We start from the raw sequence: 115,343 nt of genomic DNA, 5'->3' as shown, positions 1-115,343 counted from the left end.
AGAATTGGTTGCCATCTATTGGCAGCAGACAGACCCCACGGATGCGTTTGGTCAGTTTGCTGACCGTGGTGATTCCTATCGTCCAGTAATTTTTTACAATAGTGAAGAACAAAAAGCGATTGCGGAAAAATCAAAGGCGCAGTTGCAAGCTAGCGGCCGCTTTGACCTTCCGATCGTAACGAAGATCGAACCAGCAGAACCTTTTTATCCTGCAGAAGACTACCATCAAGATTTTTACAAGAAAAATGCAGCCCATTACAATGCTTATAGCGAAGGCTCCGGTCGAGCTGGCTTTATTCGCCAAAACTGGGCCTAACATTTTTGGAGCATGCCTCCCGATTCATCATTAACAGCCGATTTGCTCTCAAGGCAGATCGGCTGTTTTCTGTTTCTTTTGCCAAAAGGAAATTGACAGTCAGGGCATTTTCGCGATACACTGATTAGAAAATTCTGACGATTATAAAGGAGTGTTTGTTTGATGTTAGCCAATGAAGTCCGTCCAGGTCCTAATCGGTATATTACTGGCGATGGGGTCTTAGCTGATTTGCCAGAGTATTTAAGTGAGTTCCAAGAAGTTGCCGTGATCACTGGGGAGCAGTCATTCGATGTGTTTTCAGCCTATTACCCCCATTCATTTGACTACCCGATCTACCGCTACGATGGATCATCGAGTTTTGAAAATGCGCAAGCCTTAGCTGAAGCGATCCAGCAAGCGGATGCCGTAGTGGCAATCGGCGGCGGCAAAGTCGCTGATACAGCAAAAATCACCGCCCAAACCCTTGGCGCAGAATTGATCGTGATCCCTACATTGGTTTCTAACTGTGCACCCTTTACCCCGGTGATCGTCGCCTATTACCCCGATCATACGATTTGTAAAATCGACTATGCCAAAAAAGGTGCCTACATGACGATCGTCGACACCCGTTTTTTACTAGCCACACCCGTTGATTACTTTATCGCTGGGATCGCTGATACGTTAGCTAAATATTATGAAATGGAAGCCATCGTCCGCAACATGGCAGAAGACGACAAGACTGCCTTAGTACGGCTAGGTTTCCAAAGCGCTCTTTTGATCAAAAACTTGTTGATTGCCGATGCGATCCAAGCTGTCAAAGACCTAGAAGTCGGGCAGCTGACCCCCGCCTTTGCCCGCATCACCGATGCGATCATTGCTTTGGCAGGCGAGGTTGGTGGTTTTGCAGTCGAATTTGGCCGCACGTCTGGTGCGCATGCGCTGCATGACGGCTTGTCTTATTTGAGTGAGACCCATAGCGTCTTGCACGGCAACAAAGTCGCCTACTGCATTTGGGTCCAGCTTGCCTATACCAATGATTTTGATGTGATTGAAGAATTACGGCCATTTTACGAAGCTTTGCACTTGCCGATGAAGCTGAAGGATCTCCACGTGACACGCCTTGATCGGGATTACTTCGCCTCGGTTCTGACCTATGCTGTCAAAGAAGAAGAAACCTTTATTTTGATCGATCCTGCGATCACACCCGAAAAAGTCTATCAGGCGATTGAAGCGGTGGAGGCGCTGTAAACCGTACACATTGCTAAACAACTTTATATCAAAAAAACTGTTTCCCTAATACATTTCGGAAACAGTTTTTTTATTTGATCAAACAGACACGCAGTAGCGATCCTGGCTGCGCATATTCTTAGCGGTCGACAGCAACTGGCGCATTGCCCATCACTGCACGACTTCACCCAGCAACCCGTTTTCTAAGCAGTAATGATAAATGCCTTCCTCGGCTACGTGACCGATCAATTCATCGGCGATTGCTTTTAACTCATCCGAAGCATTGGCCATTGCGAGACCCCAGCCGACTGCCTCCAGCATCTCAATGTCATTGTTGCCATCGCCAAAGGCAATGGCTTCAGACTTATCCAAGCCATAGTAAGCCAGCATTTTGGCAATGCCGCTTCCTTTCCCACTGCTGGCTGGAATAATATCGACTGCGCGATCCCACCAGGCAGTGATTTTCGCCTCCGTGGTATTTGCCATCACTTTGGCGTAGTCTTCTTTCCCTGAGCCAAGCATCACTTGGAAAATGTCTTGCTGCTGGATCACCTCATCAAAATCTTTTGCCACGATCACTTCTTGGTGGGCAAAGGAAAAATACTCAACTAAATCAGCATCTTTGCCATTAGCAACCGTTCGATCCTTCGTTGCGATCGCTACTGGACGCTTGAGGGCCGTGGCATTTTCAATGATTTGCTGAACATCTTTTTTAGGAATGGGGTTTTGGTGGATCCCCTCGGCTTGATTAAAACAATACGATCCGTTAAAGGTCAAAAACGCATCGAAGGTCACGCCTTCAAATTGCGGCAACGCGATGGGACTTCTGCCAGTTGCAATGCACAACAGGATCCCTTGCTTCTTCAAGGCTTTTAATGTGGCTAACATTCTTTCAGAGATTTGCTTTTTGCTCATATCGATTAGTGTGCCATCAACATCGAAAAAAATAATTTTTACGTCTTTCATGATACTCCCCATTTCCGTCTCGATTTTCAAAAAATTTGATGCGCTTTTTTGTCCGCTTTCTCGCTATTGTTCCGTGCGAATCGTCGCTGCTATCTTTTACTTCTTTTATCTTCTCATAAATTGCCAGCGTTTTCTTCTGAAATCGTGAAATCCTTACTGATTTGCTTCGAGTTTTTAAGTTTCTTAAGCAATCAAGCTGCCGCAAGAACCACAGCCTGATCGTGTCCTCTAACCCAACGACACTTTCCAAAAGCTTTTCCTTGCACAATTTCTGCTGCTCATGAATTCTATCCTGCTTTCTTTCAAATCTACTTGGTTCTTTGGTATACTGGGGATAGTTTATTTAGTGAGGGGTTTTTTGTAATGAACTTTACCCGCTTTGCCCGCTTGACGCAGCGCAGGAGCAAGACGTTTATTTCCCAGAATGTGTCTTCAATCCAAGTGATTGTTTTTTATTATATCGTGATGACAGTGGTCTCTTTGGGCCTTTTTTCACTCCCCTTCTTTCGAGAACCCGGCTCTCATGTCGCGTTTATCGATCTGTTCTTTATGGCGGTCAGCACGGTCAGTGTCACTGGGCTGACTACTTTTCCGATCAATGATGTGTTTAACGACCACGGGGTCATCTTGTTGGAAGTCCTCTTTCAAGTCGGCGGTTTAGGGATCATGATGATCTCGACCTTTTTTGCGATCGTCTCACGGCGCAAAATCAGTTTAAAGCAGCGCCAGTTGATCATGACGGATATGAATCAGCCTAAGCTTAGCGGGATCGTTCGGATGATCCGAACGACGTTTACCATCATTTTAGTTTGTCAGTTGGTAGCAGGTACGATCTTCGCTGTTTATTTTCATCTTTACGGCTATTATGACAATTGGCGAGACGCGATCTTTTATGGGTTTTATCAAGCGATTTCTGCTGTGACCAACTCAGGGTTTGACGTGACGGGCAATTCCATCTTGCCGTTTTCCCATGATTATTTCTTCCTGACGTGTATCATGATTTTGATTTTTATCGGGGGGATCGGATTTCCAGTAATTATGGACTTTCGGGAATGGGTCCTTTTTAAAATGAAAAAACAACGCCGCCGCTTGCCGTTTCGCTTTTCTTTATTCACAAAAATTGCTGTTTTGGCTTTTGTGATCCTCTTTGTCGGCGGTACATTAGCGATCTTTTTCCTTGAGAAAGATTATTTGTTCAAAGATTACAGCTTTAGCGGTATGTGGATGAACAGCATGTTTTATTCCATGACAACGCGGAATGCTGGCCTACAGATCCATGACTTAGGCAACTTTCAAACCACGACGTTGATCGTTTTCTCCTTGCTGATGTTTATTGGTTGTAGTCCCAGCTCTGTTGGTGGCGGGATTCGGACGACGACCATTGCCATCATTGGGCTGTACCTCTATGCCTTCTTGAAAAGTGAGGACAATATCAATATCTTCGGTCGCCGGATCGATCAAGATGACGTCCGCAAATCAGTGGTAGTCTTCATGCTTTCGATGGGCATGTGCTTCTTTTGTGTCTTATTCTTGACCGCCATCGAGGATATCCCTTTGATCGCCATCATTGTTGAAGTTTCCTCGGCCTTTGGAACCACAGGGCTTTCTTTAGGAATCACGGGCGATTTATCAACCATCGGCAAACTCGTGATTGCTCTTTTGATGTTTATCGGCCGTGTCGGTATGCTGTACACCTTGATGTTATTCGTACCAAAAGAAACACGTGACTTAGGCTACGAGTACCCAACGGAAAAAATCATTATCGGTTAAAGCAACAGCAAACCTTCTGCCAGGTTTGCTGTTTTGCTTTTCAAGCCTTTGATCATCGCAAGTAAAAGAGCTATTTATCAGAATGGTCTTTGCAGAAATTTAAAGAATCGCAAAAGCAATTTAACCTTTTTCTTGGTATATGGTATGATAAATTGAATTTGCACAATGAAAGCATTCGCTCTAATGGAGGGTTACATTATGGGAATACGAAGTCATCTGGCTGTTTCAGTCGGTAAGACCTCTCAATGGGTATTAAAGAACTTTTTCAAAGGCGGCTCAAGCCTGCCTGGTAAATTAGCATTAAAAGTTGATCCACATATATTAGATCATTTGGCGAAAGATTACCAAGTCGTCGTGATCACAGGCACCAACGGCAAAACATTGACGACTGCCTTGACTGTCAATATTTTGCGCCAAGAATTTGATGAAGTATTGACGAACCCCACCGGCGCCAATATGGTCCAAGGAATCGTTTCAACCTTTCTATCGGCACGCCCTAAAAAAGGCAAAAAATTTGCGGTTTTAGAAATCGATGAAGCCAGTCTCAGCAAAGTAACGAAGTACATCAAACCGGAATTGTTCGTTTTCACCAATATTTTCCGCGATCAAATGGACCGTTATGGCGAGATCTATACGACCTATAAAATGATCGTTGAAGGTGCCGCAAACTCACCAGAAGCTACGATCCTCTGCAATGGGGATTCGCCACTGTTCAATTCGGTAGCAACTGTCAATCCGCGGAAATACTATGGATTTGATCATTTGCCAGATGAAGAGCAGATGGCCCATTACAATACGGATGGCGTGTTGTGTCCTGAGTGTCATCACATTTTACATTATAAAATGATCACCTATGCCAATCTTGGAAAATACTACTGCCCAAATTGCGGCTTCCATCGACCAGAATTGGATTATAAACTGACGGAAATGACCGCAATGGACAACACCTCTGCTGATTTTGTGATCGATGGCAATGACTATCGCATCGAAGTCGGCGGGATGTACAATGTCTACAATGCGCTGGCGGCAACTGCGGTTGCGGAATATTATGGCGTAGCACCTGCAAAAATCAAATCTGGTTTGGCCTATGACGAAAAAGTCTTTGGTCGCCAAGAAGTGATCCGCATCGGGGACAAAGAATGTACGTTAGTCTTAGTTAAAAACCCTGTTGGTTTGAACCAAGTCATCGATATGATCGGCCTGTCGCCCTATCCTTTCTCGCTAGTCAGCTTGTTGAATGCCAACTACGCAGATGGGATCGACGTCAGCTGGATTTGGGATGGCGACCATGAAGCGTTTGCCGATATGGGGATTCCTCAAGTGATCGCTGGTGGTGATCGTCACAAAGATATGGCGTTGCGGCTAAAAGTTGCGGGGATCCCTGAAGAAAAAATCATTGAAACCCCTGAACTTGATGACGTCATCAAGCAAATCTCAGACTTACCAACAGAAAAAGTCTATATTTTAGCGACTTACACTGCAGTCTTGCAGCTACGCAAAAAGCTTGCGGAAAAAGGCTATATCAAAGGAGGAATGAGTCGTGACTAAGTATCAACTGAATGTTGCCCACTTGTATGGAAATCTTTTGAATACTTATGGCGACAACGGCAATCTCTTGATGCTGCGCTACGTGGCCGAAAAACTAGGCGTGACCTTCAACGCAGAAGTCGTCAGCATTCACGAGCCCTTCGATCCTGAAAAATATGATCTCGTCTTCTTCGGTGGCGGGCAAGATTTTGAACAAGTGATCGTTTCACAAGATATCCAATCAAAAAAAGAAGCCCTGACCAGCTATATCGAAAATGATGGCGTCATGCTGGCGATCTGCGGCGGCTATCAATTACTGGGTCATTACTACATCGGTGCCAACGGCGAAAAAATCAATGGGATCGGTGCCTTGGATCATTACACCTTAAGCCAAGAAAACAACCGGTTCATCGGTGACATCGTGATCCACAATGAAGAATTCGATGAGACCTATTATGGCTTTGAAAACCATAATGGCCGTACTTTCTTAGGTAAAGGGGAAAAACCATTGGGGAAAGTCATCCAAGGACAAGGAAACAATGGCGAAGACCAAACGGAAGGCGTAGTTTACCGCAATGTGTTCGGCTCTTACTTCCACGGACCGCTCCTCGCAAGAAATGAGCATCTGGCAGAGCGCTTGATCCGCACCGCCCTTGCCAATCGTTATGGCAACGTCGAAATTTAAATACACGTACGTAGCAAACAAACCTGTTTTTCGCAGGTTTGTTTTTTTATGGGAAAATTCCCCGCAGTTGCAACTTCTTCTCTTTGTTTGCTTCTACGTTCCTATGCTTCCTCGCTTTATTGTAACCGCTATCTTTCTTTTCTATACTGAGGTTGTAGTAAAAATTGAAAGGAGATGTTAAGAAATTATGATGGAAAAAGTTCAGCGGTTTGGCGGTGCGATGTTTACCCCGGTCCTCTTGTTTTCATTTTCAGGGATCATGGTCGCGCTGTGTATTATCTTTAAAAATCCGATGCTTGTGGGGAGCATCGCCACTGAAGGCTCTACGTGGTACAACATTTGGACGATCATTGAAAACGGAGCGTGGACGGTCTTCAACCAAATGGAATTATTATTTGTCATTGGATTACCGATCGGTCTCGCAAAAAAAGCCAATGCGCGAGCGGCAATGGAAGCCTTTGTCGTCTATATTACTTGTAATTATTTTATTTCTGGCATGATCGAGTACTTCGGTAACTTCTTCGGTGTCAACTTTGCAGCTGATCCCGGCGGTGAGAGTGGCTTGAAAATGATCGCTGGCATCAAAACATTAGATACTGGTATTATCGGAGCAATTTTTATTTCGGCGATCGTCGTCTATCTTCACAACAAGTTTTTCGATACGAAGCTGCCTGATTTTCTCGGAATCTTCCAAGGCTCTTCCTTTGTCGTGTTCCTCGGTTTCTTTTTAATGCTGCCAGTTGCTTTCTTGATCGCATTGATTTGGCCGAAAGTCCAAGCTGGCATTGGGTCCATGCAAGGGTTTCTAGCAAGTGCTGGGGTCTTTGGGGTCTGGCTCTATACTTTCTTAGAGCGAATATTGATTCCCACAGGTCTCCATCATTTCGTGTATACCCCCTTTGTTTTTGGTCCCGCTGTCGTCGAAGAAGGAATCTCCAAATACTGGATGGCACATTTACAAGAATTTGCCCAATCCACCAGACCATTGAAAGAGCTTTTCCCTGAAGGGGGCTTTGCTTTACATGGCAATTCTAAGATCTTTGCTGCACCAGGGATCGCTGCTGCTTTTTATTTCACAGCCAAGCCTGAGAACAAAAAGAAGGTCTTAGCGATTTTGATCCCTGCCACTTTAACTGCCGTTTTAGCTGGTATCACTGAGCCATTGGAATTCACCTTCCTCTTTATCTCACCACCCCTCTTTGCGGTGCACGCTGTTTTAGCAGCGACCATGGCGGCAACGATGTTTGCCTTCGGGGTCGTTGGAGATATGGGGGGCGGCTTGATCGATCTGTTGGCGAAGGTCTGGATTCCGCTATTTCAAAATCATCGCAGTATGATCTTCACGCAGCTGGTGATCGGGTTAGCCTTTACTGCCCTTTATTTTCTTGTTTTCCGCTTCTTGATCCTCAAATTTAAGTTAGCCACACCAGGACGGGAAGAAAACAATAGCGAAATCAAACTATACACAAAAAAAGATTACAAAGAAAAACAAGCCAACACTGGAACGCCAGTGATTGCTGGTGCCAATCGCTACACCGAACAAGCCGCAGTCTACTTAGAAGGGTTTGGCGGTCGCGACAACATTGATAAAGTCACTAATTGTGCCACTCGCCTAAGAATCACCGTCAAAGATCAAGACCAAGTGCTGCCAGATGACATCTTTAAAGGCGCTGGTGCCCATGGTGTCGTTCGCAACGGCAACGCCTTCCAAGTGATCGTTGGCCTGGATGTGCCACAAGTGAGAGAACAATTCGAAAAATTATTAGCTGTATCAGACTAAGGAGGAAACAAAAATGAAAAAATTTTCAGTCGTGATCGCCGGAGGCGGCAGTACCTTTACCCCAGGAATCGTCTTGATGCTTTTGGAACACTTGGATCGTTTCCCGATTCGCCAAATCAAATTTTACGACAATTTGGAAGAACGACAAGAAAAAGTTGCACAAGCTTGTGAGATTTTATTGAAAGAACGTGCACCCGAAATCAGCTTTTTAGCAACCACTGATCCCGAAACCGCATTTCAGGATGTCGATTTTGTGATGGCGCATATCCGAGTTGGCTTGTATGCGATGCGCGAAAAGGATGAAAAAATCCCTTTGAAATATGGTGTGGTCGGCCAAGAAACTTGTGGTCCTGGCGGGATCGCTTATGGGATGCGTTCTATCGGCGGTGTATTGGAGTTAGTCGATTATATGGAAAAATATTCCCCTGATGCGTGGATGTTGAATTATTCCAATCCTGCAGCGATCGTCGCAGAAGCGACTCGTAAATTGCGCCCTGATGCCAAGATCATTAATATTTGTGATATGCCAGTGGGAATCGAAGAACGGATGGCGCAAGCGATCGGTTTAGCTTCTCGCAAAGAGTTGGTGGTTCGCTATTATGGCTTGAATCACTTTGGCTGGTGGACAGATATACGAGACAAAGCTGGCAATGATTTGCTGCCACAGATCCAGGCGCATGTGGCAAAATACGGCTATTCATTGCCAGAAGAAATCGAAGCGAGCCAACATGCTGATGCCAGCTGGATGCACACCTTTGCCAAAGCAAAAGAAGTATACGAAGTTGATCCATCCACTTTGCCAAATACCTACTTGAAGTATTACTTTTTCCCTCAAGATGAAGTGGCGCACACCAACCCATCTTTTACACGGGCAAATGAAGTCATGGCTGGCCGCGAAAAACACGTCTTTGGTGAATGCCAACGCATCGTAGAAAACCAGACAGCGACTGACACCACGCTTGAAGTGGATGAACACGCCAGCTACATCGTTGACCTTGCACGAGCGATTGCTTATAACACGCAAGAACGGATGCTGTTGATCGTGCCTAACGAAGGAGCGATCGTCAACTTTGATGAACAGGCAATGGTGGAAGTGCCTTGTATCGTCGGCAGTAACGGGGCAGAACCAATCACACAAGGCAAGATCCCTCGCTTCCAAAAAGGATTGATGGAACAACAAGTCGCCGTGGAAAAATTAGTCGTGGAAGCTTGGGCAGAGGGTTCTTACCAGAAATTATGGCAAGCACTGATTCTTTCAAAAGTGGTTCCAAATGCCCGTGTAGCCAAAGAATTACTCGATGAATTGATTGAAGCAAATCAAGCCTTTTGGCCAGAATTACACTAGCCAGCGTTCTTCGCCTCCCCTCCTGGCTTTTCAGCTATACTTAATCAATAAGGAGGGGTTTTTGTGAAATTACAGTATTTGATTCAACAGCACCAATCAGAGTTAAGTGAACTTGATCGTGGCATTCTAAACTACATTCTTTCCAACGGCGACACCGTTCTATCTATGGGGATCGTCGAGCTATCCGAGCAGGTTCACGTCTCCAAGTCTTCTATTTTACGGTTGACGAAAAAACTTGGTTTTTCTGGCTATTCCGAGTTCAAATATTTTCTACGGCATCAGCAAGAACAGGCAACAACGATTTCGCAACAAAAAACGATTTTTGAAAAGCAACAAGAGGATATTTTCGCCACCCTCAACTATGTAAAAACGGTAGACTTAGCTGCCCTCAACCGCTTGTTTGACCGCAGCAAAACCATCTACTGCTACCCAACTGGGTTTTCCCAAAAGAAAGCACTGGAGGAGTTTTCCAAAATGATGCTTTCTATGGAAAAACGAGTGATCGTATTGCCGAACAAAACGGAATTTGATATGGTCATGCCGATGATCACTGCCGAAGACTGTGTGATCATCGCCTCACTGAGCGGCGAAACAGAAAACGTCAAAGAGAATCTGACGACGTTTGCGATTCGTCAGATTCCCGTTTTGACATTGAGTGCGCCAGGAGATAATTATTTTGCTCGCCATTCAACGTTTCACCTGACCTATTATTGCGATTTTTTTCAAATCGGTCGCAAGAAAATCCCTAGCCAGTCTTTGATCGGACTAAGCTGCTTGATTGATTATTTGATCCGTTCCTACGGACTATTCACTTTACAGGAGGGCAACCATGACTAAACGAAAATGGGCGTTTCCATTGATTTTACTGAGTTATTGGCTTTTGATCGCCGGTGCTTACTATCTTTATCTTTCCTTGACTGCCTTCAACCATGGGATGACCTTTGCCCAGTACCTCAACTCGCAACCGTTAGCCGCTTTAGGGGTCTTGTTAAGTAGTCTCCTTTTGCTGCAAGGGGCTTGCCTGTACTTTATTCAACGGTTTTCCATGAGTAAAAAAGGCCTTTTGGGTCAGTATTTATTCCTGATCTTCTTCCAGCAGTTGCTGACAGCGAATGTAATCGGTGCAGGACTCGTCTTTTTTACAAGAAGAAGTCTTTCGAGTCAGGAGGAAAACGCAACTTGGGGCGAAAAGAGTTTTACCTACGGGGCATTAGCATTCATTCTTTTATTGAGTTTATTCTTTTTCCTCCTTGTTCGATCAGCGATTTAACTTCCCCAAAAAGAAAAGCAGTGCCGATTGGCACTGCTTTTTTGCTGTCGCTTCTGCTAGTTTGGATCTGTTTTTGAAGCAAAAACCACTTTGATTCCAAAGTGATCGCTGACGATCGGAGTACGCGTTCCGTCAAAAACGACTTCATATTCCGTTGCTTGCAAGTCTTTGGATGCAAAAACATAATCGATCCGCAATGCTTCTCGATTGTCTTGCCAACCATCAATGGCTTTAACGACAGAGGCTGCACCGATCGTTTCGGTAGCCGTTAAAAAGCTGTCTTGCAACTGTAAGGAGCTGTCAAGGACGAGTTGATGACCAGAGCTGGCCGCATCGTTGTTGAAATCTCCTAGGATCAATAAGGTATCTGCCCGTTCTGCTAAAAATGCTTCTGTCTGTTGCCACTCGTAGGCAAATTTACCGTCTTGCCACCAAGAAAAATGACAGCTAACGACTTGTACGATCTGTCCATCGGCTTCAGTCACGCCGCTCAGGTTTTTGCGTGTGGTATGATCCCAGACATCCGTGGCTTGTGAAGCAAGGTATTCTTTGGCAATGATGGGCTGTTTGGACAATAAGGCATTGCCTTCGTGGTAAATGTCATAGCCTACGTGACTGTAGGTCCATGACCAGTAGTAATCACAGTCTAACAGTTGCAGTTCTTCCACTAGGCGTAAAGCAAAATTGTCCTCCTTGATTTCCACCAGCGTATCTGTGGGGCAATATAGCCCATCAGGAACGATGGTTTGAGCAGCGATCGTTTGGTTGACTTCTTGCAAGGCGATGATGTCATAGTCGCCTGTTGCAATCTCTTGTGCGATCATCTTGCATTTTTCTAGCTGATTTTCTTCTAACCAGCTATGGGTGTTCAATGTTAATACCTTCATGAATAAGGCTCCTTCTCTCGGTTTGCTTGTACGATTCCTTTAAAAAATAAAAGAGAGCGGGTCAACAAAAGAGTCGACCCGCTTGTCATTTTATTATAGTTTTACGATTCCAACAACTGCGGCTGCTTGTTGCTTGCCGATTTGGGTCAATTCAAAGGAATCGATTTGATCGCTGTTGGTCAACACTACAACGATGGTGGTGTCTTTGCCAGCAGCACTTACTGCAGCGAGATCCATCTCCGCTAACTTGTCACCCACCGCCACTTGTTGTCCTTCAGTGACAGCTACCGTAAAGGGGGCACCGTTTAAGTCAACAGTATCTAAGCCCATGTGAACCAATATTTCGATGCCTTCATCAGAAAGCAAGCCAATCGCATGTTTCGTTGGGAAGATGTTGGTGACTTTCCCGCTGATTGGTGCGACAACTGTCGTCTGCTCTGGACGCACGCCATAACCGTCACCCATCATTTTTTCCGCAAATACTTGGTCTTTGACAGAGGTGATCGGCATCACTTCTCCAGTGGCAACGGCAGCTAGTTCAGCTGTCACGCCTTGGCTTTGGTGGGTAGTGGTTTCTACTGGTGCTTGACTAGCCGTCGGTTCGGGAATCGTGACACCAGAATCTAAGATATCTTGAATGTCTGATTTTAAGACATCTGCTTTCGGTCCATAAACTGCTTGCACACCGTTGTCTTTTACGATCAAGCCTAAAGCCCCTGCGGCTTTCCATGCTTTTTCATCGCCGACCGCTTCTCGATTTTTCACAGAGACCCGTAAACGGGTCATACATGCATCAACGTCGGCGATATTTTCACGTCCGCCTAATAAATGAATGATTTTCACGACTTGCGAATCTGGGTTCAAATTGCCATCCGCCGAAGCTGTTGCTGGCGCATCGCTGGCTCCTTCTGTTTCGTAGTTGCCGTTTCTACCTGGTGTTGCAAAGTTGAATTTTTTGATCAAGAAGTTGGCCAAGAAATACATCCCAACACCAAAGACGATGGTCACTAACACAAAGTTGATCAAATCTTGTCCTAAGCCGGCATTGATCGCCATTGGAGTACGGGTCAACAACTCGATATTCCCAAAAGAGTGGACCCGTAAGTTGACGATATCCGCCATCGCAAACGCAGCCCCTTGTACGACTGCATAAACGATGTAAAGCGGTACGGCAGCAAACATAAACATGAACTCCAACGGTTCCGTTACCCCTGTCAAGAAGACAGCGATAGCAGCTGATAAATACATAGAGGTATATTTGTGCCGTTTGTCCGCATCGACATTGCGATACATGGCATAAGACAAGCCCATCAAGATCCCAGATGAACCAATCATTTGTCCAACTTTAAAGCGGGCAGGAACAAAGTTTTCCAATAAAAATTGATATTGTGACGTATCGCCAGCATTGCGCATATTCACTAGATCTGTTGCCCAAGCAAGCCATAGTGGGTCTTGTCCAAAGACTTGGGTGCCGGCTTGTGCGCCAGAAAGAATCGTGTAAGTTCCACCTAATTCGGTGTAATTGATCGGGATCGTCAACATGTGATGCAGCCCGAATGGTAAGAGCAGCCGCTCCAAGGTTCCAAATAAGAACGGTGCTAAAACGGGCGCACTTTCTTGTGATTGTGCGATCCATAAACCGAAGTTGTTGATGCCTGCCTGAATGTAAGGCCAAACGATCGATAACACTAATGCGACGACTACTGAACGGGCGATCACTACGAAAGGTACGAAGCGTTTGCCGTTAAAGAAGGAAAGCGCATCCGGTAATTTGCGGAAATTATAGTATTTGTTGTAAGCTGTTGCTCCCACAAAACCAGCGATGATCCCAACAAAGACACCCATGTTCAAAGCAGGTGCTTCTAATACACTAGTAAAGAAGCCGTCGATCATGATCTTCGTCCCAAACAACGTATGGGTAAAGGCGCCTTCTTCGGTTAACATCGCGCTCGTCACGCCAAAGATCGAACCAGTGATCCGATTGATCAAAATAAAGGCGATCCCAGCAGCAAATGCCCCACCAGCTCGCTCTTTAGCCCAACTACCACCAATAGCTAATGCAAATAATAAATGCAGGTTACCAATAATTGCCCAACCAATGTTTTCAATGACGCCTCCTGTAGTGATCAAAAATGCCCAGTCGGCATTGATCATTGGGATCGTTTTCCCAATACTGATCATCAAACCAGCGGCTGGCATAACAGCGACAACCACCATTAGCGCTTTTCCGAATTTTTGCCAAAATTCGAAGCTCAATAATTTTTTCATCTTCCTTCTTCCTTCCCTGAATCGATTTACGCAATCGGTTTCTTAATGATTTCATTCTAACGGAGAAAAAAGATTTTGTAAACCCAGAAATATCAAAAGGGATTCTATTCGCTTTTCACCTTTATATAACTGAATCTCTCTTTCTCGATGTTTCCTAATAGGAAATTCTTTAAACGCAACAACTTTCACTTGACGATGCAATCGTTTGCGCTTATGATAGAGATATCAAAAAGATTCTGGAGGGACTTTCATGAAAAAAATCCAACGATTGTTCGAGATCGATCCATGGAAAATCGCGACATCTACCTTAGATAAAGAAAATCGTCGACTGCAAGAGTCGCTAACAAGCATCGGTAATGGCTACATGGGAATGCGCGGCAACTTCGAAGAACAATACAGCGGCGACCATCACTTAGGTACTTATATCGCAGGTGTCTGGTACCCAGACAAAACCCGTGTTGGCTGGTGGAAAAACGGCTATCCTGATTATTTTGGCAAAGTGATCAATGCGGTCAACTTTATTGCAATGGACCTATTTGTCAATGACCAATTAGTCGACTTAGCAAAAATCAGCCCAAGTGATTTCCGTTTAGAACTAGACATGGAAACCGGGATTTTACGCCGCAACTTTACTGTCACTTTGGCAGGTGCAACGGTTAAATTCTCTTTTGAACGCTTCTTGAGCATCGTAAAACGTGAACTTGCCCTCATTAAGATGGATGCTGAGATCATTGAAGGCGACGCTGAGATCAAAATCGTTTCTAAACTAGATAACAACGTCCATAACGAAGACAGCAACTACGACGAACGTTTCTGGGAAGAATTGGCTCATGGCCAAACCGAAACCTTCCATTACTTGACGACTCGGACCGTAGAAAATAATTTTGACATTGAACGCTTTACTGTCACTTCTGCTATGCGTCATAGCCAAACACCGATTGATTCCGTGAAAAGCGAACTTTGCGTCGCTGATACCTTTGCCTTTTCTGGGGCAGCCGGTGACACCTTCTCATTGATCAAAGAAGTCTTGATCGTTACGAGTCGTGATGTTCCCGCTCATGATCATCCAGCAAAAGTCACCGAATTAGGCACTTTATACAAAGCAGATTATGATGCGTTACGTGCAGAACAAGTCGCTGCTTGGAAAGCCCGCTGGGATTTAGCCGATGTGATCATTGAAGGCGATGCTGCGGCGCAACAAGGGATTCGTTTCAACCTGTTCCAATTGTTTTCAACCTATTATGGCGAAGACGAGCGCTTGAACATTGGACCGAAAGGCTTTACTGGTGAAAAATATGGCGGTGCGACTTACTGGGATACCGAAGCCTATGCAGTTCCATTGTATTTGGCATTAGCAAAACCAGAAGTGACCCGTAACTTGTTGAAATACCGTCACAACCAATTGCCGCAAGCCCATATCAATGCGCAAAAACAAGGCTTAGCAGGTGCCCTTTACCCAATGGTGACCTTCACTGGGATCGAATGCCACAATGAGTGGGAGATCACTTTCGAGGAAATCCACCGAAATGGTGCCATCGCTTATGCCATCTACAACTATACGAATTATACTGGCGATACAAGTTACCTGAAAAAAGAAGGATTAGAAGTGTTAAGCGCGATCTCACGTTTCTGGGCAGATCGTGTCCACTATTCAAAACGCCAGCAAAAATACATGATCCATGGCGTTACAGGACCAAACGAATACGAAAACAATATCAATAACAACTGGTACACCAATAAAATGGCTACTTGGGTCTTAGCTTATACCTTAGCCAGCTATGAAGCCTTCAAAGACGAAGCGACGGTCACGATCTCTGACGAAGAACAAGCCAAATGGCAAGACATCATCGACAATATGTACTTCCCAGAAGACCAAGATCTTGGTGTGTTCGTCCAGCATGATACCTTCTTAGACAAAGACTTGATGCCCGTTTCCGATCTTGATTCAAAACATTTGCCGTTAAACCAAAATTGGTCGTGGGATCATATCTTGCGCTCTTGCTTTATCAAGCAAGCCGATGTTTTGCAAGGTATCTACTTCTTCGGCGATCAATTCAGCAAAGAAGAAAAACAACGGAACTTTGATTTCTATGAGCCGATGACAGTGCATGAATCTTCCCTTTCTCCAAGTATCCATGCGATTTTGGCAGCGGAATTAGGCATGGAAGAAAAAGCGTTGGAAATGTATGAGCGGACTGCTCGTCTTGATTTGGACAATTACAACAATGATACCGATGATGGCTTGCACATCACTTCTATGACCGGCAGCTGGTTAGCGATCGTTCAAGGTTTTGCTCAAATGAAAACTGATCACGATCACTTAGGGTTTGCGCCATTCTTACCTAAAACGTGGAGCCGCTACGCCTTCCACATCAACTATCGTGGACGTCTGCTCTTTGTTTCCGTCAATGAGTCAACGGTGACTTTGAAGAAAATCAGCGGTGAGGCATTGCCAATCAAGTTGTATGGCAAAGACTATGTTTTAGAAGACGAAATCAGTACAGCGATCAACTAAACAAGCCTTCTGAAAGAAGAAATGTCTGCATTTCTTCTTTCTTTTGATTGGCTCTACCCTTGTGCCGACACTTTGTGATACTATAAGCTAAAAAAGGAGGGAAATCAGTGAGCATTACGGTCAAAGATGTCGCCAAAAAGGCTGGCGTCGCTACATCCACGGTTTCTCGTGTCGTAAACGATCATCCCAGCATTTCTGAAGATACCAAGAAGAAAGTGCGCAAAGTAATGGCAGAAATGGGCTATGTCCCCAATCTTGCGGCTCGAAATCTCGGCAAACAGATATCTAGTGCCATCGGCGTGATCTTGCCGCCCCTTGATTCGAAAGAACGACTAGGAAACCCCTTTTATTTAGAAACGATCGAGGCCATCAACGAAGAGGCCCGTCATCATCAAATGACAGTTGCCGTCGCCTCCGCCCGTGATTTTACTACGTTGCTAAAAAACGTGGAACGGATGCACCTGCAAAAACAAGTAGATGGCTTTATCTTGGTCTATTCCGATGAAAAAGACCCAATCATCGACTATCTGGTCGAAAAAGAAGTTCCTTTTACCTTGATTGGTCAACCATACAGCAATGAAGACAAAATCGTTTTTGTCGATAATGACAACCAGTTGTTAGGCAAGCAAGCAACCGAGCATCTGATCGCCCAAGGGCATACGAAGATATTATTTGCTACCAATACGACCCATGAAAACCTGTATTTCGAGCGTTTCTTCGGCTACCAAAAAGCCATGATGCTGGCAAATCTCCCCTTTTATCCAGCATTGACCTTTGAAAAAGCGGAAGATTACGTCACGTTCGAAGAGACGATCAAAGAATCCCAAGCAACGGCCATCGTCGTGATCGATGATCTGTTTGCTGTACGGATCATTCAATTAGCGACGATGTATGGCTACAAAGTCCCCGACGATTTATCCATCATCAGTTTCAACAATTCGATCTTTGCTACTTTGACCCATCCGTATTTGACTAGTATCGATATCAACGTGTTGTCCTTAGGAAAAATCGCTACCGAACGGCTGATGGCGCAATTGAATCATGAAGATTCAAACGGCGTACAGCTGGTTGTACCACATAAGCTGATCAAACGAGAAACGGTCTTAAACCGCAACCAGTTGAACTGATCCGCTGGGTCTTGTCCACTTCCCCTTACATGCAAAAGCACCCGCTGTCCCTAAGGATAGCGGGTGCTTTTCATATTTTTATTTATACTCTTTGCTTTCCAGGCGGAACAATGGACTCATTGGTGTATTTTCGTGAATGCGGAGAACGGCTTCCCCCATCAATTCGGCACAAGAAATGTAGTGCAGTTTTTCTGGATGGCGTTCTTCGCTGGTCCAGCAAGAATCGGTGACACAAATACTTTCAATCGCTGATTGATCCAAAATTTCTTTAGCAGGCGGTGAAAGCAAGGCGTGAGAGACACAAGCATACACTTCGCTGGCACCAGCTTCCTTCAACAAGTCTGCCGCTTTTGCCAATGTATGGCCGGTATTTAAAATGTCATCAACCAAAATACATTTTTTCCCAACGACATCACCAATCACATAGCCGCCATCGGCTTCATCTTGATCGACGATCGCGATCGCTGTATCTAAGTATTCTGCCAAACTACGGGTCCGTTGGACACCGCTGTTTTTTGGTGAAACCACGACATAGTCGTCACCCGTCATTTTTTGTTCGCGATAGTAATGGGCAAACAATGGGATCGTAAAGAGATTATCTACTGGGATGTCGAAAAATCCTTGAACTTGGACGGCATGCAAATCAAGCGTCAAGATTCGAGAAGCCCCTGCTTCCACCAGCATATTGGCAATCAATTTTGCAGTGATCGGCTCATGCGGATTGGCCGTTCGGTCTTGCCGTGCATATGCGTAATAAGGCAAAACGACATTGATGGTCTTCGCACTAGCCCGTTTCATGGCATCGATCATGATCAGCAGCTCTAAATAGTGATCATTGACGGGTTCATTCGTTGATTGAATGATATAAATATGGTCGCCCCGCACACTTTCTTCAATATTGATGGCAATCTCTCCATCACTAAACTGTGTCACTTTTGACTTCCCTAGTTCTGTACCGAAAACTTTCGCAATGTTTTCTGCTAATGGTAAATTTCCATTTAAACTAAAAATTTTCAACGAACTATCTTTATAACTTTCGCCCATGATTGCCTCCAATGAATGTGGTTGTTTTCTTCTATTCTAGCACAAAGTGACTGTTTTTTTAACCGTCTCGTTCAAGGAAGTGTGACGGTACCGTTTACCCAACTGGCGGGAATCACTTTTTTGTAGTTGCCCCAGTTGTCATGAACTTTAAAATAGCGTTCTCCGCTGGCGGTTTCAGCGTAGGCGTAAGCCACGACCCAATGATTGCCATACGTGCTGCCTAAAGGCTTCAAAATACCGATGATCACCGGTTTGCCTTCATCGATTCGTTTGCACGCTCGATGCCAGCCGCCAACAACAGTCGCACGTCCGCGGTAAGGCAATTGGAATTGATCGAAAAACCGAGTCAATCCATGACTGACTTGCCAAGCGATCGTCGGCAACCCATGAGGCTGAATCAGCACCCGCAGCATTTCCGTCACTACTGTCAGATCTCGCTGTTTTTTTCTACGAAACGCTTTCGGGATGATCGTTTCATCGATGTAATCTTGATAGTAGGCCAAAAAGACGGCTGCCGCATAGGTGCCGCATAAATACCCTGAAGGAGTGACCCACTGCTTATACGGACGAAACCGCTCTTCGGCGATCCCTTTCCACTCTACTTGTTCCATCTCGTTCACCTGCCTTTTTTCTTATTATACCTTAGATTCTCCTCCTACTTGGATCAAAACCCTTTTTCGTCTAGAAAACTTTTCTTTGCGTCCTTACAGATTTTGTTTCATAATAGTAGAAAGCGAGAGGAGCGAAAGACATGACAACCTTGTTAAAAGATGATTTTTATGACTATGTAAATGGCGAGTGGCTGGAGACCGCTGTTATTCCAGCTGATAAACCCGCTACGGGTGGATTCCAAGATCTCGTTGACGGAATCGATTCCTTAATGATCGCAGAATTTGAAAATATGGCACACGATCCCCATGCTACGCCAAAAGGCCGCATGAAGGATGCTGTGGCTTTTTACCGCTTAGCCAGCGATTTTGCCCAACGAGAGGCAGCTGGCGCTACTGAAGCAAATGCACTATTAGCAAAAATCGAAGCGTTGCGTTCTTATGAGGAATTGAATCAGCAACTGGCAAGTTTCGTTTTAGATGGCATTGCCTTGCCTTTCCAACTAGATGTCGATGCAGACATGAAAAATGCGCAAATGAATACTTTGTCTGTCTATCCGCCTGCTACTATTTTGCCGGATAAAACCTATTACACAGAAAATCCCCAAGCAAGCGAAATGCTGCAAGTCTACTTTGAGATGGCCGTCAACGTTTTAGTTGCTTATGGAAAAGACCAAGCAGAAGCGGAATCGTTGGTAGAGCAAGCGATCGCTTTTGATAAATTGATCGCCCCTCATGTGCGCAGTGCGGAAGAAAGTGCGGATTATAGCAAAAATTACAATCCTCGCTCCTTGGAAGAATTTGCAAAGCAAGCCAGCAAGATCGATTTTAGACAACTCTTGACAGCCCTTTTACCAGGTACACCAGAAGAGCTGATCGTAACGGAACCCGCTTACTTTGAAGCCTTTGACATTATTGTTTCTGATAGCCATTTTGAACTCTTGAAAGGCTGGATGATCGTCAACCAAAGCTTGCGCTATACTAGCTATCTGAGTGAAGAATTGCGTCAGTTAGGCGGAACCTACAGTCGCTACTTATCAGGGATCGATGAAGCGGCTCCCCAACAAAAAGCGGCTTATTACTTAACGATGGGTCATTTTAGTCAAGTGATCGGTGATTATTATGGACGCAAGTACTTTGGGGAAACGGCGAAAAAAGACGTCAAACACATGGTGGAAACAATGATTGCTGTCTACCAAGATCGTTTGCGCAACAACACGTGGTTAAGTGAAGAAACTCGCCAAAAAGCGATCATCAAATTGAATCGTTTAGGCATCCATGTCGGGTACCCTGATCAAGTTCCTGCCATTTATGACCAATTGCATACCGATGAAGAGAAAAGTCTGCTGGCAAATGCCCTGCATTTCAATCGTTTGTTCCGAGAAGATGCCTTCAAAAAATGGCAGCAGCCCGTGGATCGCGAGGAATGGGAAATGTCCGCCGCTACCGTGAATGCCTACTATCACCCATTTAAAAACGTGATCGTTTTCCCAGCGGCAATCTTACAAGCGCCCTTTTATAGTTTGGAGCAATCCACCAGCGCAAATTATGGGGGGATCGGCGCGGTCATTGCTCATGAGATCTCCCACGCCTTTGACAACAACGGGGCAAAATTTGATGAATATGGTAATTTAAACAATTGGTGGACAGAAGAAGATTTGGCCCACTTTGAACGCTTAGCTCAAGCGATGATCGACGAGTTTGATGGCCTGCCCTTTGCCGGCGGTACCGTAAATGGAACGTTGACTGTTTCTGAAAACATCGCCGATGCAGGCGGACTAAGCTGTGCGCTAGAAGCAGCGCAAAAAGAAAGCGATGTTTCTTTAGCAGACTTCTTCACCAATTGGGCAAAGATCTGGCGTACAAAAGCCAAAGAACAATACCAACAGCTCTTACTGTCGATCGATGTCCACGGACCAGCGAAACTACGTGCCAATATCCAAGTCCAAAATATCGATGAATTCTATACAACCTTTGATATCAAACCTGGTGACCCTATGTATCGTGCACCAGAAGATCGTGTGCAGATCTGGTAAACAATAGCGTAAGAAAAAGACAAACCATATCAAGCTAGGGTTTGTCTTTTTGCTATGGATTTTTTAGAAGTGATAGATGAACGAGACAACTAACGAAAGAACCCCCAGAAGAACACGAATGATACCTATGCCTACAAAAAAACAAACCAAGACATAGAACATCTTGCATTTTTTATCTTCGTAATAAAAGGCTTGATAATAGTTGAAAGCCAATACACACCGCAACAAAACATAGAACATCATAAAAAAATGAAGAAAGTAGAGTCGCTCCAAATGATACGCAATTTGCTCCAATGGTAATTTTCGAGAGATGCTCCTAGTCAAAGAATCAGCAGTGAAAATTAAGATTAAAAAACCAGGCAAGAAGAAAAAAAAGAATTCAATGCCGGCGATATGTTTTTTGTGTTTCGGAACCAATTTATGACAATTTGAACTGGAGGTTCTCTCAAAAGCTAGAAGAAGCACACAAAAGCTCACCGTCGATAAACCGACAGCAACGAATTCCGTTTTTCCATGAATTGTCAAAGGCCATATTGGGGAGCTATGATATTTTTCAAAAATCATTGCGGCACCCAGAATAACATAATCAATAAGGGAATAGATCTTCCCTTTTCGCTGATAACTATCAAGGGGTTGATATCTTTTTTTCAAAACATTAAAAACCTCCTCACAATTTAAATGAAGCAATCCAGTAACAAACTTATTCGATTGAAAGACAATCTTTTAATCACCTAAAGCTTGTCTTTTGCTAATGGATTTTTTAGAAGTGATAGATGAACGAGACAACTAACGAAAGAACCCCTAGAAGAACACGAGTGATAACTATGCCCACGAAAAAACAAAGCAAGACATAATACATCCTGCATTTTCTATCTTCATAATATAAGGCTTGATAATAATCGAATGCCAATACACACCGTAACAAAATATAGAACATCATAAAAAAATGAAGAAAGTAGAGCCGTTCCAGATGATAGGTGATTTTCTCTACCGGTATCGTTCGCGATAGTAAACCAATCAAGGGATCGGCAGTGAAAATCAAGATAAAAAAACCAACCAAGAAGAAGAAAACGTGCTCAATTCCAGCGATATGCTTTTTGTATTCAGGAACAAGCTCATGACGGTTTAAACTTGAAGTTGTATTCCAGGCTAGCAAAAGTATCATTGCGGTTACAGCTGTCAACCCAATTGCGCGAATATCTGAATTTCCAAGAGTTCTTATAGGTCTAATCGATAATCTACGAGGCCAAATTTGGGAGCTATGATATGCTTCAAGTAATATTGCAGTCCCCATAATTGTATGATCAATGATGGAATAGATTTTTCCTTTTCGCTGATCACTATCAAGGGGTTGATATCTTTTTTTCAACACATTAAAAACCTCCTCACAATTTAAATAAAGCAATCCTGTAACAAACTTATTCGATTGAAAGACAATCTTTTAATCAGCTGAGTCTTGTCTTTTGCTAATGGATTCTTTTAGAAGGGGTGAATAAATGAGACAAATTAAGTAAGAGCTGCACGAAGAATACGAATGACACCTACGCCCACGAAAAAACAAAGCAAGACATAATACATCCTGCATTTTTTATCTTCATAATAAAAGGCTTGATAATAATCGAATGCCAATACACACCGCAACAAAACATAGAACATCATAAAAAAATGAAGAAAGTAGAGCCGTTCCAGATGGTAGGTGATTTTCTCTACCGGTATCGTTCGCGATAGTAAACCAATCAAGGGATCGGCAGTGAAAATCAAGATAAAAAAACCAACCAAGAAGAAGAAAAAGTGCTCAATTCCAGCGATATGCTTTTTGTATTCAGGAACAAGCTCATGACGGTTCAAACTTAAAGTTGTCTCCCAAGCTAGCAAAAACACCATTGCGCTCACAGCCGACAACCCAATCCCACGAATATCTGATCTCCCACGAATTATAGGTCTAATTGGGGAGCTATGATATGTTTCAAATAATATTGCAGCCCCCATAATTATATGATCAATGATGGAATAGATTTTTCCTTTTCGCTTGTATAACGTCACTTGATCCGTTTTCCCCAATACAAAGCCCCCTATTCTATTCATAACTGAGTATATTTTTGAAAAAACTTTTCCTATGGCACTGAGGTATGGACGTAAACTCCGAAGACACTATTTGCGAAATAAAAAGTTTATGGACATGATCCACATATAGAAGAGTGCACCTCCTACTAGAAATAAAAAGCTGTATACATAAATATAGCCCATGTAGCATTTTCTTTTTTTGTAATAAAAGGCTTGATAGTAGTCAAAAGCGAATAAACACCGTATCAAAGCGAACAGTAACATACGTAGATTGAGAAAATACAATCGATCGAAGTGATACATAATCTGTTCCAAAGGTAATTGGTTTCGAAAAAGCAAATGATTAATTAAGCTTTCTGATCTGAATAAAAGCAAAATAAAAGAGACGAGTAAACCGAGAAAAAAGCTGATTTCTATACTATGTTTTTTTTCTTTAGGAATGTTTTTATGCGCATTCAACAAATAGGTCTTATAAAGAGAGTAGGACATTAATACGCTAAATAAGCCACCTACCATATACTCGTTCGTCCCCGGAATATGTAAATACTTAGGAATCGTAAGCGGAAAAGAATGATATGCACTAAAACAAAGGGCTGAGGTGATCACTAGATAATCAATCAAAGCATACAATTTTCCTTTAGTTGTATCATCGTCGAATATCTTGAATTTTTTCACTTCCCTCCCTCCTCTTTTAGCAAGCAAGGTTATCTGCTTAGGGATACCTCCAAAAATTAAGACGAAATAACTAATCCTACATTTTTTAAACAAATTAATCAAATTTAAATAAAATAATTCATTTTTGTATTTTTATATGATAAATTCAACTTGTATAACACGTGTTGTCAAACTTTAATTATGAGGAGGAATTGAAATGAAGCAAAAATATTCAGTTATATTGTTACTTGTCGTTTTACTGAGTGGTTTTTTCTCACCAATCACGGCATATGCTGTCAGTGAGAGTGGCAATTTTGCAGATGTTCCTGATGACCATTACGAAAAAGCGAATCTATTGGTCGCCCTTGAAGAAGAGCTAGTAGAAATCGGTTTATCTTTGGAAATCATTGCTAATACGAGTATCGATTTTGAAAATTTACAGTACCAGTCACTATTGCCAGCAGAGGAGCGTTCAGAAAGAAATTTACCAGCTGTTACGCCGGTCGTTCCTTTTGAGTTTCCTAAAGTCAAACAATTTGCCACTAGAATTTACGGGAACAATCCCACCAATGATCAACTTATGCACACATTTATGCTTTATTATTTTGATGTGCATGATTATGAGCGCAATGCTGGGCTGGTGGGTGACAGACTTCCCCTTCGTTACTACCCTGAATATTACACCTTCAATGACACCAACGCTTACAATGCCTTTCTTAGAACCACTACGGGAACCAAGTACTTGAATTTTGCGTTATCATCTTATGATACGGTAACTAGTCTCAAAGATTATTTTTCAAATCTAGATATCTATAACCTTAAAAATCATGTCTCTAACGTAAAAAAATCCATTGCGGGATATAAGACCTTAGAACATGGAGCCTCTTTTATTGATGCTATTCATAAATATTTCACTGAAGAAAAATCTTCATTAGAATCCATAAACTCCCCAGAAAAATTCATGGAAGAAATTTCCAAGATGATCGATACACAAGAAACCATTGATCAAGCTTCGAAAAAGGCTTTAAAAGGGATGTATGACACCGTTTTAGACTCTGTCTTTCTTTTACTCCTGGGTGCAAATCCAATTGGGATAGCGGGAATTGCTACCATGTATGTTACCGCTATGGCGACAATGTACGTATCTATTATTGATCTTGCTGCCATCAATACTTTAGCGGGTACACGAAACAGCCGGCTAAACTTTAGACAGCTTAATAATTGGGGTATGTGGTAGCAAATAAAAATCAATTTGTTACATAACCCACCAATTAATATATAAAGAAGGAGCCTTCGGAAATCAATTGATTTTCGAAGGCTCCATCTTCTATCGTTGTTTATTTCTGTAAAGCTTTTTTCATCATACTGATCACAGAATCAAACTGGGAATGCTCATTGACGACTTGATCGGCTTTTTGCCGATTGGGGCGGTCTTTTAGAAAGTCGAAGATTTGGTTTTCATTCTGGATGCCTAATTTAGCCATAAACTCATCCAAGTTCTGAAAATCCGTATACTTTTGTAAGAAGTCATTGTTCAACAACGCCTTTACATCAAGATCCCCTTTTTGATACGCTTGATAAAGGCTAGTCAGTTCACTGAAACTGAAATTTGCTTTTAATTGATCCATCCATCCCATTTATGCTTCCTCCTTCGCAGAAATGATTTTCGCGCCTAGGGTATTTTCAAAATGGCGTAGTGCCCATTCATGTCCGACCGCGTCAAAGCTGGCAACGGTATCTGCATCGATCACCAGTTGGTAGCCTAAATTATAGGCATCCACTGCTGTATGCAAGACACAGATGTCGGTACAAACGCCGGTCAGGTACAATTCCGTAATCCCTCTTTCCCGCAGACGGATGTCTAAGTCGGTACCGCTAAAGGCGGAGTAATGACGCTTGTCGATCCAATAGACATTTGGCGCTTCCTGATAGTTTTCATAAAGCGGTGCTAGACGGCCGTAAAGATGTCGCCCCGTACTGCCCGCAAGATTGTGGGGTGGGAACAAGCGGTTTTCAGGATGATAGTTGTCTGTTTCCTCATGACGATCAATGGCAAAAACGACATACTCACCGGCTTCGATAAAGGCTTGCGTCCGAGCCACTAAGGCAGCTTCAATCGCTTGCCCAGCAGCACCCGTGGTCAATCGTCCCTCATCTGCAACAAAATCAAACGTATAATCAATGGATAGTAATGCTCTCATGCTTCCTTCCTCCTCGTACGGATCGGCTCTCCTGTTTTTTAAGTTACTTTAATGTTTCAACGAATGCCAAGACCATTTCAGCGGAACGCTTGCCAGCTTCTAAGATAAACTCATCAAAAGAGACGGTTGCTGCGTGGTCGGCGGTGTCGCTGATCGCGCGCACGATCAAGAAAGGAATATTGAATTGCTGCGCGGTCTGTGCGATCGCGGCGCCTTCCATCTCACAAGCCAAGGCATCTGGAAAATGTCCTAAAATCTCCTGTACTTTTTGCGGGTCATGAATGAAGCTGTCACCGGTAACGATCAGTCCCTTTTTCACGGTATGATGGGTCGCTTCTGCGGCTTTCGTCATCTCACTGATCAAATAGCGGCTGGCTTCATAATACAAAGGCATCCCGCCAGGCAGCTGGCCATATTCATAACCAAAGCCCGTCACATCGACATCAAAATAGGCCACTTTATCTGAAATCACTAAATCCCCTACTTGTAAGCCGTCACCGATCCCACCAGCTGATCCAGTATTGATCACCATATTGACCCCGTATTGTTGGATCAATAAACTAGTGGTGATCGATGCCAGAACTTTGCCGATACCTGAACGAACGACGATCACTTCATGATTGCCGATACTTCCTGAAATAAATAGTGCGCCGCCGCGTTCCCAAGAAAGCGGTGAAATCAACTGTTCCCGCAACGCCTTGATTTCTTCCTCCATTGCACCAATAATACCAATTTTCATGTGTTTGCCTCCTACTTCTCGTTTATTTTTCATCCTTTAAAATGAAAAATAACAGAAATTCCCACGTATCTACTGACGTGTTTTTCTCCTTTCATGATAAACTAGTTTTGACGAAACGAACAGTTTTTTGTCATTATAAAAGGAGGCACTTATGTCTGAAATTTTCAAAGCCATGGCAGCAAAATACGATACCCCTGAACGGATCGCGTTAGCACAATTAGTCACCCAAACCCTTGAACCTTATTTTAAAGACAACCAGCACCACACTCTGATCGATATCGGCGGCGGTACCGGCCTGGTAAGTCTGCCCTTAGCAGCTTATGTCCAGCACTTAGCCATCTGGGATACTGCCCCTAACATGATCGAGGTTTCTGAAAAAAAAATCAACCAACTGCAGCTGGCCAATGCTTCTGCAACTGTCCACGATCTGCTGCAAGAATCCTTACAAGCAAAAGCAGACGCTGTGCTGCTATCCCTCGTCTTGCTGCATATTCCTGACACAGCCGCTATGATGGAAAAACTATACGCCTTGCTACAGCCAGGAGGAACCCTTTATCTAGTGGATTTTCTCAAAAATCCCGCCGTGTCTCACCCGCTCGTTCATAATGGGTTCGATCCTTCCGCATTGAATCAACTGGCAGAGACGACTGGGTTTACTGCCACTTCCTTTACCGTTTTTCATGAAGCGGATCATTTGTTCATGAATCAGCCAGCTGCCATGTTTTTAGCTATTTTGAAAAAGCCGACCGAATAACAAAAAAGCCGCACTTGCAGAAGATGCAGGGGCGGCTTTTTCTTAGTACTAGAAGAATCACAACAAAAAGATCGCTAAACCAACGACGACTAACAATAAAGTGACGATCACAATGGCTTTCATTAAAAAACGGTTCAGATCCCGAGATTTCTGGTTCTCACCGGCACGGGTCTTCGTGATTTCTTTGTTTTTCTTGCGCACTTTTCGGTAGTGGTTATCAATTTGTTTTTCTTTTTGTTTCCATTCCTTCTTGCTTTGCTTTTCTACGATTTGCTGATTGCGTTCAGCTGCTGCTTGTTCTTCTTCGCGTCTGCGTCGAAGCTCACTGCGGGTGATCAATGGTTCTTTAGGCAAGTCCGTTCCTCCGTTTCAAGTCCAGCAACTCCCAAAATTGGATCGCAAACACGGTCTTCGCATCACAGATCGTTCCATCAGCGATAGCGGCTTGTGCTTGCTCTAAGGTCAATTCATAGACTTCCAGCACTTCATCTTCGTCTTGCGGTAAGGGATTTGTCACTTTTTCCAGTTCTTTGGCATAATAGACGTGCAAGAGCTCATTAGCAAAGCCTGGTGAAAGGTACATCGAAGAAACGTGCTCCAGCGTTTTTGCACGATAGCCGGTCTCTTCTTCTAATTCCCGGGCGCCAGTCAAATCTGGACGAGCGCCTTCTCCTGGATCGATTTTTCCTGCTGGTATCTCTAAAATCACTCGCTCTAACGGTTTTCTGAATTGGCGAACAAACAGCATTTTGTTCTCACTTGTCAAGGCGATCACGGCAACACCACCAGGGTGAAAGACTAGTTCGCGTTTACTGGTCCCGCCATTTGGCAAGGAGACATCATCAACGACCACATCAATGATCTTGCCATGGAAAATTTCATTCCGTTGGATCGTTTTTTCTTCAAAATCTTTAAATTCTAACATCTATCGACACCTAACTTTCCTCATACGTCTTATCTATCAAACACTTTAGCATAATTTAGAAAAAATATCTTCTTAAGAAATAGCAAGAAAGCTTATGAATTTACTAAAAATCGGAAAATCCACCCCAAGTCTGATATTTTTCTTTTAGTGAACATGCTAAAATAAAGATGTCGAATAACCCAATCTACTTGTCCAAGAGATTTTTAGGAGGAGGAAAAATGAAAAAAAACATCTGGCTGATCGTTGGTGCGATCGTCCTCATCAGTATTATTTTTAACGTAGTAGGCGATTCATTTGCGAGCCTATTATTAATCGTCGGTGCGATTTTAGTCTACGTCGGTATTAGAGGGCGTAAAGTTCCAGCAGCCGATCCACAAGTTTTGCCTTCTTTAACGAGAGAACGAGAAGCCCATTACTTGAAAAGCGGAATGACTGCTCGTGAGATCGAATTGTTCCGTGAAACGATGAATCAGACGAAACACCAAATCGATAAATACCAAAAAAATATCACTAGCAATAACAAGTTAAAAGCCATTGACTTGCGTCACGATGCCTTGCGTGCCTCAAAAGCTCTTTTCAAAGAACTCGTGAAAGACCCGACCAAACTGCCTTTGGCAAGTCATTTCCTTTATACACACTTGCCCAACATGGTCGATTTGACCGATAAGTTCATTGAAATCAATAGCCATGAGATCAAAAGTCGTGAGACCTATGATAAAATCGAGGAAAGCACCCAAATCATCGAGCAAATGGCTTCCTTGATCGCCAAAGACTACTCCCAATTTGTAGCAGACGATCTTGATGACATGGATGTTGAGTTATCCATTGCCAAACAAAGCATAAAACGAGATAATGAATAGGGATAGATTCTGATTGGCAACAAGAAAAGAATCTAAAAAAAAATCTAGCCCAGGCTAGATTTTTTTCGAAAGCAGACAATTATTAGGAGGAGTTATTATGAGTGAAACACCAAATCAAGCAAAACCCGTAACGGATACGCTTGACGATTTATTGAACAACCCATTTTCAACCCCTGTCGACACTTTGACCACCACTCAACAAGCGGAAATCAGTCAGCTGAAAGAACAACAAACGGCACCGCGTTTGATTGATAAATTACCGCCAGAGCGTCAAGCACAGGCCCAAGAATTAGCCAGCAAAATCGATGCGACCGACCAGCAAGCGGTCATCACCTATGGTGCAGCTGCCCAAACCAAACTTGGAGAGTTTTCCCAATCCATGTTGAACCATGTCCAAGCAGCTGATATCGGCCCTGTGGGCGACTCATTGACGGAGTTGATGTATCGCTTGCAAGAAGCCAATCCAGACGAACTGCGTGCAGGGGAAGGCAACTTATTCAAGCGGATGTTTGGTAAAGTAAAACAATCCATTTTTGAAATCACCGCTAAATACCAAAAAATCGGTGCCCAAATCGACAAGATCGCCGTCAAATTGGATAAAGAAAAAGACGGTTTGCTAAAAGACAACATGATGTTGGAACAGTTGTATCAAAAGAACAAAGATTACTTTGATGCATTGAACATCTACATTGCCGCTGGCGAGTTGAAGATGCAAGAATTGCAAACCAAAATCATTCCTGAAGCCATGAAAAAAGCAGAAGAAACGAATGATCAAATGGACGTACAGATCGCCAACGATTACACGCAATTTCTTGATCGTTTAGACAAGCGAACTCATGACTTGCGCTTGGCACGTCAAATCACGATCCAACAGGCACCGCAAATTCGCCTAATCCAAAACACGAACCAAGCGTTAGCAGAAAAAATCCAAGCTTCTGTCAATACAGCGATCCCACTATGGAAAAACCAAGTGGTCATTGCCTTGACTTTATTGCGTCAAAAAGATGCAGTTACGGCACAACGCCAAGTTTCTGAGACCACCAATGATCTATTGAAGAAAAACTCAGAAATGTTGAAAGTTTCTGCTATTGAAACAGCGAAAGAAAACGAGCGCGGCATCGTCGATATCGAAACCTTGCAAAAAACACAAAACGACCTTGTGGAAACGATCCAAGAAACATTACGGATCCAAAAAGAAGGAAAAGAAAAACGTCGTGCTGCCGAAGTGGAATTGGGTCATCTAGAAGAAGACTTGAAAGACCGCTTATTGGATTTAACCAGCAACAAGTAAACGAAATGCCACACATTAAAGAAAGCCCCTCTTTGGTGACCTAGATGGTCAGCCAAAGAGGGGCTTTCGATGTTGAAAGTAGGAACTGCATTGAGCGTTTACCTATTTTTTCACCAACTCTAATGGTGAATCGATTTGTTCAGCGACTGTTTTTCCTTGGAAATGGTCAAACGCTGCCTGCAATGCAAGGCGGCCCATTTCTTCTGGTTTTTGAGCGATCGTTGCCGTCATTCTACCTTCTTCGATGGCTTTGAGGCCGTCTTCAGTACCGTCAAACCCGACAATCACCACGCCTTCTCGGTTTCCCATCGCTTCGGCTGCCCCTAAAGCCATTTCATCGTTTTGAGCAAAGACGCCTTGAATGTCATTGTTGGCTTGGAGGATATTTTCCATAACCGTTAATCCTTCTGCTCGATTGAAGTTTGCGGATTGCTTTTCAACAACATCCAGTTTGTCTTTAGCATAATCATCAAAGCCTTTTCCTCGCTCTCTGGTTGCAGAAGCACCAGGGACACCTTCAAGTTCTACCACTTTTGCATTTTCCCCTAATTGTTCGAGAATAAATTCTGCTGCCATTTTTCCACCTTCTTCGTTATTGGAGGCAACCGTCGTCAAAAGCGTTCCTCCATCGCTACTACGGTCGATGGCAATAACTGGGATGTTGGCATTATTAGCGGCTTCAACAGCTGGGACGATAGCAGCAGAATCAACGGGATTGATCAGAAGCACATCCACGCCTTGTTGGATCAAATCATCAATATCATTGCTTTGCTTGGCAGTATCATCTTGGGCATCAACAAAGCGTACATCGGTGTCATTTTCCTCAGCCAATTGATTGATCCCCTCTTGCATGGAAACAAAAAACGGGTTATTGAGGGTGGAGATCGATACACCAACTGTCAATTCTGAAGCTGCTTTTTCCTCACTTTGTGTCTCACTACTGCCACCGTTGTCCAATGTTGCCGCTCCACATCCAGAAAGTACCAATAAGCCTGCTGCCAATAAAAACATTTTTTTCATAATAGATCCTCCTATTTTTTATTTCCTTTTCCGATCCAGTAACACTGCAATTACGATCACGATCCCTTTAACGATTTGTTGATAAAAACTTGAGACACCCAATAGATTTAGACCATTGTTCAACGTACCAATGATCAATGCCCCGATCAACGTGCCAAAAATTCTGCCTCTTCCACCAGATAAGCTCGTACCACCTAAAACGACTGCTGCAATCGCATCCATCTCATAGGCTTGCCCTGCTGTTGGTTGCGCAGAATTCAGCCTAGAAGTGATGATCATGCCACTGATTGAAGCCATCAATCCAGAGATCGAATAAATGATCAGTTTTATCTTATCGATTTTCACCCCAGCAATAAAAGCGGCCTTTTCATTGCCACCGATGGCATAGGTTTTTCGTCCGAAGGCGGTGCGATGAAGCAACAAGAACAAAAGAAAGAACACGAGAAACATCAATACGACTGGAAAAGGAATCCCGAAAAGATACCCACGACCAATAAAGCTGAATAGAAAGCTGTCACCTAGTCCAGTGATTGGATTTCCATTGGTGTACACTAAGGTAGCGCCCCGATAGATCGTCATCGTTGCTAAGGTTGCGATAAACGGTGCCATTTTTCCTTTTGAAATCAGTAGTCCATTCAACGCACCAAGGATCGCTCCACTTAGTAACCCAATCAAAATAGCGACTAAAGGTGACACCCCGTTGGCCATCATTCCTGCTGTCAAGGCACTGGAAAGTGCCAAGGTGGACCCTACAGACAAATCAATGCCCCCAGTCAAAATGACAAAGGTCATTCCGAATGCAATAAAGCCATTCGCTGCGACTTGCCGCAAAAGATTCAACAAATTACTGGGTGATAAAAAGCTTGGATTTAAGGCAGTGACAGCAGCCACTAGAGCAATCAAAGCGAGTAAAGGTCCCAATTTACTAATTGATTCCGAGAGTTGTTTTGTTTTCATACCACTTTTTTCCATATTAGTTTCCTCCTGTCGCATACGTCATGATCTTCTCTTGTGTGGCTTCTTGCCGAGAGAGTTCCCCTGATATTTTTCCTTCGTGTAAAACAATGATGCGATCGCTGACACCTAGCACTTCTGGTAGATCACTAGAAACCATCAAAATCGCAATACCACGTTCCGCTAACTCATTCATCAGCTGATAAATCTCTCGTTTGGCACCTACGTCTACTCCGCGTGTCGGTTCATCTAAAATCAATACTTTTGGTCCGACACCGATCCACTTCGCCAAAACCACTTTTTGCTGATTTCCACCAGAAAGCTCGCTGGCTAAATTCTGGGCACTCATCGTTTTGATGCGTAAGCGCTCGATCATTAACGCAACGAAACTGGCTTCAGTCTTGCTATCGACCATGCCTGTTTTGACAAAATTATCAATGCTGGGCAAACTAATATTATCGGTCAGGGAAAAGTCTAAGACCAAGCCTTCCGTTTTCCGATTTTCTGTTAGAAAGCCAAAGCCATTGGCGATTGCCTTTGAAGGCGAAGAGTTTTTCACTTCTTGCCCTTCGACGATTAAGGTACCGCTTTCAATTTCATCTAAACCAAATATTCCTCGCATGACTTCTGTGCGTCCAGCACCCATTAAACCTGAGAACCCAAGGATCTCACCTGCTCTGACTTGAAAATTGATGCCTTGGTAAACTTTAGAAGCTGCTGTTAAATTTTTTACTTCAAAAACGACTTCACCGATCTGCGCTTGTTTTTCTGGATAATAATCAGCTAACTCTCTACCGACCATTTTCTTCACGACCTCATCCATCGTTGTATCCTGCGTCTTTTTCGTATCGATCGATAGACCATCCCGCATCACAGTGATCTTGTCACTTATTTTGAAAATCTCCTCCATTCGGTGAGAGATATAAACGATCGCTACGCCGTTTTCTTTCAAGCGACGAATGATTTGAAACAAATTATTAATTTCCTTATCCGACAAGGCAGCAGTCGGTTCATCCATGATCAACACCTTGGCATCAGTCATCAGCGCTTTCGTGATCTCGATCATTTGCTGTTGCCCGACTGAAAGTTCATCCACTTCTTTTTGAAGGGGGATCTGAATCCCTAATTGTTCAAAGACTGCCTGCGCTTTGCTTGCCATTTTCTTCGTATCTAGTAGCCCAAAGGTGGTTTTCAATTCCCGATTCAAGAATAAGTTATCCAATACAGTCATCTGTTCCCAGTTATTCATTTCTTGATGGATAAAGCTCACACCGGCTTGTTCGGCTTCCTTCGGATCGGCGTAGTTCGTTTCTTTGCCATCGATCAAAATCGTCCCTGCATCTTTGGCATGTAACCCAGTTAAAATGTTCATCAACGTTGACTTGCCTGCCCCATTTTCTCCCATTAGGGCATGGATTTCTCCAGGGTACAATGTTAGTGAGACATCTCTTAACACTTGATTCTTCCCAAAGGATTTCTCAATATTGCTCATCTCGACTTGCACATGATTTCCTCCTGTCTCTTTAGAAGATAACGGCTGCTTGTAAAATAATGTTTGAATAGGGTGTCGCTTCCCCTGTTCGAATAATGGCTTTGCTTTCCTTTGTTTCTTCTTTGAATGCCTCATGTGGAACAAAACGAATCGGAACATTCGGGAACGTTTTTTGAATCAATTGCCACTGCTCCGCATTCTCCGTTTTTATTTCCTCTGCTAAAACGATCGCCTCGACTGCCATCTCTTGTTGCATTACCGATAACACCTCTTCAAAACTCGGACTACCTAGTTTTAATGCCAGATCGATTTTTTTCACCCCTGTGGGTACTGGCAACCCCAAGTCCCCAATCGTAAGCTGATCAGTGTGGCCTAAATCCGCCAATAATTTGTCGATCTCACTATTTAATGCCCCATGCTTCTTCATACAATGGACTCTCCTTCATTTCCTTTAATGTAGGCATTCCGCCTTGAGCACCATATCCTTTGACGGAGATTGCTGCTGCTAAGTTGGCAAAGGCAATGGCGTTTTCTAAGGGAACACCTGCTAAAATCCCTACTGCTAATGCACCATTGAAGGTATCACCAGCTCCCGTAGTATCGACCGCAGCAACTGGAAAGGCAGGAACTAAGACCTCCGACTTCCCGTTGTGGAAAATCGCTCCTTTGGCACCTAGGGTAACGATCAATCGATTAGGGTAGGCTGCTAAAACGTCAGCAAGCTTTTGATTGGGGAAAAGTAACTTAAACTCATGTTCATTAGGGGTCAGATACCCCACCTTAGATAACATACGCGGATTGAGCTTTCTCGCAGGTGCTGGATTATATAAAACAGGGATTTTTGCTTCCCAACACCAGTCGATGATGGCTTCATTGGCTTCTTGGGGAATCTCGTTTTGCAAAATCACTAAATCAGCCTCTGTGATGTTTCCTTTTATTTCGGAAAAGCGAGCTAAATCAAGCGCATTATTGGCACCGGGTATGACAATGATGCTATTGTCATTTTCATGCAAAATGATATGCGCGGCACCAGATGGAAAATGTGTAACGGGTTCCACATTCTCCGTAGAAACGCCATTCACGTTTAAGTTTTCGACGATTTCATTTCCGAAACGATCGGTTCCTACATGGCCTAGCATTGCTACTTCTGCGCCTAAACGGCTAGCGGCGATGGCTTGGTTTGCTCCTTTGCCGCCAAAATTCGTGTCAAATTTTTCCCCAAAAACCGTTTCTCCTTGATTGGGTTTCACCTTCGTAGTGACTACAAAATCTGTTGCCATACTACCAATGACGATGATCTTATTCAATTGGCGTTCCTCCATTTCTTACTGTCTCTCTTTCTTCTAAATGAACAGGAAGGATGATTTTTTTCTGTTCAATAAATTGATCGTTGATCAATGCAAAGAGCATTTCTGCTCCTTTGTAACCTACTTGATAAGCAGGCTGATGGATCGTCGTCAAGCGTGGCACCACCAATTTACTGATGGGAATATCGTCATAGCCGATCACTTGAAGTTGTTCTGGGATCTTTACGCCATGATGATAAGCCTCTTGCATGATGGCAATCGCATGGGTATCACTTGGGGCAATCACACTATCGACAGTGGGATGTTCTAAAAAAACTTGTTTCGCTGTCAAGGTCGCATCCTCTAAGAGAAAGGATGTGGATTTCACTAGTGCATAAGGAACTTGTGCTTTTTTCAATGTGTATTCAACACTCAATAAACGATCCCGAGCACGGGTGACAGATTCAGGCCCAGCAATCACGACTACCTTTTTGGGGTCACCTTTTAAGATCGCTTCAGCAGCAAGTTCGCCGCCTTGAAGGTCATCCGAATAAACCCCATATTCGACATCTTGATCGATCCGATCCAAGACGACCGTCGGAATATTGCTTTGGGTACGATTTTTATTTTCGACAGCGGAAAGAATCCCCGCCACATTGTTTTGCTCAAACGCACGTAAATATTCATTGGCTTTCTCATTGTCTTCTTGAATGTTGCCAAGGATGACTTGATAGCCTTTTTTTTGTAGAAAGTCTTCAACGCCTTTGGCTACTAGCGGAAAAAACGGGTTGGATATATCAGGAAGTAGCAAACCAATCAATTTTGACTTTTTCTGATACAGCGAACGTGCGACTTCATTGGGGGAATAATTCAGTTCATTGATCGCCTGATGGATTTTCTCACGGGCTTTTTCGCTCACATAGCCAGTCCCATTCATGGCTCTTGAAACTGTCGCCACGGAAAGTCCAGCTAAATTGGCGACATCTTTAATTGTTGGCATGTTGCTCCCCTCCTGTGTAACCGATTACACACCTATCATAGCCGAACTTTGTGAAAATTGCAAGGAGAAATAAAAAAACTTTTTCCCTTGGTGTCCCCTTCTCCTAAAAAATGCGTTTTGCTGCATAAATACCGCATTTCGAGGAAGCGAGACTTTCTCGAAATGCGGTAAAAGATTTGATGAGCGCAGCGCATATCTTTTATTTCCTAACGGTAAAGCTCATTTTTCAATGAAATGAAACTTCAAAGTGATTGACGCCGTCTTGATCCACCGTCAAACTGATTTGTGCCTGCAGCATTTCTGTGATGGCTTTGGCGATGGCTAAACCTAACCCATAGCCACCGTCTTGATGGTTGCGAGAAGGATCCCCGCGGTAGAAGCGATCAAAGACATAGGGAATTTTTTCTTCTGGGATCGGGCAACCACTGTTGGACACTTGCAGCACCGTTTTTCGTTGGCGTTCAACGAGTGCCACTGTGACGGTTTCTCCAGTAGGTGTATATTTCAAGGCATTGTCCACCAAAATCATGGTCAATTGCCGTAAGGCTTGCTCATTGCTTTCAAGGCGCACCTGTTTAGCGATCTGTTCCTGATAGTGGATCCCTTTTTCCAGTGCAATGGCCTCCATGCTTTGATAAACACTTTGCACGACTTGACTGGCATCGATCACCGAACGCACGACTTCTTGCTCGGCACTTTCGAATTTGGTCAGCATCAATAAGCTATTTACTAGCTCATCCATCCGTTCGGAACCTAACTGAATGTTTTCCAGCCATTTCATTTGGCTTTCCAAGGTTTCTTCTGGACTGCCAGCTAATACCTCGGCATTGACTTGAATGATCGCCAGTGGTGTTTTCAGCTCATGGGAAGCGTTAGAAACAAACTCTTTTTGTTTGCGCCAAGCCAGTTCCACTGGTCGTAAGGCTCGATTGGCGACATAAAAGCTAGCGATATAAATACTGACTAAGGCTAAGACCCCGATGATCAAAAGCGTGGTTCTTAAGTTGCTTAGACTGGTTTTGTAGTCGGTGACGTCAAAGAACAGCACTTGATAAAATGGCTCGTAATTATTGATACTAGTGGAATATTCCCCCATCGAATCATGATTGATCGAATAATGACTAAAGGAAGTCACCAAAAAGAGCGCATACCGCCAATTTCGGCCATTCACCTTCACTTCGTTAGGGATCTCCCCTTGTTTCGCCGCTGCATCGACCAAGGCTTCATAAAGCTCGTTTTGATCGACGCTCTCATCAATACTTTGAATCACGACATCCATTTGGCTAATGTCAAGTAGAGCGATCTCTCTGAGCTCACTAGTACTATTCGTGATGGTCAACATCATTGGATACTCAGGTTCTGTCAGTGATTGCCGCACTTCCTCCTCATCCAAAGGTACCGCAGCTAGGGTGTTTGCTTCTTGCGAGATCAATGATTGGATCTCGTTTTCAATTTGGGTGGCATTCAAAATATAGATAAAGGTAAAGGCACCTAAGACAATGATTGAGATCAACGCCATATTGAACCACAGCATTTTATTTCGCAATTTTTTTAACATGGCGGCTCCTTGCTCTGCAAAATATACCCCGCATTGCGGATCGTGCGAATGCCGATATCCGCTTCAAGCAGCGTCAGTTTTTTCCGCAGCAAAGACACATAGATTTCAACGCGGTTTTCTTCCACATCGGGATCAAAGCCCCAAATTTTATTGATGATGGTTTCTTTTGATAAGATCACTTTGGGTCTAGATAAGAACAGTTCCATCAGTTTCATTTCTTTGGGTGACAACACCACTTGATTGCTAGGCGTGGCTAACTGCAGCTCATTACGATCTAAGCCCACGTTGCCAAAGGCTAATTGGTCTTCTTGATAATCCAAATCTTTTCTTCTGCCTAGCGAACGAATCCGTGCCAGCAGCTCTTTCATTTGAAAGGGTTTCGTCAAGTAATCATCGGCTCCTGCATCCAAGCCGAGTACTTTGTCATCGACTTCGCTTTTGGCCGTCAACATAATGATCGGCGTGCGAATATTTTGCTTGCGTAACGTCTTTAGCAATGTGATCCCATCGATTTTTGGCAGCATGATATCCAAAACGAGAATGTCATATACACCACTCGCTGCATAATCTAGTCCGGTTTCGCCGTCAAAGGCCAAATCAACGGAATAATGCTGTTTTTTCAATAAGCTGGCAACCGCTTCTGCGATCGATGGCTCATCTTCTACGAATAAAATCCGCATTGGTCAGTCCCCCTTTTACACTCATCATTTCTTTTTCAATCACTTTTCGGTAAGCACAATCATTCCTGTAGGATCATTCCAATTGTTCTCCAATAAAACGTTCTGTTGAAACGATCCGCACGTGTTCGCTGGATTGATGAATTCACATGTGTAGCAACAATGCTACCATACCGCTTAGTAAAAACACAAACAGCTTTTTCCTAAGGTCTTGAAAATTCTCTTGATGACGCATGGGTTTCCTCCTTTTGCAGGTTGACTAAAAAAGAAAGCGACTATTCAGAATCAGATGCCGCAGGGGCTGTCTGATTGCCTAAACTGATATCAAAGGTAATCGTATCTTCTAACGGTAAAAACTGATTGAACTTGCTCATCCCCACGATTGTCCCGTAGGGTTCTGCTGAATTGACATAACGGACTTGATAGCTGATGTTCGCCCCTTTTGAACGGAATTCATCAAAGAAGAGTTTTTGCAGATCCCCTTCAAGGATCTCGCTTCGACGGTAATCTTTGATATAAGGTTGACCTGCCGAATAGACGACTTCGATGCCTTGGTCATCTTTGCTGGTTAAGACGGTCCCGGCGGTCTCACTTTGCGAGATCAATTGTCCATAGGGCAGACTCTGAGTAAACTGCATCCGCATCCGCACAGTGACACCCTCAACAGCGGCCTGGGCATCATCTGGTAAAATCGTTGAAAAGTCTGGTACGGTGACCCCTTTCCCTAGGGAAATCGTTACTTGAAACGCATCCCGTTTCGCGATTTTTTCTTTTGGTGCCACGCTTTGTTCAATGACTTTGCCTTCTTCCACAGTATCCGAAGCCTGTTCTTTGACTTCAAGCTCCAGCTCATGGGCTTTCCCCCATGTTTCTACCTCTGCACGGGTTTTATCACTAAAGTCTGGTACTTCAATATCTTTTTCAAAGGTTTCTTCGCCTTTGGAATAAAAGACTCGTCCGACATCTCGACGATGATAGTTCTCTCGTGAGACTTCTTTATTGGTAAATTCTACTCGAATCGGTGCTTTTTCCTCGATCTCATCGTGGTATTCATCGACGATCGTCAAATTGCTTGCTTGATTTTTTTCGATCCACTCTGCTGCCTCGTCCCTCGTCATTTCCATAAAGTCTGGCAATGCCAATTTCTCTTCTGGATCAGGTCCTTGGCTCACGGTTAGATGCAGAGTGCTTCTTTTTCTGACTCGACTTCTGGCAGCTTCTGCTTGGGCGATCACTTGATTGGCTGGGGCTTCATCATAGGCTGGTGTGACATCAACCGCAAGATCATGTTCCGCTGCCCATTCTCTGACCTCTGAGATCTCTTTGTCCACAAAGTTATCCAACCGGACATACGCCAATTGGAAAAATAAAAAGCCGCTGAGTATAAAGAGTCCAAGCAAGGCAGCTAACCCTAGCAGTCGTTTTTTTCGCCGCTTCTTTTTGAAGGAGGGATCATGTTCGATCCCCTCTTCTAAAGAAGCTGAACCTTTTTCTTTTCGGGAAGCACGGGAAGAAGGTACTTCGGCTGCTGCTGATTCCTTGTCTGGCTGTTTCGGTTCTTCTTCAAACTTCGATAAAAAATCACTCATAGGCCGTCAACGCACCTTTTTTTAAGTAAAAAGTCTGATCTGACTGCTTGGCGATCTCGGTCGAATGGGTCACTACGATGATGCACTTGTTGTGGATCGCCGCTAGTTCTTTAAAAATATCCACGATTTCTTGTTCCATGCCTTCATCCAAATTCCCGGTAGGTTCATCGGCTAAAATGATATCAACGTTGGTCGCTAAAGCACGAGCGATGGCGACCCGCTGCTGTTCCCCACCGGAAAGCTGATTGACGAAACGATCGGCTTTCGTGGAATTGATGCCGATATAGTCCAGCAAACGATACGCAATTTGATCGTGCTGATCCGGGAGTTTGTTGTCTGAAATCGCCATCGAAACAAGGACGTTTTCTAAAGCCGTCAAATAAGGGATCAAGTTGTAACTTTGAAAAATCAAACTGATTTTGTTGCGGCGATATTCTTCATAACCGATCGTTTTGATATTTTTTTCTTCAAAAAACACTTCCCCATCGGTTGGCTGATCCAATGCACTGATCAAGGAAAGAAAAGTGGTCTTTCCTGAGCCTGATTTTCCTAAGATCGTGTAAAATTTACCTTTTTCAAAGGAGATATTGGTTTTATCTAAAATTTTCCGGCGATTCTCGCCATCTTGGTAGTAATACGTCATGTCTTTTGTTTCTAAAATTGCCATGTTCATCGCTCCTTACAGCATGATTTTTTTCGGATTCAACCGTAAAATGTACAACAGCGGCACCACTGCCGAAAGCAAGATCGTCACGATCCCAGTCGCTAAAAAGGCGATCACATAAGATAAGGTATATTGAACGCGAAACGCCTCGTTGATCGTCGCTTGGTCGATTTTCGGTGCCCCCACAAAGAATTGTTCCATCCCTGCCTGGTTTGCCTCTAGCATACTGCTGGCTAACAAAGATTCAGAAACCATCTTGCCCAGCATATTCCCTGTAACCAAGGAGATCAGCATTGCACTGACACCAATCAACAGGAGTTCGATCACAATCTGTGCAAACACGTATTTCCGGCGTTCCCCTAACGAAAGGTAGATGCCTAACTCATATTTACGATCACGGGTAAACAACACAATGATCAAGGAGATAATAATCAAGGAAGCAATCACCGCAATCACTACGACATACGAGGAAATTTGTGATAAGCGATTCATACTGGTTCCCACACGGTCATACTCATCCGTAGAAGCATTGACCTTATAGCCATTTGGCAAGAGTGGTGTCACCTCTTGTTTGAATTGTTCTGCATCTTCTGGTTGATTCAAAATAAATTGCGGGGTAAAGAAATCCTCGTCAGATCCGGGGTCTGTCGCTGGAAACGCCGCTTGTCGCCCCGCACGTTCCTCTTCAACAATCGTTTTCACAGCATCATTTGGCATATAGATCCGATTGAAGGGACGATCATCAAAAGCAAACGAGCTGACTCCCCCCTCTTGTCCTTGTTCATTCGCTTTTTCTAAGCTGGTATTTTTAAAGATCCCGACGATTTCGATAGGATAATCATTGCCTTTTTGTTTCTCTGGATCTCCACCAGATGAATAATCGATAAACTGTCCATCTAATACCATGGTGTCACCAACGGTCAAGCCGTTTTCCTGAGCCACCTCTTCAGAAATCAACCCTACACGTTTTCCGGTACGCTGTTCCTCTTCTGTAAAGAAGCGTCCCTGTGTTAAATTCACCGTATCTTCTTCAAAATCCAACGGTTGTAAGAGATTGGTTCCTGTTAAATAGACCCAAGAATCCATACCTCCAGAAACCATGATATTCTCGTTTTCAACTTCTGGTCTAAAACTATAGGGTTTGAATTTATCAACAGCAATCATTGCTTCTCGCAAATAGTCATACTGTTTGACTTCCGAGCGCTCGCCAATTTGTTTGATCAGCTCCTCCGGCAGCGGCTGAATCTCCTCCATACTTGTGCCGCCCTCACTATTTGCCATCAAGGCTTCATAGTCGATATCGATCGTTGCGAGGGAACCTAATTGGTTTTTGATCTGCTTTTCGACATTTTGAGTCGACTGATTGACCGCAATTGCTCCAGCGATTACATTTCCTAAAATTAGAATAACAGCAAACAATATTGCAGATTTTCCTCGCTTTCTCGTCACACTCAGCCATGCCCGTTTCATATAATTCAATTGCCAACATCCTCTCTTTTTTTCTCTAACAAAAGCATACTGGATGAACCTTTAGCGAATCTGTCATTTGGAAAATTTCTCAAAAAAAGCAGATTCATAGAGGACTTTTGATCAAGAAAGACTGTCATTGCAATGATCAGCACCAGAAATGACCACTATTTGAATAACAAAAAAAGCCTCCTAAAACGCTGCTTATAGGAAGCTCGGCTATATTTACATAAAAAAAGACAAAAACCGCATCCGGGTCTTTGCCTTTTCACAATCCTATTCGTCAATTTTCTCATTTAATTCGCTGTTACGATAGCCATATACAAAATAGATCGCGATTCCGATCACTAAGGAGATCCCAAAAACGATCCAGGTCGCCGTTTGTAGACGGGTCATCAAGAAGAGACAGCTGGCAACGGACAACAAAGGCAATAACGGTACCAGTGGTACTTTGAATTCGCCTTTAGCAGGTGGGCCCATCATCTTCCGCAGCTTGATGATTCCTAAGGACATTAAGATCATATACGACAATGCCGCAATGTTGGTCAATTCTGCCAAGATATTCAATGGGAAAGCTGCCGCAAAGAAGAAAGCAAAAACACCCGCGATGTAGGTCGCTTTCTTTGGTGTTTGATGCTTTGGATCAATGGCTTGCATCGCTTTTGGCAATAACCCATCTTTACTGATGGCATATAACAGACGCGCCAAGGAGTACATCATAGCGATCGTCACTGTTAATAAGGTCAAGATCGCACCCACAGAAATGATTGATCCGACAACCCCATGACCGACATAACGCATCGCAAAAGCTACCGGATCATTGACTCCTAATTCCGCAAACGGAACGATTCCCGTCATGATCAGTGTGACAATGATATAAAGGACAGTTGCGATCGCAATGGAACCAATGATTCCTCGAGGGACATTTTTCTTGGCATCTTCGACTTCTTCCGCTGCCATTGCGACGGCATCAAAGCCAAGAAAAGCAAAGAAGACTAACGCTGCACCATTAAAGACGCCTGAAAAACCAAAGGGCATAAAGGGCTGCCAGTTGTCTGGTTCCACGAAAAAGGCACCAAAGACGATAAATAAGAGGATCACGCCGAATTTGACCCATACCATGGCATTGTTCAAACGTAACGCTTTTTTCGCTTCTTGGCTGACCCACAAGGTTACAAAAATAATGACTAAACCAGCGATCAAATCAATGTAGGTCCCCTTGCTTGGGTCATAACCGCCCGTCAACGCGGTTGGTAAATGGATATCCGCACTGGCCAAAAAGCCTTGCACATAGCCTGACCAGCCAGATGCCACCGAAGAAACGGCCAATAAGAACTCGCAAATCAAAAACCAGCCTGCCAGCCACGCGGTAAATTCACCAAAAACGACATACAGATACGAATAGGCGCCCCCTAAAACGGGGATCCGAGAAGCAAATTCCGCAAAAGAAAGCCCTGATAACACAACAACGATACCAGCTACAACAAAGGAAAGAATCAATGCCGGTCCGGCATACTCAGCAGAAGCAGTCCCTGTAACAACAAAGATACCTGTGCCGATAATGGCGCCGATCCCCAACATAATCAAATCTTTTAACTTCAACTCTTTTTTTAAATTCGTCACACTTTCCCGTTGTATGACTTTTTTTCGAAATAAATCCATAACTCCTCCTCAAAAATATACGTTTATGTTGCTTTCATATACCCCAGCAAAACACCGCCGATAATCACCAGCAGACAACCAATCACCACATACCGCAGTTCTTTTTTGGTTTTCTTTTCGCCGAGAATAAAAATCCCGCCTAGCGTTGAAATGATGATTCCCATCTGCGACAATGAGAAGCCCACCGCTAGTCCGACTTGCTGAACCGTGATCAGCATGCAGACATTGCCGATGCCCCATAACAATCCTGACAAGGTATTTTTCCCTACAAAACGGTCGACCTTCGTCTTTCTTAAAGCAAATAGGCTGGCACCGATCAGCATCCCGACACTTTGTGGCAAAATGATCGCCAATGGGTCCAATCCTGCCCAAGTAATCAAAATCGTATAGGCGCCGTACCCAATCGTGGATGAGATCAATGCCCGAAATCCTTTAGGAAAATCAAGCATCTTGCTGCCGGCTTCTACCGGACTTTCACCATCTTGGCGAGCGGTCAGATAAGCCCCGATCACCAATAAGATCAATGCGCTAACACCTAATGCATAATCGCGGGTCTGGGTCCATTCCGCAAAAAACAATGCACCGGCGACCGTATTTAAAATCAGCTGCATGCCGGTTGAAAGCGGCAGTCCAACAGACACACCTAAATATTTCATGCCATGGAATTGACCGTTTTGACCGACGGACCAAAAGAGACCAGACAAAAGACCGATCAAAATCACCTTTCCATCAATCACTGGCATCGTCACAAAATATACGACCAGAGAAAAGAAAAAGGCACCAATCGTCATTCCTAGCGTTTGCTGGTTCGCATCCCCGCCAAGTTTGGCACTTACTAAACCAATACTGCCCCACGCAAACATTGGTACTAATGCAACGAGTATCTCCATTTCATTCATCCTTACCATTCAATTTTAAACACAAGCTTTAGTGTATCAGTGAAAACGTTCTAGGGACAAGTGATTTTTGTCAAAAAACACAAAAAGATACTCGAAAAAAAGCAGATTAGCGTTTTTCCTCATAATAACTCAACAAGGGAAAGAACAGCGTCATGGTGGTTCCTTTTCCAACTGTCGACGAAGCCGTTAGCTCGATGCCTAATTCCTTCGCTAAACTTTTCGCTAAAAAGAGCCCTAATCCCGTCGAGTGGGTGTCCGTTTGGCGCCCATTTTCGCCCGTAAAGCCTTTATCAAAGATGCGACGCATGTCTTCTTTAGGAATGCCGATCCCACTATCTTGCAAGTGAAGATAGGTTCCTTGGGCATCTTTTTCGATCCGAATTGTCAGCTGCCCATTTTGTGGTGTGTACTTAACGGCATTGCTGACCAATTGTCGAAAGATAAAGCCGAGCCATTTTTCATCGGTCAACACTTGCTGATCCTCACCTTCAACGGCATAGTGCAGGTTCTTTTGGATAAAATAATTTGCCTGACTGCGTAAAACCGGCTGGATGACGGCTTTCAATGAAATTTCTTGGACCAGATAATCTTTTGAAAAGCTGTCCAAACGGGCGACGTACAAGACTTGCTCGACGTATTCGTTCATGCGGTTCAATTCATTTTCTAGTAAGATGAATTTTTCATCTGGAATATCAAATTCGATCGAATGCAAAAGCAATCGTGATGCGGCTAAAGGTACTTTGATTTCATGGACCCACGAATCGATGTATTCCTTTTGTTCTTCTTGATTGCTGACGACTTGCTGCATCAATTCTTGGTGCTCTCGGATCAACTGATTGATGTAAGATTCGATCCGTTCTTCTTCCGCCGAGCGTGCTCCTTGCAAGTAGTTTTGCAGCAAGCTGTCTCCGGGCTTGGGGGTGATTTTTTGCCAAAAACGCCGCTTAGATAAGTAGCTGATTGCCAAAAAGAACACCATCAAGACACTTTGCATCAAAAAGAGATAGCCGACTGTACCCCAATCCATCGGGGAATGAGGAGTCAGCCAAAAAACTAAGACCGTCAACACGAAAAAGACCAGCCAGCCAATAAACAGCAGCCAACGATCTTTCAAAAAACTGCGCAAAACCCGCCACTTTGTCATGGTACGATATACCCTTGACCAACCTTGGTTTCAATGTAGCCATTCATCCCCGCTTGTTCGATTTTTCGTCGCAAACGATTGATATTGACCGTCAAGGTATTGTCATCTACAAAACGCTCGTCATCCCATAAGGCCCGCAAGATTTTTTCACGACTTAAAATCTTGCCGTGATTTTTCATCAAAATATACAGCAGGCGGTATTCGTTTTTGCTAAGATCGATGCTTTCGCCATTGATATACATGCTGCTGTTGTCGATATTGAGGGTCAAACCGTTATGCACTAACGTCTCGCTGCTGCTTTCTACATAGTTGTAGGAACGGCGCAATAAGGCATTGATTTTTGCAATCAGAACGTCGATCTCAAAAGGTTTTGTCACAAAATCGTCCGCCCCCATATTCATGGCCATGATCATATCCATATTGGTATTGCGACTGGAAATAAAAATGATTGGTACTTTGGAAGCTTCGCGGATTTTTTGACACCAATAGTAGCCATCAAAAACCGGCAAATTAATATCCAGTAAAATCAGTTGGGGCTCTTGTTCTTCAAAGTCAGTCAACACTTGATGGAAATCCGTCGTGCCAAAGGTCTCAAACTGCCATTTTTCTAGTTCTTCGATAATCAGTTGGCGAATCACCGCTTCATCTTCTACTACCATTATTTTTGCCATATCCGTGAATTCCCTCACTTTGCGTAATTTTCTCCTCTTTACTTTATCAAATATCAAAAACGAATGCGAACATTAATCGACGTTTTTAGCAAACCCTAAAAAACCTCTTCACTGTCCTGAGGAATCAGTGAAGAGGCAAACAAAAAACGGACGACTAGGTTACTCGATGATCTCAACAGTCTCAATTAGTAGTTTTCCGATAAACAATAAAATCCCATCGAAAAAAAGCACACTCATGTTGACACCTAATAGCATTGATAACCGTTCAACGACATCGATTTTTGGTCGTTTGTTCAAATAACGAAACAAGAAAAAATTCACACCATACGTCACTGCCATGATCAGCAGCATCAAGATCACCATTTTAGTTCCCTGCTTTTCTTCAAATTTTTGGTTGCTGTGCTAAAAACTGTGTCAGTTTGCTTTGATCGATGGCTTCATACTGCGATAGGAAGCGACCGATCGCTTGAACGACTGCCGGTAGATGACCCGCTTCATCATTTTCGATCTGCAGCACCAGCAGTGGTTCGTGCAGGCTCATTCGCAGCAAGAACCAGCCTTGGCCATAGGGCGCTGCCAAGTTGATGCGAATACCTTCCTCATTTTCTGGATCGATCTGCCAGCCTGGCAGCAAATGATCGGCTAAATCCGCGATCACTTGGCGACCATAGTCTTGATAGTCGGCTTGTTGGATCGCAAAGCGCAATTCTTGGGTCTCGGCGGGTTGTTGCAACGCCGCGATCAGCTCATCCAGTGTCGTGCCTTGCTGTTGCAATTGAGGCAGCATCATCAAGAGCTTGGCGATCACGTACGCCCCGTCATCTAAAAAGAAATTTTCTTTAAACGCGGCATGCCCGCTGGTTTCGATGGCTAACTGTGTGTCCAGTCCTGCTTCATTCAATTCGATCGCTTTGTTGATCACATTGCGGTAGCCAGAAATATAGCGTACTTGCTGTCCTCCCAGTGCTTCGATAAAGGTTTTTAAATGATTAGAGGTTGGCGAATTGGTGACGATACGCGTGCCAGGGTGTTCCGCTAAGATGATCTTGCTTAATACAGCGATCATATTGTTGCGGTTCAAGGGCTCACCGCTTTTGGTCACGACGGCCGAGCGGTCGACATCGGTATCGAAAATAATGCCTAAATCAGCTTGTTCCCGCAAGACGGCTTCGCGAATACTTGCCATTGCCTCTTTATTGTCTGGATTCGGGATATGATTGGGAAAATGCCCATCCGGTTCTAAAAATTGCGAGCCATTCGTATCTGCTCCCAGCGGCAGCAATACTTTTTCAGCAAAAAAGCCGCCGGCGCCATTGCCTGCATCAACAATGATCTTTAATCCAGCCAAAGGTTTTTCCTCATTGGTTCCAATCCCTTGGCGAATTTTTTGCAGTAGATCTTGGGCATAAGGCGTCAGCAAGTCTTTTTGCTGATAGCTTCCTTTTTCCGCTGCCTCATGAACGGTAGTGTGGGTCAAAATATAGTGGATATCCGTTTTTTCGGCACCGCCTTGGCGGCTGAAAATTTTTATTCCATTAAAGTAATAAGGCAAATGACTCGCTGTCAGCATCACACCAGCATCACAGTCGAAATCCGCAAACTGTGTACTCATAAACATGGCAGGTGTCGTTGCCAAGCCGCAATCGATCACTGCCACGCCTTCTTGCTGCAGCTGTGCCATCAACACTTCTTGCAGTGCTTCGCCACTCAAGCGACTGTCACGACCGACTCCCACGCGAAAAGGACCGCTGCCCTTTGTTGCCAACCAGTTGCGCAAGCCCGAAGCAACTTGCCGAACCGCTTGCTCTGTCAGTGTCACCTGCTCTTTTTCTGTTGCGATCGCAATTCCTCGAATATCAGAACCATTTTGCAAATCAACGATGTTCATTTCCTCCACCCCTTCTTGTAACCGGAATCAATTTTATTATACCAGAGAAAAAAGGAAATGAAATTGCTTTTTAGTATTTTTTACTATAAATAGTTTGCTTCCCTTACTCTTTAAACGGAATCCCTTCCAGTTGCAGTAGTCGGCGTTTGGTTGCTAACCCGCCCCGGTACCCCGTCAAGCGGCCGTTTTTTCCTAACACCCGATGACAAGGAACCACGATCATCATCGGGTTACGCCCCACTGCATTTGCGACAGCGCGGACAGCAGCCGGTCGTTGAATGCGCAGCGCCAAGTCACTATACGTAGTGGTTTGCCCATAAGGAATTTGGGTCAGTGCTTGCCAAACGGTTTGTTGAAATGGTGTCCCGACAAAATCAAACGCAAAAGTAAATGTCACTGGTTCCCCTGCAAAATAAGCTTGCAGCTGCGCTTCAATTACTGGATCAAGGTCAACTGTACTACTGATTTCAGCCAATGGAAAGAACTTGAGTAATTCATGATGATCCTGCTGCCGACCAAAATAAACTAGCCCTTTTTCCGATTGGACCACTTCATACCACTCATCATCTAAAACGATCTTTGCCAATGCTAGTTTCATATTTTCACCTCATGGAATCCATTTTTCGCAGCACAACTGCTTATGTGCTGCCGCCGTTGTGCGGCTATCTCAGTGACAGTATACCATTTTTTCGAGCTGCGCAAAAAAACCGACTGGCTTATTGCCAATCGGTCGTTGCAAACAAGGGAAAAAATAGGTAGATCGCCAGTCGCTGCAGCTTCAAGCCGTAGCCATGGCAGGATCAATCCAATTCGATTTTTCCAGTATAGAGCTGATAATAGGTGCCTTTTTCCGCCAATAGCGTTTCATGAGTCCCCCGCTCAATGATACGGCCATGATCCATCACCATGATGGCATCGGAGTTTTGGATCGTAGATAATCGATGGGCGATCACAAACACGGTCCGTCCAGACATCAAACGGTCCATCCCTGATTGGACGATCCGCTCTGTACGGGTATCGATGCTTGAGGTGGCTTCGTCTAAGATCATCACTGGCGGATCAGCGATCGCTGCCCGCGCAATTGCTAACAGCTGACGTTGCCCTTGGGAAAGCCCTTCGCCATCGCCCGTGATCACGGTGTCGTATTTTTCTGGCAAGTGGTTGATAAACATGTCGGCATTGGCTAATTTTGCCGCTGCCAGCACTTCTTCATCACTAGCATCCAGTTTTCCGAAGCGAATATTCTCGCGAATCGTTCCAGTAAACAAATGGGTGTCTTGCAACACGATCCCTAAGGAGCGGCGCAGGGATTCAAGATGGATTTTTTCAATATTGATGCCATCATAACGAATCTTCCCGTCTTGGATGTTGTAGAACCGATTGATCAAATTGGTGATCGTTGTCTTACCAGCACCTGTGGCACCGACAAAAGCAACTTTTTGCCCAGGATTTGCATACAGATTGATATCATGTAAGACCAGTTGATTGTCGACATAGCCGAAATCAACATCTTCAAATCGCACGTCTCCCGTCACTTCCGTATAAGTAATGGTTCCATCCTCGTGGGGATGTTTCCACGCCCACGTGCCTGTTCGTTCTTTGGTTTCAACTAGCTGACCTTGCGACCATTTGGCATTGACCAGTGTGACGTAGCCATGATCGATTTCTGGCGTTTCATCTAATAGATGGAAGATCCGCTCGGCACCAGCTAACGCCATGATCACAAAGTTGATTTGTTGTGACACCTGGCTGATAGGACCATTTAATGAACGGCTCAGCTGCAAGAAAGAAGCGATCATCCCGACCGTTAGGCCAGAAACACCATTGATGGCAAACAGGCCCCCAATGATGGCGATCAAGACATATTGGACATTCAGTAAGTTCATCATGATCGGCATCAAGGTATTGGCATTGACATTGGCTTTAGTGGCACTTTCTTGTAGTTGGTCATTTAAGGCATCAAATTCTTCCATGACGATTTTTTCATGATTGAAGATCTTGACGACTTTTTGCCCGTGCATTATTTCTTCGATATACCCGTTGACAGCGCCTAAATCTCGTTGCTGTGCGCCAAAGAAGCGGCCGCTGCGGCGAGAAATGATGCGGATCACATTCAGCATCAAAATAATCGACAGCATCACGAACAAAGTCAATGGGACACTGATGGAGAACATGGCGATAAAGACAGAACAAAAGGTTACCGCCGCCATCATCAAGTTGGGAATACTTTGGGAGATCATTTGGCGCAACGTATCCGTATCGTTGGTAAAGTGACTCATGATGTCGCCATCTGAGCGGGCATCAAAGTAACCGACGGGTAGAGACTGCATATGCGTAAACATTTGGTCACGGATTTTTTTCTGCGTTCCTTCACTGATCTTGACCATCATAAAGTTATAGATCAGTGCGGCCAAGATCCCAATCAGGTAGATGATCGCCATTTGAACGATCGCCCGAAACAAGCCGCCAAAATCAGGATTGGCTTGCCCTAAAAGCGGTGTGATATGATCGTCGATCACGACTTGTAAAAACAACGAACCGCGAACGTTGGCAAAGGCACTTAATAAGATCATAACAACGACGAATAGGAGTTGTCCTTTGTAGTCGCCAAACATCGTCCGCAATAAGCGTTTCAATGTGCGCTTGGGATTTGCTGCTTGTCTATTCTTCACCTTCACCAAATCCTTTCTGCTGCGAATGGTACACTTCTTGATAGATGGCATTGTTTGCCAATAATTCTTCATGGGTACCGATGCCGTTGATTTTGCCATCATCCATTACGATGATCCGATCGGCGTCTTCGATCGAATTGATCCGTTGGGAAATAATGATCGTCGTCGTTCCCGGGATTTCTCGTTTCAAGCCTTCACGAATACTGCGGTCGGTTTTGGTATCGACGGCACTGGTAGAATCATCGAGAATCAAGATTTTCGGTTTCTTCAACAAGGCACGAGCAATCGTCAACCGTTGTTTTTGTCCACCAGAAACATTGTTTCCTCCTTGTGAGATCTGCGTTTCATATTTATCAGGAAATTCTTGAATGAAGGGATCGGCTTGTGCGATCGTTGCCACGCGCTGGATCTCTTCATCCGACGCCTCTTCATTGCCCCAACGTAAATTGTCGTTGATGGTGCCGCTGAAAAGGACATTGTTTTGCAAGACCATACTTACTTGGTCCCGCAATGCTTCTAAATCATAGTCGCGAACATCATGACCGCCGACGATGACACGCCCTTCAATCACATCATATAAGCGCGGGATCAGCTGGACGAGGGTGGATTTCCCGCTCCCGGTTCCACCAATGATCCCAATGACTTCACCGGATTCGATGCGTAGATTCGCATCGGTCAGCGCCAACTTGTTTTTGTCATTGGCGTAACTAAAGCCGACATTTTCAAAAATGATGGAGCCGTCTTTGATTTCTTTGACTGGCTCGTCGGGATTTTTCAAGTCACTTTCTTCATCTAATACTTCCACGACCCGTTCTGCCGACGTTCGTGCGATCAAAATCTGCACGAAAGCCATCGACATCATCATCAAGCTCATCAAAATCTGCATCGTGTAGTTGAACATGCTGACTAATTCACCAGTCGTCAGGCTACTTTGTTCCACGATCAACTGGGCACCAAACCATGACAAGAGCAACATACATGTATAGACTGCAAATTGCATCAATGGCATGTTAAAAGAGACGATTCGTTGCGCAAGAGTGAAATTCCGATAAACATCGGTGGACACTTCGCCAAACAGTTCTTCTTGTTGTTCTTCCCGGACATACGATTTCACGACGCGAACCCCTTGTAGATTCTCTTGCACCACATTATTCAAGCGGTCATAAATGCGGAATACTTTTAGAAATAGCGGGTGGGCAAAACGAATCACTAAGGCAAGGCCAATCGCTAAGATCGGTAAAACAACTAAGTAGATCGTCATAAGTTCTGGGCTGATGGTGCTAACCATTGCAAGTGAGAAAATCAGAACTAACGGACTGCGGACCAGAATACGAATAATCATTTGATACGCATTTTGGACGTTGGTCACGTCAGTGGTCAAGCGGGTGATCAAACTGGAGGAAGAAAAGCGGTCAATGTTTGAAAAGGAAAAATCTTGGATTCGGCGAAACAGATTGTGCCGTAGGTTGCGGGCAAAACCAGCCGAAGCGATTGCTGCCGTTCGTCCGCCAAGCGTTCCTAAAAGTAATGCGATCAAGGAACATAAAAAAAGCAAGCCGCCATCTCTTAGAATCACACCGGCGTCTCCTTTTTCGATCCCTTGGTCGATCATCATGGCCATGATCAGGGGCATAATGACATCTAAGGCAACCTCTCCTGCTACATACACAGGGGTCAGCAAGCTGTCCTTCTTATAGCTGCCAACATTCGCGAGTAATTTTTTTATCATTTGTTTCGTCCCTTCTATAGATGGCACTGCGGAGCCATTTTTTATCGTTACCATCAAGTTTACTTTATCGACCCAGCGATTTCAAGCGGCTCGCTTGTGTTTTTTTTACAATTAGTAAGTAAAAACACCCTTCCAAAGAAGGGTGCTTGCTTTTTTGATGCGGTTTGAAAAAGCACTTAGTAAGGATTATTCGGTAGCGTTTGAACCAGCGGTACTGACCGGTTCATCGGTATCATCACCGCCATCATCTGTCGGCGGAGTTTGGGTACTGCCTTGCAGATTGCCGCGGCTGATCCCGATGGTGATCCACGTTTCTAGGGGAATAAACTCGCCGTAGCGGCTCATTTCAACAACGGTTCCTTTTGGTTCAGCCGAATCGACATAGTAGATTTCGTAATAGACGTTGGCGCCTTTTGATTTGTATTCATCAAAGAATAGTTTTGGCAAGTCGCCTTCCGTTGCTTGGAAACGGATGTCTTTTAAATATGGTCGGCCTAATGAGTAGACGACTTTGACGGTTGGCAAAGTATCACTTTCGCTGTATTCTTTGCCTGCTTCTTCCGACTGGCTCAAGAAACTACCATACGCCACTTGATCGGAATAGACTGTGCTGACTTGCAGCGGGATTTTTGATTCTAGTCCTTGGGCTTCTTCGATCGTGTATTGTGAAAAATCTGGAACGGTCAAAGCTTGGCCTTTTGAGACCTTCACCACAAATTCATCTTTTTTCGCGAGTTTGCTGCCTTTGACTGGTTCTTGTGAAACCACCAGATCCAGGGCGACACTGTCAGAAAAGACGGTTTCTTCTTTGTATTTCAAGTCATTCTTTTTCGCCCATTCAGAAGCTTCACTCTTGGCTTTGCCTGTAAAATCAGGTACTTCAATATTTTTTTCAAAGACCTCTTTCCCTTTTGAATAATAGACACTCAAACGGTCTTTGCGTTTGTATTCCGCCAAATCAAGCTCTTTGTTGGCCGCCTCTTGTTTAATAAAGGCTTCTGCTGCTACGTTGTCGTCAAATTGTTCGATCAAAGAGAGGTTCTCGGCTTTATTGCTGGCGATCCATTCTTTTGCTTCGGTCACTTGCATCGCTGAAAAATCTGGCAGCTCTAAGCGTTCTTCAGGATCAGGCCCGAGACTCGCCGTCAGTGTCAATGTGGCACCCTTCTTGATCTTTTTGTCAGGGTCAACACTTTGGTCGATCACTTGGTTGACGTCTTTGTCAAAGTCATATTCTTGCTCCACTTTGATAGCAACGCCTTCTTCCACGCCCCACGTCCGCGCTTCTGACAAATCTTGGGCAGTGAAATCTGGCACCTTCACATGGGTCATTTGATAGTAGACGATCCCGATCACGGCAACCGCCAAGGCGGTCAGTAGGGCAATCAGCAAGATTTTTTTCTGCTTACGCTTTTTGTAGGTCGGATCAAATTCCGTTTCTTCTTTCCCAAACCGGCTGACTGGTTCCTTTGACGCTACCTTCTCCGTCGCAGAACTCGCCGCTTTTGCTTCAGTCGTCTGTGTTTGTTGACGGGCTGCCGAACGACTCAGTGGCTCACTAGCGGTCGACTCTTCTGATTGGTGAACCGTCGTCGGCTCTGCTGGTTTGCCCGCTTGCTCCGCGCCACTTGCGTTTTGATCTACGACAGGTTCGCTGGTTTTTTTCTCGCGATCGGGCGTGGGCTTCTTTTTGCCATCATAGTTGTCCGGGCTAAAATTTGATAAAAAATCACTCATGTTTACTCAACACACCTTTACGTAAATACAAGACTTCATCCGCTTGTTGAGCGATCTCGTTGGCGTGGGTCACGACGATCACACATTTGTTGTGGACGTGTGCCAGCTCTTTAAAGATATCGATGATCTCCTGTTCCATTTCTTCATCCAAATTCCCGGTTGGTTCGTCCGCTAAAATGATATCGACATTGGTGGCTAACGCCCGGGCGATCGCTACCCGTTGTTGTTCTCCACCAGATAATTGATTGACGAGACGATCGGCTTTTTCTTTAGTGATGCCTATATAATCCAGCAAATTGTACGCCACTTCTCGTTGATTGTCCGGCAACTGATTTTTCGTGATTGCCATCGGCACTAAGACATTTTCGACTGCACTCAAATAGGGAATCAGATTATAGCTTTGGAAAATAATACTGATGTCGTCGCGGCGGTAATTCTCATGCCCAATTTTTTCGATATCGGTGCCTTCATATAATACTTGCCCACTTTTCGGACTATCCAGTGCACTGATCAAGGACAAAAACGTCGTTTTTCCCGAACCAGATTGACCTAAGATGGCATAAAATCGGCCTTTTTCAAAAGAAACAGAAGTCTCTTTCAGTATATAGCGACGCTGATCGCCGTCTTGGTAATAGTAATCGACTGCTTTGGTTTCTAATAAAGTCATCGTTGGTTCCTCCTACATCATGATTTTCTTTGGATTCAAGCGTAAAATATACAATAGCGGTAAAATCGCTGAGAGTAAGACAGTTCCTAAACCTAACAGCAGATACGTGATGATGTAGCCGGCTGAGAAGGACACTTGATAAGCATTCTTGATATCCATGTAATCAATATTAGCTGCCATCAAACCGCCAGAATAAACACCTCCCATCTCATTTTGATTGCTCATCCAATCGTTTTGCATCAAGGTATTTGAAACGGCACCACCTAATAAGTTCCCTGTCACTAAGGACAATAGCAGTGCGGCTAAACTAACCAGCAAGACTTCAATCACGATCTGACCAATGACTTTCCCCCGACTTTCCCCCAAGGAAAGATAGATGCCTAATTCTTGTTTCCGATCTCGTAAGAAAAGCAAGACCACTAAGGAAATGATAAAGATGGTAGCGATCGATGCAATGATCACGATGTAATTTGCGATCACCCCTAAACGAGTAAAACCACCGGCGATCTGCTCGTATTGATCCGTATTGGCAATGACGCGGTAGTATTGCGGCAATAACGCACCGGCTTCTTGTTTAAAGGCTTCGACGTCATCCGTTGAATTTAGGACAAAGATCGGTTGATAATAGGCGTCTGACTCTTCTTCGATCACTTCTTGACCCCAAAGCTTTTCAGACTGCAATTTGTTAAAATCTTGCACTAAATTATTGCTAGCATAAAAGGTGTTGATTTGATCCATCACTTGCCATATCTGATCACTATTTTGAGAATTGCTTTGATCTGATGAACTGCCTTGATTGCTTTGATCCTTTTTAACGACAGAAAAGATCCCTGCAATGGTCACAGGATAATCAAAGGTTGCGACACGATTGCCACTTTCAGCCGTTTCGTCCGTCGCATCCTCACTATCGTCACTCACTCCCTCGCTTGAACCACCTTCCATCATGACTTCTGCCCGTGTATCCCATACCAATTGATCACCGACACTCAGGTTGTTCAATTCTGCGATCTCTTTACTGATCAATACCGCATTCGTCAACTCACTGACATCTTTTTCTGTTAATCCCTCGCCTTCATCCAAGCGAATCAAGCCTTCTTGCATGTCTAATGGCTCAACCAAATTTCCGCCCTTCAAAGAGAAATAGTTGCCACCCATGCCAACCGAGCCATCCTCCGGCGTATAGGCTTTCAATTTTGTTGTTTCTAACCAAGCTTGATTTTGGTAATCAAAATATTTCACATAGCTTAACTGACCGATTTGCTCATAAACATCCAGCGCTGGTGGTTTCGGATAAAAATCTTCTTGAGACCGCTCTTCGTCCGAAGCATCCGCATGATCTTTTTCGAAACCTTCCCAATCCATTTCCACCGTAGCTACGTTCCCCATCTTGCGTTTCGTCTCTCGCTCCACGTTGGCAGTGGATTGTTGAATTGCTACAGCACCAGCGATCACATTGCCTAGAATAAATAGAACTAAAAATAAAATAAATGATTTCCCTTTTCTTCTGGTGATACTTTTTAATGCACGCTGCCAAAAGTTCATTGTTTTTTCCTCCAGTGACATTATTTTTTAACAATTATTCCATACTTCTCCCTCAAGAACAATCGCAATAAAGGATCGTTTTTCGAATTTTAAATATTAAAAAACGAGTACAAACGATATTTCCATTTAAAAACCCTTATAAAAGAACAAGAAAAAGATGTTAAATAACAAATAAAAGAATGGTATTTTTGCTAACAGTTTTGTAAGATTTCCCGATTTCAACTTAAATTTTACTTGAATTCCATCAAAAATGCTTGGCGCTTTCGAGAGTATAAAAAAACGAAGGAATTCTCTCACTCTTTCCCAGCGAGAAAATCCTTCGTTTTGTATCACTTATTTTTCTTTCGTATCGATCACGATCGTCACCGGGCCATCATTGACCAAGGCGACTTGCATATCTGCACCAAATTTTCCAGTAGCAACAGTGATCCCTTCGGCTTGTAAACCTTCATTAAAAGCTTCGTAAAGCGGGATCGCAATACTTGGCGGTGCCGCTTGAATGAAGCTGGGGCGATTGCCTTTCTTGGTCTCCCCATAGAGGGTGAACTGTGAAATACTCAAGACGGCGCCATTTATACTTTCCAGTGACCGATTCATTTTACCTTCTTCGTCTTCAAAAACCCGCAGATTTTTGATTTTTCTTACGAGATAAGCCACATCGTCGCCTGTATCCTCATGGGTGATCCCCAATAAAACCATAAACCCTTGTTGGATCGCACCGACGATATTCTCCTCAATCGACACGCTTGCTTGACTAACTCGCTGGATCACTGCCCGCATTCTTTCTCATCCCTTCGTACGTCTGACGCTGTAAACATCTGGAATCTGCTTGATTTTATCAACGATCGATTTCAAATGGGTCAAATTCTGAATCGCCACCGTGATACGGATCGTTGCCATTTTGTCTTTGTTGGTTTTGGCTTCGACACTCACTAAGCGCTTCGTGACAGTGTTGACTGTCTGTAAGACATCATTGAGCAACCCAGAACGATCATAACCGTAGATCTCAAGATCGGCATCGTATTCTTTGTTGATGTCGGTGGCATCTTCCCACTCAACATCGATCAAACGGTTCGCGGCGTCTTTGTTTTGAACATTGGGACAATCGCTGCGGTGGATCGAGATCCCTCGGCCTTTGGTAATGTAGCCGACGATCGAATCTCCAGGGACTGGATTGCAGCAACGGGAGATGCGGATCAACAAGTTATCGACCCCTTCAATGACAATGCCGCCTTCGTGACGAACCTTCATTTTTTCTGGTTCTTTTTTCGCCGGTTGATTGATCATCTCTTGGACTTGCTGCTTTTGCTTCTCGATTTGTTTCTCGCGCCGTTCTTCTTCGGTCAAACGGTTGGCTAAGGTCGTGGGACTGACTTCCCCATAGCCGACGGAGGCAAATAGATCATCTTCTGTTTGGTAGTTGAACCGTTCGCAGGCTTCCGCCATTTTGCTTTTCGTCAAAAATTCTTTCGGCACAAAGCCCATATCTTGTAAGGTACGAACCACTGCCTCATGCCCTTTGATGATGTTTTCATCACGATCTTGGGCTTTAAAAAATCGTTTGATTTTGTTCTTCGCTTTGCTGGTAGCCACTAGTTTGACCCAGTCGCGGCTTGGACCAAAGGAATTTGGTGAGGTCAAGATCTCGATAATGTCCCCATTTTTTAGCTTGTAGTCCAATTGGACCATCTTGCCGTTGACCTTGGCACCAGTAGTTTTGTTACCGATGTCGGTATGGATGCTATAGGCAAAATCCAGGGGACTGGAGCCTTGAGGCAACTCCGTCACATCACCTTTTGGCGTAAAGACATAGACTTTGTCGCTGAAAATATCGCCTTTGACACCTTCCATAAATTCAGAAGCATCATAGCTTTCGTCTTGTAGTTCCAAGATTTCTCGGAACCAGCCAACTTGTTGGGTCATTTTGTCGGCTCTAACTTTTTCGGTCTTGCCTTCTTTATAGGCCCAGTGCGCAGCAACCCCAAATTCAGCGATCTCATGCATTTCATGGGTCCGAATTTGGATCTCGACAGGATTGCCTTTAGGACCAATGACCGTCGTATGCAGCGATTGGTACATGTTGGCTTTTGGCATCGCGATATAATCCTTGAACCGCCCAGGCATTGGTTTCCATTTTGTATGGATCGTTCCCAAAACCGCATAACAATCTTTGATGGAGTCAACGATCACTCGGATCGCCAACAAATCATAGATTTCATTGAACTGTTTCTTTTGGTCTTTCATTTTGCGATAGATCGAGTAAATATGCTTTGGTCGGCCATAGATTTCAGCATAGATATCTAGTTCTTCCGTAGCGATCCGAATCTCTTCCACGGTTTCGGAAACGTAGGATTCCCGTTCTTCTCGCTTTGTCTGCATCAAATGCACGATTCGGTAATATTGCTGTGGATTCAAATAACGCAAAGAAATATCTTCTAATTCCCATTTGATGCGGCTGATCCCTAAACGATGAGCCAATGGGGCATAGATTTCCATCGTTTCTTGGGCGATGCGGCGTTGTTTGTCTTCCCGCAGATGTTTCAACGTACGCATATTATGTAAACGGTCAGCCAATTTGACCATGATGACCCGTAAATCTTGCGCCATGGCGATCAACATTTTTCGATGATTTTCTGCTAATTGTTCTTCATGAGATTTGTACTTGATCTTACCCAGCTTGGTCACGCCATCCACTAGCATCGCTACATCGGCACCGAATTCTTCTTTCAGATCGGCTAACGTCACATCGGTATCTTCGACGACATCATGCAAAAAACCAGTTGCAACGGTATGAGGATCCATCTGCAATTCTGCCAAGATCCCCGCAACTTGGATTGGATGAATAATGTAAGGCTCGCCGGATTTACGGAATTGTTCTTTATGGGCTTCTGTCGCGTAATCTAATGCTTTTTGGACAAAGGCAACATGCTCTTCACTCATATAATGAGCGACCAATTTGATGACATTGGGCCCGGTCAATATAACTTCTTTTGCCATTCATTCCGCCTCCTGCTTTTCTTTTTTGTGCTATCAAAAAGGCAGACAGAAGTCGCTGTTAACGTTTCGTCACGCACCCAAAGCCTTGCGGACAAACGTTCTAAGCATGGGACTCCTGTCTAACCTGCAGTTCTTATTTAGTAGTATTATTATACAAATTTTTCAGCTATTTTTCAATCGCTGTTGTTCAAAGCACATCGGGCGACGGCTGGTCCTTAAGCAATTCTTCAAAAACATGATACGAGAGCCCGATTTTCTCAGCGCCAGCAGCCTGTAGTGATTGCAGCGCTTGTTCATCTACTGTGTCAGGATTGATCTGGATCGACAGTTGACTGCCACCATCTAAGGAAAACAAGCTCACGTCATGCAATGCTTCTGCTAGCGGTTGTTTTTGCCCTAACACGATCTTTGACCAAGCTTCTTCTTTCAAGCGTTGTGCTACTTGGATCTTCGTCAATTCATTCATGATCTCGGTTTGCACAGCTAAGCGGATCTCTCCTCCTGTCAAGGTCAAGGAGCGGATCGTTTCAGTCAACTCCGCAAAGCCACGATCATTTTCCATGAAGGAAGAAGCTGGCAGCCAGACTTCCAAAAAATCGGCGCCTTCCATAAACGCCCGACCGATTTCAAACGCCACCTTTGCCAATGTTCCTTGGGCAAGGGGGTAATCGATCACTGCGCCGATTTGTAGGGAAGAGCCTTGTGCCAAGATTTTCGCCCGTCGAATGGCACTAGGCAAAACGACGACTTCCTTTAAGGTCGTCTTATATTGATTGATAAAATCCTTCAAGACCCAGTCGGTCAGATCGGCCGTCAACAAACGGACACTGATTGCTTCTTGGTTCTTATTCATCAACTCACATCCTCTTTAATTCCGTTAGCACACTGACAGCACTTAAAAAATAAAACGGTGCTGTTTCTGTTCGTAAAATTCGAGGGCCTAACCCGCATAATTTAGCGTTGTTTTGCTGGGCTTCTTCGATTTCGGAGGGGGTCAGACCGCCTTCTGGACCAAAGATCGCTAAAACTTTGCTGCCAACAGGCAATGCGGTGATCACTTGCAGCAGCATCGCCGCTTCTCCTTGTTTGGCTGATTCTTCATAAGCCACTAGGACCGCATCATACTGACTGAGGCTTTGCCAAAATGCTTTGGCGTTATCCAGCAGCGTGATGGCTGGTGCGATCTGCCGTTGGGACTGCTCCGCCGCTTCTTGGGCGATTTTTTGCAGCCGCTGCTGCTTTTTCTGTAATTTCTTTTGATCCCATTTCACGACCGAAGTTTGCGCTGGAAAACCGATAAAGGCTGCCGCCCCCAGTTCCGTTCCTTTTTGAACGATCAATTCCAGCTTGTCGCCTTTCGGGTAGCCGCTAGCGATCGTGACCTGCAGCGGCAATTCCTTGTCCTGCTGTTCTTTTTCGACTTCCTCTAAGTACACCGTTTCTTCATCGGCTTCTTTGATCTTGGCAATAATCGCCAAATGATCCTCAAAAACTAAACCGACTTTTGCCCCGGGAGTCATGCGCATCACTCGGATCATATGGTGGAAGGGTTCTCCCGAAACGGCAAACACCGCTTTTGCTTCATAAGGCTCCTGTAAAAAATATCGCTGCATCTTACTCTACCTCTGGTTTTTTAAAGGCGATCGCATACCAGTCTTTTTGATTGAACAACTGATCGATCTCAAAGCCTTGTGCGATCATGGCATCGATCACTAATTGTTTTTTCGTCTCAATGATCCCAGAAACGATCAAGGTCCCTTCTTGCTTCAATAGACGCCACGCATCAGGGATCATCAATAAAATGATGTCCGCTAAAATATTGGCAACGATAAGATCAGCAGGGACCGTCACTCCTTGCAAGAGATCATTGGCCTGCACGGTCACATCGTGAGCAATAGGGTTCATCGCCATATTTTCTTGGGCGGACCTCACAGCGACTTCATCTAGATCATATGCGAACACGTCTTTGGCACCTAAATATTTACTGGCGATACTCAACACGCCTGAGCCCGTCCCGACATCTAAGACGGTTTCACCGCCTCGCAAGTAGACTTCTAGGGCTTGTAATGTCAAACGTGTCGTAGGATGTGTGCCTGTCCCAAAAGCCATCCCCGGATCAAGGATGATGATCTTTTCATCTTCTTGCAGCGGTTGATAGTTTTCCCAGCTCGGCACGATCGTCAGATAGCGGGAGATACGGACTGGATGGTAATATTTTTTCCAGGCCGTCGCCCATGCTTCTTCCACGACCTCGCTCGTTGTGATGGTGTTTTTGCCGATCGCCAAACCATACTCTGGCAGACGGTCGATGGCTGCTTTGATCGTCGGCAGCACTTCTGGTAAAAAGATCGTCTCTGGGAAATAGGCACTGACTTGGGCGCCTTCTTCTAAGGTCGTATAGGTTTCTTTATCCAAAATTTCGCCATACGCATCGCTTTTAAAATTTTCGATATCTAAAACGTCCTCGATCGCTACCCCACTTGCTCCGTGTTCCATTAAAATATTGGCGACTGCTTCCACTGCTTCGCTAGCTGTCGCTACGGTTACTTCATTCCATTTCATGTTCGTTCTCCTTAGTAACTAGGGTACGGGATCATGGTTTCCCCAGCTCCCGCTTGATAGTTCGTCATTTTCTCCACAAATTCTTCTTCGTTGAATCGCAATTCAAAGATCGCTTCTTCACTGTCATCGTTCAAGAAATCAAGCAGATCGCTTTGGCCTTCTTCTAAAATTTCTTGAATGTAATCAACCAATCCGTCTAACAAGGCTTTTTGGATCCCTTTTTTCCCTGCATAAGGGATCGTCGCTAAATAATCTTCTTCATCAAACGTTGATTTTTGTGGATCATACAGCAAAATCCCATCTTCAAATTCAATGATCGCTTCTTCTGATGCCACACCTTGTGCATCGTCGATCTGCACGTGGTGAGGATTTTCAGCAAACAAGCGCAGCACCAATTCGATCGTATGATTTTTGGCATCCCAATCGATCGCCACATCATAGTCGGTGATTTTTTTCGTTAATCGCTGATCTAAGTAAGTCAATATCGTTTCTTTCGCCATCACTATTCCTTCTTTCTTAACACCATCCATGGTCTTGCTGAACAGCGGTTTTTCGTATATTTGTCAAATACGGATTGCCAGCCACCGCAAAACGAAGCGGCATCTGGGTCCATTCCCCTTTATTTGGGATACCGATCCGAGGCAATGCCAAAATTTCTTTTGGGGTACGTCGGCGCTCAGGAACCAAATGCAGTGGGCTTGTAAAAATCGATTCTCCATAAAGCTCAGCGGGGATCTGCAGTGCCTGTACCAGTTTCCCGGGGCCGTTGGCTACATCCGGTCCTGTTTTTTGTCGTTGTTGTTCCATCAAGGCGATCCCATCCACCGGTTCTAGCCCGCGAATCATGATTCCTTGCGGGATGCCTTTTGGCTGCGTAATAAAGTTGACGATTCGATGCGTATGCATCGTATATAAATAAATCGTACCTGGTTCCTGATACATCGCCCGAACCCTTGGTGTGTTTCGCATGCCCACACTATGAGCCGCCAAATCATCGGGACCTAGATACGCTTCACAATCCACGATATACCCACCTACTGTTCCTTCTGGGGTCTCATGTTCCAAATACATTCCTAATAAGGCACGTGCGATGGTCGTTGTCGGCTGTGTCGCAAAAAGTGCCATTAATTCATCCATTCTCATCACCCTCTTTATTCTACACAATTCTCGGCGAACTTACTATCTTTGACTACAGAGTTACGACGATCTCAACGATTTCTTTTCAACGAACCTGATTTTTGCTGACTGAGTGGAAAATAAGCGCCCTGTTGTTTCTGTAAAGACGCAAATCAGCTTGTTTATGAGAATATACGTTCTTATGTTATACTTACAGGAAAAGGAGAGGATCGTTTTATGCAGCAGCCACTTGCTTATCGAATGCGGCCACGGAACTTAGATGAAGTCGTCGGACAGCAGCATTTGGTTGGCCCGGGGAAAATCATTCGCCGAATGGTCGAAGCCAAAATGCTTTCTTCGATGATCCTATACGGACCGCCGGGAACCGGAAAAACCAGCATTGCCAGTGCGATCGCCGGCTCGACACGCTATGCGTTTCGCATGCTGAACGCCGCCACGGATACAAAAAAAGACCTGCAGATCGTGGCAGAGGAAGCCAAAATGAGCGGTACTGTCATTTTATTGCTTGATGAAGTCCATCGACTAGACAAGACAAAACAAGACTTTTTACTGCCCCATTTAGAAAGCGGCAAGATCATTATGATCGGTGCCACGACGGAAAATCCCTACATTACGATCAATCCAGCGATTCGCAGTCGGACACAGATTTTTGAAGTCAAACCGCTCCAAGAAGAAGATATTTTGACCGCCATTGATCAAGCCTTAGCAGATGAAACTCGCGGACTTGGATCAGAAACCATCGTATTGACCGATGATGCCCGCTTGCATCTCTCGCGAGCGACCAACGGCGATTTACGAAGTGCGCTAAACGGCTTAGAGCTCGCTGCTCGTTCCACCCCAAAAGGACCAGACGGCATTATTCATTTGACCTTAGAAATCATCGAAGAGTGCGTGCAGCGCAAAGCATTGACCCATGATAAAGATGGGGATGCGCACTATGATGTGATCTCTGCTTTTCAAAAATCGATTCGCGGCAGCGATGTGGATGGTGCGCTGCATTACTTAGGTCGTTTAGTAGAGGCAGGCGATCTGGCGATCATTTGTCGGCGCTTGATGGTCATCGGCTATGAAGACATTGGTTTAGCTAACCCAGCAGCCGCTGCTCGAACCGTCAATGCTGTGTTAGCCGCTGAACGTTTGGGCTTGCCAGAAGCTCGGATTCCGCTAGCCGATACAGTGGTCGATCTATGTCTGTCACCAAAATCCAACTCTGCCTACATGGCATTGGATGCAGCGATCGCAGATATTCGCAGCGGTAAAGCTGGCGATGTCCCGGATCATTTACGAGACAGTCATTACAAGGGTGCCCAAAGCTTGAATCGGGGTGTCGGCTATCAATACCCGCATAATTTTGATGATGCCTGGGTCGATCAGCAATACTTACCTGATAAGCTGAAAAATACTCATTATTACCAACCAAAAGCCACCGGGAAATATGAGCAAGCATTAGGTCAACGGTACCAGCAGTTGCAGCAGCGAAAGAAAAAAAACTAGGTGCTTAGAAAAAATAGTGACTTTTTGGTATCGTTTTCAAACAACTTTATTGCACCTTCGTCATTCCTATGCTACTATAAGGGTGGGAATTCTGTGATGTACGAGTTGTCCCTTTTGTGTGTTGACCGAACATTTTTATTGATATCTTGGGATCCGTCTTGTGTCAATGCTGGTAACATGCCTTTTCCTTTGGTAGTTCGAAGCTTAGACCGTGGAACCCACCTGCTAGAATTTGCGGGATCAATACTATGGGAAAAAGAACGGCATCAACGGATATTACCCATTCTTTTTAGAATGTGCCATCTGTTTTTAACAGATGGCTTTTTTGCGTTCTCTAACTGATAGCAACAGTGAAACGTCCTTGCCTGACATCAGAGTAAGGGTGGCTTTTGCTATTCTTTCTAGGGTTCGCTATACTAAACCTATCAACTTAGGACAGGATGGCGTATGTTTATGATTCTTCTATTATTTACGATCGTGGCACTCGTATTATTCGGCACCAGTTATTTGCTTTATGCCAAACAAGCGATTTTTTTCACTTTGATCCCTACCACCGAGGCGAATAAGGTCTTCTTAAAAACCTATAGTCTCATTCATTTCCTTTTAGGCGTGGTGGCATTGGTTGTAGGCTTTGTCGATAAGGAGCTGATTGCCTTGTTTTATTTGGCTTTATTGCTGCTCTCTTCCGCATCTTTCAGCATCTTGCTGGCACAAAAAATGAAAAAAAAGGAAGATTAGGTTTTCTTTTTCCAGAAAAAAGCATTACAATAAAAGTAGAAGATAACAGATGGGAGTGTTTCTTATGTTACAACAATATCAACGAATCATGGTAGCCGTCGATGGGTCTAGTGAGTCAGAATTAGCCTTCAAAAAAGCCGTGAACGTGGCACAGCGGAATGATTCTGAATTGGTTTTAGCACATGTGATCGACACTCGTGCCTTTCAAACCGTTTCTTCTTTTGACGGCATGCTTGCTGAACAAGCAACCGAAATGGCCAAACAAACCTTGAAAGACTATGAGGATTATGCCCGCAAGCATCAAGTAACTGCGGTCAAAACTGTGATCGAATACGGCTCGCCAAAACCGATCATTGCCAAACAATTGCCCGAAGATCACGACATCGATTTGATTATGATCGGTGCCACTGGTTTAAATGCCGTGGAACGAATCTTTATCGGTTCCGTTTCTGAATATGTCATTCGCCATGCCGGCTGTGATGTGTTAGTTGTACGGACAGACCTAGAAAACAAAGTCCCAGCAAAAGACCACACGAAAGCTTAATAGTGAGACGACCTGCCGCTGCTTGGCAGGTTTTTTTGTACAAAAAAAACCGTGACAAAAGCAAAAGAGGCAACGAGCGCTCAGGTCTCATTGGTCTTTTTGACTTTGGTCACAGCTCTTTGACAAGTCGGTTATCCAAACTTGTACAGCAAAAAATGAAAGCAAAGTAATAGGTACTCCTATCTAACCATGTTTCCGCTTGATTGTAAATAGTTTTTCTGAATTTTCTGAATAAATAGTTAATTTACCCATCCTTAAATAAAAAAAGCAAAGCGTCGCTTCCCTTAGGAAAAACGACGCCAAAATCTATGGTGATAATGGGCTATCCAAAGGACGCTGGTCAAGAGGATCACAAAGAAAACCGGACCATTCAATAACCAAAAATCAACCGAAGTCGCAGCAAAGCCGTAAAGGATGATAACAATGATGGAAAGAAACAGCGTTGCGATCGTTCCAATGGCTAACCCAAGACTACCCGCCCCTCTCGTAAACAATTGACTGATGTTGGTCCAATCCAAAAGCAGCAGCCGATAATCACGAGCAAAATATTTCAAGCACAAAAGAAAACTGCTCCAAAGTGCCCCGATTAGAAAAGAGACAGCCAAAATCAGCGGCATTTTGAACAAAAGGACTGCTGCCAGCACGATGACTGCCGTTAAACTCAGCTGCAAAACGACCCCAAAGCGGAATTTTTCCCGCAAGTAGCGCTTCATCGATAGCGGCAAGGAGCGGACAAACAAGAAATTCTCCTGATCCAGTGAGATCAAATTACTGATAAAAGAAGTCGGGTTGACCATCAATGCTGCCAAGGCGATCCCAGCCACAAAAACGACACCGATAAACCGCTCATCCAATTCACTTAACTGAATCGCTCCTGTAAACACAAAGGACACTAAGAAAATGATGGGCATCAGCAACGAAGAAGAAAAGACTTGCATGATCAAATTCGGATCTCGGATCAACTGCGAATTGTAATTAAACAACAGCTGGCCCAAGCCTTGATTGGGTTTATGCTTCCGACGAACACTCCCTTGGTTGGGCGCCGCGGCTGCCACTTGCTCATAAAACTTCGGCAAGATCAACCGATAGAGGGCAAAAAGCAACACGCCTGCTGTGACGATGATCCCTAGCAAACTAAGCAAACCAGTCGTTTGAAACGGTGCCACCATCACATAATAAAAGGGCAATAAAAAGCTGATCGCTCCCCGATCTACCACGTCTGTCTCATAAGTATTCACCTGATTCATCATTAAGACCCCGATCACAACAACCAGCATCGTCACGCCTAGCAATAAACTAGTGACCAATTTTTTATGCTTCAAGAAAAACTTGGTGCGGGTCAGGCTGAAGACGATCAAGCTGCAAATGCTGAAGATCAAGACTAAAAACAAGCCGAACAGCAAGAACGCCCATAAGATCGTCAACAAGAAAAAGACGTTTGCCCGAATCCCTGTCAGGAGAAATAAGACCAACAGAGGAAAAATAAACGGCGCAACGGTGAGAAACACCACCACGATCTTTGCCAGAAAAATTTCACTCTGTCGAAAAGGCAGCGGCAAATACGCTGGCAGATCTTGACTCTCGAAAAAGACATTGTAAATGGACGAAATCCCTTGGGAAAAGCCTAAGATCCCGAACAAAGCGACATAATAGGTAAAAAAGCCTGGCATCTGACTAAAATCCAATGTAATCATCGTCAACCCATAGACTAGCAGAAATACTACCCCAGAAAACGCATATTGAAACAACAAATAACTGGTCAAAGTCGAACCAGCCTTGCCTTTTTTGCGGGCTTTATCTGTCAGTTGGGGATTGGCATACCGCAAATTAACGGAGGTCAGAGTCAGAAATTGTTGTTTTCGCATCTACGCTTCCTCCGCTTCTGCAAGAATCGCTTCTTCTTGACTTCTCCCAGTCATTTGCAGATAGATCGTTTCCAAAGAAAGCGACGGATGCTGTGCCAGCAAATCTGCCACTGAGCCATTGTACAGCAGCTCACCTTTTTTCAAAATCGCCAATTGATCGCACAACTGCTGGGCGGTGTCCAAGACGTGGGTGGAAAAAATCACGGTCTTGCCCTTGGCAGCGTGCTGTTTCATCATTTCTTTTAAATCATACGCCGCTTGGGGATCTAAGCCTTGTAATGGTTCATCCAAGATCCAAATGTCTGGATCGGGGATCAATGCCCCAATCAGCAGCGTTTTTTGCCGCATTCCATGGGAAAAGCTGGCGATGGTCTCTTCTTCATGAGACAGCATATCAAACAAGCGCCCTAATTTTTGCAAACGCTCGGCCTTTTCCGCTGCTGGCACCTCATACGCGGCGGCAATCAAGTCCCAATACTCCCCTGCCGTTAGCTGTAAAAACAAATCTGGCGTGTCCGGCACATAAGCAATTTGTTTTTTTATCGCTTCGCGATGTTCCACGAGGGATTGGCCATCAAAATAGATTTCCCCACTCGTCGGTTGCAAAATACTCACTAAGCTTTTGATCGTGGTCGACTTCCCTGCTCCGTTGTGTCCCAGAAAGCCAAAGATCTCCCCTTGACGGATCGTCAGGGAAAGATCAGACAACGCTTTTTTTGGTCCATACTGTTTCGTCAGATTCTTGATCTCAATCATTTTCCTGCCTCCTTATTCCATACCTATTGTTATCTTACGCTGAAAAGCAGGAAATGAAAAATGTTTATTGCCATTTTTAACAAATCAATTGACAGGAGCTGCAAAAACAAAGATAATAAGAGCACTTTAGGGGAGTAGCACATGGATCGTTCCATGATCTTAGATCAACAGCAAGCGGGAATCCGCTGGTTTAAGATGTTTCTTGCAAGACCTAAGTGGCAAGGGGCCGCTTAGGTCTTTTTGCAGTTTAAAATGGAGGGAAAACAGTCAATGAGTTCAAGTAAAATGAAAAAAGTGACCGCCGGCGGACTTTTAGTCGCCATGGGGGTGGTCTACGGTGATATCGGTACGAGCCCGCTTTACGTAATGAAAGCCCTGGTGGAGGACAATGGCGGACTACGCACCTTAACACCCGATTTTATCTTAGGCAGCGTCTCGCTCGTCTTTTGGACGCTAACGCTGTTAACGACGATCAAGTACGTCTTGATCGCATTAAACGCGGATAATCATGGAGAAGGCGGGATTTTCTCCCTTTATACTCTAGTTCGTAAAAACAGCCGCTATTTGATTATTCCAGCAATCATCGGGGGCGCAGCCCTGCTAGCAGATGGCGTGTTGACGCCAGCCGTGACGGTGACCACTGCCATCGAAGGATTACGGGGGATTCCAGTCTTTTTTGATCGCTTCGGCAATGACCAATCGATCATCGTCGGCATCACCTTAGCAATCTTATTGGTCCTCTTTGCCCTGCAGCGCTTTGGGACTGAGTTTGTCGGCAAAGCCTTCGGACCGATCATGCTAGGCTGGTTCACTTTCTTAGGGATCGTCGGGATGATGAACTTTGCTGGTGACCTTTCGGTGATTCGCGCCCTTGATCCCCGTTATGCGATCAATTTGCTCTTTAGTCCCGATAACAGTGCCGGTCTCTTTATTCTCGGCAATATCTTTTTGGCAACGACTGGTGCGGAAGCCCTCTACTCAGACTTAGGTCACGTGGGCAAGAAAAACATTTATGCCAGCTGGCCCTATATCAAAATCTGCTTGATGCTAAATTACTTTGGTCAAGCGGCGTGGTTGCTGCAAGTCTATCAAAACCCGACTTATCAAGAAATCGAAAACTTGAATCCATTCTTCCAAGCGTTGCCGCAAGGGTGGACAGTCTTTGGTGTCAGCTTTGCCACCCTCGCTGCCATCATAGCTTCGCAAGCCCTGCTGTCTGGCTCCTTTACCCTGGTTTCTGAAGCCATCAAGTTGAAACTATTGCCGCGGATGCAAATCATCTATCCGGGGGCGTCTATCGGGCAAATGTATATTCCTGCCTTGAACACCTTGCTGTGGATCGCCTGTTCTGGCGTGGTCTTGTTCTTCCAGACCTCTACTCGGATGGAAGCTGCTTATGGATTGGCCATTACGGTAACGATGTTGATGACCACTATTTTGCTGTATTTCTACTTGCACCAAAACAAGAAGACCCGTTTCTTGGCACCGTTCATCACGCTCTTTTTTGCAGCGATCGAGGGGATTTTCTTTATCTCCAGTGCGACCAAATTTTTCCATGGCGGTTACGTTGCCATCTTATTAGCCAGCGTGATCATCGGCGTGATGCTGATTTGGGAATGGGGCAATCGTATTCAAGAAAATGCTGCCGAAGAAGTTGCGCTTTCTACCTACATCCCTCAATTGAAACAGTTGCGGGAAGATGATTCTTTGCCGTTATCTCAGACGAACGTCGTCTTCATGGTTCCTAAACTGCAAGACGATCAGATCGGTCAGCAGTTCATCTATTCCATTTTAGACAAACGGCCAAAACGTGCCAAAGTGTATTGGTTCGTCAATGTGGAAGTCACCGACGAACCCTATACGAAAAAATATGAAGTTTCGATGGCAGATACCGATTTTATCGTTAAACTAAAGCTTTATCTCGGCTTTCGGGTGCCGCAAGAAGTCAATCTCTACATTCGCCAAATCATTCAAGAATTGATGAAAGATGGTCGCTTGCCGCTGCAGCCGCAACGCTACTCCTTAACGCCTGGACGCAATGTGGGCGATTTCCAATTCGTGATGATCGAAGAAGAGCTGTCGAATGCAACTGCATTAAGCAAATGGCAGAAGCAAGTCATGCAGACGAAGCTTTTTATCAAACGCCATACCATTTCACCTGAACGCTGGTTCGGCTTAGAATACAGTGATGTGGTTCATGAGACCGTTCCATTAGTCATCGGTCAGATGAAAGAAAGCTCTCTGACAGAATTACGCATCGAGGAACGCTAAGAAACCGCCAGTACTGGTTGAACTTTCTGATACTTTCAGGTACACTGAAAAGACAAAGACACAAAGGAGGGGAAACTACCATGATGCGCATGACTAAAATAACAAGTAATGAAAATTACCAACGATACCATATCGCATTTAGCCATGCAATTGGTTTTACAGTTGCTGTTGACGGGACGAGTCTGTCCAAAACAGTTAAATTTACGTAAAATCAATGGCCATCTCAAGGTATTTTTCTCAAGGAAATCTGAGTTTAAATAACACTGGCCATGGGTATCCATGGCCTTTTTGAGTGGTCTCAAGGAGAGAGATCATGATTATACAAGCAATTGCTATAAAAAAAACCATCGGCGGGAATCCGTTATTTGAGGAGTTAGCCTGCCAAATCGAAGCTGGAGAAAAAATTGCCTTAGTCGGCATTAACGGAACGGGCAAATCAACCTTTTTACAAATCTTGACTGGCAGTGAAGGCGTCGATAGCGGCGTTATCAGCCGCCAAAAAGGCTTGAGGGTCGGGACGGTCGAGCAAGAGTTGACAGTTTCTGAAGCAACCGTTACCCACTACCTGCTCCATTCTGCTGCTACCATTCAAGAACTCAAACAGCAAATGAGCCATTACGAAGCCTTGATGGCAGAACCCGATACTGATTTAGAGAAGTGTCTGATCCGTTATGGCGAGCTGCAGCAGCGCTTTGAAGAGCTGGGCGGCTATGGATTGGAAGACCGAATTTCCGCGATCTTACAAGGCTTAGGAATTCCCCATCGACAGAACGCACGCTTAACAGAGCTTAGCGGCGGTGAACGGGTTAAAGTCGCTTTAGCCAAAGTATTAGTTGCTGATGCTGACCTGCTGTTACTGGATGAACCAACCAATCACTTGGATCTTTCCAGTATTCGCTGGTTGGAAAATTATTTACAGAATACGAAAAAAGCGGTTCTAGTCGTTTCGCACGATCGGCACTTTCTCGATCAAGTCACCACCAAGACCTGGGAACTGGAAGAAGGCGCCTTGATTGAGTATCCTGGGAACTATAGCCGATTTCGTGTCTTAAAAGAAGCTCGCTTGGCGGAGCTGACCAAAAATTACGAGCTGCAGCAAAAAGAAGTCCAGCGGCTGAAAGTCATGATTCGTCGGTTTCGTCAGTGGGGCCATGAAGGAGACAATGAATCCTTCTTCAAAAAAGCCAAAGAATTGGAACGCCGCCTAGCGAAACTTACACTGGTCAAACCGCCAGCGCCCCCGAAAAATCGGCTGCAAGGCTTGGCAAATGGCGGGAAATCAGGCAAAGAGGTGTTCATCGTTCGTGACTTGCACCAGCAATATGCCGATCAGCTCCTATTCAAAGACAGCAGTTTTGCAATCTACCGTGGGGAGCATCTAGCCATCATCGGCGACAATGGTACCGGAAAATCAACCTTACTCAAATTACTTCTCGGTGAGGAGCTTCCTAGCGGCGGCACTATCAAGCGCGGCAGCAGCTTACAAATCGGCTATTTGCCCCAACAGCTACAGTTTGCCGATCCTGAGAGCCGCTTGTTGGCCTACGTACAGATGTTGACAGGAAACGAAGAGGCTGCTCGTCGGCAATTGGCCAAAAGTGGGTTTTATCAAAGTGATGTGGCCAAACGAATCAAAGATTTATCTGGTGGTGAAAAAATCCGTTTGGCGTTACTGAAACTCTTTTTAGAAAAAATCAACGTCCTGATTTTGGATGAACCAACCAATCACCTCGACAGCTATGCCCGAGAAGAAATTGAAGAAATGCTGCAAGATTATCAAGGGACCCTGCTGGCGGTCAGCCATGACCGCTACTTTTTACAGCAGCACTTCCAAGAAGCCCTGGTCATTGCACAGCAGCAGATCACGCGCCAGTCCCTGAGCCCCTTGATTGACTAAGAGATTGATTCGCAACAAAAAAACTTGATTTTCCTGCCATATGCATGGGTTGTTCAATCCATGCATACGCGGAAAATCAAGTTTTTATTTTTTGATCAATGAATGTTGCCGATCAAGTTGCGGATCGGTTTTCTAGCTAAATACAAGATGATGCCGACAACAACGGCTACTCCGCCGACGATGCCATAGTACATCCCTTCTGTTTGCGGTGTATAGAACCGAGCGATTTGCGCATTGATGGCTTGTGAAGAAGCGTCTGCTAACAACCAAATCGCCAAGGTTTGTGCTTCGAAGGCTTTCGGCGCTAGTTTGGTCGTCACCGACAAGCCCACCGGTGAAAGACACATTTCCCCTGCAATCATGATGAAGAAGCTCAATACCAACCATAATGGGCTGACCCGTTCTTCTACTCCAAACAAGAGGCTTGGCAGCATTAGCAATAGAAAGGACAAACCGGCTAAGACTAAACCGATGGCAAACTTCACTTCTGTCCGTGGCTGACGAGAGCCTAGTTTGGTCCACAACCAGACAAAGACAGGTGTCAATAAGACGACAAAAAGTGGATTTAAGGTTTGATACAAACTTGCTGGAATATTGATGCCGAATAACGTTGATTGCGTACGGTCAGCGGCAAACAATGCCAAGATCGATGAGCCTTGTTCTTCCAATGACCAAAAGACGATCGCTGACAAAAACAGCGGAATGTAGGCCAACACTTTTTTCTTTTCATCTGGTGTGACATCTTTCGAACGCAGCATTTTGGTAAAGTAGTAGATCGGTAAGAAAATACCTAGAACACTGATAAAGTTGATGAAGAAATCAACCGTCAGATGGCCAGTTGCTGCTGCTGCGCCAAACAACACTGCCAACGCGAGAAGAACCAGAACGACTGCTCGGAAGAAGGTTTTCTTTTCGGCTGCCGATAAGGGATTCGTTGGCGCGATCGCTACACTTTTCAACGTGGTTTTTCCTTGCACATAATACTGCACCAACCCGATGAACATCCCGATAGCAGCAATCGAAAAGCCTAAGTGGTAGTTGACCTCTTGTCCTAAGATCCCGACGATGATCGGTGCTAACAAGCCGCCAATATTGATCCCCATGTAGAAAATCGAGAAACCAGCATCCCGACGGATATCGTCTTTGCTGTATAAATGCCCCACCATACCCGACACGTTAGATTTCAAGAGTCCGGTTCCGATGACGATCAGCATCATGGACACAAACAACGCTGGAATCCCTAAAGGTGTTGCCAAAACGATGTGTCCTAACATGATCAAGATCCCACCATAAAAGACGGATTTATTTGATCCTAACAGACGGTCCGAGATCCAGCCGCCAACAATACTTGACATATACACTAAGGAACCGTAAATCGACATGATCGCCACAGCCGTTCCTTTTGGCAACCCTAAGCCGCCGTTGGCAACTGCATCGTACATGAAGTACACCAGAATCGCCCGCATACCATAATAACTGAATCGTTCCCACATTTCCGTGAAGAATAAAGTCGACAGCCCTCGCGGCTGACCTAAGAATGTTTTTTCTTTTTCCATATGTAATGGCCCCTTATAAAAATTAATGAAAATAAAATAGCGGAATTTTTCTGAAAATTCACAAATGCCAGTTTATTCCCATTTGGCAACTTTTACAAGGGTATTTCCCTGAGAACATCTTGTAAAAAAGGAGGGAAATTTAAATTCAAATGAAAGCAAAATGAGAAGCCCTCCACCTAGGTGCAGTATGAGCCAATTTCCATATGTATAATTATTAAATTTTCTGTTTAAAAAATTAGAAAATGGTCTTCACCAATTTTTCTCTCTAGCCCCGTTTTGCGGACTTTCCTACAAAAAAACACATGCAAGCATTTCTCTTGCATGTGTTTCAGCTTCTATTCTAAGGAAGGTTTTCGCTTAGCCGCGTAAACGTTCCACATCGCGAGCGATCATTAATTCTTCATCTGTTGGGATCAAAAGTACTTTGACTTTTGACTCTTCAGTTGAGATCACTAATTCTTCGCCGCGTTTGGCATTTTGATCGGCATCTAATTCGCAACCAAACCAAGTCATGCCTTTGATAACTTCGCTGCGGACGTGGGCATCATTTTCACCGATACCAGCAGTAAAGACGATCGCATCGACACCGTTCATGGTCGTTACATAGCCACCGATGTATTTACGGATGCGGTCAGTAAAGACGTCATAAGCAACTTTGACTTCTTCTTTGTCGTAGTTTGCTTCTAGATCGCGCATGTCGCTGGAAATACCAGTTAAGCCTAATAAACCAGATTTTTTGTTTAAAACATCCACCATTTCATCGATGTTCAAATCTAATTTTTCCATTAAGTAAGGCAAAACAGCAGGATCGATGTCACCAGAACGTGTTCCCATCGTTACACCAGCTAATGGCGTGAAGCCCATTGATGTATCTACTGATTGTCCGCCGTCAACCGCAGTGATCGACGCACCGTTCCCTAGATGGCAAGTGATGATTTTTAATTCTTCGATTGGTTTGCCTAACATTTCTGCCGCACGCTCAGAAACATAACGGTGGCTTGTACCGTGGAAGCCATATTTACGTACTTTAAACTCGTTATAGTACTCTAATGGCAAGCTGTATAGGTAATTGTGTTTTGGCATCGTTGCATGGAAAGAAGTATCAAAAACAGCGACACTGATGATTTCAGGCAAGATTTTTTTGAAAGCAGTGATCCCCATCAAGTTTGCTGGGTTGTGTAATGGCGCAAATTCAGCCAATGCTTGGATGCGTTCCATCACTTCGTCTGTGATCACAACTGAATCAGGGAAATCTTCTCCGCCGTGAACGACGCGGTGACCGACGCCAGTGATTTCATCATAAGCACCTAAAATGTTTAATTCGATCAGTTGATCCAATAACATTTTTACAGCTACTTCGTGATCGTTGATGTCGATGATTTGTTCGAATTTTTGATCTTCCCCATATTTGATGGTAAAGATAGAATCTTTCAAACCGATTCGTTCAACGATTCCTTTAGCGACAACTGTTTCCTCTGGCATTTGATATAATTGCCATTTTAAACTTGAACTTCCAGCATTGATTGCGATTGTTTTTGACATGATGATCTCCTTATCCGAATTATATTACAGATTTGCTGCTTTCCAAGCCGCAAATTGTTCAAAAAGTTTTGTGATGTTCTTTGGTTCTTTCAGTGAGGCTAGCTTGACCAGCAAGACTTCTTCTGCTTGTTTGCTTGTCCCTCCGTGGTTTTGTAAAAGCAATATACTTTTACGTGAATGTTCATTTTTAAAGAGTTCTTCAGGAAGCTGAATCATTCCTTGCAAATAAACCTTTTCTTTCAGCCATTTTTTCAAAAATTCACTCTGTTCCGTTTCCAAGAAATTGCTTGGTAGTAAGAACAAACCGTAACCGCCAGCTTTGACATAGTTCATCGCTTGTTCCATCAACAAATGATGGGCGTAACTGTGTCCTTCTGGAGCCGCCGTAATAAAGCTGCGGGCTTTGTCATCTTGTGGGTAATAGCCCACCGGTAGATCGCTGATCGCCAGATCCATCGGTTCGATCAAAAGCTCTTGCAAGCCATCTTGATGGAACAAATGCAAGGGCGCTTTGGTCCATTCGCCAGTTGCAGCTACGATCGCCAACAAGGTTTCGTCAATATCCACACCGGTTCCTTCTACTGGACGCTTGGCTAATTGCAGATTCAGCAAGACTGTCAATAAGAGATTCCCCATGCCTACCGATAAATCAAGAAGTTTCACTGGTTGATCGGCACTACTCAACTGCTCGATCAAATAGACGAATAAAAACCCAAGACTATCTGGTGTCAGTTGGTGATTGGCCTGCAGGCGCTCCGTTTGGCTGCCTTTCAACAAAACCAACTGCGCAAGCTTGCGTTTTTCTTCTGCCGATAGTTCCATTGCTCGAATTTCTTGATAGATGGTTTCTAAACGAGCAGCAGTTGCTTCATCTGGTACCCCATCGATCACGCGAACTTGGTATTGATCAACAAAATTTTCGATCGTCTCTACGTAAGCATCAAAAAAAGACGTTTCCAATGCGTTTTGAAGCAGTTGGATCGCTTCAACGGTCAAATGAAAAGACGTTTCCATTTTTTCTGCGGACATCTTGCACCTCTTTTCAAAACTATAACAACATATATACCTGTTTAATTTTAGCCGATTCATCCAAAATAATCAATCGCTTTCGTTTAGAATAATTTGTGAAGCTGTAAACATTCTTTTTCTATTTCTGTATGAAAAAGGATGGTCGAAACAACCATCCTTTTCCTGTACTATTCTTCTTGGTCATCTGTGTCTATTTCAGGCTCTTCTTCAGGTAACAAAAAGGTAAATGTAAAGCGGCGGCTTTTGACATGGCACTCGATCTGTAAGAGTTGTCCTTGCCGTTCATAGGTCAACTTTCCTACATTATAAAGTCGTGACCCTTGATCTGCCAATTCGTTTTGCAAGAATTCCGCATGAAACAGTTCGCTCATGATGCGGGCTTCATAGGTTTCAATGGTTTTTGTATAAAAAAGGGCTGTTGTGCGGCTGTTTTCTAACACTAGCAATAACATCAAGCTCAACAGCTGCACAAACAACAATGCTGTGAGTAAAATACCGCCTTTATGCCGCCTCTTGTGTGTGAATTTTCCATTGTCCAATTTTCTGCTCTCCATTCTCAAAGGAAACGGTAAAGCGGATCGCTGCGCCAATTTTCTCAAAAGACACATCCGTTACTTCTGTCAATAGTGGTTGATACCCATTGTTGTCCCGCTTTCGCAGCACGCGATTGATGCGATCGATGGTGACCGAATTGTTTTGACTGCTTCGCAAATACAGTGTGGTCTCACTGACCGATAGATAGGTACAGGTACTTAATTCCCGTTCCAGCTGAAACAAAAACACATGCCATTCTTGATCTTTGCGAGCCATGATCTGCTGATTGACGGGTGCGAGGTGCTTAACGATCCCGCTGATCAGCAATAAGAAGATCGCCAATACCCATAAAGACAACAGACACTCCAACAAAGTAAAGCCTTTACTCTTCATACACGATCTCCCAGAGCTGCTCGCAGCTTTGGATGCGTGCTTGTTGATGCTGCGCTGCTTGCCAAAAGCGAACTTGATAGACTGCCTGACGCTGCGTCGTGTAGGTAATGGTTGACGCATCAAAGGAGTGGTTCTGGACTTCTTCATACAGCACCCGCAGCATTTGGGCTTTTTCTTGCAATGCCGCACTTTGCGTCAGTGAAGCGGTCTGCATTGCTAAAAACAGTAACACACAAGTTGCCAAGACCCCAAAGCCAATCAGGCTTTCTGCTAAGATGAACCCACTATTCAACGATTTTTTCATAACGGCCACTCCCAAATAAAAACTTATAGCTGATGGTTTGCTTTTTCTCCTGCCAATAGAAAATGATCCTTCGCAGACTGCTGTTGTTGCCGGATTGACTACTAAAAAGAATATCGGGAAACGCCTGCATCGCTAGTTGAGGAGGAACGTCGATCTTGGTGACTGGCTCAGTTGCAGCGCCGTAAAATGAAACAGTTGGTGTTGGCTCTGCTTGATAGATTGCTCGAGTTTGTGTGTTATCGATGATGGCCGATTGCTGCAAGGTATAGAGTCCTTTTTCTAAGCGAGCACAAAAGCCGAAAACTTCCGCAGATCGTTGATAGTACTCGATAGCCACGACGGGGAAAAAGAGGAAGAGACTACTGACCAAGAGTACCAAGAGACTTTCCATCAAGGTAAACCCAGAAAATCCCCTAGTGCCATTGTTCTCACTTTCTCTGCTCATAAATCGCATATTGTTCCTCAGATACATACCCTTCTGCAATCAATTCTTCTTTCGAAGGCACCCGATCTTCATTTAGACGAAAGAGTTCGATCTGGGTTTCCACTACTTTCACGATCGCCGCATTTCCTTTCTCATCAATGATTCCTCTTTGATTGGCAAGATTTGGGACAAACAACAAAACCAAAATACTGATCACTAATAAAACGACTAGCATTTCAACCAATGTAAAGCCTTTTTTGACACGCCAAATCCCCTGCTTGCGAGGAGATGCTACTTTCTTTTCTATCATTCGATCACTCCTTGGATATTTCCATAGATTGGTAAAAACATAGCGGCATAGATCCCAACGATCATTAAAGCAACCAACAAAAAAATCAGAGGCTGAACCCAGTGAATGGCTTTTTCGATTCGTTGAAACAAGCGTTCCATCAATAATTGACTGTATAAAAAAAGCTCTTCTCCTAACTTTCCTCGTACTTCTCCTTGAAAGACGATCAAAGAAAATTCGGGTGTGAGAAACGAGAAATGACGAAGTTTTTCTGGGAGTTCGCCCCCAAGTGTCAAGGTCACTCGCAGTTCTCGTGCTAATTCTTGGATCAAGGTAGCTTTATTGGTGTGCTCCATACACTCGATGATCTGTTGGATATCTAACCCTTGCTGAAACAACTTGCCCCATTCCAATGCGGAAAAACTCGTGTGATAACTCGTGTACAATGCTCCGAACAATGGCAGGTGGCTGAAAAACACAGCTTTTTGCAAGGCAGTGCGGCGGGCAAACACCCAGCGGCTGATCACAAAAAGCAGCACACTTAACAACAAGAAGAGGATAAGTACTGCTGGTGCCCAAGTGATGGCGCGAATGCCCCAATGACCTTCGTCGATCATGCCAGAGGCTAGCAATTGGGGCAATAAAAAGCGGTGCATCCCAAAAAGCGCAGCTATTAAAAAGACCAGTAACAAAAGCGGATAGGCAGCTACTTTGTACAGCAGCTGTTTTTGCTTGTTGACCAATTTATGGTAGTCGACCATCCGCCGCAAGGTCGCCGTGAGATCCCCATGCCTTTCTGCTAAATGAAGCTGACTTTTTTCAGTAGCCGATAACGACAACGGCGCTACCGCTGCTGCAAAGCTTTGCCCTTGGGCCAGATGGACAATCAGCTGTTCGATCACAGGTTCAGAAAACTGGCGGCTGCGCAGCAGCACTTGGAGGCTTTCTTGTAGGGAAAAGCCACTCTCCAATAACACCGTGAAGGTGACTAAGAGGGCTTCAGTTGCACGGCGTGGTAGCTGGGGCTTCTTTTTCATAAACTTCATCGCTGATCCACCCACTTTCTTTCACTTGTTTTAGTACGTGTTGCCACTGTTTTTCCACTTGCCCCTCATAAAAGTGATATGCCAGCAATCCATGAGGTTCATTCGCTTCATTTGGCAACAATCGCTGATAAATGATCCCTTGCAACGCGTGCGCCAGACGATCGTCTGTCCCGAGCAATTCCAGCAGCCGCGTCTTGGTTTCTGCTACACCTCGGGCATGGATCGTGGCAAATACTCGGTGACCTGTCAGAGCGGCTCGTACAGCGGCTTGCGCCGTTTCTTTGTTACGAATCTCGCCGATCAAAAGCAGGTCTGGACGATGCCGCAAGGACAAGCGAATCAATTCATCATAGTCTTGTTCGATCTTCAAATTGGTTTGCAGCTGTAAAAAGCGCGGCTCCTCGATCTCCACAGGATCTTCGATGGTAATGATTTGCCCCTTGGTTGCCCGAGCTAATTGATACATGAGGGTCGATTTCCCTGAGCCAGTGGGACCGGAAAACAAATGCAGTCCTCTTTGTTTGGTTGCCTGTTGGATCTGTTGGACGTCTTCTGCAAAAAAATAGCGCAGATGCTCCTGAGTCAAAGGATAAAGAAACCGCATCACGAGACTTTCACGCCCTTGGTAGTCACCGACTGTGGAGATGCGCAGCCGCTGCAGCTGATCGCCTAACGGATAACTGACTGCTCCTAACTGAGCTTTGCGTCGTTCTCCCACCTCCATTCCTCCTAAAAATTTGAAGCGAGTGATCAGCTGCTGGGCTTCTTCGTTGGTCAGTACTTGATAGGTCTTTCTGAGATAGCTTTTACTGAAAATCACCTCCATCTGTGTACCGCTCGGCAAAATGGCCAGATCCTGCATGCGTTCTTGTCTGCCATAGTGAATCAACTCATCTGAGAATGCTTGAATATCCACGACTTATCCCTCCTAAAAAGAAATACGCAAGCCTTTTGAGAATAGAAAAAAAAGACGAAGCAAATTTGCTTCGTCTTTCGTCACTTCTTTATTCCTGCGGGTCTTTTGCCACAAATTGGGCTTCCACCCGATAGATTCGCTGCCCGCGGCTTGAGAATTTTTCTTCATATTCCGTCATGATATTGTTCTCAAAGGTACTGTTATGCAGGTCCAACCAAACTTGTTTGATGATCATGCCATATTGAGAAAAGCTCGCTAAGGAATACTCAAACAATCCTTGGTTGTCCGTTTTGAAATGGATCTCGCCATTAGGTCGTAAAATTTGCTCGTCCACCGCTAAAAAGGCTTTAGAAGTCAAACGGCGCTTCTCATGCTTCTTCTTAGGCCATGGATCAGAAAAATTCAAGTAGATCTGGTCTACTTCATTGTCCGCAAAATAGTTGGTCAAAGCCGAACCATCCACATGCAGCAGCTGCAAGTTTGGGATCTCCTGCTCGATCATTTTATCCAATGCGATCGAAACGACACTGATCTGCATCTCTACCCCAATATAATTGATTTCGGGATGAGCTTTCGCCATTTCCGTAATAAATTGACCTTTTCCCATGCCGATCTCGATGTGTAGCGGATGATCATTGCCAAAGCGTTCATGCCAACGCCCTTTCCATTCGGTAGGCTCTGCAACGACGTATTGTGGATGAGCTTCAATCAGCTCTTTTGCACCTGCACGTTTTCTTACTCTCATGTTTCTTCCTTTCCGAAAAAACAAGATGGAACCAAATTGCCTCGCTCCATCTTCTCTTCATTCACTATAAATTCGTTTTAATTGTAAAATCTCTGCATTCATGGCTTTGTAATCGCCCCGCAGATAATATTTTTTGACCTCTTGCAGCATACTCAACAATGCATACCAATAAATTTTTTCGATCACTTCGCTGCTGCTATGGATACCGTAGCGCACCAGCCAATGGGACCAGCTGGATAGCGGCACATAGTGACCTAAAATAGTCCCGATATCGATTGCTGGATCTGCAAACATCACGGAATCCCAATCGACTAAATACAAATAGTTTTGACAAACCAGCCAATTTCGATAGTTGACATCGCCATGGACGACCGCGGCTTTTTGCTCGTCAAAAGCTGGAATATTGGCTTTTAAATACTCGGTGACCAAATGAATAAAACGGTTTTGAGCCACCGCAGAAGGCAGCTGATCTTGATAATCCATCAGCATTTGTTCAGGCGTTCTGACTTGTCCGCCGATTTTGCTTAGCATCTGTGCCAGCGTTTTTGAATGATGCAAGTGATACAACACATCAATGACGTCATTTCTTTGGCCGATCTCATCGGGATCTAAGACCCGTCCATCCAGCCATTCTTGTGCGGAGAGCGTATCCCCATTTCCCGTCCGTTTCGTCCAGACGAGTTTGGGTGCAATGCCCTCTTTAGAGAGTGCCGCAAGCATCGGGGTCGTATTTCGTTTGATAAAGACTTTGTCGTTGTCCTTGAGCCCGATATAGGCTTTCCCGGTGTCGCCTTTGATCGGCCGCATACGCCAATCTTGATCCAAGCGAATATCCATCCTAGCTTCTCTCCTTATTTCGCAGTACCTCTTATTCTAGCTTCCTAAAGGGTCGCCGTCAAGCGCATATGCGTTCGCTTTTTGTAAGAGAGGTTTCCTGAGGATCAGGCGTGCATTTTCTTTAATCGCCCTGGCAAGTAGATGCCTAAAAAAAGACCCGCAAAGAGGAAGAAGCCCACAAAAGCGATGCCCCCTTGCCAAACAACGGGCAAGCGCAAGCAACAGATCACGCCGAAAAAAACAGTCGTCACAAGCAAAAGTGACCCGATAATTTTTTTGATTGCTGCGGCTTTTTGTTTTTCTGGCACGGGATACAAATGGGTCAAAACCATGTATTGAAATTCATTGATCAAAGGGATCAGTTGGAAACCGATCAGATAAAGAAACAAGCAGCCGATCAGCAGACTGATCCAAAGCTCATCGACAAAGAATAAGACGAAGCCACCAATCAAGGATAAACGGACATAAAGACCGCCGTATTGCCCACCACGAATCACTCGGCGCAAGTAAAGATAAAGATACGTATTGCTTTGGGCTGGTTTGATCTTTGCCAGCAACCAGTCGAGGTATTTGCGTCGTTTGGCTTCCGTCGTGATTTGGGGAACATCTGTAAACAAGTTGATAAACCGATAGATCCGTAATAAGCGCGATTGCTCGGCTTGGATCATATAGTCCCAATCCAAGAGCTGACGATTAGATTTCACGCCAAAGAGGAACCAGATTGCTTGGAGGATGCTGATCACCAACCCTAGCCAAGGTGCTACATAAATACTGGCAAGTGTGGCAGCTAACGCACTGGCGAACCAGATTCCTCGCTGCTGTTTGACTTGCTGCTGTGTTTCTTGATACAACCGAATCCGCTGCAGTGAAAGATCCCCCAATTTTAACAGCCACATCATTCCTAAAAAGAAGGGAAAGGAAGCAAATGTACTGTTTGCTGTGACCACGACTAAAGGCATCGTTGCTCCTACGGCTAAAAATAAGACCCCAAAGGGCAGCCAGAGAGAATAACGCAGAGCTTGACTGAGGTAACTTCTCATTTGCCCTTCTTTGGCTAACAGAAAAATCAAATCTGCCGGTTTCGTCAGTGTCGCTAAACGTCCCAGCGGTAAAACAAAGAGCCAAACAGCGACCACGATGACGCCGCCTAATGGAAACGGCCGCGGCAATGTTTTTAGCAATTCCGAATAATACAGCCCTAGGCCTCCCACTAAGAAGGTGCTGATCAAAGCAAAATGATCATTGAAGACATAGCGCAAATAGCGTGTCATCTGTTTTTGATGCCGCTGTAAGCGTTGCGAGAAAAACTGCTTCATGCTTGACTCTCCTTTGTCAGTGCGAGGTACAGATCATCAAGGGAGGCTTCTGGTGCTTGAAATTGGCTTCTTAGCTGCGCCAATGTCCCTTGTGCGCGGATCTCACCGTTATGCAGTAGGATGAATTTGTCACAATACTTCTCTGCGGTTGCTAAAATGTGGGTGGACATCAAAATTGATGCCCCGGTTTGTTTCATCTCATTCATCAGTTCCAATAACGCATTGATCGCTAAAGGATCTAATCCTAGAAAAGGTTCATCAATGATGTAGACGCTTGGCTCAATCAAAAAGGCACACAACACCATGACTTTTTGTTTCATCCCTTTTGAGAAGTTTGCTGGGAACCAATCGAGTTTGTTTTCTAAGCGAAAGGTTTTTAATAAACGCTCCGCTCGCTTCATGGCTTCTTCTTGCGGAAGATCATAGGCCATCGCTGTCACTTCAATGTGCTCTCTTAAGGTCAATTCTTCATATAAAGATGGGGTTTCGGGAATATACCCGATTTGTTTGCGGTATTGCTCTGGGTTCTCCTTCAAGGTCAAGCCGTCGATCGTGATCGTCCCGCTGTGAGGTTGCAGTAACCCGATGATTTCTTTGATCGTCGTACTCTTCCCCGCCCCATTCAAGCCAATCAGACCAACGAGCTCACCATCGCCGATCGTAAAATCAATATTTTTTAAGACTGGCAGCTGGTTATAACCGCCTGTCACATTTGCTACTTGTAAAGTCATTCTTTTCCTCCGATTCGCCTAATTACGGCTTTCTGTCAACGTAGGCTCTTTTTTTCAATCCGCTAGCAAAACCGTTGCTTATTTTTCTTTATTCGTGACTTGTAAGATAAATTCGTTTTCTCCCACTGTAATGGTTTCTTGCGGCAATTCTTGGCTGCCAAAGCGTTCTTGCCACAGTTGTGCATCACTCGCTGGAAAAATGACCATTTGGATCGCACCGGCGGCAAGGCGGGTAGTAAAGGCTTGAACAGCAGCAGGTTCAGCATAGGAAACCAGACTGATCCTCAGCTCTTCTTTTTGATACCCTTGGTCGATCGCCCAGGTCTCAACGGCTGTCTCCAATTCACTTTGCACCGTAGGGTCCATCGCTGTTTCAGTGACGATGGCGGCATTGACTACTTCTTCTTTTGGACGCGTTAGCGAATAGGTGATCGAACCTGCGAACACCACAAACAGCGTGATCGCAATCAACCATTCTTTATAGGCATAAGCCAAATAGCGGAGCTTCGCTGAAGTCGTTGTTTTTTTCTGTAAGGTTTCTTTGATGATCGGTTTCATAGGTTCCTTCTTTCCAATTGATTTCTGATATTAAGTCTAGGGTTGTTGGAATCTAAATGCAAGCGTTTCTCGCTCGCTTTTCGCATTTCTTTAAAAAAGCGCCTTTGTTGAAGGAACAGTTGCCTTGTTCCGACTTTTTCAAAGAGGAAACCAGACGAAAAAAAGCAAAATATGGTAAAGTAGAGGTAATAGATCAAGGAGGTTTTTTTACAATGGAAAATTGTATTTTTTGTAAAATCAACAATCGTGAGATCCCTAGCTACAAAGTCTACGAGGATGAGCAAGTTTATGCCTTTTTAGATATTTCCCAAGTCACCCCTGGTCATACATTGGTGATTCCCAAAACCCATGTGACGGATATTTTTGAGTACGATGAAACGTTGGCAGCAGCGGTTTTTGCCCGCATCCCTAAGATTGCTCGGGCGATCGAAAAAGCATTCCCTGAGATCGAAGGCTTAAATATCATCAACAACAATAAAGAATTGGCGTACCAATCGGTCTTCCATTCCCATGTCCATTTGATTCCTCGTTACAGCAAAGACGATGATTTCAAGATCCATTTTGGCAATCACGCAGACAATTACACGGGGGAAGAACTAGCGGCAATCGCCGAAAAAATTGGAAAGCAGGTGGACTAAATGATCGGCAATTTTCTTAAAGGACTATTATTCGGGTCCATCGCCGGCGGCTTAGGCGGTTTGCTTTTTGCACCGAAAAGCGGCAATGAAACCCGTGAAGAATTGATTCGCTATTTAGATGACACGACAGAAGCGACCTTAGAATTCAATGACAGCGTCAAACAGCTAAAAGATGCCGTAATGGTGACCCGCAAAACGATCGACGAAACGATCCCTGTTGTTACGGAGTCTTTCACGAAAGATTTGGAAGCCTTCAAATTCCAAGCCCAACCGCGCCTTGCTCGGATCAAGACCCAAATGGAGCAATTGAATCAACACATTACGACGATTCAAGCCCAAAGCGCAGCGGATGACAAACAAATCGAAAATTTGTAGTTTTTATGAATTTTGTTTGAAACATCCACTGTTTTCTTCCCAACCATTTCTAGAAGTGGTATAGTAGGTGCAGTGATTATTATGAATCTTTTTAGAATTAGGAGTGCTTAAACGAATGAAGAAAAAATTACTTTTAGTAGCAGTCAGTGCAATGAGTCTTTTTGCATTAGCGGCTTGTGGAAACTCAAGTGAGGAAATCGCAACAATGAAGGGCGGTAAAATCACTGTTCAAGATTTTTATGACAAAGCAAAAACAAGTTCAGAAAACCAACAAGCGTTGCGTCAAATGATCGTCTTAAAAGTCTTTAATGAAAAATACGGCGATGACGTGACTGAAGAAATGATCGACGAACAATTCAACAACGTGGCTGAACAATACGGCGGTAGTGATTCCTTTGAATCAACCTTGACTGCTTCTGGTTATACGGTGAAATCTTACCGTGCAGAATTGAAAGAACAGCTTGCGTTACGTGAAGGCTTAAAAGCCAACATGGATATTACTGATGAAGAAATGAAAACTGCTTGGGATTCTTTCCACCCAGAAGTAGAAGCACAAATCATCAAAGTAGCAAGTGAAGATGATGCCAAAGATGTCTTAGAAGAAGCGAAAAAAGATGATGCTGACTTTGGCGAAATCGCTAAAGAAAAATCAACGGATGCAGCAACAAAAGAAGATGGCGGAACGATCAAATTCGATTCTACGTCAACTGCTGTGCCAAACGAAGTGAAAACAGCCGCTTTTGATTTAAAAGATGGTGAAATCTCTGAAGTGATCTCTGCAACCAACACGTCGACTTATACGACGGAATACTATATCGTGAAAATGGTGAAAAACCAAGACAAAGGCAACGATATGGATAAATACAAAGATGAATTGACTGAAATTGCTCAAAACACGTTGTTGAATGATTCAACCTTTATGGCAGCAACGATCGGTCAAGAATTGCAAGCAGCCAACGTGAAAATGAAAGACTCTGACTTAGCAGACTTGCTTTCTGATTACATCACAGCTGCCGAAACAGAAGATTCAACTGCTGACTCTTCTGCAACGGATGCAACAGACAGCTCTGCAGCAGATTCTTCTGCTACTGAGGCAACCGATGATTCTACTGCAACAAGTGAAAGTGCTACAGATTCTTCTGCTGAATAAACAAAAAAAGAAGTGCCGTCATAGCGGTGCTTCTTTTTTTGTGCCGATTAGATTTCTATCTACGATTCAACTGCTTTTCCAGCAGCTAAAAAAGCCACGCTAAGCAAGCCTAGCGTGGTTTTTGTTCTTTCCGTCATTCACTTTAGTTGATCGTGCTACAAGGTCACCGCTACACTTCTTTCGGTACATAAAAACTCCGATTGTCCATGCCAAAAATTCGGTCTGTGTATTGACCAGGTTCCGTTAAACGAATCGACGTCAGCATCATTTGCATGGAAGCATCCAAATTATCGATCTGATGGAGGATCTCCGCTTCCATTATGCGGGGGCGAACAGGTGACCCATATTCTAATAAGCCATGGTGGGCTAAAACCATATGCCGCAAAACAACGATATCTTCTTCTTTGTCATCAAATTTCAAAGCCATACAGGCTTGCGTGATTTCTTCATCCACTAAGACCAAATGCCCTACTAGATTCCCCGCCAAGGTATACTCTGTCGTCATCGGACCTGTCAACTCGATCACTTTTCCTAAATCATGTAAAATAATGCCCGCATACAGCAGTGACGCATTTAATTCAGGGTATTCTTTGACGATCGCTTTTCCTAAGCGCAGCATAGTTGTCGTATGATACGCCAATCCACTGGCGAAGGCATGGTGATTGCGCTTCGCAGCTGGAAAATCAAAGAATTCCTTTTTATACTTGTTCAACAAGAAACGGACGATGCGATTCCAGTGAGGATTTGTGATCTCAAACAAGGTTTGACTGATTTCTTCTTCCATCTCTTCTTTTCGCAAGGGCGCTTTTTCCATGTATTGGCTTGGTTCGTGGGGTTCTTCCGGCTTCGCTAAACGCAAATGCATGATTTTGACTTGCGGATTGCCTTGGTAAACTTCTCGTTTCCCATCTAGTAGTACCACTTTCCCGGGTTCAAAACGGGCGATTTCTTCATCTGATGCATCCCAAAACTTTCCATCAATCGTGCCAGATGTATCCTGAAACGTGAAGGCAATAAACTTTTTGCCGTTTTTCGCGATCCGTACATCGGCATTTTTGATCAGTAAGAAAAGTTGAAACGTTTCATCAACAGTTAATTCACGAATTTTTTTCATGGGCTTATTTGGCCGATCAGCCAAATCTTTCACTTCCTTTACTCAGATCCTCGATAGGCTGCTGGTACTTCTGATAATAGCTTACCATTTCTTGGTCAGAAGACAAACAAATTACTTGATAACTTTGTCCAAACTCTTTTAATAGTGCTGCGAAGCGTTCCTTACGAACACTGTCATAATGCAACCAACCATCATCAATAATGATCGGGCACAAAGGATGATTTTTTTGCAGCGCTAGATAACCGAAACGTAACGCCATGATCAACTGATCCTTCGTTCCTGTGGACAAGTCAATGATCGAAAAGGTCTCGCTGGCATTTGCCGCTACTAACAGACCATTTTCCAGAAGAATCTTTTGATAACGTCCGTTTGAAAGCTGTTCAAAATAAGTCGAAGCGGCTGACAATAGCTGCGGCAATTGCTGTTCTGACAATTCAGTCGTGACATCCGTCAAAATTGAAGCCGCCAACTGACGACTGCCCCATGCCACAGCGAGTTCTTCAATGACCGCCTTCAGCTCACTTTCTTCTTGATAAAGCTGATTCAAGGTGCCGTTTTTTTGACTGGCTGCTGCTTCTAATTCCAAGCGTTGTTTGTGCTCCGTCAACTGCTGCATTTGTGCCTGAAGCTGTGTTTGCTGCTGCTTGATCTGGTCTTTTTGCTGCAGCAATTCTGCTTGTGTGACTGGTTTGGGATAGATCGGTGTTAACATCCCCGCCAATTCTTCTGCTCGCTGCTGCGTGCGCTGCGCTGCTTCCCATTGCTTCAACCAGAGGCTGATTTCTGCAGGGTGATCTAACCCTTGCTGCTGCAAGAGCGCACTGGCTTGGGCAAACAGCTGGTCGCGTTCGTTGCGGGTACGGGTCAATTGTTGGGCCAGTAACGTGCTAGGTTGTTGCAACCGCGAAAGCTTGATCGTTTGCATCTCTTCATGAAACTTCTGCAACATCGCCGCTTTTTCTAACAAGGTTTTGTTTTGCAGCGGCAGCCACTCCGCATACGGGCGGAATTGCTCCTCAAAGGGGGCCAATTCTTCCGTGACAGCTTGCCGTTCTTGATAGGCTTGCTTGCGCTGCTGCGAGTAGGCTTGATAGCTAGCAACATCTTCATCATAAGCGAATAGATGCGACTGCCAGTTTTCCACCGGCAAATCACCAAAAAAGGGTGTCAACGCTTGGTGGGCACGGCTGATCTGCTGCTGCTTTTGCTGCTGCTCATTTTCCAGCTGTGCCAACTCTTCGCCCAGTAGATCCAGCTGCATGAGGACCGTCTGCCATTCTTGCTTGACGCCTTGCTGCTTGTTTGGTGCTGCTTTCATCAGCGGCAAAATACTGCCGATGATCGATGAGATCCCCGCACCTAATGCAAGCCAGCGCCACGGACTTGGCAAAAAGATACCGATCACTGTGACTAGCCCACCGACGATCCCTAGCGGCCATAGCGGGCGAGAAACGGGCTTGCGGCCAATCAATTGAGGATGCTGCTGTTCTAAGCGGGCCGCGGTGGCTTGCAAAGATTGCGCTTTTTCTTCTAAACGCCTCATGCGCTTTTCGAGCTCTTCTAACTGCACACGTTCTTGCAGTAAACGTGTGGTTTGTTCATGGATCGAAGCCGTTACTAGCGGCGGCGATTCTCTGCTCCACTGGCGCTTTTCAATCAAGCGATTCAACTCTGTGATGGCGACAGTTTCTTGTTGATTGGCTGCTGCTTCACGATCTGCCAAACGCGCCATCGTCACTTGCTGCTGCAGCAAGTGACTGATCTGATGCTCGTGATCAAGGTAAAAGAAATACTTGTCTGATTCTTTTCCTTGCTCCAACTGATCTAATTCGGCTTCTTTTTTGCGAATTTCTTCCGTCAGCTGCTGATACTGCTGATAAAACTGTTTGATGGCTTGGACTTGCTGAGGATCGGCTAGCGTATCTGCTGGTGCCATTTGCTGCCACTCTTTATAAAGGCCCCAGTGACTCAGCTGTTGCTGATTTTCCTGATAAGCGTCATTCAATGCTTGATACTGGTGCCGCAAGTCTTGGATCTGTTCTTGCAGCTGGGCGATCTGTTGATACTGCTGTTGGATGCGGCTTTCTTCGCTTTCTTTTTCCGCAATCGTTTTTTGCAGTTTTTCTAATTGTTTTAACGCTTGGTTCAAAGGCAGCTTTTGCCCTCGTGGCTTGTATTGCTGCTGATTGGTGGTTTCATATTGCGCCACTTGCTGCAGCATTTTTTGACTGCCGCTGATCCCTAGAGAAATCAACGCTTGGTGCAGCTCATTTTCTTCTAGCTTATCGATCTGGGTCAATTGCTCTTGCTGAAAAGTAAAGACATCGAAGAACAATGCTCGATTGAGGGGCTGCAGGTGTTGTGCCAGCCATTGCTCATCGACCGTCTGGCCAGCGACATGGACTTTGGCACGACCACGGTCCACTTGCCGATAGCGTTCCACGATCACTTCACCGAAGGGTTCCAGCGCCAACCATAACTTGCCACCGTAAGCAGCACCGTTTTTGGGGGTATAGTCTTTTTTCTTGGCTGTCTTTTTCGGAAAGCCAAACAAAATGGCGGCAATAAATTGATACAACGTCGATTTTCCGATCTCGTTGTGCCCAAAGAGCAGCTGATTTTGCGGATGAAAGGCAAAGCTTTGTTCATGGTATTTCCCAAAACCGGTAATCTCTGCTTTTAAAATTCTCATGACTGCTCCTCCCATTGAAAGTCGTCTTTCAACAATTGCTTGGCTTGCTGCAAGACTTCTTCTTGAAATGATTCATGGGTGATCCCCCGCTGGATCAGTGGATGCTGCAATAGATCCGACAATCGATCCGCAAACATCTCTGGCGACTCATACATCGCTAAAAACTGCAGCATATAATCTTCTGATACCGCCAATGCGATCTTGTCTTCATTGGCTTGCTCGACTTCAAGGGCATAGATCACTTGCAGCGGCTCTGTTTGTGCCAACCGTTCATTGAGGTAGGTCAGCCATTCATTTTTTTCCGCAGCTGGAAACCAATCTGGCGGCAGCTGCTGCACATCGGTCAACACCAGATGCAGCAAGCGCGAACGAGGACTTTTTAAGCGCTCGATGATCGCTGGCAATACGGCATTCGAGGCAGTCACATCCGCTAAGGAGACCACTTGCTTTTGCCAAGCGATCTCTGCGATCTCCAAGCGCTCGATCGTTGGTCCCTGCGGCGTTAAGTCTGCCAAAATCACCCCAGTCGCCTGTTCTTTCTTGGTCTTTCCTTGAGGTGTACCTGGATAGAGAATCGGTGGCTGCTCTGAGAGCGTCTTAGGTACATGGATGTGCCCCAAGCCCCAATAATCATAGCCTTTTTGTTTCATTTCACTGATTGAAAAGGGGGCATACCGTTCACCAGCTTGGTCCCCGTGGTAAAGCCCGATATGGTAATCCACCGCTGCTCTTGCAGGAAATTCTGTTACTTTATTTTCAGTGATCCAAGGATGTTGGTAGCTAAATCCACTGATTGCATAGGTTTCACCGTTTTTCGTTGTTCCTTGAACCGTTTGAACTTCTTCTGATGAAAAGAGAATGACATTTTCTGGAAAAGCAAACCAATACCGTTGCGGATCATAATAATCATGGTTGCCGAAAATCATATAGACAGGGATCTGTGCTTCCCCTAGTCGTTGCAGTTGGGCAAAAAAGTCATGCTGCACTTTTAGACTCGGCCGTGCTTGATGGAATGTATCCCCAGCCAGCAAAACAAAATCGACCGCTTTTTCTAAGGCAACATCCACCAAATTACGGATGATTTTTTGATTGATGGCAGGGAGTTGGGTCTTCACTTTTTCAGATAACAAATGAACCCCTTCAAATGACCGGTCGATATGCAGGTCTGCACTATGTAAAAATCGCATTTCTTTCTCCCTCCTTAATGCTTCTATCATAACATTTCTCAGGCATTTCGTCAGCAAAATACGAAAATTTGTTCGCCTTTTTCATAAAAAAAACCAAAGAAGCGATTTTGAAACTTCTTTGGAAAAGGCTCTTGCAGTTGCAGCCGATTGCTCTGAAGATTCACTTGCTTCTTTGGTCTTTGTTGGTTGGCGATTACGCTTCGTATAGATCTCTTACAGGACCCATGATGATGCGGTTCAAGTCATTGGCTACTAAGCTGAAGGCTTGCTCTTTTTGCATCAAGTCAGAAACAATGCCGTCTTGCTGAATTTTTTGCGATAATTCTTGGGCTTTTTGCGCTTCTTCTTCTGTCATTTCTTCGCCAGCCATCATTTTTTGTTGCAGGCTTTGTTGCAACTCTTGAAACTCTTTGAATAACGCATACGCTTCTTCATTTGCTTTCAAGCGGTCGAAAGAACCTTTCAAATCTTGAAACTGTTCTGACTCGCGTAATTCACGTTCTAATTGGTTTGCTGTATCATAAATATTTGCCATTTTGACGCCTCCTCTTTTTTTCTAGTATACCATTCTTCTCAGGTTCTAGACTAGCAGTTGCCTAATTCCTTTAATTTCCGCTGATGGAATTCCACAAGCCGCCAAACAGTTCTTTCGTTCCTTCTTTGATCTTGCTGCCGAATTCCTTCATACCTTCTTTGGCGCTTTCGGCAAAGTCATCGATGGTTTTCTGCCAATCATTGCCATTTTGTGACGTACTGCTCTCAGGATCTGGTACTTCATCGGCTGCCATCAATTTTCCACCTGTCCAATAAGCGTCTGCAACTTGGAATTGGGTGCCTTGACTATAAGGCAGTAAGCTTTCGGCCTCTGCTTTGAATATTTTCCCAACGACTTGTCCGCTAGTTCCCGTTAAGTAATGATCTTCACTCACATGCTCAAATCCTAACCAAGTTGAAAGAACCATATCAGGAGTATAGCCGACGATCCATTGGTCATTGACCTTAGAAGCATCAAAGTTGGTCTCTGTCGTACCTGTCTTGCCGGCGATCGTAAAGCCGTACGGACTGGCACTAACACCCGTCCCGTTAGAGAAGGTGCCCAGCATCATGCTCGTCATTTTATCAGCGGTCTCTTTAGAAATCACCCGTTTGCCTTGCACAGACGTATTGTCAACGATCACGGCACCAGTTGAATCAACGATTTTGGTGATCAAATGCGGTTTGTAGTAATACCCGCCATTTGCGAAAACGCCATACGCTGCTGCCATCGTCATGGGTGATTCCCCTTTTTCCAAACCACCTAATGCTAAGCCATAATATTTGTCGGATTCGGTCAAGGAAAGTCCAAACTCTTGTGCTTTGCTGTACCCACGATCTAAGCCGATCTCATGCAACAGCCAAACTGCTGGCAGATTCAGGCTTTGGGCGAGGGCTTGATACATGACTGCTTCGCCAGCATAGGTCCCATCAAAGTTTTGAGCATCATAAAAATCGAGGGGCTCGTCTTTCAGGATACTGTCGGGTTCAAACCCAGCTTCTAGGGCAGGGGCGAAGACGCTGATCGGTTTGATCGTGGAGCCTGGTGAACGTTTCATTTGCGTGGCAAAATTAAAGCCTCTAAAGACGTGCTCGCCACGACGACCCACCACCGCTTGCACCCCACCGGTATTCGGATCAAGTGCGACAGAGCCTGATTGCACCATCGTGCCATCAGCGGCATTTTCAGGGAACAAGGCATCGTTTTTATAGGCAGCTTCCATTTGCGCTTGGTAGTTTTGATCCAGTGCTGTATAGATCTTGTAGCCGCGATTCATGACATCATCGGCGTCCAACCCATAGGATTCGGCTTCATCGATGACCGCATCGAAATAATAAGGATACTTATAGCCAGATTCTGAATTGCCAAATCCATCATACAGTAAATTAGCTAAGGCAACTTGTGATTCTTGGTCAGCAACGGACTGGTCCAACTTGCCGTTATCCACCATCAAACTCAAGACGGTATCGCGACGGTTCGTGGCGTTTTCCAGATTGTCGATCGGGTTATAGATCGAAGGACCTTTGAGCATCCCCACCAACGTCGCAGCTTCTCCCACGCTTAGTTCAGAAGCATTGACACCGAAATATTTTAGCGAGGCATCTTGAATGCCCCAAACCCCGTTACCAAAATAGGAACTGTTCAAATACATTTCCAAAATCTCATCTTTAGAATATTTCTTCTCGATCTCGATCGCTAAGAAAAGCTCCTTGGCTTTTCGACTAAAGGTTTGATCCAAGGACAGATAGGCATTTTTGGCAAGCTGCTGGGTGATGGTACTTCCCCCACCGCCTTCGGCACTGCGGTTGACCAGCATGCGCAGGGCTGCTCGAGCGATCCCCTTGATATCAAACCCGTGGTGATTATAGAAGTTGCGGTCTTCGGTTGAGATCAAGGCGTTGACCACATCACTGGAAATGGCATCAAGAGAAACGTACGTGCCTTTTTGCGAGTACAACTGCCCTGCTTCATCGCCATTGGCATCAAAAATCACCGTCGATTCTTTCAGACCTGACTCTAATTCACTGACTTTCGTATTTTTGGCGATATAAAACAAATACCCGCTCATGATTAAGATAGCAACTAAACTAAGTAAAATAAAAATTTTATTTACGTGGTATTTTTTCCAAACCCGCTTGCGCCATTGATGAAATTGCTGCAAATACGGTTTTAACCAGCGCCAAAAGGTCAGCCAACCGGTCTTTATTTTGTGAAGGATGTGTTTCCAATCCATTACTTCACGCTCCTTTGGTTAAGTGTAGCATAAATGACTTTCTTTGTTATACGGCTCTAGACGTAATTTCATTCGAAAAGAATGCTTTATTATTCTAGCATTGAATGCTCTGTTTTTTATTGTTTTTTTTATAAGAAAAGCTTAAAGATGCTATAATAGTCGGTAGCGAACAGCAAAGAAAGGACGTTTTTATGGAATACACCATGACTTTACCCGAAAATCACCCGCCCATGCCGCTTCGCGATTTGTTGGAACGGGAGTGGCTCGTCCCACGAAAAGTGCGCCATTTTCTGCGCACGCGGAAAAATGTAATCGTCAATCAGCAGCCCGCGATGTTTCATCAAGAAGTTCGTGGCGGCGATCAAATCACTTTGATCATTGAAGACAGTGATTACAGCTATCAGCCGATCCAGTTAGGCCAAGCAGACAAAGTCGACGTACGTTTTGAAGATGAGCACTTATTGGTGCTGAACAAGCCTGCGGGGGTCAAGACGCACCCCAATCAGCCATTAGAAGCAGATACCCTATTGAATGATGCAGCTGCTTACCTTGCGCCGAAACAGCAGCAGCCTTATGTGGTCCATCGTCTAGACAAAGAAACCAGCGGTGTCGTTTTATTCGCAAAAAATCCTTTGGTGTTGCCGATCTTGGGTCGAATGTTGGAAAACAAACAGATTTTCCGCCGCTATCAAGCCACAGTTTGGGGCAAACTTACGCAAGATCAAACGATCGCCAAAAAAATCGGTCGTGACCGTCACGATCGTCGCAAGCGAATCATTGACCCCCGCAACGGTCAGTCAGCCGTCACCCATGTAACCATCGCCCACACCCAACAAAAGACGACCGATGTGTATTGTGTGTTAGATACGGGGAGGACCCACCAAATTCGCGTCCACCTTGCCAGTATCGGTCATCCAGTCGTCGGTGACCCGCTTTACCAAAACAAACCAGCGCCGCGTTTGCTGCTGCATGGCTATGAATTGCATCTGGAGCATCCCTTTACCAAAGAACAGTTAGTGATCATCGCTCAACCGGGCTTGTGGTAAACAAAAAAAGCATGACGACTTGAGGAACCCCTCTTGTCAGTCATGCTTTTTGGTTTCAGATGTTTTTTTAATGTTTCTACTCGGTGCTTCGGCTTATAGCGGTAAGTAAGCTGCTGGATCAACGAAATCTGACCACAACGTCTTACTCAATCCAAAGTGCAAATGGACGCCAGTCGAGTTTCCAGTCGTCCCCATCGTACCGACTTGCTCGCCGACTGCAACGGTTGCCCCCTTCGAGACACTGATAGCTGTTAAGTGAAAATAATACGAGTAAAAGCCGTTATCATGAGCCAAAATCACGTAATTCCCCGTGCTTGGACCATAACCAGCATCTTCTACCTGACCATCACGAGCGGCGACGATCTTCTCCCCCGCTTGACCTGTAAAGTCGATCCCATCATGCTGCGTCCCAGAAAAACCAGTTGGGTCAGCTCGAGTACCAAAACCGCTGGAGATCGACACGGCGCCCGTGATTGGCAGTGAAAATTCACTGGCTGCTGCTTTCTCTGCTGCTTCTTTGGCTTTTTGTTTTGCTTCTTCAGCGGCTTTTGCTTCTTTGTCCACTTTTTCTTGCAAGTCTTGTACTTGCGCTTGCGTTTGCTGCAACTTCTCTTGTTGGCTCTGCAATTCTTCTTTTGCTGTTGCTAGTTGTTCTTTACTATGTACTAATTGGGCTTGCGTCAAGGTTTGGTACGAAGTGATTCGTTGCTGTTGGGCTTCTTTTTCCGCCAATTGTTGGTTCACTTCCCGTAAAGCCGCTTGTTGTTCACTAAACTTGCGTAGTTGTTGGATCGTGGCTTGTGGTCCGTCGACTACCGGGCTGCTTGGCGCTTGGCTTTCTTGATGCTGGGCTTTTTGGTCATTCAGAGCAGCGATCTGCGTTTGAACTTCCTGGCTTTCTTGTGCTAATTGGCTTAATTCTTCCTGATAATCTGCTAATTGACTTTCCAGCGCTGTGACTTTCTGTTGGCTAGTGGTGACTTCCTCTTCATACGTTGCAAGTTCTGCAGTCAAAACCGTCAGTTCCTCGGTGCTCTTCGTTTCAGCAGCATAACTGACAGCTGGCTGGAAAAGCGGCAACGTAAGGGCGAGCAATAAAAAAATCTTTTTCTTCAATGAGGCAACTCCTTCTTTTTTTTAGTAGCTTGGCTACTTTAACATGCTTATTCATGAAAAAAAAGAGGGTTTTTCCAACAGTTTAAAGTCTATTGTTGCAAATTTTCATGTAAATTACCTATAAAACGGGCTTTTTTTACAAATATTGCAGCAGAATAACAACTTTTATAAGAATTTCTTTAGCTCGCCAATCGCCTTATCCTCGCTCTTGCAGCTTCGCCAATTCCTCAGACGTTAATTCCCGATACTCGCCTAATGCCAAATCATCTGGCAAGGACAGGCCTCCCATGCGAATCCGTTTCAAATAAACGACTTCTTTTCCTACTGCATGGACCATCCGTTTGACTTGATGGAACTTGCCTTCATGGAGGATCAGTTTGATCTCGCTGCGCGATTCATTTTCATCGACGTTGAGGATCTGCAGCTCAGCCGGCAAGGTCCACTCGCCGTCTAATTTGATGCCTTTGGCAAAGATTTTTTGATCCTCCGCTGTCATGATTCCCTCGACTTGGGCATAATATTCTTTTTCCACATGCTTCTTAGGCGACAATAATTGATGCGCCAATCCGCCATCGTTCGTAATCAGCAAAAAGCCTTCGGTGTCTTTATCCAACCGTCCTACTGGAAACAGATCTTCGCGAAATGCTTCTTCAGAAAACAAATCTAAGACCGTCTCTTCATAGGAATCGACGGTTGCCGAAATCACGCCGGCGGGTTTATTCAGCAAATAATAAAACTGGCTTTGATAGGCGATGGGTTCCCCCTCAATACAAACGGTATCTTGTGTTTCTTGTACTTGTGCTTTGTCACTTTTGATGACTTGTCCATTGACGGTCACGAGCCCTTTTTTGATCAACTGTTTCACTTCTTTGCGGGAGCCATAGCCCATATCCGCTAAAAATTTGTCTAAACGCATCGGTTTCTTCCTTTCATATAAAATAGCCGCCAAGGTCTCACAAAGGAGGCTCAGCGGCTGCTTCTGGTTTTATTTGATGTGTAATTTCTGGCGTAAACGAACCATTGATGAGCCGAGTAGTTTTTCAGCTAAACGCAATTTCAGCGCAATGTAGATGTACACACTGCCGCCGACTCCTGCAACTAGCAAGCTCAAGATAAAGGCTTGAACTTTTCTTTCAGAGCTCAAGACAAGCCCAAAGAGTTGGCGAGCGATCAACGCTGCGATCACCATAATGATCGTCATCGCGCCAATCAATAATGTCCGTCGCAACGTCAAGTTTACATTGAAATGGCCTTTGCGAATCATCTTGCGAATGTTCAGCCAGCAGACGATCCCCAAGGCAATCGTGGTGGAAACCAATGGACCATAGACTTGGAACAAACGAATCGCTGGATACTGCAAGATCACTTTCACCAGTAACCCTACAAAGAAGAAAACAACCGCTTCTTTGTTGTGGTACATCCCTTGCAGCATACTGGAACTAAGCATAAACAAGCCTAAGACCAAACCAGACAGACAGGCAGCGACTAAGACGCTCGCCCCTAATGCATCTGGACGATAAAACAAGGTGTATAGGGGATAAGACAGTACGATCATCCCAAAAGTCGCTGGAAACATTACAAAGGAATACAATTGCAAGTTGTTGCTGATCAATTTGGCTAAGTTCTTTTTGTCTTTTTTGGCGACTGCTTCGCTGATCAAAGGTAGTCCCGTTGAAGCCATGGAAGTAGCTAATCCGATAACCACCATCGTCAGCTTATCAGGGTTGCTGCCGAAAATCGCCATTAGTTCTAAGAGCTGATCATTTGAAAATTCGGTAAAACTGCTCATCATTCGAACAAAGGTGTACTGATCCACCAATTTTAAAATCGTGATCCCAGAGCCTACGATAATAAAAGGGATCGCTTCTTTGATGGTCGCTAAAACCAATTCTTTGGTTTGCAGCACCGTTTCTTCTTTGCTCATATCCACTAAAACATCCATCCGCACCCGCTGCTTTTGGAAGTAATAGCCTAATACCAAAATGCTGGCTAAGACACCGATAAAGGCGGCAAAGGTCGATTGCGTCACGGCTGCCGTGTATTCGCCTTCGATGACCCGCATAATGATGAAGGTCGCTAAAAGCATATAACAGACACGAGCGATTTGTTCAACGACTTGCGAGATCGCAAAAGGTTTCATGTCTTGGTTTCCTTGGAAATACCCTCGCATGACACTCATACAAGGAAAAACCAATAAAGCAATACTCAATGAGCGCATCGCAGGAATCAATTCTGCGCCTCCGCCTGAAGCCGTTGCCAACCATGGGGCTGCCAAATACATGATTCCAGCGGTCACCACGCCAAAACCTGCCATCAATTGAAACGCTCTTAAAAAGAGCTTCTGGCTCGTGCGGTATTCTTGGCGAGAATTGTAAAAAGAAATCTGTTTGGCAATTGCTGAAGGGATCCCCGCAGTGGAGATCATTAAAAATAAGGCGTAAACATTATAGCCCATTCCAAACAACGCATTTGCTTTATCCGCATTTGCGCCCATCCAATAATACCAGGGTAAAATGTAAATGGCGCCAAGCAAACGTGAGCCGATATTTCCCATCGTCATCCAAGCAGATCCTTGAGCCATTTTTTCTTGTGTAGTTAATTCTTTTGACACTGAACGCATGTGTTTATCCATCGCCATTATCTCCAACTTTCTACAAACATATCCCTTCCATTTTAATTCGAAAAAGGGTTGGTCGCAATCTATTTTTGCAACATCTTAAAGTTTCTTCAAAATAAGGAGAAAAAAAAGAAAACTTTTCCCTCCCAAACGGCGGTTTTTAGGAGTTATGCTATAATAAGAGAAATCTTTAGAGGAATGAAGGAGAACAACGATGCAAAAGGAACTCATTACCGTGCCACAGATCCGCAAGCTCTTATTGCAGGAAAACCTATTGAAAGAAATCATCACCCCCACTGATTGGGTTTATACCGTGCCGCAAGAAATGACTGATCTTGCCTTTACCTCATTAAGCTACGACTCGCGAACAGCCGATGCGGCGACGCTTTTTTTCTGTAAAGGGGCTTCTTTTAAAGAAAGCTACCTGGCTGCCGCCATTGACCAAGGGATTCAGTGCTACATTTCAGAAACGCCCTATGACAACTTTGCAACTTATGGAATCATCGTCACCGACATTCGAGAAACGATGGCAGTGATCGCTCAAGCGTTTTATGGCCATCCTCAAGAACAGTTGGTGACCATCGGCATCACGGGAACAAAAGGCAAAACCAGCTGCGCCTATTTTGCTCGGGCGATTTTAGCAGAATCGACGGGTCAAAAAGTAGCATTCTTTTCATCTGAGGAAAACTCAGTCGACGGAAAAACCTTTAATGAAGCAGTGTTGACGACCCCCGAAACACTGGATCTTTATAAGATGATGGCCGAGGCTGTCGCAAACGGCATGACCCATCTTGTGATGGAGGTTTCTTCCCAAGCCTATAAAACCAAACGGGTCGCCGGTATTACCTTTGATATTGGCGCGTTCTTGAATATTTCGCCTGATCACATTGGACCAGTGGAACATCCAACTTATGACGATTACCTTTACTGCAAACGAGAACTGATCCGCAACAGCAAACAGATGATTTTAAATCGCCAAAGCGATCACTACCACTTGCTGCGAGAAACTTGTGAAGTCCATCAAGTTCCTTATATTACCTACGGACGTTCAGACGCCGATTATGTCGTCCAAGAAGGGACAGATCTAAAAGGCTTTGCGCTGTCAGCTGCTTCTGATGTCTTGCAAGTCTCTGGTGAATATCAACTGGGGATCTTAGGTTCTTTCAACCATGAGAACGCCACAGCGGCGATTTTAGCTGCCTGCTTAGCGGGTGCCTCTCGTGAGGACGCTCAGAAAGTCCTGCCGACAGTGATCATCCCTGGACGAATGATCGTTTTAGAAAAAGAAAATGGCGCAGTCATGATCGTTGACTATGCCCACAATTACCTTAGCTTCCAATCATTAAGTGAACTTGCCCGCCAATTGCGCCCAGATGGCCGCCTGCTTTTTGTCACTGGTAGTGCTGGCGGCAAAGCCCAATCTCGCCGAGCAGATATGGGACGAGCGCTAGGAGAATATGCGGACAAAGTCTACCTGACCAGCGATGATCCTGATTTTGAAGAAGCAGATGCGATCGCAAAAGAAATCGCAGCTGCGATCACCAATCCTGAAGTTGCCATCATTCATGAGATGGATCGGGCTCAAGCCGTCAAATCGGCGATTGCTGAAGCAGACAGTAAGGATATCGTGATTATTGCGGGCAAAGGCGCCGAACAATACTTGAAAGTCGCTGGAAAAAAAGTCCCTTACATCGGTGACTTGACCTTAGCGCAGCAGCAAGCCAAACACCAATAGCAACAAGTTGTCTCAACAAAAAAAGCTTTCAGATGATCTGTTAAATCATCTGAAAGCTTTTTTTCTGCGTGACTAAGGTTGTTCGTCTTCGTAAGTCTCATAGACATAGGGTGCGCCATCATAACGAAATTCTGTTGAAATGGCGGCGTCAAGGTCTTCGGTAAACATTCGTTTGCTGAAAGGAAACAAAAAGACTTGCCCTTCTTTGGCATCTTCGGCTGCTAAACGGTAAAACAGCTCTTCTTCTGTTAATTGTTGATTCAACTGTTCCAAGACATCGGCAGTGACTGCCTCTTCCTCATAGCCAGGTTTGGCAATCCGTGCATAATCTTCAAAAAAAGCCGACTGGCCTTCAAATGATTGATACTCCATGTAAGTCCCCTCTTTCTTTTCTCTTACTTTATTATACGAGAGTCCGTGAGGATCAGCGAATAATATGATCGGTCTACAGGGGAATTTTTACTTTTCTGGTGCTTAAATATGTCAGAAACATTTCAAGTGTATTACGAATCAATTATTTGACAAAATCAGATTGAACACGCATCCAAATTTTGTATAATGATACATAGAGACTATAAAAGGGGCAAATGTAATGAACAACGCAAAGAAAAAAATTTTCGTCGGTACTGGTGCTGCAATTGGTTTTGTCGCAATCGTTGCTATGATGGCTCAGTTCATGATTTCCAATCATCTATTTGGCGGAAGTGATGCTTCATCAGAAATTTTCACTCGCGCTACATATCCAAACGGCTTTCTACTAGTGATCTTGATTCCATTGGTCGCAACAGCCGCTTTGTTCTATGGGATCATTCGCAAAAAATAACAAAAAAGTGTTGCTGAGAACCACTCAGTAACACTTTTTTTCTTTGTCGTCACCAAAAAGCTGCCTAACAGACCCTCGATCTGCTAGGCAGCTATTTTTTAGCGTTTAGTTTGCAACGATATTGACCAATTTGTTCGGTACGACGATCACTTTACGGATCGTTTTTCCTTGGAGCTGTTCTTGGACAAGTTCGTTTTCTTGCGCCAATTGTTCAAGCACTGCTTTTTCGGCATCCGCTGGCACCATTGCTTTGGCGCGAACTTTGCCGTTGACTTGAAAGACGACTTCGATCTCGTCTTCCACTAGGGCACTTTCGTCATAGGTTGGCCATGGCACATAAGAGATCCCATGGTCATTCCCGAGGATCGACCATAGCTCTTCCCCGATATGCGGTGCGATCGGCGCCAATAGCTGCACAAATCCTTCGACATATTCGTAAGGCAAGGCATCGGCTTTGTACGCTTCATTGACAAAGACCATCAATTGGGAAATCGCCGTATTGAAGTGCAGCTGCTCAAAATCTTCCGTCACTTTCTTAACGGTTTGATGGTAAACTTTCGACAATTTGCCATCGTTGAATGTCGTGATGCGGTCACGCATTTTGCCATTTTCATCGACGATCAAGCGCCACACGCGATCCAAGAATTTACGACTGCCTTCAAGGCCATTCTCATTCCAAGCGATCGATGCATCCAATGGTCCCATAAACATTTCATATAGACGCAAAGTATCCGCACCGTATTGATTGATGACATCATCTGGATTGACGACGTTGCCACGGGATTTCGACATTTTTTCATTGTTTTCCCCAAGGATCATCCCTTGGTTGAACAATTTTTCAAATGGTTCTTTCGTTGGCACGACACCGATATCATACAAGAATTTATGCCAGAAGCGAGCATAAAGCAAGTGCAAGACAGCGTGCTCTGCGCCACCGATATAAATATCGACTGGCATCCAGCGTTTCAATTTGTCGTAGTCTGCCAAAACAGACTTATTATGAGGATCGATAAAGCGCAAGAAATACCATGAGCTTCCAGCCCATTGCGGCATCGTATTGGTTTCACGACGTCCTTTTTTCCCAGTTTCAGGGTCGGTGACATTGACCCAATCTGTGACATTGGCTAATGGCGATTCACCAGTACCGCTTGGTTTGATATTGTCGGTTTTTGGCAAACGCAACGGCAGCTGATCTTCAGGAAGCGTCGTAGTCGTACCATCTTCCCAATGGATGATTGGGATTGGCTCTCCCCAATACCGTTGGCGAGAGAACAACCAATCGCGAAGACGATAGCTGACTTCTTTTTTCCCAACGTGGTTTTCTTCCAACCATGCGACCATTTTTTCGATGGCTGTCTCTTTGTCTAGCCCATCCAAAAAGTCTGAATTGATATGCAGTCCATCTTCGGTATAGGCAGATTCTTCCACGTTGCCCCCTGCCAATACAGGAATGATCTCTAAGCCAAATGTTTTGGCAAATTCGTGGTCACGTTCGTCATGGGCAGGAACCGCCATGATCGCACCTGTTCCATAAGAAGCCAAAACATAATCGGCGATCCAAATCGGGATCTCTTTACCATTCACGGGATTGATGGCATAGGCACCTGTGAAGACACCAGTTTTTTCTTTGGCCAAATCTGTTCGGTTCAAATCAGATTTTTTCGACGCTTCTTCTACATAGGCATCAATGGCTGCTTTTTGTTCTGATGTAGTGATTTGGGCCACTAGCTCATGTTCTGGCGCCAATACGGCGTAGGTCGCACCAAACAAGGTATCTGGGCGAGTCGTAAAGACGGTAAAGTCTTTTTCCATCCCTGCCACTTTAAACGTTACGTTGGCTCCGACCGAACGTCCGATCCAATTGCGTTGCATTTCTTTGATGCTTTCTGGCCAATCAACTTCTTCTAAATCGTCCAACAAACGATCAGCATACGCTGTGATTTTCAGCATCCATTGGCGCATCGGTTTGCGGATCACATCGTAGCCGCCCCGTTCGCTTTTGCCGTCAATGACTTCTTCATTGGCGATCACGGTCCCAAGCTCTGGTACCCAGTTTACTGGAACTTCGGCTTCATAAGCTAACCCTTTTTCATAAAGCTTGGTAAAGATCCATTGCGTCCACTTGTAGTACTCGGGATCTGTCGTATTGATTTCACGATTCCAGTCATAGCTGAATCCTAGCGCATTGATTTGACGGCGGAAGGTCTCAATATTTTTCTTCGTGAATTCCGCTGGATCATTTCCAGTGTCTAGTGCATATTGTTCGGCAGGCAGACCAAAGGCATCCCAGCCCATTGGGTGCAGTACATTGTACCCTTGGCTGCGTTTGAAGCGGCTCAAGATATCCGTAGCTGTATAGCCTTCTGGATGTCCGACATGTAATCCTTGTCCAGATGGATATGGGAACATATCTAGCGCATAAAATTTTGGTTTGTCCGGCTCATCATGGGTGTTGAATTCATTTTTCTTTGCCCAATATTTTTGCCATTTTTTTTCGATTTCTTTGTGATTGTAATTCACGATGGACTCCTCCTAAAAAATTGGTGTTTTGCTCGTCAAATCAACCAGCAAAACTTAAAAAAAGTCCTATAAAAATCGCTATGATTTTTATAGGACGTTATCAACGTGGTACCACCTAAGTTTATCTGCTCCTCAAAAAAGCAGACCTCGATGTTTTAACGGCCATCGCCGTATCTGCCTAGCCAAATCAGGTTCAGTCAGATATCACTCGAAGACGAGTTCGAAAGGTGTGCTGTGCATTTCCACCAACCATGCACTCTCTAAAAGTCCCACCGTACTTCTACTATTCCTTCTCAAACGTGAAAGTTTCTTTGCACTTATCCTAACAAAAATCATTAGGAATAGCAATCTATTTTACCCTAACTGTTTGTCCTGGGTAAATAAAGTTATTTTGAATATTGTTCCATTGGATAAATTGATCCGTCGTGATGCCGAACTTATCTGCGATCCCCCAAACAGAATCCCCCGATGCGACCTTGTACGTACCACTTGTCGCTGAGGTGCTGGTAGTAGCTGCCGTGCCGCCTTGCTTGACGACCACCTTTTGTCCTGGATAGATAAAATCATTTTTGATGTTGTTCCAGCTGCGGAATTGGTCCATCGAAATCCCGTGTTTATTGGCAACTGACCAGACTGAATCACCAGAAGCCACCGTATAGGTGTTGCCTGCAGCACTGCTGCTGGTTTGGCTGCTGACGGTCGTGCTCGTCGTTGTACTTGTACGGGTAGAACTACCGCTGACAACCACCTTTTGACCTGGATAAACATAGTCGTTTTTAATATTGTTCAAGCTACGGAACTGATCCATCGAGATGCCATGCTTGTTAGCGATCGACCAGACTGAATCGCCAGCTGCCACCGTGTAGGTGCCGCCACTGCTTTGGCTAGCCGTTGATGCCGTGCTGACGGTCGTAGTACTGCTGGTATTCGTAGACGACCCACCGCTAACGACAACTTTTTGCCCTGGATAGACAAAATCATTTTTGATGTTGTTCAAACTGCGAAATTGATCCATCGAAATGCCATGCTTATTGGCGATCGACCAAACGGAATCGCCAGAAACTACGGTGTAGGTATTGCCTGATGTAGTTGCTGAAGCATTGCGATTGACGATCGATACCGTTGAAGTTGCCGAAGTACTTTGGGCGCTGCCGTTGACTTTCAAGGTTTGTCCTGGATAAACAAAATCGTTTTTGATATTGTTCAAACTGCGCAGCTGATCCATGGAGATGCCATGTTTGTTGGCGATCGACCAGACCGAGTCGCCCGAAGCGACTGTATAGGTTTGACTGCCGCTCGTGCTGACAGCTGATGTCGTGGTCGTCGTACTCGTTGAAGCACTGGCTGTGGCGCCACCACCGGCATTGCCAGAAGCTGGCGTGTCATATTTCGTCAACCCAAATTGCTGGATCACGGCATTCAGTGAAGAGGCATAGTTTGGTGCAGTCGCATAACGGCCTGCTAGCCATGCGGTTGCATCAAGATATGAAGTCGTATTGCTTTTCCAAGCGCCAGAATAATACGCGACACCGCTTTGTAAAGAAGTTGAGCGTAAAGTACGTGCGTTATCTTCAAATGATTGCGTGTAAGATGGGTAACGCTTAAAGGGTTCATTCATAGTCAACCATTGGTTGTTCAAATATTCTAAGGTACTCATATAAACGGTTTGACCGTTATAGCTGCCTTTGATTCCGAAAAGATTGTAATTCGGTGCTTTTGACAAGCTGCTTCGGCCCCAACCACTTTCTAAAATGGCTTGCGCGATCATCACAGAAGCATATAGATCGTTGGCGTTTGCCACAGGTTGGGCGTACGTAGCGATTTCAGCAATAAACGCGGAAGTATTCGGCGCGGCAAAATTGCTAGTAGAAACTTGGGCGATCGAGGTCTCTACGGCTTCTGCTTGAACCGATGACACCAATGGAGCTACAACAGAGCAAGCAGTCAGTGTTGTTCCTAAAACAACTGCACTTTTTTTGATCACTCGATACTTATCGCCCGATTGGTCTGCTTGACGATGTACTTTTCTTGATTGACTCGTGTTCATGTCCGTTATTCCTCCGTTTTTTCCTTATAGTGAACGTAGGTTTAGTATACAATTTCTTAAGAATTTATAAAAGGTATTTGAGCCGATTTCAGAAACTGTAAACTCTTTGTAATCAAACGAACATTTATTGCAATGAAGCAATTGGCCTGCTCCCGATAAACTTGTCGCTTGCTCAGATGAGTAACCCCTTGCTCGTTCCCTGCTTTTTCCGACTTGTGATAAATGCTATAATACCTTCTAGATGTCTCTTTGCCTTAAGTGACAATAATTGACAGAAATTCTCTAGAAACGAGGCTTTTCCATGCATAAAAAACTTTATTTTCAATTTGCGGGCAGCTGCTTTTTACTGCTGTTCGTTTTTCTCGGCTATGTGGTGAAATTTTACCCTACTTGGTTGGTCTCCTTTGACGAAACCTTGACTCGCATCATCCGCAGCGGCTACCCGTTTTGGACACCATTTTTTCTATGGGTCACGAAATTTGCGAATCCTACCACGATCATCTTGCTCTTTCTCGCTGTTTTAGCTGTCTTAGTGATCAACAAGTATTATGCTGAAGCTTTATGGCTCAGTTTTGGTACCATCGGGATTGCCGGGCTCTTTAACCCATTGATCAAACTGGTCTTTTTACGGGAGCGCCCAACGCTTGAACACTTAGTCACGGAATCAAGTTTCAGTTTCCCCAGTGGACACTCGACGGGCAGTATGATTTTTTATGGAACCTTGCTCTTCTTGGTCCCAGTTTTCTTCAAGCAGCCTTTTTGGCAATGGGGCATCCGCCTTTTGCTGGGCCTTTTGATTGGCTGCATCGGCATCAGCCGAATTTATGTTGGTGTGCATTTTCCCAGTGATGTGTTAGGCGGTTTTTGTGTTGGCCTGTCTTGGCTGCTGTTGACCTATCCGTACTACTTGCAAAAACGCTTTGTCTGGCGCTTCACGCGTAAACAATTATAAAAGAAGGTAAAAAAATGAATCCATTTCCTTATGCAGAAGATAAAAACAAACGATACCATTCGTGGAACTTTGCTTTGCGGCAAGAATTTGGCGAAAAAATCTTTAAAGTCCCCATCGATGCGGGCTTCGACTGCCCCAATCGTGACGGCACCGTTGCCAAAGGCGGCTGTACATTTTGCAGTGTGTCCGGTTCTGGCGATATGATCGTAGCTCCTGAAGCCCCACTGCCAGAGCAGTTTGAAAAAGAGATCGCCATGATGCACAAAAAGTGGCCGCAAGTGGACAAATACATTGTCTATTTTCAAAACTTTACGAACACCCACGCACCGGTGGCAGTGATCCGCGAGCGCTTCGAGCAAGTGCTGACACTACCTGGTGTTGTTGGGATCTCCATTGGGACCCGACCAGACTGCTTACCAGAAGATGTCGTTGACTATCTAGCAGAGCTCAATCAACGCTTTTATTTATGGGTCGAATTAGGACTGCAAACGACGTTTGAAACCACGAGCAATGCCATCAACCGCGCCCATGATTATCAAACTTACTTAGACGGCGTCGCCAGCCTGCGCAAACACAATATTCGTGTCTGTACCCATTTGATCAATGGCCTGCCAGGCGAGACGATCGAGATGATGCAAGAAAACGTCCGCCGCACCATTCAAGATTCTGATATCCAAGGCATCAAACTGCACTTGCTGCATTTGATGCGCAATACTCGGATGCTGCGGGATTATCATGAAGGACGTTTGCAATTGATGCGGCGCGATACCTATGTGTCATTGATCTGCGATCAGTTAGAAATGATCCCCCCAGAGATCATCATTCATCGCTTGACAGGCGATGCACCATGGGATTCTCTGGTAGGTCCAATGTGGAGTTTGAAAAAATGGGAAGTCTTGAATGAGATCGATCAAGAAATGCTGCGCCGCAACTCCTATCAAGGGAAATTCAACGTGCGAAAGGAGCCTTTCAATGCTGCCGACCGCCATGCGCTATAGCCACACCCTTTTAAAAGAAGTTCTGCAGCCGGGACAAACCGCTGTTGATGCCACGATGGGCAACGGCTTCGACACGGAATTACTGGCTTCTTTAGTTGGACCCACTGGTCAGGTGTTTGCGTTTGATATTCAAGAACAAGCCCTCCAAGTCACCAAAAAACGTTTGGCTGAAAAAGAGCTGTTGGCGCAAGTCCAGCTGATCCATCAAGGCCATGAGACGTTGGCAGAGGTTGTGAGTGGTCCGGTTCACGCCGCCATTTTCAATTTAGGCTACTTGCCGAAAGGGGACAAAGCGATCATCACGCTGCCTGATACAACGAAAACGGCTTTAGAAGCTTTACTGACACGTTTAGCCCCGAAAGGTAGAATCATCCTCGTCTGCTATTATGGACACGCTGGCGGCGAAGCAGAGCTGAAAGAAGTCCACTCCTTTTGTCAGCAGCTGCCGCAAGAGAAGTTCAATGTCCTTTCCTATCAATTTATCAATCAGCGCAACCAACCGCCGATCTTATTTTGTATCGAACGAAAAAACCATCAGTTCTCGGCACGTTAAGGTGTCGATCGACTGATGGTTTTTTTATTCACTAAAAAGCCATTGCAGGACTCGTTGGATCCATTGATCCCAGAAATTCCAATCATGATCCCCAGTTCCCGATTCAAACGTTACGGCTAGTTTGCGTTTTTGCAGCTTATCCACCGCATATTCACTTGCCGGATACAGCTGATCCTCGGTTCCGCAGCTAATAAAAAAGCGCGGCGCGGTGCTTGGATCGATGGTCTCAATCAGATGGATCAAATCATTTTCTGATCCTTTGAACTGCTCTAAAGGGCCAAAGATTCCTTCCCAATAAGCTTGGCTTCGCAGCTGCAGCAAGGAATCCATGCTTTCAGCCAGCGCTAATGCTCCAGACAAAGACGCTACCGCCGCAAACTGGTCAGGCTTTCTCAGCCCAAGTTTTACTGCCCCATAGCCCCCCATCGAGAGACCTGCTGCAAAAGTTTTTTCTCGTTTTTGCGTCAGTTGAGGAAACAGTTCATGACAAATTTGTGGTAATTCTTCGGCGATAAACGTCCAATACTTCATTTCGTAGGTCGTATCGGTATACCAGCCCAGATCAGTAGACGGCATGATGACCGCTAGTTGATACTCTGCGGCATATCGCTCGATCGACGTCCGTCGCTGCCAGACACTATGATTTCCATTCATCCCATGCAATAAATAAAGCACCGGGAGATCTGTGCCCGTCGATTGGCTTTGCGTGCCGATTTTTTTCTTGGTACTTTGAGGCAAGATCACATCGATCATTACCTCCATTTCAAGAACATTTGAATAGATATTTGCTTGTAAAAAAGCCATACAATCACCTGCGATCCTTTTTTTATATTGTACCAGATTCTCGCGAAATCGTGCGGGTCAAACCAATCGCTAGCACAATAAGTAAAACACCGATCCCAAAAACCCAGTGTAGACCGCTATAAAGAATCTCCCGTAATTGCCCTAGTAATGCGGTTGGCAGCTGGCGCGCAGCGGCTGGATCTACTAGCTGATTCATGACACTGCTATCATTGACTTGTGCCTGTGCTAAGCCTACGCTATTACTGGTGTTTAAAACGATACCGAAGACCGCTACCATGATGGTTTGCCCGATCGTTCGCAACAGGGTATTGAAAGAAGTCGCCACGCCGACTTGCGTGGGGCCAACGCTGGTTTGGGCAGTAACCGTACAAACCACCATCGTTGCCCCTAACCCGACGCCAGTAATAGAAGAAATGACCAAGAACAACCAGAATGACGTCTGTGCTGGTGTCAAAAACAGCCACAAAGCACCGGTAGCCGTGATCAACAAGCTAACCGTCAAGACCCAGCTGACACTGTGCTGTGTCAACCAACGGCTGGCTAAGAAGGAACCAATCATCCATAAAATCGACAACGGTGCCAACACAAGCCCGCCAATCCCCGCACTCATGCCTAAGACCCCTTGCATCCACATTGGGATATAAACATCGATCCCCATCAAGAAGCCGCTAGCCAAAGCTGCTACGATATTGACCACCACAAATAATTTTGAGTGAAACAGCTTCAGATCAATAATCGGATCTGCTGCTTTTTTCTCCACCCGAACGAAGCCGATGAACATAAGGACAGAAAAAACGAACAGACTGAGGACAGGCAGACTCACACCATAATCTCCCAGCAACTGGAAGCCTAGCAGGAGCCCTACTAGCGTCAACATCAACAAGAGACTGCCTGCATAATCAATGTTGACTGCAGCAAAGGCCTTTTTTTCTTCATGAAAATAAAACCAAATCAAGGCAATCAGCCCTAATCCAATGGGTACGTTGATAAAAAAGATCCAATGCCACCCGATCGTATCTACGATCAAGCCACCGGCTAAGGGACCAACGACACTGGCGATCCCCCAAGCCGTACTATTGAGCCCTAAGACTTTCGCCCGCTTTTCAACGGGATACAGGTCCGCAATGATCGTTAGGGCAACGGGCATCATGGCCCCTGCGCCTAATCCTTGCAACGCTCTGGCAATGATCAACGTCAACATCGTGTTGGCCATCCCACAAAACGCCGACCCGATAATAAACAGCAACGTCCCAAATAAAAAGACTGGTTTGCGGCCGATATTATCGGCAAACTTGCCGTAGATCGGGGTCAACATCGCACTGGTCAAAAGATAGATCGAGAAGACCCAGTTCATGATCTCGATCCCTTTCAATGAACTGACGATGGTAGGCATCGCTGTCGTAATGATCGTTCCTTCGATTGCGGTCATAAACGTTGCGACAAAGACCGCAATGGTGACTAATTTTACATTGGTTCGCATATAACTCCTCCTTTTACTCCAAAAAAAAGAACCTCTATTGATAGTCATCAATAGAGGTCGCCTCTTTTAATCCTTCACACTTGCCAAAAGTGCCGCCACCTTGTCGGTGCGTTCCCATGGCAAATCGATATCTGTACGACCAAAATGTCCGTAAGCGGCAGTCTGACGATAAATCGGACGGCGCAAATCTAACATTTCAATAATTCCTGCTGGTCGCAAATCAAAGTTTTCCCGTACCGCTTGGATCAAGCGCTCGTTGCTGACGGTTCCTGTACCAAAAGTGTTGATGCTGATCGAAACGGGCTGTGCCACACCGATCGCATAGGCTAATTGTACTTCCACTTTTTTGGCTAGCTTTGCTGCTACGATGTTTTTGGCAATGTAGCGAGCCGCATAGCTGGCTGAACGGTCAACTTTGGTTGCATCTTTTCCAGAAAACGCACCGCCGCCATGACGTGCATAGCCGCCATAAGTATCAACGATGATTTTTCTGCCAGTCAAACCGGCATCCCCTTGAGGACCGCCGATCACAAAACGACCAGTAGGATTGATATAATATTTTGTCTGCTCGTCTAAAAGATCGGCAGGGATCACTTCTTTGATCACTTTTTCGATGACATCACGGTGGATCATTTCATTATCAGCCGCATCATCATGCTGGGTACTAATAACGACGGTGTCCACTCTTTGTGGTTGATCGTTATCATCATATTCAACGGTTACTTGTGATTTTGCATCTGGACGCAAGTAGCTTAGTTCGTTGTTTTTCCGCAACTCTGCTAAGCGACGTACCAGCCGATGGCTCAACGCGATCGGTAAAGGCATCAATTCAGGTGTTTCATCAACAGCAAAACCAAACATCAAGCCTTGGTCGCCGGCACCGATATCTTCTTTATCCGTTTCTCCACGACTTTCTAAAGCATCGTCAACGCCTTGAGCGATATCTGGTGATTGCTCATCGATCGCTACCAAAACAGCAACCGTATCGCCGTCAAAGCCGAATTTTGCTCGTGTATAGCCGATTTCTTTGATGGTTTCTCGGACGACTTTTTGAATATCTACATAAGCAGAAGTAGAAATTTCTCCAAAGACTAAAACCAATCCGGTAGTAACTGACGTTTCGCAAGCGACCCGTGCCATTGGATCTTCGGCAAGCAACGCATCTAAGATGGCATCACTGATTTGGTCGGCTACTTTGTCTGGGTGTCCTTCTGAAACGGACTCTGATGTAAATAAGTGTTTCTCTGTCATTTTTGTATTCCCCCTAATATATGTTTCGGTTACAAGGCATCTTCGCAGCTGCGAATCCTTTCGGGAACTTGCAACGGACTGATTATAACAAATTTTGACTACTCATGCTTGAGAAAATGATAAAAAGATCGTTTTTGGGCAATAAAAAAACACTCTCAAGAGTGTTTGCATGATCCGTACGGGATTCGAACCCGTGTTACCGCCGTGAAAGGGCGGTGTCTTAACCGCTTGACCAACGGACCAGTTTAAAAATGTAATGGGCCTAAATGGACTCGAACCATCGACCTCACGCTTATCAGGCGTGCGCTCTAACCAGCTGAGCTATAGGCCCCAAAAAATAAAAGCTAAAGCGGGTGACGAGAATCGAACTCGCGACAACAGCTTGGAAGGCTGTGGTTTTACCACTAAACTACACCCGCATGGCGGTCTGGACGGGACTCGAACCCGCGACCTCCTGCGTGACAGGCAGGCATTCTAACCAACTGAACTACCAAACCATATTTAGCTTTTATTGCGCTTTTGAAAACAAAAGCAATTGCGGGAGCAGGATTTGAACCTACGACCTTCGGGTTATGAGCCCGACGAGCTACCAGACTGCTCCATCCCGCGATAAGTAATTACTTTACAGTAATTAAAAGACTGTGATTCTTTTGCTCGCAACAAAAGAGACAGTTAAGGAGGATAAGGGATTCGAACCCTTGCACGGTTTTACCCGCCTGACGGTTTTCAAGACCGTTCCCTTCAGCCGAACTTGGGTAATCCTCCATAATAAAACAGATACAATGCCACAATGGACCTTGTAGGACTCGAACCTACGACCGGACGGTTATGAGCCGTCTGCTCTAACCAACTGAGCTAAAGGTCCAGGCTCTTAAAAATCGCGGCGGAGGGGATCGAACCCCCGACCTCCCGGGTATGAACCGGACGCTCTAGCCAGCTGAGCTACACCGCGTAAAAAAGAATCATTTATTCAAATGATATGGAGCCTAGCGGGATCGAACCGCTGACCTCCTGCGTGCAAAGCAGGCGCTCTCCCAGCTGAGCTAAGGCCCCTTTTGAAAAAGTATCGGGAAGACAGGATTCGAACCTGCGACCCCTTGGTCCCAAACCAAGTGCTCTACCAAGCTGAGCTACTTCCCGTTATTAAAAAGCGCGCCCAAGAGGAGTCGAACCCCTAACCTTTTGATCCGTAGTCAAACACTCTATCCAATTGAGCTATGGGCGCATATTATAAAATGCCGAGGACCGGAATCGAACCGGTACGGTGATCACTCACCGCAGGATTTTAAGTCCTGTGCGTCTGCCAGTTCCGCCACCCCGGCTGAAAATTGCTAAGGCAAAGCGGAAAACGGGGTTCGAACCCGCGACCCCCACCTTGGCAAGGTGGTGCTCTACCACTGAGCTATTTCCGCGTATTCCTGATGCCGGCTAAAGGACTTGAACCCTCGACCCTCTGATTACAAATCAGATGCTCTACCAACTGAGCTAAGCCGGCAATGAAGTGCGGGTGAAGGGACTTGAACCCCCACGCCCGAAGGCGCTAGATCCTAAATCTAGTGCGTCTGCCAATTCCGCCACACCCGCATAGGTTATTACTATGAGTCGTACAGGGCTCGAACCTGTGACCCTCTGATTAAAAGTCAGATGCTCTACCAACTGAGCTAACGACTCATATGGGGGTTAACGGGATCGAACCGCTGACCCTCTGCTTGTAAGGCAGATGCTCTCCCAGCTGAGCTAAACCCCCATAAGGTAAAAAAAACGCGTGGCGACGTCCTACTCTCACAAAGGGAAACCCTTCACTACAATCGGCGCTAAGAAGCTTAACTTCTGTGTTCGG

General features: G+C 44.8%; 104 protein-coding genes, 17 tRNA genes, 1 rRNA gene, 1 other RNA gene, 1 riboswitch and 1 other annotated feature (1 of these 125 running past the window's edge). Of the genes, 31 read left to right on the top strand and 92 right to left on the bottom strand.

Going from position 1 to position 115,343, the window contains the following annotated elements; genetic code table 11:
• On the top strand, window positions 1-316 hold the 3' portion of the coding sequence (msrA, locus tag ACI3E5_RS02625) for a peptide-methionine (S)-S-oxide reductase MsrA (protein ID WP_060791563.1). Its footprint begins 203 nt before the window's first position; only the last 316 of its 519 coding nucleotides appear in the window; its start codon lies beyond the left edge, outside the window; it ends in the stop codon at window positions 314-316.
• A gap of 162 nt (window positions 317-478) precedes the next feature.
• Entirely contained in the window at window positions 479-1,543 is a 1,065-nt protein-coding gene (locus tag ACI3E5_RS02620) for an iron-containing alcohol dehydrogenase family protein (RefSeq protein ID WP_060791564.1), read from the top strand.
• 150 nt (window positions 1,544-1,693) lie between these two features.
• Here ACI3E5_RS02620 and ACI3E5_RS02615 read toward each other — a convergent pair whose 3' ends face one another.
• Window positions 1,694-2,488, bottom strand: a complete 795-nt coding sequence (locus ACI3E5_RS02615) for an HAD family hydrolase (RefSeq protein ID WP_325167341.1) — start codon at window positions 2,486-2,488, stop codon at window positions 1,694-1,696.
• A gap of 312 nt (window positions 2,489-2,800) precedes the next feature.
• Between ACI3E5_RS02615 and ACI3E5_RS02610 the strand changes: the two genes are divergently transcribed.
• From ACI3E5_RS02610 to ACI3E5_RS02580, 7 genes are all read left to right on the top strand, one after another.
• A complete protein-coding gene (locus tag ACI3E5_RS02610; RefSeq protein WP_228074059.1) occupies window positions 2,801-4,258 on the top strand; it encodes a TrkH family potassium uptake protein in 1,458 nt (485 codons plus the stop codon).
• Between the two features lie 198 nt (window positions 4,259-4,456).
• Window positions 4,457-5,806 carry a Mur ligase family protein gene (locus ACI3E5_RS02605; RefSeq protein WP_060791565.1) on the top strand — a complete coding sequence of 450 codons (1,350 nt, stop codon included), beginning with the start codon at window positions 4,457-4,459 and terminating at the stop codon, window positions 5,804-5,806.
• Window positions 5,799-6,470: a type 1 glutamine amidotransferase gene (locus ACI3E5_RS02600; RefSeq protein ID WP_005227859.1), complete on the top strand. Its 672-nt coding sequence runs from the start codon at window positions 5,799-5,801 to the stop codon at window positions 6,468-6,470. The genes ACI3E5_RS02605 and ACI3E5_RS02600 overlap by 8 nt, the downstream gene beginning before the upstream one ends.
• Before the next feature lie 187 nt (window positions 6,471-6,657).
• Window positions 6,658-8,250: an alpha-glucoside-specific PTS transporter subunit IIBC gene (locus ACI3E5_RS02595; RefSeq protein ID WP_498820753.1), complete on the top strand. Its 1,593-nt coding sequence runs from the start codon at window positions 6,658-6,660 to the stop codon at window positions 8,248-8,250.
• 13 nt (window positions 8,251-8,263) lie between these two features.
• A complete protein-coding gene (locus tag ACI3E5_RS02590; protein ID WP_060791567.1) occupies window positions 8,264-9,595 on the top strand; it encodes a 6-phospho-alpha-glucosidase in 1,332 nt (443 codons plus the stop codon).
• A gap of 63 nt (window positions 9,596-9,658) precedes the next feature.
• Window positions 9,659-10,432: a MurR/RpiR family transcriptional regulator gene (locus tag ACI3E5_RS02585; RefSeq protein ID WP_010749064.1), complete on the top strand. Its 774-nt coding sequence runs from the start codon at window positions 9,659-9,661 to the stop codon at window positions 10,430-10,432.
• Window positions 10,425-10,865, top strand: coding sequence for a hypothetical protein (locus ACI3E5_RS02580; protein ID WP_005233546.1), 441 nt, complete (start codon window positions 10,425-10,427; stop codon window positions 10,863-10,865). Before ACI3E5_RS02585 ends, ACI3E5_RS02580 begins: the two co-directional genes overlap by 8 nt.
• 56 nt (window positions 10,866-10,921) lie before the next feature.
• On the opposite strand, the gene ACI3E5_RS02575 is transcribed toward ACI3E5_RS02580, so the two are convergent.
• Window positions 10,922-11,752: an endonuclease/exonuclease/phosphatase family protein gene (locus tag ACI3E5_RS02575; protein WP_498820752.1), complete on the bottom strand. Its 831-nt coding sequence runs from the start codon at window positions 11,750-11,752 to the stop codon at window positions 10,922-10,924.
• Window positions 11,753-11,845: 93 nt separating this feature from the next.
• Window positions 11,846-14,020: a PTS transporter subunit IIBC gene (locus tag ACI3E5_RS02570; protein ID WP_060791569.1), complete on the bottom strand. Its 2,175-nt coding sequence runs from the start codon at window positions 14,018-14,020 to the stop codon at window positions 11,846-11,848.
• A gap of 250 nt (window positions 14,021-14,270) precedes the next feature.
• Here ACI3E5_RS02570 and ACI3E5_RS02565 point away from each other — a divergent pair, with 250 nt between their 5' ends.
• Both ACI3E5_RS02565 and ACI3E5_RS02560 read left to right on the top strand, forming a co-directional pair.
• Complete coding sequence (locus ACI3E5_RS02565; protein ID WP_060791570.1) at window positions 14,271-16,535, top strand: glycoside hydrolase family 65 protein; 2,265 nt, start codon at window positions 14,271-14,273, stop codon at window positions 16,533-16,535.
• Between the two features lie 107 nt (window positions 16,536-16,642).
• Window positions 16,643-17,662, top strand: a complete 1,020-nt coding sequence (locus tag ACI3E5_RS02560; RefSeq protein ID WP_060791571.1) for a LacI family DNA-binding transcriptional regulator — start codon at window positions 16,643-16,645, stop codon at window positions 17,660-17,662.
• A 78-nt stretch (window positions 17,663-17,740) separates the two neighbouring features.
• Here the strand turns inward: ACI3E5_RS02560 and ACI3E5_RS02555 are convergent, their stop codons facing one another.
• Window positions 17,741-18,706 (bottom strand): ribose-phosphate diphosphokinase, encoded by a 966-nt coding sequence (locus ACI3E5_RS02555; protein ID WP_060791572.1) that lies wholly within the window; start codon window positions 18,704-18,706, stop codon window positions 17,741-17,743.
• A 71-nt stretch (window positions 18,707-18,777) separates the two neighbouring features.
• Window positions 18,778-19,317 carry a C39 family peptidase gene (locus tag ACI3E5_RS02550; protein WP_005233534.1) on the bottom strand — a complete coding sequence of 180 codons (540 nt, stop codon included), beginning with the start codon at window positions 19,315-19,317 and terminating at the stop codon, window positions 18,778-18,780.
• A 140-nt stretch (window positions 19,318-19,457) separates the two neighbouring features.
• Here ACI3E5_RS02550 and ACI3E5_RS02545 point away from each other — a divergent pair, with 140 nt between their 5' ends.
• Entirely contained in the window at window positions 19,458-21,350 is a 1,893-nt protein-coding gene (locus ACI3E5_RS02545; protein WP_142973907.1) for a M13 family metallopeptidase, read from the top strand.
• A 63-nt stretch (window positions 21,351-21,413) separates the two neighbouring features.
• Here the strand turns inward: ACI3E5_RS02545 and ACI3E5_RS02540 are convergent, their stop codons facing one another.
• The 3 genes from ACI3E5_RS02540 to ACI3E5_RS02530 all read right to left on the bottom strand — a co-directional run bounded on the left by ACI3E5_RS02540 (window position 21,414) and on the right by ACI3E5_RS02530 (window position 23,411).
• Window positions 21,414-22,001 (bottom strand): hypothetical protein, encoded by a 588-nt coding sequence (locus tag ACI3E5_RS02540; protein WP_060791574.1) that lies wholly within the window; start codon window positions 21,999-22,001, stop codon window positions 21,414-21,416.
• Between the two features lie 109 nt (window positions 22,002-22,110).
• Window positions 22,111-22,722 carry a hypothetical protein gene (locus tag ACI3E5_RS02535; RefSeq protein ID WP_231435893.1) on the bottom strand — a complete coding sequence of 204 codons (612 nt, stop codon included), beginning with the start codon at window positions 22,720-22,722 and terminating at the stop codon, window positions 22,111-22,113.
• Window positions 22,723-22,856: 134 nt separating this feature from the next.
• A complete protein-coding gene (locus ACI3E5_RS02530; protein ID WP_228077330.1) occupies window positions 22,857-23,411 on the bottom strand; it encodes a hypothetical protein in 555 nt (184 codons plus the stop codon).
• Window positions 23,412-24,285: 874 nt separating this feature from the next.
• On the opposite strand from ACI3E5_RS02530, the gene ACI3E5_RS02525 reads away from it, so the two are divergent.
• Window positions 24,286-25,305 carry a hypothetical protein gene (locus ACI3E5_RS02525; protein WP_060792550.1) on the top strand — a complete coding sequence of 340 codons (1,020 nt, stop codon included), beginning with the start codon at window positions 24,286-24,288 and terminating at the stop codon, window positions 25,303-25,305.
• A gap of 100 nt (window positions 25,306-25,405) precedes the next feature.
• On the opposite strand, the gene ACI3E5_RS02520 is transcribed toward ACI3E5_RS02525, so the two are convergent.
• The 3 genes from ACI3E5_RS02520 to ACI3E5_RS02510 are packed head-to-tail and all read right to left on the bottom strand — an operon-like array spanning window position 25,406 to window position 27,008.
• The gene (locus tag ACI3E5_RS02520; RefSeq protein ID WP_005227832.1) at window positions 25,406-25,705 is read right to left on the bottom strand and encodes a hypothetical protein; all 300 of its coding nucleotides are present in this window, start codon (window positions 25,703-25,705) and stop codon (window positions 25,406-25,408) included.
• Window positions 25,706-26,269, bottom strand: coding sequence for a cysteine hydrolase family protein (locus tag ACI3E5_RS02515; RefSeq protein ID WP_005227824.1), 564 nt, complete (start codon window positions 26,267-26,269; stop codon window positions 25,706-25,708).
• A gap of 43 nt (window positions 26,270-26,312) precedes the next feature.
• Complete coding sequence (locus tag ACI3E5_RS02510) at window positions 26,313-27,008, bottom strand: 5'-methylthioadenosine/adenosylhomocysteine nucleosidase (protein ID WP_060792551.1); 696 nt, start codon at window positions 27,006-27,008, stop codon at window positions 26,313-26,315.
• 151 nt (window positions 27,009-27,159) lie between these two features.
• Between ACI3E5_RS02510 and ACI3E5_RS02505 the strand changes: the two genes are divergently transcribed.
• Entirely contained in the window at window positions 27,160-27,762 is a 603-nt protein-coding gene (locus ACI3E5_RS02505; protein ID WP_060792552.1) for a class I SAM-dependent methyltransferase, read from the top strand.
• Between the two features lie 57 nt (window positions 27,763-27,819).
• Here the strand turns inward: ACI3E5_RS02505 and macP are convergent, their stop codons facing one another.
• Entirely contained in the window at window positions 27,820-28,116 is a 297-nt protein-coding gene (macP, locus tag ACI3E5_RS02500; RefSeq protein ID WP_005227820.1) for a cell wall synthase accessory phosphoprotein MacP, read from the bottom strand.
• The gene (locus tag ACI3E5_RS02495; protein ID WP_060792553.1) at window positions 28,109-28,687 is read right to left on the bottom strand and encodes an NUDIX hydrolase; all 579 of its coding nucleotides are present in this window, start codon (window positions 28,685-28,687) and stop codon (window positions 28,109-28,111) included. Before ACI3E5_RS02495 ends, macP begins: the two co-directional genes overlap by 8 nt.
• A 218-nt stretch (window positions 28,688-28,905) precedes the next feature.
• Here ACI3E5_RS02495 and ACI3E5_RS02490 point away from each other — a divergent pair, with 218 nt between their 5' ends.
• Complete coding sequence (locus ACI3E5_RS02490; protein ID WP_498820751.1) at window positions 28,906-29,547, top strand: 5-bromo-4-chloroindolyl phosphate hydrolysis family protein; 642 nt, start codon at window positions 28,906-28,908, stop codon at window positions 29,545-29,547.
• A 97-nt stretch (window positions 29,548-29,644) separates the two neighbouring features.
• Window positions 29,645-30,838: a toxic anion resistance protein gene (locus tag ACI3E5_RS02485; protein WP_060792554.1), complete on the top strand. Its 1,194-nt coding sequence runs from the start codon at window positions 29,645-29,647 to the stop codon at window positions 30,836-30,838.
• A gap of 102 nt (window positions 30,839-30,940) precedes the next feature.
• Here ACI3E5_RS02485 and ACI3E5_RS02480 read toward each other — a convergent pair whose 3' ends face one another.
• From ACI3E5_RS02480 to ACI3E5_RS02335, 30 genes are all read right to left on the bottom strand, one after another.
• The gene (locus ACI3E5_RS02480) at window positions 30,941-31,858 is read right to left on the bottom strand and encodes a D-ribose ABC transporter substrate-binding protein (protein ID WP_016609995.1); all 918 of its coding nucleotides are present in this window, start codon (window positions 31,856-31,858) and stop codon (window positions 30,941-30,943) included.
• A gap of 18 nt (window positions 31,859-31,876) precedes the next feature.
• Window positions 31,877-32,830, bottom strand: coding sequence for an ABC transporter permease (locus ACI3E5_RS02475; RefSeq protein WP_086337773.1), 954 nt, complete (start codon window positions 32,828-32,830; stop codon window positions 31,877-31,879).
• 1 nt (window position 32,831) lies between these two features.
• Window positions 32,832-34,316 (bottom strand): sugar ABC transporter ATP-binding protein, encoded by a 1,485-nt coding sequence (locus ACI3E5_RS02470; RefSeq protein WP_060792555.1) that lies wholly within the window; start codon window positions 34,314-34,316, stop codon window positions 32,832-32,834.
• Between the two features lie 19 nt (window positions 34,317-34,335).
• On the bottom strand, window positions 34,336-34,731 hold the full coding sequence (gene rbsD / locus ACI3E5_RS02465) for a D-ribose pyranase (RefSeq protein ID WP_060792556.1): 396 nt from the start codon (window positions 34,729-34,731) through the stop codon (window positions 34,336-34,338).
• Window positions 34,706-35,611 (bottom strand): ribokinase, encoded by a 906-nt coding sequence (gene rbsK, locus ACI3E5_RS02460; protein ID WP_034857599.1) that lies wholly within the window; start codon window positions 35,609-35,611, stop codon window positions 34,706-34,708. The genes rbsD and rbsK overlap by 26 nt, the downstream gene beginning before the upstream one ends.
• Entirely contained in the window at window positions 35,604-36,590 is a 987-nt protein-coding gene (locus ACI3E5_RS02455; RefSeq protein WP_060792557.1) for a LacI family DNA-binding transcriptional regulator, read from the bottom strand. Before ACI3E5_RS02455 ends, rbsK begins: the two co-directional genes overlap by 8 nt.
• A gap of 226 nt (window positions 36,591-36,816) precedes the next feature.
• Window positions 36,817-38,148 (bottom strand): sensor histidine kinase, encoded by a 1,332-nt coding sequence (locus tag ACI3E5_RS02450; RefSeq protein ID WP_060792558.1) that lies wholly within the window; start codon window positions 38,146-38,148, stop codon window positions 36,817-36,819.
• On the bottom strand, window positions 38,142-38,828 hold the full coding sequence (locus tag ACI3E5_RS02445) for a response regulator transcription factor (protein ID WP_016612966.1): 687 nt from the start codon (window positions 38,826-38,828) through the stop codon (window positions 38,142-38,144). The genes ACI3E5_RS02450 and ACI3E5_RS02445 overlap by 7 nt, the downstream gene beginning before the upstream one ends.
• 272 nt (window positions 38,829-39,100) lie before the next feature.
• Entirely contained in the window at window positions 39,101-40,414 is a 1,314-nt protein-coding gene (locus ACI3E5_RS02440) for a PASTA domain-containing protein (protein WP_060792559.1), read from the bottom strand.
• Entirely contained in the window at window positions 40,407-41,081 is a 675-nt protein-coding gene (locus ACI3E5_RS02435; RefSeq protein WP_008379303.1) for an ABC transporter ATP-binding protein, read from the bottom strand. The genes ACI3E5_RS02440 and ACI3E5_RS02435 overlap by 8 nt, the downstream gene beginning before the upstream one ends.
• Window positions 41,082-41,093: 12 nt before the next feature.
• Complete coding sequence (locus ACI3E5_RS02430; RefSeq protein ID WP_060792591.1) at window positions 41,094-42,548, bottom strand: ABC transporter permease; 1,455 nt, start codon at window positions 42,546-42,548, stop codon at window positions 41,094-41,096.
• Window positions 42,549-42,821: 273 nt separating this feature from the next.
• Window positions 42,822-44,207, bottom strand: a complete 1,386-nt coding sequence (locus ACI3E5_RS02425; RefSeq protein ID WP_005233503.1) for an APC family permease — start codon at window positions 44,205-44,207, stop codon at window positions 42,822-42,824.
• Between the two features lie 23 nt (window positions 44,208-44,230).
• Window positions 44,231-45,097 carry a GRP family sugar transporter gene (locus tag ACI3E5_RS02420; RefSeq protein WP_008379298.1) on the bottom strand — a complete coding sequence of 289 codons (867 nt, stop codon included), beginning with the start codon at window positions 45,095-45,097 and terminating at the stop codon, window positions 44,231-44,233.
• A 115-nt stretch (window positions 45,098-45,212) separates the two neighbouring features.
• Entirely contained in the window at window positions 45,213-46,250 is a 1,038-nt protein-coding gene (gene sapS, locus ACI3E5_RS02415; RefSeq protein WP_016621950.1) for a two-component system sensor histidine kinase SapS, read from the bottom strand.
• Entirely contained in the window at window positions 46,247-46,921 is a 675-nt protein-coding gene (gene sapR / locus ACI3E5_RS02410; RefSeq protein WP_060792560.1) for a two-component system response regulator SapR, read from the bottom strand. Before sapR ends, sapS begins: the two co-directional genes overlap by 4 nt.
• 159 nt (window positions 46,922-47,080) lie before the next feature.
• Window positions 47,081-47,284 carry a hypothetical protein gene (locus ACI3E5_RS02405; RefSeq protein ID WP_005227790.1) on the bottom strand — a complete coding sequence of 68 codons (204 nt, stop codon included), beginning with the start codon at window positions 47,282-47,284 and terminating at the stop codon, window positions 47,081-47,083.
• A 19-nt stretch (window positions 47,285-47,303) separates the two neighbouring features.
• On the bottom strand, window positions 47,304-48,809 hold the full coding sequence (locus ACI3E5_RS02400) for a phosphohexomutase domain-containing protein (protein WP_060792561.1): 1,506 nt from the start codon (window positions 48,807-48,809) through the stop codon (window positions 47,304-47,306).
• Between the two features lie 103 nt (window positions 48,810-48,912).
• On the bottom strand, window positions 48,913-49,407 hold the full coding sequence (locus ACI3E5_RS02395) for a methylated-DNA--[protein]-cysteine S-methyltransferase (protein WP_498820750.1): 495 nt from the start codon (window positions 49,405-49,407) through the stop codon (window positions 48,913-48,915).
• A 202-nt stretch (window positions 49,408-49,609) separates the two neighbouring features.
• Window positions 49,610-51,532 carry an ABC transporter ATP-binding protein gene (locus ACI3E5_RS02390; protein ID WP_498820781.1) on the bottom strand — a complete coding sequence of 641 codons (1,923 nt, stop codon included), beginning with the start codon at window positions 51,530-51,532 and terminating at the stop codon, window positions 49,610-49,612.
• Window positions 51,471-53,210, bottom strand: coding sequence for an ABC transporter ATP-binding protein (locus ACI3E5_RS02385; protein WP_008382065.1), 1,740 nt, complete (start codon window positions 53,208-53,210; stop codon window positions 51,471-51,473). Before ACI3E5_RS02385 ends, ACI3E5_RS02390 begins: the two co-directional genes overlap by 62 nt.
• Window positions 53,211-53,396: 186 nt before the next feature.
• Window positions 53,397-54,947 carry a PASTA domain-containing protein gene (locus ACI3E5_RS02380; protein ID WP_060792564.1) on the bottom strand — a complete coding sequence of 517 codons (1,551 nt, stop codon included), beginning with the start codon at window positions 54,945-54,947 and terminating at the stop codon, window positions 53,397-53,399.
• Window positions 54,940-55,614, bottom strand: a complete 675-nt coding sequence (locus ACI3E5_RS02375) for an ABC transporter ATP-binding protein (RefSeq protein ID WP_010749041.1) — start codon at window positions 55,612-55,614, stop codon at window positions 54,940-54,942. The genes ACI3E5_RS02380 and ACI3E5_RS02375 overlap by 8 nt, the downstream gene beginning before the upstream one ends.
• A 12-nt stretch (window positions 55,615-55,626) precedes the next feature.
• A complete protein-coding gene (locus ACI3E5_RS02370; RefSeq protein WP_081091740.1) occupies window positions 55,627-57,177 on the bottom strand; it encodes an FtsX-like permease family protein in 1,551 nt (516 codons plus the stop codon).
• Window positions 57,178-57,489: 312 nt separating this feature from the next.
• Window positions 57,490-57,936: a D-aminoacyl-tRNA deacylase gene (gene dtd / locus ACI3E5_RS02365; RefSeq protein WP_010749039.1), complete on the bottom strand. Its 447-nt coding sequence runs from the start codon at window positions 57,934-57,936 to the stop codon at window positions 57,490-57,492.
• 6 nt (window positions 57,937-57,942) lie between these two features.
• Entirely contained in the window at window positions 57,943-60,153 is a 2,211-nt protein-coding gene (locus ACI3E5_RS02360) for a RelA/SpoT family protein (RefSeq protein WP_010749038.1), read from the bottom strand.
• A gap of 187 nt (window positions 60,154-60,340) precedes the next feature.
• The gene (locus ACI3E5_RS02355; RefSeq protein WP_244353204.1) at window positions 60,341-61,006 is read right to left on the bottom strand and encodes a beta/alpha barrel domain-containing protein; all 666 of its coding nucleotides are present in this window, start codon (window positions 61,004-61,006) and stop codon (window positions 60,341-60,343) included.
• A gap of 4 nt (window positions 61,007-61,010) precedes the next feature.
• A complete protein-coding gene (locus tag ACI3E5_RS02350) occupies window positions 61,011-61,766 on the bottom strand; it encodes a 16S rRNA (uracil(1498)-N(3))-methyltransferase (RefSeq protein ID WP_060792566.1) in 756 nt (251 codons plus the stop codon).
• 1 nt (window position 61,767) lies between these two features.
• Window positions 61,768-62,715, bottom strand: coding sequence for a 50S ribosomal protein L11 methyltransferase (prmA, locus tag ACI3E5_RS02345; protein ID WP_005227766.1), 948 nt, complete (start codon window positions 62,713-62,715; stop codon window positions 61,768-61,770).
• Between the two features lie 11 nt (window positions 62,716-62,726).
• Window positions 62,727-63,215, bottom strand: coding sequence for a DUF3013 family protein (locus ACI3E5_RS02340; protein ID WP_005227763.1), 489 nt, complete (start codon window positions 63,213-63,215; stop codon window positions 62,727-62,729).
• A 16-nt stretch (window positions 63,216-63,231) separates the two neighbouring features.
• A complete protein-coding gene (locus ACI3E5_RS02335) occupies window positions 63,232-63,852 on the bottom strand; it encodes a DNA-3-methyladenine glycosylase (protein WP_010749036.1) in 621 nt (206 codons plus the stop codon).
• A gap of 216 nt (window positions 63,853-64,068) precedes the next feature.
• Between ACI3E5_RS02335 and ACI3E5_RS02330 the strand changes: the two genes are divergently transcribed.
• The 4 genes from ACI3E5_RS02330 (at window position 64,069) to ACI3E5_RS02315 (ending at window position 66,628) form a co-directional block, all read left to right on the top strand.
• The gene (locus ACI3E5_RS02330) at window positions 64,069-65,346 is read left to right on the top strand and encodes a replication-associated recombination protein A (RefSeq protein WP_005227760.1); all 1,278 of its coding nucleotides are present in this window, start codon (window positions 64,069-64,071) and stop codon (window positions 65,344-65,346) included.
• 85 nt (window positions 65,347-65,431) lie between these two features.
• A non-coding RNA gene (gene ssrS, locus ACI3E5_RS02325) (6S RNA) lies at window positions 65,432-65,626 on the top strand.
• A gap of 167 nt (window positions 65,627-65,793) precedes the next feature.
• Window positions 65,794-66,084 carry a hypothetical protein gene (locus tag ACI3E5_RS02320; RefSeq protein WP_005227757.1) on the top strand — a complete coding sequence of 97 codons (291 nt, stop codon included), beginning with the start codon at window positions 65,794-65,796 and terminating at the stop codon, window positions 66,082-66,084.
• Between the two features lie 64 nt (window positions 66,085-66,148).
• Window positions 66,149-66,628 (top strand): universal stress protein, encoded by a 480-nt coding sequence (locus tag ACI3E5_RS02315; RefSeq protein WP_010749033.1) that lies wholly within the window; start codon window positions 66,149-66,151, stop codon window positions 66,626-66,628.
• A gap of 284 nt (window positions 66,629-66,912) precedes the next feature.
• Here the strand turns inward: ACI3E5_RS02315 and ACI3E5_RS02310 are convergent, their stop codons facing one another.
• Together ACI3E5_RS02310 and ACI3E5_RS02305 are read right to left on the bottom strand one after the other, a co-directional pair.
• Entirely contained in the window at window positions 66,913-68,493 is a 1,581-nt protein-coding gene (locus ACI3E5_RS02310; RefSeq protein WP_060792567.1) for a hypothetical protein, read from the bottom strand.
• Entirely contained in the window at window positions 68,494-69,249 is a 756-nt protein-coding gene (locus ACI3E5_RS02305; RefSeq protein WP_005227750.1) for an ABC transporter ATP-binding protein, read from the bottom strand. It lies immediately after the preceding gene.
• 270 nt (window positions 69,250-69,519) lie between these two features.
• Between ACI3E5_RS02305 and ACI3E5_RS02300 the strand changes: the two genes are divergently transcribed.
• Window positions 69,520-71,520, top strand: coding sequence for a KUP/HAK/KT family potassium transporter (locus ACI3E5_RS02300; protein WP_060792568.1), 2,001 nt, complete (start codon window positions 69,520-69,522; stop codon window positions 71,518-71,520).
• A 313-nt stretch (window positions 71,521-71,833) separates the two neighbouring features.
• Entirely contained in the window at window positions 71,834-73,417 is a 1,584-nt protein-coding gene (abc-f, locus tag ACI3E5_RS02295) for a ribosomal protection-like ABC-F family protein (protein ID WP_060792569.1), read from the top strand.
• 95 nt (window positions 73,418-73,512) lie between these two features.
• On the opposite strand, the gene ACI3E5_RS02290 is transcribed toward abc-f, so the two are convergent.
• The 15 genes from ACI3E5_RS02290 to ACI3E5_RS02220 all read right to left on the bottom strand — a co-directional run bounded on the left by ACI3E5_RS02290 (window position 73,513) and on the right by ACI3E5_RS02220 (window position 85,637).
• A complete protein-coding gene (locus tag ACI3E5_RS02290) occupies window positions 73,513-74,973 on the bottom strand; it encodes a peptide MFS transporter (RefSeq protein ID WP_005227746.1) in 1,461 nt (486 codons plus the stop codon).
• 357 nt (window positions 74,974-75,330) lie between these two features.
• Window positions 75,331-76,515 carry an acetate/propionate family kinase gene (locus ACI3E5_RS02285; RefSeq protein WP_016621162.1) on the bottom strand — a complete coding sequence of 395 codons (1,185 nt, stop codon included), beginning with the start codon at window positions 76,513-76,515 and terminating at the stop codon, window positions 75,331-75,333.
• Between the two features lie 24 nt (window positions 76,516-76,539).
• Window positions 76,540-77,544 (bottom strand): class I SAM-dependent methyltransferase, encoded by a 1,005-nt coding sequence (locus tag ACI3E5_RS02280; RefSeq protein ID WP_498820749.1) that lies wholly within the window; start codon window positions 77,542-77,544, stop codon window positions 76,540-76,542.
• 167 nt (window positions 77,545-77,711) lie between these two features.
• Window positions 77,712-78,083, bottom strand: a complete 372-nt coding sequence (comGG, locus tag ACI3E5_RS02275) for a competence type IV pilus minor pilin ComGG (RefSeq protein ID WP_015510479.1) — start codon at window positions 78,081-78,083, stop codon at window positions 77,712-77,714.
• Window positions 78,046-78,471 carry a competence type IV pilus minor pilin ComGF gene (comGF, locus tag ACI3E5_RS02270; protein ID WP_060792570.1) on the bottom strand — a complete coding sequence of 142 codons (426 nt, stop codon included), beginning with the start codon at window positions 78,469-78,471 and terminating at the stop codon, window positions 78,046-78,048. The genes comGG and comGF overlap by 38 nt, the downstream gene beginning before the upstream one ends.
• Window positions 78,461-78,775 carry a PilV family protein gene (locus ACI3E5_RS02265; protein ID WP_015510481.1) on the bottom strand — a complete coding sequence of 105 codons (315 nt, stop codon included), beginning with the start codon at window positions 78,773-78,775 and terminating at the stop codon, window positions 78,461-78,463. The genes comGF and ACI3E5_RS02265 overlap by 11 nt, the downstream gene beginning before the upstream one ends.
• Window positions 78,756-79,220 carry a competence type IV pilus minor pilin ComGD gene (gene comGD / locus ACI3E5_RS02260; protein WP_016609962.1) on the bottom strand — a complete coding sequence of 155 codons (465 nt, stop codon included), beginning with the start codon at window positions 79,218-79,220 and terminating at the stop codon, window positions 78,756-78,758. Before comGD ends, ACI3E5_RS02265 begins: the two co-directional genes overlap by 20 nt.
• Window positions 79,204-79,509, bottom strand: a complete 306-nt coding sequence (gene comGC, locus ACI3E5_RS02255; protein ID WP_015510483.1) for a competence type IV pilus major pilin ComGC — start codon at window positions 79,507-79,509, stop codon at window positions 79,204-79,206. The genes comGD and comGC overlap by 17 nt, the downstream gene beginning before the upstream one ends.
• Entirely contained in the window at window positions 79,506-80,534 is a 1,029-nt protein-coding gene (gene comGB / locus ACI3E5_RS02250) for a competence type IV pilus assembly protein ComGB (protein WP_498820748.1), read from the bottom strand. Before comGB ends, comGC begins: the two co-directional genes overlap by 4 nt.
• Window positions 80,488-81,450, bottom strand: coding sequence for a competence type IV pilus ATPase ComGA (gene comGA, locus ACI3E5_RS02245; RefSeq protein ID WP_060792572.1), 963 nt, complete (start codon window positions 81,448-81,450; stop codon window positions 80,488-80,490). Before comGA ends, comGB begins: the two co-directional genes overlap by 47 nt.
• An 88-nt stretch (window positions 81,451-81,538) precedes the next feature.
• On the bottom strand, window positions 81,539-82,195 hold the full coding sequence (gene trmB / locus ACI3E5_RS02240; RefSeq protein ID WP_005227731.1) for a tRNA (guanosine(46)-N7)-methyltransferase TrmB: 657 nt from the start codon (window positions 82,193-82,195) through the stop codon (window positions 81,539-81,541).
• A gap of 57 nt (window positions 82,196-82,252) precedes the next feature.
• Entirely contained in the window at window positions 82,253-83,032 is a 780-nt protein-coding gene (locus ACI3E5_RS02235; RefSeq protein WP_060792573.1) for a phosphotransferase family protein, read from the bottom strand.
• 104 nt (window positions 83,033-83,136) lie between these two features.
• Window positions 83,137-84,348, bottom strand: a complete 1,212-nt coding sequence (locus tag ACI3E5_RS02230) for an ABC transporter permease (protein ID WP_060792574.1) — start codon at window positions 84,346-84,348, stop codon at window positions 83,137-83,139.
• Window positions 84,345-85,079: an ABC transporter ATP-binding protein gene (locus tag ACI3E5_RS02225; RefSeq protein WP_005227728.1), complete on the bottom strand. Its 735-nt coding sequence runs from the start codon at window positions 85,077-85,079 to the stop codon at window positions 84,345-84,347. Before ACI3E5_RS02225 ends, ACI3E5_RS02230 begins: the two co-directional genes overlap by 4 nt.
• Before the next feature lie 78 nt (window positions 85,080-85,157).
• A complete protein-coding gene (locus ACI3E5_RS02220) occupies window positions 85,158-85,637 on the bottom strand; it encodes a hypothetical protein (RefSeq protein ID WP_005227727.1) in 480 nt (159 codons plus the stop codon).
• A 212-nt stretch (window positions 85,638-85,849) separates the two neighbouring features.
• Between ACI3E5_RS02220 and ACI3E5_RS02215 the strand changes: the two genes are divergently transcribed.
• From ACI3E5_RS02215 to ACI3E5_RS02205, 3 genes are all read left to right on the top strand, one after another.
• The gene (locus ACI3E5_RS02215) at window positions 85,850-86,275 is read left to right on the top strand and encodes an HIT family protein (protein ID WP_005227719.1); all 426 of its coding nucleotides are present in this window, start codon (window positions 85,850-85,852) and stop codon (window positions 86,273-86,275) included.
• Window positions 86,276-86,650, top strand: a complete 375-nt coding sequence (locus ACI3E5_RS02210; RefSeq protein WP_060792575.1) for a YtxH domain-containing protein — start codon at window positions 86,276-86,278, stop codon at window positions 86,648-86,650.
• A gap of 115 nt (window positions 86,651-86,765) precedes the next feature.
• Window positions 86,766-87,800, top strand: coding sequence for a peptidylprolyl isomerase (locus ACI3E5_RS02205; protein ID WP_005227715.1), 1,035 nt, complete (start codon window positions 86,766-86,768; stop codon window positions 87,798-87,800).
• 169 nt (window positions 87,801-87,969) lie between these two features.
• On the opposite strand, the gene ACI3E5_RS02200 is transcribed toward ACI3E5_RS02205, so the two are convergent.
• The 5 genes from ACI3E5_RS02200 to ACI3E5_RS02180 all read right to left on the bottom strand — a co-directional run bounded on the left by ACI3E5_RS02200 (window position 87,970) and on the right by ACI3E5_RS02180 (window position 95,561).
• Complete coding sequence (locus tag ACI3E5_RS02200; protein ID WP_034872173.1) at window positions 87,970-88,914, bottom strand: 3'-5' exoribonuclease YhaM family protein; 945 nt, start codon at window positions 88,912-88,914, stop codon at window positions 87,970-87,972.
• Between the two features lie 16 nt (window positions 88,915-88,930).
• Window positions 88,931-91,606, bottom strand: coding sequence for an AAA family ATPase (locus tag ACI3E5_RS02195; RefSeq protein WP_071859288.1), 2,676 nt, complete (start codon window positions 91,604-91,606; stop codon window positions 88,931-88,933).
• On the bottom strand, window positions 91,603-92,793 hold the full coding sequence (locus ACI3E5_RS02190) for a metallophosphoesterase family protein (protein ID WP_010749015.1): 1,191 nt from the start codon (window positions 92,791-92,793) through the stop codon (window positions 91,603-91,605). The genes ACI3E5_RS02195 and ACI3E5_RS02190 overlap by 4 nt, the downstream gene beginning before the upstream one ends.
• 193 nt (window positions 92,794-92,986) lie before the next feature.
• Window positions 92,987-93,328, bottom strand: coding sequence for a YlbF/YmcA family competence regulator (locus tag ACI3E5_RS02185; RefSeq protein ID WP_005227708.1), 342 nt, complete (start codon window positions 93,326-93,328; stop codon window positions 92,987-92,989).
• A gap of 70 nt (window positions 93,329-93,398) precedes the next feature.
• A complete protein-coding gene (locus ACI3E5_RS02180) occupies window positions 93,399-95,561 on the bottom strand; it encodes a PBP1A family penicillin-binding protein (RefSeq protein WP_005227705.1) in 2,163 nt (720 codons plus the stop codon).
• 191 nt (window positions 95,562-95,752) lie between these two features.
• On the opposite strand from ACI3E5_RS02180, the gene ACI3E5_RS02175 reads away from it, so the two are divergent.
• Window positions 95,753-96,607, top strand: a complete 855-nt coding sequence (locus ACI3E5_RS02175; RefSeq protein ID WP_060792579.1) for an RluA family pseudouridine synthase — start codon at window positions 95,753-95,755, stop codon at window positions 96,605-96,607.
• A gap of 93 nt (window positions 96,608-96,700) precedes the next feature.
• Here the strand turns inward: ACI3E5_RS02175 and ACI3E5_RS02170 are convergent, their stop codons facing one another.
• From ACI3E5_RS02170 to ACI3E5_RS02160, 3 genes are all read right to left on the bottom strand, one after another.
• The gene (locus ACI3E5_RS02170; RefSeq protein WP_060792580.1) at window positions 96,701-97,723 is read right to left on the bottom strand and encodes a M23 family metallopeptidase; all 1,023 of its coding nucleotides are present in this window, start codon (window positions 97,721-97,723) and stop codon (window positions 96,701-96,703) included.
• 196 nt (window positions 97,724-97,919) lie between these two features.
• Window positions 97,920-98,639 (bottom strand): pseudouridine synthase, encoded by a 720-nt coding sequence (locus tag ACI3E5_RS02165; RefSeq protein WP_060792581.1) that lies wholly within the window; start codon window positions 98,637-98,639, stop codon window positions 97,920-97,922.
• Between the two features lie 69 nt (window positions 98,640-98,708).
• A complete protein-coding gene (locus ACI3E5_RS02160; RefSeq protein WP_015510492.1) occupies window positions 98,709-100,355 on the bottom strand; it encodes a putative polysaccharide biosynthesis protein in 1,647 nt (548 codons plus the stop codon).
• Window positions 100,356-100,554: 199 nt separating this feature from the next.
• Between ACI3E5_RS02160 and murE the strand changes: the two genes are divergently transcribed.
• Entirely contained in the window at window positions 100,555-102,075 is a 1,521-nt protein-coding gene (murE, locus tag ACI3E5_RS02155; protein ID WP_060792582.1) for a UDP-N-acetylmuramyl-tripeptide synthetase, read from the top strand.
• 72 nt (window positions 102,076-102,147) lie between these two features.
• Here the strand turns inward: murE and ACI3E5_RS02150 are convergent, their stop codons facing one another.
• A complete protein-coding gene (locus ACI3E5_RS02150) occupies window positions 102,148-102,447 on the bottom strand; it encodes a DUF5960 family protein (RefSeq protein WP_005227682.1) in 300 nt (99 codons plus the stop codon).
• A gap of 220 nt (window positions 102,448-102,667) precedes the next feature.
• Between ACI3E5_RS02150 and ACI3E5_RS02145 the strand changes: the two genes are divergently transcribed.
• On the top strand, window positions 102,668-102,898 hold the full coding sequence (locus ACI3E5_RS02145; RefSeq protein WP_005227680.1) for a hypothetical protein: 231 nt from the start codon (window positions 102,668-102,670) through the stop codon (window positions 102,896-102,898).
• Between the two features lie 105 nt (window positions 102,899-103,003).
• Here ACI3E5_RS02145 and leuS read toward each other — a convergent pair whose 3' ends face one another.
• Both leuS and ACI3E5_RS02135 read right to left on the bottom strand, forming a co-directional pair.
• A complete protein-coding gene (leuS, locus tag ACI3E5_RS02140) occupies window positions 103,004-105,418 on the bottom strand; it encodes a leucine--tRNA ligase (RefSeq protein ID WP_060792583.1) in 2,415 nt (804 codons plus the stop codon).
• An 87-nt stretch (window positions 105,419-105,505) separates the two neighbouring features.
• Window positions 105,506-105,725, bottom strand: a binding site (T-box leader).
• Window positions 105,726-105,767: 42 nt separating this feature from the next.
• Window positions 105,768-107,465, bottom strand: coding sequence for a muramidase family protein (locus ACI3E5_RS02135; RefSeq protein ID WP_060792584.1), 1,698 nt, complete (start codon window positions 107,463-107,465; stop codon window positions 105,768-105,770).
• A 301-nt stretch (window positions 107,466-107,766) separates the two neighbouring features.
• Between ACI3E5_RS02135 and ACI3E5_RS02130 the strand changes: the two genes are divergently transcribed.
• From ACI3E5_RS02130 to mnmM, 3 genes are read left to right on the top strand one after another with little or no spacing between them, the layout of a single operon-like run.
• Complete coding sequence (locus ACI3E5_RS02130) at window positions 107,767-108,417, top strand: phosphatase PAP2 family protein (RefSeq protein WP_121260603.1); 651 nt, start codon at window positions 107,767-107,769, stop codon at window positions 108,415-108,417.
• A 14-nt stretch (window positions 108,418-108,431) separates the two neighbouring features.
• A complete protein-coding gene (mnmL, locus tag ACI3E5_RS02125; protein ID WP_060792586.1) occupies window positions 108,432-109,415 on the top strand; it encodes a tRNA modification radical SAM protein MnmL/YtqA in 984 nt (327 codons plus the stop codon).
• Window positions 109,390-109,968, top strand: a complete 579-nt coding sequence (gene mnmM, locus ACI3E5_RS02120) for a tRNA 5-(aminomethyl)-2-thiouridylate-methyltransferase MnmM (RefSeq protein ID WP_060792587.1) — start codon at window positions 109,390-109,392, stop codon at window positions 109,966-109,968. The genes mnmL and mnmM overlap by 26 nt, the downstream gene beginning before the upstream one ends.
• Window positions 109,969-109,992: 24 nt before the next feature.
• On the opposite strand, the gene ACI3E5_RS02115 is transcribed toward mnmM, so the two are convergent.
• The 21 genes from ACI3E5_RS02115 to rrf all read right to left on the bottom strand — a co-directional run.
• Window positions 109,993-110,772 carry an alpha/beta hydrolase gene (locus tag ACI3E5_RS02115; protein ID WP_005227672.1) on the bottom strand — a complete coding sequence of 260 codons (780 nt, stop codon included), beginning with the start codon at window positions 110,770-110,772 and terminating at the stop codon, window positions 109,993-109,995.
• A 22-nt stretch (window positions 110,773-110,794) separates the two neighbouring features.
• Window positions 110,795-112,252, bottom strand: a complete 1,458-nt coding sequence (locus ACI3E5_RS02110; RefSeq protein ID WP_016609940.1) for an MDR family MFS transporter — start codon at window positions 112,250-112,252, stop codon at window positions 110,795-110,797.
• A gap of 66 nt (window positions 112,253-112,318) precedes the next feature.
• A complete protein-coding gene (gene metK / locus ACI3E5_RS02105; RefSeq protein ID WP_060792588.1) occupies window positions 112,319-113,503 on the bottom strand; it encodes a methionine adenosyltransferase in 1,185 nt (394 codons plus the stop codon).
• Window positions 113,501-113,582, bottom strand: a riboswitch (SMK box riboswitch). Its footprint overlaps the gene before it by 3 nt.
• A gap of 91 nt (window positions 113,583-113,673) precedes the next feature.
• Window positions 113,674-113,745, bottom strand: a tRNA-Glu gene (locus ACI3E5_RS02100).
• 15 nt (window positions 113,746-113,760) lie between these two features.
• Window positions 113,761-113,834 (bottom strand) — tRNA-Ile (locus ACI3E5_RS02095).
• Between the two features lie 17 nt (window positions 113,835-113,851).
• Window positions 113,852-113,922, bottom strand: a tRNA-Gly gene (locus tag ACI3E5_RS02090).
• A gap of 1 nt (window position 113,923) precedes the next feature.
• Window positions 113,924-114,000, bottom strand: a tRNA-Asp gene (locus ACI3E5_RS02085).
• A 38-nt stretch (window positions 114,001-114,038) separates the two neighbouring features.
• Window positions 114,039-114,112: transfer RNA gene (locus tag ACI3E5_RS02080), tRNA-Met, on the bottom strand.
• A gap of 66 nt (window positions 114,113-114,178) precedes the next feature.
• Window positions 114,179-114,268 (bottom strand) — tRNA-Ser (locus tag ACI3E5_RS02075).
• Window positions 114,269-114,294: 26 nt separating this feature from the next.
• Window positions 114,295-114,368: transfer RNA gene (locus tag ACI3E5_RS02070), tRNA-Ile, on the bottom strand.
• Window positions 114,369-114,381: 13 nt separating this feature from the next.
• Window positions 114,382-114,455, bottom strand: a tRNA-Met gene (locus tag ACI3E5_RS02065).
• Between the two features lie 28 nt (window positions 114,456-114,483).
• A tRNA-Ala gene (locus ACI3E5_RS02060) sits at window positions 114,484-114,556 on the bottom strand.
• Between the two features lie 13 nt (window positions 114,557-114,569).
• Window positions 114,570-114,643 (bottom strand) — tRNA-Pro (locus ACI3E5_RS02055).
• An 11-nt stretch (window positions 114,644-114,654) separates the two neighbouring features.
• Window positions 114,655-114,728, bottom strand: a tRNA-Arg gene (locus tag ACI3E5_RS02050).
• Between the two features lie 11 nt (window positions 114,729-114,739).
• Window positions 114,740-114,825: transfer RNA gene (locus tag ACI3E5_RS02045), tRNA-Leu, on the bottom strand.
• An 18-nt stretch (window positions 114,826-114,843) separates the two neighbouring features.
• Window positions 114,844-114,915 (bottom strand) — tRNA-Gly (locus ACI3E5_RS02040).
• A gap of 10 nt (window positions 114,916-114,925) precedes the next feature.
• Window positions 114,926-114,998 (bottom strand) — tRNA-Thr (locus tag ACI3E5_RS02035).
• A 7-nt stretch (window positions 114,999-115,005) separates the two neighbouring features.
• A tRNA-Leu gene (locus tag ACI3E5_RS02030) sits at window positions 115,006-115,087 on the bottom strand.
• Window positions 115,088-115,101: 14 nt separating this feature from the next.
• Window positions 115,102-115,174 (bottom strand) — tRNA-Lys (locus ACI3E5_RS02025).
• Window positions 115,175-115,177: 3 nt separating this feature from the next.
• A tRNA-Val gene (locus ACI3E5_RS02020) sits at window positions 115,178-115,250 on the bottom strand.
• A gap of 16 nt (window positions 115,251-115,266) precedes the next feature.
• A 5S ribosomal RNA gene (rrf, locus tag ACI3E5_RS02015) occupies window positions 115,267-115,343 on the bottom strand; the annotation flags it as partial.

The organism is Candidatus Enterococcus avicola, assembly GCF_047470845.1.
Classification (GTDB): domain Bacteria; phylum Bacillota; class Bacilli; order Lactobacillales; family Enterococcaceae; genus Enterococcus_D; species Enterococcus_D casseliflavus.
Note: the sequence above shows the minus strand (reverse complement) of the source record. Positions and strands in the feature narration are given on the sequence as shown.

What these genes read in the sequence shown, in the direction of transcription:
- ACI3E5_RS02620 (WP_060791564.1), top strand. Translation starts at nt 479, where the DNA reads ATGTTAGCCAATGAAGTCCGTCCAGGTCCTAATCGGTATATTACTGGC.
- ACI3E5_RS02615 (WP_325167341.1), bottom strand. Translation starts at nt 2,488, where the DNA reads ATGAAAGACGTAAAAATTATTTTTTTCGATGTTGATGGCACACTAATC.
- ACI3E5_RS02605 (WP_060791565.1), top strand. Translation starts at nt 4,457, where the DNA reads ATGGGAATACGAAGTCATCTGGCTGTTTCAGTCGGTAAGACCTCTCAA.
- ACI3E5_RS02595 (WP_498820753.1), top strand. Translation starts at nt 6,658, where the DNA reads ATGATGGAAAAAGTTCAGCGGTTTGGCGGTGCGATGTTTACCCCGGTC.
- ACI3E5_RS02590 (WP_060791567.1), top strand. Translation starts at nt 8,264, where the DNA reads ATGAAAAAATTTTCAGTCGTGATCGCCGGAGGCGGCAGTACCTTTACC.
- ACI3E5_RS02580 (WP_005233546.1), top strand. Translation starts at nt 10,425, where the DNA reads ATGACTAAACGAAAATGGGCGTTTCCATTGATTTTACTGAGTTATTGG.
- ACI3E5_RS02575 (WP_498820752.1), bottom strand. Translation starts at nt 11,752, where the DNA reads ATGAAGGTATTAACATTGAACACCCATAGCTGGTTAGAAGAAAATCAG.
- ACI3E5_RS02570 (WP_060791569.1), bottom strand. Translation starts at nt 14,020, where the DNA reads ATGAAAAAATTATTGAGCTTCGAATTTTGGCAAAAATTCGGAAAAGCG.
- ACI3E5_RS02565 (WP_060791570.1), top strand. Translation starts at nt 14,271, where the DNA reads ATGAAAAAAATCCAACGATTGTTCGAGATCGATCCATGGAAAATCGCG.
- ACI3E5_RS02555 (WP_060791572.1), bottom strand. Translation starts at nt 18,706, where the DNA reads ATGGGCGAAAGTTATAAAGATAGTTCGTTGAAAATTTTTAGTTTAAAT.
- ACI3E5_RS02550 (WP_005233534.1), bottom strand. Translation starts at nt 19,317, where the DNA reads ATGGAACAAGTAGAGTGGAAAGGGATCGCCGAAGAGCGGTTTCGTCCG.
- ACI3E5_RS02545 (WP_142973907.1), top strand. Translation starts at nt 19,458, where the DNA reads ATGACAACCTTGTTAAAAGATGATTTTTATGACTATGTAAATGGCGAG.
- ACI3E5_RS02525 (WP_060792550.1), top strand. Translation starts at nt 24,286, where the DNA reads ATGAAGCAAAAATATTCAGTTATATTGTTACTTGTCGTTTTACTGAGT.
- ACI3E5_RS02520 (WP_005227832.1), bottom strand. Translation starts at nt 25,705, where the DNA reads ATGGGATGGATGGATCAATTAAAAGCAAATTTCAGTTTCAGTGAACTG.
- ACI3E5_RS02515 (WP_005227824.1), bottom strand. Translation starts at nt 26,269, where the DNA reads ATGAGAGCATTACTATCCATTGATTATACGTTTGATTTTGTTGCAGAT.
- ACI3E5_RS02510 (WP_060792551.1), bottom strand. Translation starts at nt 27,008, where the DNA reads ATGAAAATTGGTATTATTGGTGCAATGGAGGAAGAAATCAAGGCGTTG.
- ACI3E5_RS02505 (WP_060792552.1), top strand. Translation starts at nt 27,160, where the DNA reads ATGTCTGAAATTTTCAAAGCCATGGCAGCAAAATACGATACCCCTGAA.
- ACI3E5_RS02495 (WP_060792553.1), bottom strand. Translation starts at nt 28,687, where the DNA reads ATGTTAGAATTTAAAGATTTTGAAGAAAAAACGATCCAACGGAATGAA.
- ACI3E5_RS02490 (WP_498820751.1), top strand. Translation starts at nt 28,906, where the DNA reads ATGAAAAAAAACATCTGGCTGATCGTTGGTGCGATCGTCCTCATCAGT.
- ACI3E5_RS02485 (WP_060792554.1), top strand. Translation starts at nt 29,645, where the DNA reads ATGAGTGAAACACCAAATCAAGCAAAACCCGTAACGGATACGCTTGAC.
- ACI3E5_RS02480 (WP_016609995.1), bottom strand. Translation starts at nt 31,858, where the DNA reads ATGAAAAAAATGTTTTTATTGGCAGCAGGCTTATTGGTACTTTCTGGA.
- ACI3E5_RS02475 (WP_086337773.1), bottom strand. Translation starts at nt 32,830, where the DNA reads ATGGAAAAAAGTGGTATGAAAACAAAACAACTCTCGGAATCAATTAGT.
- rbsD (WP_060792556.1), bottom strand. Translation starts at nt 34,731, where the DNA reads ATGAAGAAGCATGGGGCATTAAATAGTGAGATCGACAAATTATTGGCG.
- ACI3E5_RS02455 (WP_060792557.1), bottom strand. Translation starts at nt 36,590, where the DNA reads ATGCCAACAATTAAAGATGTCGCCAATTTAGCTGGACTTTCCGTGGCG.
- ACI3E5_RS02450 (WP_060792558.1), bottom strand. Translation starts at nt 38,148, where the DNA reads ATGTTAAAAAAATTGCGAAATAAAATGCTGTGGTTCAATATGGCGTTG.
- ACI3E5_RS02445 (WP_016612966.1), bottom strand. Translation starts at nt 38,828, where the DNA reads ATGCGGATTTTATTCGTAGAAGATGAGCCATCGATCGCAGAAGCGGTT.
- ACI3E5_RS02440 (WP_060792559.1), bottom strand. Translation starts at nt 40,414, where the DNA reads ATGAGTGATTTTTTATCGAAGTTTGAAGAAGAACCGAAACAGCCAGAC.
- ACI3E5_RS02435 (WP_008379303.1), bottom strand. Translation starts at nt 41,081, where the DNA reads ATGGCAATTTTAGAAACAAAAGACATGACGTATTACTACCAAGATGGC.
- ACI3E5_RS02430 (WP_060792591.1), bottom strand. Translation starts at nt 42,548, where the DNA reads ATGAAACGGGCATGGCTGAGTGTGACGAGAAAGCGAGGAAAATCTGCA.
- ACI3E5_RS02425 (WP_005233503.1), bottom strand. Translation starts at nt 44,207, where the DNA reads ATGGATTTATTTCGAAAAAAAGTCATACAACGGGAAAGTGTGACGAAT.
- ACI3E5_RS02420 (WP_008379298.1), bottom strand. Translation starts at nt 45,097, where the DNA reads ATGGAGATACTCGTTGCATTAGTACCAATGTTTGCGTGGGGCAGTATT.
- sapS (WP_016621950.1), bottom strand. Translation starts at nt 46,250, where the DNA reads ATGACAAAGTGGCGGGTTTTGCGCAGTTTTTTGAAAGATCGTTGGCTG.
- sapR (WP_060792560.1), bottom strand. Translation starts at nt 46,921, where the DNA reads ATGGCAAAAATAATGGTAGTAGAAGATGAAGCGGTGATTCGCCAACTG.
- ACI3E5_RS02405 (WP_005227790.1), bottom strand. Translation starts at nt 47,284, where the DNA reads ATGGTGATCTTGATGCTGCTGATCATGGCAGTGACGTATGGTGTGAAT.
- ACI3E5_RS02400 (WP_060792561.1), bottom strand. Translation starts at nt 48,809, where the DNA reads ATGAACATCGTTGATTTGCAAAATGGTTCTGATATTCGAGGAATTGCG.
- ACI3E5_RS02395 (WP_498820750.1), bottom strand. Translation starts at nt 49,407, where the DNA reads ATGAAACTAGCATTGGCAAAGATCGTTTTAGATGATGAGTGGTATGAA.
- ACI3E5_RS02390 (WP_498820781.1), bottom strand. Translation starts at nt 51,532, where the DNA reads ATGCCATCTATCAAGAAGTGTACCATTCGCAGCAGAAAGGATTTGGTG.
- ACI3E5_RS02385 (WP_008382065.1), bottom strand. Translation starts at nt 53,210, where the DNA reads ATGATAAAAAAATTACTCGCGAATGTTGGCAGCTATAAGAAGGACAGC.
- ACI3E5_RS02380 (WP_060792564.1), bottom strand. Translation starts at nt 54,947, where the DNA reads ATGAGTGATTTTTTATCAAATTTTAGCCCGGACAACTATGATGGCAAA.
- ACI3E5_RS02375 (WP_010749041.1), bottom strand. Translation starts at nt 55,614, where the DNA reads ATGACTTTATTAGAAACCAAAGCAGTCGATTACTATTACCAAGACGGC.
- ACI3E5_RS02370 (WP_081091740.1), bottom strand. Translation starts at nt 57,177, where the DNA reads ATGTCACTGGAGGAAAAAACAATGAACTTTTGGCAGCGTGCATTAAAA.
- dtd (WP_010749039.1), bottom strand. Translation starts at nt 57,936, where the DNA reads ATGCGGGCAGTGATCCAGCGAGTTAGTCAAGCAAGCGTGTCGATTGAG.
- ACI3E5_RS02360 (WP_010749038.1), bottom strand. Translation starts at nt 60,153, where the DNA reads ATGGCAAAAGAAGTTATATTGACCGGGCCCAATGTCATCAAATTGGTC.
- ACI3E5_RS02355 (WP_244353204.1), bottom strand. Translation starts at nt 61,006, where the DNA reads ATGAATAAGAACCAAGAAGCAATCAGTGTCCGTTTGTTGACGGCCGAT.
- ACI3E5_RS02350 (WP_060792566.1), bottom strand. Translation starts at nt 61,766, where the DNA reads ATGCAGCGATATTTTTTACAGGAGCCTTATGAAGCAAAAGCGGTGTTT.
- prmA (WP_005227766.1), bottom strand. Translation starts at nt 62,715, where the DNA reads ATGAAATGGAATGAAGTAACCGTAGCGACAGCTAGCGAAGCAGTGGAA.
- ACI3E5_RS02340 (WP_005227763.1), bottom strand. Translation starts at nt 63,215, where the DNA reads ATGGCGAAAGAAACGATATTGACTTACTTAGATCAGCGATTAACGAAA.
- ACI3E5_RS02335 (WP_010749036.1), bottom strand. Translation starts at nt 63,852, where the DNA reads ATGGATGAATTAATGGCACTTTTTGCGACACAGCCGACAACGACCATC.
- ACI3E5_RS02330 (WP_005227760.1), top strand. Translation starts at nt 64,069, where the DNA reads ATGCAGCAGCCACTTGCTTATCGAATGCGGCCACGGAACTTAGATGAA.
- ACI3E5_RS02320 (WP_005227757.1), top strand. Translation starts at nt 65,794, where the DNA reads ATGTTTATGATTCTTCTATTATTTACGATCGTGGCACTCGTATTATTC.
- ACI3E5_RS02315 (WP_010749033.1), top strand. Translation starts at nt 66,149, where the DNA reads ATGTTACAACAATATCAACGAATCATGGTAGCCGTCGATGGGTCTAGT.
- ACI3E5_RS02310 (WP_060792567.1), bottom strand. Translation starts at nt 68,493, where the DNA reads ATGCGAAAACAACAATTTCTGACTCTGACCTCCGTTAATTTGCGGTAT.
- ACI3E5_RS02305 (WP_005227750.1), bottom strand. Translation starts at nt 69,249, where the DNA reads ATGATTGAGATCAAGAATCTGACGAAACAGTATGGACCAAAAAAAGCG.
- ACI3E5_RS02300 (WP_060792568.1), top strand. Translation starts at nt 69,520, where the DNA reads ATGAGTTCAAGTAAAATGAAAAAAGTGACCGCCGGCGGACTTTTAGTC.
- abc-f (WP_060792569.1), top strand. Translation starts at nt 71,834, where the DNA reads ATGATTATACAAGCAATTGCTATAAAAAAAACCATCGGCGGGAATCCG.
- ACI3E5_RS02290 (WP_005227746.1), bottom strand. Translation starts at nt 74,973, where the DNA reads ATGGAAAAAGAAAAAACATTCTTAGGTCAGCCGCGAGGGCTGTCGACT.
- ACI3E5_RS02285 (WP_016621162.1), bottom strand. Translation starts at nt 76,515, where the DNA reads ATGTCAAAAACAATCGCAATCAATGCTGGAAGTTCAAGTTTAAAATGG.
- ACI3E5_RS02280 (WP_498820749.1), bottom strand. Translation starts at nt 77,544, where the DNA reads ATGTCCGCAGAAAAAATGGAAACGTCTTTTCATTTGACCGTTGAAGCG.
- comGF (WP_060792570.1), bottom strand. Translation starts at nt 78,471, where the DNA reads ATGAAGAGTAAAGGCTTTACTTTGTTGGAGTGTCTGTTGTCTTTATGG.
- ACI3E5_RS02265 (WP_015510481.1), bottom strand. Translation starts at nt 78,775, where the DNA reads ATGAAAAAATCGTTGAATAGTGGGTTCATCTTAGCAGAAAGCCTGATT.
- comGD (WP_016609962.1), bottom strand. Translation starts at nt 79,220, where the DNA reads ATGAGCAGAGAAAGTGAGAACAATGGCACTAGGGGATTTTCTGGGTTT.
- comGC (WP_015510483.1), bottom strand. Translation starts at nt 79,509, where the DNA reads ATGATAGAAAAGAAAGTAGCATCTCCTCGCAAGCAGGGGATTTGGCGT.
- comGB (WP_498820748.1), bottom strand. Translation starts at nt 80,534, where the DNA reads ATGAAGTTTATGAAAAAGAAGCCCCAGCTACCACGCCGTGCAACTGAA.
- trmB (WP_005227731.1), bottom strand. Translation starts at nt 82,195, where the DNA reads ATGAGAGTAAGAAAACGTGCAGGTGCAAAAGAGCTGATTGAAGCTCAT.
- ACI3E5_RS02235 (WP_060792573.1), bottom strand. Translation starts at nt 83,032, where the DNA reads ATGGATATTCGCTTGGATCAAGATTGGCGTATGCGGCCGATCAAAGGC.
- ACI3E5_RS02230 (WP_060792574.1), bottom strand. Translation starts at nt 84,348, where the DNA reads ATGAAGCAGTTTTTCTCGCAACGCTTACAGCGGCATCAAAAACAGATG.
- ACI3E5_RS02225 (WP_005227728.1), bottom strand. Translation starts at nt 85,079, where the DNA reads ATGACTTTACAAGTAGCAAATGTGACAGGCGGTTATAACCAGCTGCCA.
- ACI3E5_RS02220 (WP_005227727.1), bottom strand. Translation starts at nt 85,637, where the DNA reads ATGAAACCGATCATCAAAGAAACCTTACAGAAAAAAACAACGACTTCA.
- ACI3E5_RS02215 (WP_005227719.1), top strand. Translation starts at nt 85,850, where the DNA reads ATGGAAAATTGTATTTTTTGTAAAATCAACAATCGTGAGATCCCTAGC.
- ACI3E5_RS02210 (WP_060792575.1), top strand. Translation starts at nt 86,276, where the DNA reads ATGATCGGCAATTTTCTTAAAGGACTATTATTCGGGTCCATCGCCGGC.
- ACI3E5_RS02205 (WP_005227715.1), top strand. Translation starts at nt 86,766, where the DNA reads ATGAAGAAAAAATTACTTTTAGTAGCAGTCAGTGCAATGAGTCTTTTT.
- ACI3E5_RS02200 (WP_034872173.1), bottom strand. Translation starts at nt 88,914, where the DNA reads ATGAAAAAAATTCGTGAATTAACTGTTGATGAAACGTTTCAACTTTTC.
- ACI3E5_RS02195 (WP_071859288.1), bottom strand. Translation starts at nt 91,606, where the DNA reads ATGAGAATTTTAAAAGCAGAGATTACCGGTTTTGGGAAATACCATGAA.
- ACI3E5_RS02190 (WP_010749015.1), bottom strand. Translation starts at nt 92,793, where the DNA reads ATGCGATTTTTACATAGTGCAGACCTGCATATCGACCGGTCATTTGAA.
- ACI3E5_RS02185 (WP_005227708.1), bottom strand. Translation starts at nt 93,328, where the DNA reads ATGGCAAATATTTATGATACAGCAAACCAATTAGAACGTGAATTACGC.
- ACI3E5_RS02180 (WP_005227705.1), bottom strand. Translation starts at nt 95,561, where the DNA reads ATGGATTGGAAACACATCCTTCACAAAATAAAGACCGGTTGGCTGACC.
- ACI3E5_RS02175 (WP_060792579.1), top strand. Translation starts at nt 95,753, where the DNA reads ATGGAATACACCATGACTTTACCCGAAAATCACCCGCCCATGCCGCTT.
- ACI3E5_RS02165 (WP_060792581.1), bottom strand. Translation starts at nt 98,639, where the DNA reads ATGCGTTTAGACAAATTTTTAGCGGATATGGGCTATGGCTCCCGCAAA.
- ACI3E5_RS02160 (WP_015510492.1), bottom strand. Translation starts at nt 100,355, where the DNA reads ATGGATAAACACATGCGTTCAGTGTCAAAAGAATTAACTACACAAGAA.
- murE (WP_060792582.1), top strand. Translation starts at nt 100,555, where the DNA reads ATGCAAAAGGAACTCATTACCGTGCCACAGATCCGCAAGCTCTTATTG.
- ACI3E5_RS02150 (WP_005227682.1), bottom strand. Translation starts at nt 102,447, where the DNA reads ATGGAGTATCAATCATTTGAAGGCCAGTCGGCTTTTTTTGAAGATTAT.
- ACI3E5_RS02145 (WP_005227680.1), top strand. Translation starts at nt 102,668, where the DNA reads ATGAACAACGCAAAGAAAAAAATTTTCGTCGGTACTGGTGCTGCAATT.
- ACI3E5_RS02135 (WP_060792584.1), bottom strand. Translation starts at nt 107,465, where the DNA reads ATGAACACGAGTCAATCAAGAAAAGTACATCGTCAAGCAGACCAATCG.
- ACI3E5_RS02130 (WP_121260603.1), top strand. Translation starts at nt 107,767, where the DNA reads ATGCATAAAAAACTTTATTTTCAATTTGCGGGCAGCTGCTTTTTACTG.
- mnmL (WP_060792586.1), top strand. Translation starts at nt 108,432, where the DNA reads ATGAATCCATTTCCTTATGCAGAAGATAAAAACAAACGATACCATTCG.
- mnmM (WP_060792587.1), top strand. Translation starts at nt 109,390, where the DNA reads ATGCTGCCGACCGCCATGCGCTATAGCCACACCCTTTTAAAAGAAGTT.
- ACI3E5_RS02115 (WP_005227672.1), bottom strand. Translation starts at nt 110,772, where the DNA reads ATGGCTTTTTTACAAGCAAATATCTATTCAAATGTTCTTGAAATGGAG.
- ACI3E5_RS02110 (WP_016609940.1), bottom strand. Translation starts at nt 112,252, where the DNA reads ATGCGAACCAATGTAAAATTAGTCACCATTGCGGTCTTTGTCGCAACG.
- metK (WP_060792588.1), bottom strand. Translation starts at nt 113,503, where the DNA reads ATGACAGAGAAACACTTATTTACATCAGAGTCCGTTTCAGAAGGACAC.